Genomic DNA, 115343 nt, shown 5'->3' with positions numbered 1-115343 from the left:
TTTACGCTTCTGCTTAACTTTCTAGAAAATCTTTTCCAGAGCTTTAGCCCTATTTGTAGGCTATCATTTCATACTCTTTTTAGCTAAATTGAAAAAAATACCTAAAGACAGATAACCGGTATGATAAACATTAAAACTTATATAGAAATCTCCTTAAAGCTGAAAAAACGAGAAATCTTTCTTAAAGTTTTCACACCACACCTTGCTTTAAAAATCATGAATTTGGCAGAAAAAATATCTGATATTTTGAATCATAGACAAATGAATATTTTATAAATTCTGTAGTCGAAGCATACCATCAAAGATCAAAAGTTTAACATTTTTGTTGCTTCACTCGATTTTGATGAGGTATCCTCTCTGCAAACAGCTTAGTTTCTTGTCGAGAGGATTTTCTTAACTCCTTACTTATGTGATTCACTTAACTAAAGGCTCTCTCTGGACAAGTCCTACTCTAAAAACACTTATCAAGGAGTTTTATATGCGCTGTATAGTTACGCTTAAATGACAGTATTTACAGTATAACAGCGTAACCCAAAATCGGGAGGTTATATTTATCCAAACCCATGAATTTTGTAACGAGCGATTGCCATTATACAGAGTATTCTTACACCGAAATCCACCTCCCCATATCTTTTCCAAATAGTACTCTTCACTCCCTCCGTACACAATTATAATAGCCTTTGCGAACAACTGCTCCTCCACTTTTCAAATGATAAAAAATATCTCCTCTCTTCAATTCCCGATCATACGTTAGACCTCTTGATGTTGTTTTCTTACTTTTTAATAACTCATTGGACTTCGTCTAAATAAATCTGGTCGTCTTCCTTTCCCTGATCCTTTTTTAGGCTTTTTAAATCTTTTTTTACCAGAATATGATACAGGTACTAACTTAGCTGCTGTTATGCATTGGTTGTTATGCGTGCAAGAAAGTTCCATTTGAACAACTTCAGAGAAGATCTTGCTCAACTGTTCACTAGAAAAAAGATCTCTAGGAGGAACAAGAGAAGGTATACCCTCTATTAACTTTTGAGAAGACAAGAAAGAAGCACCCTGAGCTACAGAGATTGAAGCAAACGTAGCGAAAGCCGTAATAAAATATTTTATGTTCATAAATTTAACCTCGTAGAAATATCCATAATGGATTTTATCTAGTGTCTTCATTGCAAATTTCTAGAGAAAAATAGCATGTTTATAGATAAAAAGTGAGAATCCTCAAAAAACAAAGCTTTGAAGCATTTTAATTTTAAAATAAAAGAAAATTGCCCTGCTCTACTAACATAGAAATTACTTATTGAGTAATAAATAAAGGCACGAAGTATCGTCTGAAAATAATAAACTATACGAACTTCATATAATATACTGATTTATAATGATAATTTATCGTTATTCATATTGACTGAGAATTCTAGATACCATAAGATTCTCTCATTCCAAATCTTTTTCATGTTGAATCAATCAAAACCATTTGTTTGCACGTTACAAGTTGGGAGAGCTGTGTGGATAAAAAACACTAAAAAAAAAGACTAAAAATGCCTCTTATGAACCGTCTCAAGTGCTAAAGACTTACACAACATTGGGAATTGGCACAGTTGTGTGGATGGTAGCGGCTTGTTACTCCATAAGCATAAAGATGGTAGTGTTCAATAGATTTTATATTGGTATTGGAAGCTTTATTGTTATATCTTTTATGAGCGCCACCGTAAAATGAACTTGGGTGTCGGTTTCTTTACAAAAAGCACATGAATTAGCAACACAAATATATTCCGTTTAGAGCGTTCTGTTTTACACGAAGAACGTAAATCCATTAAAAACATGAGAAACAAAAGTATGGGGCAATGCGTAATCTCTATTATTTAACAGACATTGCTTTAAATACTTTTGAAAGTCGTAAAGCAGAATTAAAAATGATGGTAAAGATGAGATTGGTTTTTTACATTTACACATTCATATTCTCCTCCAATTAGGCTGTATACCGGTTTCAGAGATTTAAGTCTTCCAACCTACCGTATGTTTCCAGCCTCTCCTCAAAATTGCTTTGTTTCAAATAAAAGCTGTTACAAAAATAAAAAATATGAATTCGCAAAAGTACCTTTATTGCCTAAACTTCAAATGAAATAGCACTTAAGAATTTATTATAATTCTTATCAGAAAAGATGAGAGGATAAAATGCCCATAATGTACAAGCATTTTGTCCTCTCACATCAATAATTAACTCTATTTAAAAGCCAATTTTAAAGTTAGCTATGCGCAAAAATATCAACTTCCGCCCATCCTAAAAGATCAAGCCTAGCTCTCATAGGCAAAAATTGAAAGCATGCCTTGGCAACATTTTCTCGCTCTTCACGTCTTAAACGTTCTTCAAATATAACCTTTAAACGATGTAAATATAACACATCCGACGCAGCATATTCAATTTGTGCCTGTGATAACGTTTCTGCCGCCCAATCCGAAGATTGTTGCTGTTTAGAAATATTCACATTCAGCAATTCATTACAAATTTCTTTCAAGCCATGACGATCCGTATAAGTGCGCGTGAGTTTCGAAGCAATCTTTGTACAAAAAATAGCCTCTGGCATAACACCAAATGTATGCGCTAAAATAGCAAGATCAAAACGCCCAAAATGAAATATTTTGGTTATTGCGTTATCCTCAAGCAATTTTATCAAATTTGGTGCACTCTTTTGTTCTTTAGCAATCTGAATAACGTCAGCAGTACCATCTCCAGAAGAAAGCTGAACAACGCATAAACGATCACGATAGGGTTGTAATCCTAAAGTCTCGGTATCAATCGCAATGGCATCAGTTTTATAATTGTCTAAGTTTGGTAAATCACCTTGATGAACGCGAATCTCAGCCATTTACCCTCCTACTTGCTAAAGCAGCAAGAATACGCGCCCAAGACCGCTGCCCCTTATGAAACGATTTTAAATTATACTTTTCATTAGGAGAATGAATACGGTCATCAGCCAATCCAAAACCAACCAAAAGAGTTTCCATACCAAGAATTGACCGAAAATCTGCTACAATTGGGATCGAGCCCCCCATGGCTGTCAAGACAGCGGGCACTTCCCACTCTTGTGATAAGGCATCCTTCGCCTCCTTGATAAAAGATGAATCATCAGAAATCTGAAGTGCCGGAGAAGAACCGTGATTCTTAAATTCAACCTTACAATCAGCAGGAATTGAGCTACGTACATAATCACGCAACGCTTGGCGTATTTTCTCTGGATCTTGCTTATGCACCAAACGACACGATACTTTTGCACTCGCTTGAGAAGCAATAACTGTTTTCATCCCCTCCCCTTCATAGCCGCCACTAATACCATTAATTTCCATGGTAGGACGTGCCCATACAAGCTCTAAAATGCTCCGCCCTTTTTCACCAGCTGGAACGGAAAGTCCTATAGGACCAAGAAAATTTTCAGCAGTACAATTAAGTGCATTCCATGATTGTAAAATCTGTGGAGGTGTTTCTTCTACGCCATCATAAAAACCAGGAAGTGTTGCCCTATTATTTTCATCGTGAAGTCCTGCTAAGATTTTCGTTAAAATACGAATGGGATTAGCTGCTACTCCTCCAAAATAACCAGAATGTAAATCACGATTCGCTGCTGTGATAATAATCTCTTCTGCCATAATTCCCCGAAGAGAAAGAGCAATAGATGGTGTATCCGCATCCCACATTGACGTGTCACAAACCAATGCATAATCTGCCTTAAGTTCATCTGTATTTGCTTTTAAAAAAGGAATAAGGGAAGGAGAAGCACATTCTTCTTCTCCCTCAAATAAAACAGTAACTTTAATAGGAAGCTGCCCTGTTTCTTTCTTAAATGCACGACATGCTTCAATAAAAGTCATCAACTGACCTTTGTCATCTGAAGCTCCACGAGCACAAATAACTTTCTCTCCATCTCTCTCTTTTAAAGAAGGTGTAAATGGATCATCCTCCCATAAACTCAATGGATCAACAGGTTGAACATCATAATGTCCGTAAAACAACACATGCAAACAATCATCTGAAGGTCCAGGATGATGCCCAACAACCATTGGATGCCCCGGCGTATCACGGCGTGAAGCCTCAAAACCAATGCTTTTTAAATCCTCTACTAACCAATCAGCTGCTTTACGACATGCATCCTTGTAAGCCGAGTCTGTAGAAATCGATTGAAAACGTAAAAGAGAAAAAAGGCGTTCAAGGCTCTTCTCTATATTTCCATCAAGATGTGTTAGTACTTTATTCAGCATAAAAAAAACCTTTCAAGCCTTGTGTAATTATATTATAGATGCGATGACTTTAAGCCTCTTGTAAGATTTTGCAAGACACCTTATTCATTTTTGACATTGTGAGCAGTAAAAACTTGAACGTCCAGCCTGTAAAATGCGCATAATAGGCGCTCCACATTCCAAACATTGCTTGCCTTCTCGTCCATAAACTGAAAAAGCATGCTGAAAATAACCAAGCGAACCATCTATATGCATATAATCACGTAAAGAAGAGCCACCAGACAAAATGGCTTCAGAAATCACATTGCGTATATTTTGTGCTAAAGAATCTGCAAATTCACGTGCACGTGCCGTTTTTGATGCCAATGTAAATGCACCACGTTGTGGAGACAAACGACTCCGCCAAAGTGCTTCACAAACATAAATATTCCCAAGACCTGCAACAATAGACTGATCAAGTAAAACACCCTTGAGAGACATTTTTTTATTAACAAAAGCCTTTTGTAAATAACGACCAGAAAACGAATTACTCATAGGTTCAAGACCTAGCTTATTTAAAAGTGGATGTTCATAAAGCTTATCCGTATCGACTAAAAGCATAAACCCAAAGCGACGCACATCATTATAAATAAGACGATAAACGTCACCATTCTTTGTCTGAATATCCATGACAAAATGATCATGTTTAACTAATTTACTTGACGCTGAACAAGCTTTTCTTAAAAAATCATTCTCTATACGCCATGAACCAGACATTCCTAAATGGCTTAAAATCGTTTCATCCTGAGAAAGATGAAATAATAAATATTTCGCACGCCGACCAAGTTCTATAATTGTTCTGCCAATAAGGCGCTCAGAAAAAGCCTCAGGAAAAGGAAAGCGCAAATCTCTACGATTAAGTTTGACAGATACTATCTTTGCATCAGTTACAACGGACTCAAGTCCACGACGAACTGTCTCTACTTCAGGAAGCTCAGGCATTACTCTTCTTTAATAATTATACACTTTCCAATCGTATCACTGATAAATTGACTTCTTCCCCCCTCAAAAAACGAAGACTTCCTCTACATCTACTAAACAAATTCTTGATGAGTCGATTTTACTTGGATTCCTACTCATGTGAATCATTTAACTAAAGGCTTTATGGACAAACCCTGCCTTGAATATATACCACACACTCTAAAATACTTAACGTATCAATAAAGCTTACATCCCACCCCACCTCAAATGACCGTGTTTTATGGTAACAAAATTAAGCCCATTCACCCTTACGAAATACAGGAACTCTTACACCATCTTGGGTAATGCCATCTATGTCAATTTCACCAGAACCAATCATCCAGTCAATATGAATGACACTTTTATTCCCACCACGTGCTGCAATCTCTTCTGACGTCAATGATGCCCCATCTAAAAAGCATTTGGAATAACACTGCCCTAAAGCAATATGACATGCAGCATTTTCATCAAATAAGGTATTATAAAAAAGGAGGCCACTCTTAGAAATTGGTGAAGAATGGGGCACAAGGGCAACTTCGCCCAACCGGCTTGCACCCTCATCACTTTGCAAAACCTGCTGTAAAACTTCTTGGCCTGTTGATGCACGAGCCTCAACAATACGCCCTGCTTCAAAACGTACTTCAATATTATCAACCAGAGTTCCTTGATAGGAAAGGGGCTTTGTTGAGCGAACGAAACCTTCAACCTTATGAGCATGAGGAGTCGTGAAAACTTCTTCTGTCGGAATATTCGGATTGCAAATAACACCATTTTGAGCAACGGATGCACCACCATGCCATTCATGATCATCTGCCAAACCAACAGTTAAATCAGTCCCTGGCCCTGTAAAGTGTAAGGCAGAAAAACGCTGCTCATTAAGCCAAGATGACCGTTTCTTCAAATGTGCATTATGGACAGTCCACGCCTGCACCGGATCTTCTCCTGTAACACGTGAAGCAGAAAAAATTGCATCGGCTAATTTTTTTATCGCCTCATTAAGTGGTAAAGAAGGAAACATTGCCTCAGCCCATCCTGCTGTTGGATAAGCAACAATCGACCAATTCATAGCAAAATTTGATATTTGCTTGAGTGCCGGCTGGTAAGCTATTGAAGTGGCTTTATTTAAACGTGAAACCTTATCAAAATCCTGATTGGAAAGGAGCAAAGGATTATCACCAACAATCGCTAAACGCGCTGCCCCATTTTCAAAAGCCTTTGCCATTCCCTCATAAAGCCAAGAAGGGGCACAATCAAAACTAGCTGTATGGGCATTTTCAAACCGTGTAAGCGATAACATATCATCACTAAAAATTGGTGTAATGACACCAGCACCAACCTTATAAGCATGATATGCAATACGCCGAACCAAAGGTAACGCTGAAACTGGAGCAGTTAAAACAAGATCCTGCCCCTCTTGTAAATTCAACCCCACTTTCACTGTAATTTCTGCAAGACGATTAAGCATTTCAGGCAAAATTGTCTCATGAATATCAAAGTACATTACCAATACCCTTCTTTAAATAGAATGCGTTCTTTATGTCGTCATATTATAAATTGTTTTTCAGATCCTTTGAGTTCGCTTTCTCTACGTATATTTATGCGTATCATTATCGCTAAAATTCACTTAATTCATAAACCGCAATGGGTATATCATCCTTCTTTGGTCATGAAAAACTTACTAGTTCCTGTGTCGTTTTTCTAACATTGCAACAATTGCATTTAACTGATCAGATGAAGGTAAAACCATAATCGTTTTATTTTCCTCTTTCCTAGCTAGATGTTGAGGTGCATAGGCAGGGATAGGAACTTTATCAAGCTGTACCATAGCAAAAGGCGCAGGATGTGCCATCTTGGACTGTGCTACTTCTGTCGAAGGAGATGTACTTTTCTCTGCCTTTACGCCCCTACTCTCTAAGCCTTCATCTATAAAGCTTGGCGCATGACCAGAACGTTCTTGAGCAAAAGCATAAGCAACATCATAAGGGCGATTATTTGTAGGAACTTGAAGCTCTCCATCACGTGATCGTTTTTCATAAAAAGCATTTCCCCCTGCAACCTGAACATAATGCATGTTTTTATACGGAAAAGACAAACCAGCGGTATGAAAAAACTTAGCGTGTTTAACTTTCTTATCTCGTTCACCCCGTAAAACGGCATCAGCCGCCTCTCTTACACGAGCAACAGATGCTTTCTCCGTCATAGGACGCGTTAAAACACCAGGAGCAAATTGCCTATATTGACCAACAACACCACAAATCGTCTTAGGATAGGCAGTTGAATTAACACGATTCATAACAACCGTTCCAACGGCAATCATTCCTTCACGGCTTGTGCGATTTGATTCAAAATACATCGCTCGCATAAGACATTGACGCTCTGTCAATGGATATGTAACCGCTTTTGTCTTATTATTATTTATTTTTCCAGCATCTAAATGACTTGAAGCACATCCCACAACAACTAATGGCGCTACACAACAGGTAACAAAAACATTCCAACGATTTTTTTTCATCTTATGCAACACATTCCTATAATCTCTGAGATATTCAAGTCTTGAAATGAGCTTTAAATGTATCTCTCAATAAAGTACATAGCAAATTGTTACCACTCAGTAAAATTTTAATACAAGAGGTAATCAAAAAGTATCTATGCAAAATAAAAAATAAAAAACTCTTAATTTACAGATCGATATTGTTATTCTTCATGGTTCAATATAGGCTATAATAACCCACACGTTTCAATTACAATAAAGTAACACTATCCACTTCTTCTATATACGAAAAAATAATACAGATATCCCCTTTAATATAAAATTTTAACAAAATGATCTGAAAGGAAATTCCCCTAGAAAACTCCCCTCCTGCCACAATACGAGTGATGATATCATCTAATATACAAATATGTCAAACCAAGAGTTAACAATCTGCCATGCTTCTCTGAAAAAACTCTTTGTTGCTTCTTTGTGCTTTTCCATAAGATGGTTATCTTATTCTTCCTATAGCTGCACTTTAAGAAAATACTCATATATCTACAAACTTATTTTATACATATAAGAAAAATTTTAATCTATTTTCTTCTCACCTACCCCAACTTTATAAGTAAGGTCATCGCGAGGACGATCAGAGGACATATGGTAACCCGTTATGATATAATGCAGCATTTCAGCAATATTAGTAACATGATCACCAATTCGTTCAATATTCTTTAAACAAAACAGTAAGTGCGTACAAACCGTAATATTGCGCATATCTTCCATCATATACGTCAAAAGTTCACGAAAAAGAGAAGTATACAAAGCATCAATCTTCTCATCACGCTCACGCACCGCGTCAACACGCTCTAATAGGCGACTCGTATAAGCATTTAAGACTTCTTTTAATTGATTGAGTGCTAAAGCTGTAATTGTTTCAAGCCCATGATAAATAGAAGCAGATTGACGTATTTCTGAAAGTGCAACAGTCCTTTTAGCAATGTTTTTTGCCATATCCCCAATCCGTTCAAGATCAGAAGAAATACGAATGGCTCCAATAATTTCACGCAAATCGACAGCCATCGGTTGGCGTTTGCAAATAATAGCAACCGCTTTTTCATCAATATCACGTTCTGCTTCATCTAAAAACACATCATCGGCAATCACTGTCGTTGCAAGTTGAAGATCACTACTCACAACCGATGCGACAGAACGTTCAATCATCCTTTCTGCATGGCTTCCCATTTCTGTAATCCTTACTCTTAAATATTTTAGTTCTGCATCATAAGAACGGACAGTATGTTTCATAGACATATCTTATACTCCTCAATTCACCTATCCAAAACGCCCCGTAATATAATCTTGCGTCCGTTGCTCTTTTGGTGAGGTAAAGATCATTTCAGTCGCACCAACTTCTACCAAATGCCCTAAATGAAACATAGCCGTATGTTGAGAAACACGCGCGGCCTGTTGCATGGAATGCGTTACGATAACAATTGTATAATTTTGCCGTAACGCATCGATAAGCTCTTCAATCCGTGCTGTCGCAATAGGATCAAGAGCTGAACATGGCTCATCCATCAAAATAACTTCAGGACTAACCGCAATAGCACGTGCAATACACAAACGCTGTTGTTGTCCCCCTGATAAACTTGTTCCAAGATCATGAAGGCGGTCTTTTACTTCTTCAAACAAACCTGCCTGCCTCAAACTCTTTTCAACTACATCATGCAATTCAGAGCGTGTTTTAACTAAACCATGAATGCGTGGACCATACGCAACATTCTCAAATATAGATTTTGGAAAAGGGCTGGGCTTTTGAAAAACCATTCCAACACGAGCGCGCAATTCTACAACATCAATCCGTGTGTCATAAATATTCTCCCCATCTAAGGTAATAAGACCAGTTGTTTTAGCGCCTTCAATCGTATCATTCATACGGTTAAAACAACGCAAAAAAGTTGACTTTCCGCATCCTGATGGACCAATCAAAGCAGTTACTTGATGTTCAGGAATATCAAGTGTAATACCGTGGAGTGCTTCTTTATCTCCGTAAGAAACCTTCACATCCTGACCGCGCATTTTAATCTTCATTACAAAAATTCACCTTACAAAAATCTTATCAAAGCTGTTGTTTTATTAAAATTACTGGCGGCGTTCAAATCGTCGACGTAAAAAAACCGCAGAAATATTCATGATCGCAAGAAAAATCATCAATACAATAATAGCACCTGATGTCTTTTCAACAAAAGCACGCTCTGCTTCACCCGCCCACATAAAAATTTGAACAGGCAAAGCCGTTGCTGGATCCATGGGGGTCGTAGGAATATTAACAACAAAAGCAACCATTCCAATCAAAAGCAAAGGAGCTGTTTCACCCAAAGCCTGAGCGACTCCAATAATTGTGCCTGTCAAAATGCCAGGCGCAGCTAAAGGAACAACATGATGAAAAATCATTTGTGTTTTTGATGCTCCCAACCCCAAAGCTGCAGAACGAATAGAGAGAGGAACAGCACGCAAAGCAGAACGTGTTGCAATAATAATCGTGGGGAGAGTCATGAGCGCTAAAACAAGACCTCCAACAAAAGAAGCGGAACGTGGTAATCCCAAAAAATTAATAAAAACCGCGAGTCCTAAAAGACCAAAGACAATCGAAGGAACAGCTGCAAGATTATTGATATTAACTTCGATAAAATCTGTAAATTTATTTTTACGTGCATATTCTTCCAAATAAAGAGCCGTTGCTATGCCTATCGGAAGTGAAACCAATAAAACAATGCCTATCATATAAAGAGAACCAATAATCGCAACCCCTAACCCAGCAGTCTCAGGACGACTTGAAGCGCCAAGTGTAAAAAAACCAACATTAAATGTTTTATAAAGCGTACCATCATGCGCTAAACGCTTTATCCATTCTATTTGCCGATTAGAAACTTTACGGTTTTTTTCTGCTACATGCAGATCAATCTGCCCCTTATAAGCAGAATCGATATCCGCAGCTGCCAAAACTTTGATTTTTTGCATTGTGCCAATCAGTCTTGGATTCTTTGTCACCATTTCACGGAGTTGAACACGTACACCACTTGAAAACATACGGCTAACATCCCGCAGAGAGGCTCGATCATTTTGATCGATATCAAGTTTCTTGGCTAACGCATTGCGTACAAGAATTGGATAATTCGCCATTATGAGGACCTGTGGATTTGTTTTATGTTGACCACCTGGATCAATAATCTTTTCATCCAAATAAATCGATAATGTCATTTGACTCTGCAAAAAGGCTGTATAACCTTGACTAATGATAGACCATAAAAGCGCAAATAAAAAAAACAAACCAATAAAAATGGCAATCAAACCATAGGCACGAAAACGACGTTCAGCCCAATACCGACGTTTGAGGCTAATATTGCGACGAGGCAAAAGAATTTTTTCATTCATTCATATTGTTCCCGATATTTACGCACAATATAAAGAGCTAGAATATTCATCAAAAGTGTCATGACAAAGAGTGTCATTCCTAATGCAAAAGCCACCAAAGTTTGTGGAGAGTTAAACTCAAAATCACCAGTCAATTGATTAACAATCTTAACTGTCATCGTCGTCATTGCTTCGAAAGGATTGAGTGTTAAGTTTGCAGCAACACCCGCCGCCAAAACCACAATCATTGTTTCACCAATTGCACGCGATGCTGTCAACAAAATGGCTCCCATAATCCCTGGAAGCGCTGCCGGTATAACGACTTTCTTAATTGTTTCAGATTGTGTTGCTCCTAGACCATAAGAACCTTCACGTAAAATGCGTGGAACAGCTGTTATAACATCATCCGACAAAGAGGAAACAAAAGGAATCAACATAATTCCCATCACAACTCCAGCAGTCAAAACACTTTGCGCCATAATAAAACTAACCCCGTCTGAGAGAGAAGCAGAGAGATCTCGTAAAAATGGTCCTACAACCTTCAAAGCAAAAAAGCCATAAACAATCGTTGGAATGCCAGCAAGAACTTCTAACAATGGCTTCACAATTGCTCGCAATCGCGAAGAAGCATACTCGGCCATATAAAGAGCTGAAAATAATCCTATAGGTACAGCAAAAAGCATGGCAACAAATGCAATATAAAGCGTACCAGCAAGAAGTGGTATTAAACCAAATTGTCCTACTTCACCGCTTGAACCGCTCGCGGAAAAACGCGGATCCCAAACCGTTCCTAAAAAGAAATTTGAAAAAGATACAGACTGAAAAAAGCTTATTGTCTGAAAAAACATAGAAAGTGCAATGGCTATTGTCGTCAAGACTGCAACAATAGATGCACAAATCAATCCAATAATAATAAAAGATTCAACCTTATTACGGGCACGTTGATGAGGCGCAATTTGCATCATTCCACAGATAAAACCAAAGGACGCAATAGCAAAAAGAAAAACATAACCTATAAACTTAAGCTTTTCAGAAGAGAATACCCACGACTGTGCTATTTTGAACACATCATCCGATGCTTCATCGGATAAAATCAATCCCTTCGCGAGTAATTGTGCCTGCACTTCCTTATAGGAAGCGCTAGAAAGATTCCCCTCAAAGCGATGAATCTTTTTGACGAGACTTCGAAGTGTCTCCCAAAGTAGATCGTGATTTACAGGCTCTGTTACATGCGCACTATACGCCTCAAGCTCTCGAGAGGCATTATATTCTAAATAAATTGTACTCCCAGCATCCCAAACAATTAAAAAAATAAAAGCTGGAATAACAGTAATCAAAAATGTCCACCAGCCATAATAATAAGCACGAGAATGCATTTTATGTTGTCTGTATTCAAGAATGCGTGCTCGCATATAAGAAATACAAAAACCACAAAATCCAAAAGTCAATAATAACAAAATAATAAAGGAAATGCGCATTTTATCTTTCAGTTTTTATAAAAAAATAGCATCCAAATTCCCTATCCCAGAAATCCAACAAATTTTCCCTGCAAATTATTTCAATGTCATTACTCGACCAGCAGAAAAATCAGAACGCTGTGCTTGACGCTCCTTTTCAGGAGAAACAATCAAACCATATTCAGCCAAAGGACCCTCTGGACCAATCATTTGATCAGAAAGAAAAAAGTCAACATACTCTCGCAAACCTGAAATAATACCTAAATGTGCTTTCTTAATATAGAAAAAAAGCGGACGAGAAACCGGATATTGTCCACTAGAAATCGTCTCAACTGTTGGCGCAAAACCGTTAATATCGGCAACCTTTAGTTTATCAGCATTATTTTGATAAAAAGACAAACCAAAAATACCAACCCCTGTTTTATTAGAAGTTAGACGCGCAAATGTTTCAGAATAATCACCATCAATATCAACCGCTTTTCCATCCTTACGTACCGCAATACAAGCAGTGTGTATCTCCTTATCATCCATTCCTAAAGACTTCATCACCTCAACTGCCCCACTCTCTTTACACCCCTTAGTAAGTAATTTTTCCTCAAAAACTTCACGTGTCCCATGCTTCTCCCCAGGAATATACGCTGCTATCGTCCAATCAGGAAGAGCACTATTGACTGCACTCCATTTCAAAACATTATTCGGTTGCAACTTTCCGTCTATAATAATTCGAGCAGCAAGGGCTTTATAAACATCTACTGACTGTAATTTCCAATCAGGTCCCTTGATATCAGTTGCAAAAACAATGCCATCATACCCAATACGTATTTCCTCAACATCTTTTACACCAGCATCAAAACAAGACTGTAATTCACTCGGTTTCATTGCTCGCGAAGCATTAACAATATCAACAGTGTTCTCCCCAATACCACGGCAGAATTCCTTAATACCAGCTCCTGTTCCTCCCGATTCGATAACAGGAACCTTAAAATGGGGATAAATTTCTCCAAATGTTTCAGCAACAATCTTTTGATAAGGTAAAACTGTAGATGAACCAGTAATCTGTATTTGATCGCGCGCATTGCCTCCATTTGCTGACAGCAGTAGCGCAAAAATCAATCCCACTCCAATTGATAATACTTTGTTCATCTATAAACTCCCTAAAAATTGAAAACAAAGCCTCTTAATTTATATTATACGGTCATTCTAGTTCACATTTGCAACATAACAAATATAAAAAACAACATGGATCATTTTTTTAAAACCATGTTTTTGTCCTCTGTCAAATAAATTCATTTGAACGCTTGAACTCAATAACATCCCAAAACAAATGAGCAACATCCGTACCGCAGAAGCGTTTAATTTCACGAATTCCCGTAGGAGACGTCACATTAATTTCTGTTATATAATCTCCGATCACATCAATCCCCACAAAAAGAAGACCGCGTTCCTTTAAGGCTGGACCAATGCGTTCACAAATTTCATAATCACGTTTTGTTAACTCCACATTTTCCGCGCGACCTCCAGCATGCATATTAGAGCGCACATCTGTTTCTGTCGGAATTCGATTAATAGCTCCAACAGGTGTACCATCAAGCAAAATAATCCTTTTATCTCCTTTTCGTACTGCCTCTAAATAGCGCTGAACAATAAAAGGTTCGTGATAAATTTCTGCAAACATTTCTAACAATGATGCTAAATTGCGATCATCTTGTCTTAAATAAAAAATACCAGCGCCCCCATTCCCATAAAGTGGTTTAACAATAATATCGCCAAATGTCTCTCTAAAAGCTGTTATTTCTTCAATATCTTTGGTAATTAATGTTTCTGGCATCAGATCAGAAAATTCAGTAACAAAAATTTTTTCTGGACTGTTGCGTACCCATGCAGGATCATTCACAACGAGTGTTTTAGGATGAATACGCTCTAACAAATGAGTTGTTGTGATATAATTGAGATTAAAAGGTGGATCTTGGCGTAAAAGAACCACATCCATATCTGTTAATTCCGTACGAACAGGCTTTTCTAATCGATAGTGGCTTCCCTCTTTATCATGTACAATCAATGGCTCTAGTCGTGCAATCACACAACCATCGTATAGAGATAAACGATCTGGTGTATAATGGAAGAGAGAGTGTCCACGTTCTTGGGCTGCTAAAGCGAGTGCAAATGTCGTATCTCCTTGAATCCGAACTGTTGAAATATGATCCATCTGAATGGCAATTTTCATAAATAAATCCTCTCTATCCTAAAAGCAGACTGGTCTATGCATCATAAACTTAGTAAACAATAAAAGAACTATGACAAGAGAAAATTTATGACACAAGAAACAGATATAAAATTAAACAACAAAGAAATCGAACGCTATGCACGCCACATCATTTTGCCTGAGATTGGTGGTGCAGGGCAACAAAAGCTAAAAACAGCACGTGTTCTTGTTGTAGGCGCGGGTGGTCTTGGTGCTCCTGTCTTAACCTATTTGGCTGCCGCAGGTGTTGGAACCCTTGGAATTGTCGATAACGACATCGTTTCACTTTCCAATTTACAACGCCAAGTTATTCATAAAACAAATGCAATCAACAAAAGCAAAACAGACAGTGCTGAAACCACTATAAAAGCAATAAATCCCCATGTTGTAGTTGAAAAACACACCCTACGCTTAGATAAAAGTAATGTGGATAAACTGCTCAATGCTTACCACATCATTGTTGATGGAAGTGATAATTTTACCACACGCTATCTTCTCGCTGATCACGCTGCCCAATGCAAAAAACCTCTAATAAGCGGTGCTGTAGAACGTTTTAATGGCTCATTAACGGTCCTTATGCCGTATAAAGACAATAATCCTCACTATCGCGATTTATTTCCCACCACTCCAGCTCACGGGACTATCCCAACATGCGCTGAAACTGGAATCATCGGTGTTTTACCTGGCGTTATTGGGACCCTACAAGCAATGGAAGTTATTAAAATGATCACAAACATCGGAGAGCCATTAGTAGGAAAGATTCTTCTCTATAATGGATTATTAGCGCAATTTAATATTATTACTTATAAACGCTCAAATTATAAAGAAAATACCATAGTTATTAAGAAGCTTGGAGAATCATGATTATGTCCTCTCTTCCACTAATTTTTAGCACTCTCGCAATATGTATTGAAATACTAATTAATTTTATCGCAAGTCATCTAAACATTGTAACCAATGAAACCTATTAAATTTATCACAAATATGGCAAACCTTTTGTGAAAAAATAATTCTCTATAATGGATTATCAGCATAATTTCATGTCATCGTCTATAAATGGACAGAGACTCGTGGGAACGCAGCTGCTATCAGTATTCTTGTGTAAAAAATTTTCGACGTAGATAAAAATACAATCAGCAGAACTCTATTCAACTATTTTACTATTCACACATAAAAATTGTTTCACATGAAAGTGCTTACTTCAAACCATAACCTATAAATAAATAATTTAAGTCATATTTTAGTGATCGATACTATAAAAGGTCAATGATCTGTCCGTACATCTCTAACCTCAAGAGAAAACGTCTATTCATCGAGCATCATAAAATGCAGCTTAGGATTATTGCACGTATAAGAACAATCAATTGTCTCTGTTCATAAGAAAAATACATGGGACTTGATGTAAAAGTACATAGGGATTGATGTGTATAGAAGGATTGAGATAAACCTCATGGAGAGCTTTAATTACATAATTATTGCATTCAGAAGCAGAAAGCTGCGGCTCATGAATTGATAATCCTTCAGCAATAATTTCACAGACAAGTATATGTAGAAAAAGTGAAGCACACAAATCTTGAAAACCAATCCACAGACGACAGCGTAAAGAGTGCATTTTTATAAAAGATCTCTTTAAAATAAGCGAGTAAATATGCAATGTTAAATGTGTTCTGTTTTGCGTGAGGGGCGTTCCCCCCTAACAAAACATCAATAAGAGCTCTTTTTATAAAACTGTGAAACTAAAATTACAAAAAAATCAGACTTCTTTCTAAAATTAACATCTATGGTATAAGTTAATTTGGCTCGTTCGCTTTATTATTATCCATTGGTAAAGGAACAGGATGATCGGATAAACTGCGTAAATAAAGCAAAAGATCGGCACGATCTTGGTCATTTTTAATTCCACGAAAAGACATAATGGTCCCAGGAAAAGCTTCACGCGGAGAACGCAGATAACGATCTAACGTTACAAAATCCCATTTTTGATCAGAGTGCGCACGCAATGCCCGTGAATAAGCAAAACCTGCTGCTGATGCCAAAGGGCGGTCAACAATCTCCCAGAGAACTGGACCAACACGCCCTGCTTCATTGCGTCCAGAAGTATGGCATATGGCACATTGGCGAAAAATTTTACGGCCATTTTCAAAATTGCCTTGTTGAAGTCGGCTATTTAGTGATAGGGAAACATCAGGTGCTTTTTGTTTTTCTTTAAATATATCGTTCTTGGTAACTGTATGATAATATTGAACTGATGTAGGATGATCATAAACTATATTGCTGAGTGTGGAAATTCCCACAACAATGACCAACACACATAAACAAGCAAAAACAAAATAGATAACTTTCCAGCGATTCATAAAAACTCAAATGTTCACGATTTTATTACCATTTTTAGTTTAAGCTTTTTCTTTATAACACACAACATCTTCTTTATAACACACAACATCATAAATGCATCACAGATGACATTGGGAATCTTACAATGGCTCTTGAACCAATTATTCTTATTCCTGCCCGTATGGGCTCAACCCGTCTACCTCAAAAAGCTCTCGCTGAAATCGCTGGAAAGCCGATGATTGTTCATGTCGCAGAACAAGCAAAAAAAGCCGCATTAGGTCGAACCATCGTTGCAACAGATCATAATGATATCGCTAAAGCTGTTGCAGATTATGGGCATGAATATATCATAACACGAGGTGATCATAAGTCTGGATCTGATCGTATTTATGAAGCTTTAGTACGCATTGATCCTGAACAACGCTACAACGCCATTTTAAATATACAAGGTGACCTACCAACAATCATGCCTCGTGAAATCATTCGTGCACTACGCCCTTTAGAAAATAGCTTTACTGATATTGCAACCTTGGGTGCTCAAATCATTGAAGAAAATGAAACAAGAGATCCCAATGTTGTCAAGATCATTGGGACACCGCTTTCTCAAAATCGCCTTCGTGCTCTTTATTTTACGCGCGCCACAGCACCCTATGGAGATGGTCCTCTTTATCACCATATTGGAATATACGCTTATAGGCGCGAAGCACTTGAAAAATTTGTATCATTCAAACCCTCACCACTTGAGAAACGTGAAAAACTTGAACAATTACGTGCATTAGAAAACAATATGCGTATTGATGTGGAAATAGTCGATACAATTCCCTTAGGTGTAGACACACAACATGATCTCGATAGAGTTTGTGAGATTTTAGCATGAAAATACTTAAAAAAACCAATAAAATTTCTTTCCAAGGAGAATACGGCGCTAATTCCCATATTGCTTGCTCCAATATGTTCCCCAATATGGATGCTGTTCCCTCTGCTACTTTCGAAGACGCTCTTAATTTAGTGGAAAGCGGGAAAGCTGATCTTGCTATGATCCCTATTGAAAATACTCTTGCAGGGCGCGTTGCAGACATTCATCATCTTTTACCGCAGTCATCTCTTTATATTATTGATGAATATTTTTTACCTATCCATTTTCAACTCATGGTTTTGCCCGGCGTTACACATGACGAAATTAAAACCGTCCACAGCCATACGCATGCCCTTGCACAATGCCGAAAAATCATACGAAACAACGATTGGAAACCTGTTGTTTCTGCTGACACCGCTGGAGCTGCAAAATTTATTAAAAAAAATGCTAAACGTTCACAGGCTGCCTTAGCACCTTTAATCGCAGCAGAACTCTATGGACTTGATATTCTTGAAAGAGATGTTGAAGATAACCCTCATAATATTACCCGTTTTGTCATCCTTTCACGCTCCAAACGGCATGTCCCCAAACCTCAAAATGGCGAAAAAATCATCACCAGTCTTCTTTTTCGAGTGCGCAATGTCCCCGCAGCTCTCTATAAAGCTATGGGAGGATTTGCAACGAATGGTATCAATATGACAAAATTAGAAAGCTATCAAATTGGTGGAAATTTCAATGCAACACAATTCTTTGTTGATATTGAAGGACATCCTGAAGACCCGATGATGAAACTTGCCTTAGAAGAATTATCTTTCTTTTCTGCAGAACTGCGTATTATCGGTACTTATCCAGCACAAAACGATCGAACATCGTATATATAAAAGCAATTAAGCTGCTATCATTTTTTGTTGATATCAAAAAGCATCGTAAAAATTTCATAATGCAACGCATCTTGAAAGGTCCCGTTTTTTCTACTCAACACCCTTCATAAACACTGAAGAAGAAAAAACAGCTCGTAATAGAATATATAAATTATTTTCATAATATTTTCTCACAAATTATATAATGATAAACCGCAATTCAACTCGTATAAAAACCAGTGTAAAAAAACACAGTAACCAAAAATAAAAACGCTTGTACCATCTATTTCCCTTTATATATTTAAAGAGAGCCTCTTGAGAAAAGTCATTTCCTCTGACAATATTCCAATAAAGATAACGAACTTCTAAATTAGCTCTCAAAACAATTCAAATTATTATACATAATAGAGTATTCGAATCTTTTAGATTAATATCATTCTAAACATGGTTTAAAACTAGAAAATGCAACTTAGCCCTGATTTTAGCGTTAAGTTTGAACTTGTATCTTTATAAAAACTGATTTATGATTCACCTCACTTTAGAAAAAAGGAGAGGATAATGAAAAAAATCTTCACGCGAGGATTATTAGCCGCAAATATTCTCGCCTACTCTAGTGTTGCATTTGCTGGCTTTGGTGAAAAAAAATGGAATTTTGCGCGGGATGAAAGTGTTGTGATCACACCATCCTATACATTCCAGCAAGGAGTTGAATACTCTTGTAATACCTTTAAACCGAAGAAAGTATCCTTTACTTTATCATACTCTGCCCCTTCTGATTTAAACAAATTGAGAATTTTTGTTGATGATGAAAAGAAAATAACCCATGATAAAGAAAAGAAAATCTTTACCCTAAAAAATATAAAATCTCTTCATATAAGTTTTCCTTGGTCAGGACATTATATTTTTAAAAATATTACGAACAAAAAAGTTGTTGGAACAGATTGTGACACAGGAGGTTATGATTAACAATATTTCTATAACATCTAAATTTGAGTAGAGTTATTCTTTTTTTCAGGTGTTTTTTTCAAAATACAGCATAATGAGCTATTAAAACTAATCGCTGAAGAGGTATTTTATCCTAATATGACAAACCTTAAGCTGCTTATAAGGTTAGATATTAAAGAACTTTTGCGAAAACTAAAAGACTAAACTTAAATTGTTCTGTATTTTCTACTATCAGAGCTATTTTTTTAATAAGAATATAACTTTTATCTTCGCAACTGCTTTATTTTAAGTACTATAAAGCACATCGTACCCAAATCACTTAGATAAACAGAAAAGTAAAATTTGCTCTACAGATGCATTCCTCGCTGCATTTTAAATCATACTCATTCAGCTTTTGTAAAAAATCATCTCGCTCTTCCCTCCTTATTAAAGAATATAATTATCTGAAACTATAAAATGTCGTGTATATAAAATACCATTTTTACAGTTATAAAATCATAAATCTGTGCCAGCCACCATTATTATTTTATAGCTTTTAAATTGCATCGTCTCTTGTATGAGTACAGTCCTTAAAAGATATGTGAAATCTTTTCTCCAATAATGGGAACACATATATTGATTTATCTAGTGATGAGCCCAACGTCTTTAATGAAGAAAATCAGCACTCAAGAAAAAAGAGCGATAACATCTACTCAAGATTTACATTCATAGATGTTAAAAGAAAAAATATTACGTACTTGATATGCTCATTCACTATAGAAATGAGGTGGTTCTCTTATAAGATATTTAATATATTGACTTATCATTATAAGAGTTCGATTTTTTATACTGAATTACAACCACAAATAAAGTAAGATCCTCCCATCTTAAATCTCATATTGAATCAATTAAAATCATTTCCTTGAAAGTTACAAATGGGAGTGATGTGTGAGTAAAAACGATTAAAAAAGGAATAAAAATGCTTCTTATAAAGCCTCTCAAGTGCAAGGGATCGCAACATTGGGAGTTGTTAAATAGTATGAGGGCTAAAATTTATACTTTTATTAAGCATAAAAAGGATAGTGCACAATGGACTTATATCTCAAGGAGAGTATGTATACTATTTACGAGTAGAGTTTGAAATATAGTTAAGAGTATTGAGCAATCACTCTTTAAAAAACCTGTGAATGTACAACATTAAATGTATTCTGTTTGGGATGTTCTGTTTTGTATAGAGGAGCAACATCCTTAAAGCAATATTTTATAATTATTTAAATAGCACTCTTCCCCCTAACTTTCGCATGTTAGCCAATTACATGATCTATATACTTTATTTGCTTCTTTAACTGTTGTAAATTTTTAATGATCCAATTTCGTAGTTTTAGAACAGACGGAGCTATCCTAAAACTCTTACATGTTTCAGCAAATGAGAATAATTATATATTCAGACTATCTTAAGCGAAAAGATATTTTCATACCAAATAAATATGCAGAGCTACTGCTATAAAAACTAATAAATCCACAATCTCTTTGTTGTTTATATATCAATAAATTAAATGCAAAGGAAAATTCTTCGTCGTTCTTAGGATATTTTTCGTTTCTGATCTTGATTTTTCATTCCAAATCGACAATATGAGCTTGGGAGGTTGGTGGTGGACGAACTACTCGCCAACTGGGTCAGGTCTGGAAAGAAGCAGCCCCAACGAGTTCTGGTACGGGTCATCGTTCCAACCTCCTATTTTGCTGAAAAAATTATTTTTTATGCTGTCTTTTAGCGAGGTATTTTTAATCTTCAGAGCAGCATTTGTATGCAGTAAATAAAGGGGTTTTGTTATTTTTAAACAAATTGTCCCATAAATAATTTGATTAAGAAAAAATCCTTTTATATGAGACTACAGTATTGATCTATGCTTTTGTATTATCAAAATGTACGCATAAAGAACTTCGAAGTTGGAAATACTCATGGAAAATTTACCGGTAGAAACAGCCTATCGTGTTCTTGCTCGTAAATATCGACCCCAAAACTTCTCTGACCTCATTGGTCAGGAAGCTATGGTGCGTACTCTCACCAACGCCTTTGAAAAAGGTCGTATTGCACAAGCGTGGATGTTAACAGGGATTCGTGGCGTAGGTAAAACCACAACAGCACGTATTTTGGCACGTGCGCTTAATTATAAAACAAAAGATATTGACCAACCAACAACTGTATTGGACTCTCTTGGTGAACATTGCACACAAATTATCGAAGGACGCCATATTGATGTTATAGAAATGGATGCCGCTTCTCATACGGGCATTGATGATATTCGTGAAATTATTGAACAAATACGCTATCGTCCTGTTTCTGCACGCTATAAGGTTTATATTATAGATGAAGTCCATATGCTCTCAACACAAGCCTTTAATGGTTTATTGAAAACTCTTGAAGAACCACCGTCGCATGTAAAATTTATTTTTGCCACAACAGAAATTCGCAAAGTTCCTATTACAATTCTTTCGCGTTGCCAACGTTTTGATTTGCGACGTATTGAATCAAAAGCTTTGAGTGCACATTTGCGTCAAATTGCGAAATCTGAAAAGGTAGAAGTAGAAGATCAAGCACTCTCTATGATTGCCCGTGCTGCAGAAGGATCTGCACGTGATGCATTATCCATTTTTGATCAAGCAATCGCCCATAGCAATGGCAATGTTAATGCTATTGCGGTGCGTACAATGTTAGGATTAGCGGATCAAGCACGTATTATTGATCTTTTTGAATTTATCATGAAGGGCGATGTTGTCAATGCGTTACATGAATTACGCAGTCAATATGAAGCAGGTGCTGATCCTCTTACTATATTGACAGAACTAGCCGATTTTAATCATCTGGTCACACGTTTACGTTTTACACCAGAAATAGTGGAAGATTTCTCACTAACTGAAGAACAACGTTTAAAAAGTTTAGACTTTTCAAAAAAACTTTCCGTTCCTGTTTTATCCCGAAACTGGCAAATGTTACTCAAAGGTTTACAGGAAGTTAATCAAACTGCACGTCCACTTCAAGCCGCTGAAATGCTTTTAATTCGTCTTGCTCACACAGCTGACCTACCAACTCTTGATGAAGCTTTAAAAAAGCTTACGCAAGAAAAAACGCCTCTCACACTGGTTAAAAACTCTTCTCATCAAGAATCTACGAATGCAAATAATATAGCAAAAGAAACAATGGTCGGAGCCCATGCTTCCTCGAGCGTTTCAAATACATTAGCCGATCAATCAGATTTAAAAACATCTTTGAAAAACCAATTAGATCATTCCTTACAACCAGAAAATTTAGTTGAAAATCAAAACCATGACAAAATCAACGCCCAAGAAGTAACAGAAATTCCAGAAACTTCTCAATCTACTGATCTTTCTGAAAAGATTGCAAATTTATCGCATTCTGTCACGCAAACAACAGAAAAGATTACTGAACCTAAAACTCTCGTGATTAATTCTTTGCACGATATTGTTCAATTAGCCGAACAGCATAATGACGTTCCTTTCAAACTCCTTGTTAAAGAATTTGTTCATCCTGTTTCTTTTGAAGCTGGGCATATTACCTTAAGACTTTCTGAAAATACCCCACAATTTCTTGCTCATGATATAGAAAAAAAGATATCTCAATGGACAGAAAAACGCTGGACAATAACTTTTGTTAATGAAGGAGGTGGCCCAACCTTACAGGAGGAAAGTATAGCGATTCAAAAGACTCTTTTTTCTAATGCAGAAACAGATCCTGATATCGCGAAAATCCTCAATCATTTCCCAGAAGCAAAAATTGTCGATATTCGACTCAATAAAGAAGAAAATGATCTTGATTTACTCTCCAATACCTTTAAAAATGCTGATATTTTTAAAAATAAAAATGATATCAATGATGAATAAGGATACCTATTCCTATGCGTGAAATGATGAGCATGATGAAAAAAGCCAAAGAAATGCAAGAAAAAATGCAGAAGATTCAGGAGGAAATAGCTAATCTGCAAGCTGTGGGCACCGCAGGGGGTGGTCTCGTCAATATCACTTTAAATGGCAAAAATATTATAACAGCAATTCAAATTGATCCTTCATTACTCAAACCTGAGGAAGCTGAAATTCTTGAAGATCTCATTATGGCAGCTTATAATGAAGCAAGAACAAAAATCGAAGTCGCAATAGAAGAAAAAACCAAAAGTATGACGGCAGGGCTACCACTCCCATCAGGTTTCAAGCTTCCATTTTAATGAAACGGATTTTTTCCGTGGGACAAAAATATGCCTAAATACATTGCAGGACCTGAGATTGAACGTCTCATTCAGATTTTATCACGGTTACCAGGTCTTGGTCCACGTTCAGCACGTCGTGCTGCGCTTCATCTTATCAAAAAAAAAGAGACATTGCTGGAGCCTTTGGGAGCGGCTATACAAGCAGCTATAGAAAAAGTTGGCATTTGTTCTGTTTGTGGAAATGTCGATACCATTGATCCTTGTTCAATTTGTACAGATTTGCGCCGCGATGATACAACAATCATCGTTGTTGAGGATATTGCTGATCTGTGGGCTCTTGAACGCGCAAAAACTTTAGCCGCACGTTACCATGTGTTGGGTGGACGACTCTCCCCCTTAGATGGAATAGGTCCTGACGAACTCAACATTGCCACCTTAATACAGCGTGTTGTACAAAACCCTATTACGGAAATTATTCTTGCTGTCAATGCGACTGTCGAAGGTCAAACAACTGCTCACTATATCACCGATCAGCTTTCTAATTTTCCAGTTAAAATTACGCGACTTGCTCATGGTGTTCCTGTAGGAGGCGAGCTTGATTATCTTGATGATGGAACTTTAGCAGCAGCTGTACAAGCAAGAACAAATCTTTAAAAATTTCTTTCTCTTACCTGTTATCTCGCTTTATTTACTATCATTTCTTTTTATGGGGAAATATTAAAATGATCAAAAAACATCTCTCACTTTTAAACGACTTTGGTCCTGGTATTCTAACATGTTTACTCATATCAGCCTTAGCTTATGGCTTAGAAGTTGTAGAAAAACAGCTTTTTGGACAAGCATGGCTTGAAAGCCTTGTTTTGGCAATTCTTTTAGGATCGATTATCCGTAGTTGTTTTCCTTTGCCAACATATTTTCAAAAAGGTATCACCTTTTCTGCAAAAACACTTCTCGAAATTGCTATCGTTCTTCTAGGAGCAAGCATTAGCATTAACGCAGTCCTTTCAGCTGGTTGGAATTTGCTTGCTAGTATCATATTCGTGATATTCGTAACGATTATCCTGAGCTTTGCCATCGGCCGACTTTTCGGGCTTTCTACACATTTAGCAATGCTGGTCGCTTGTGGGAATGCTATTTGTGGCAATTCAGCTATTGTTGCCGTTGCACCTGTCATAAAAGCAAAACATGACGATGTAGCCGCGTCAATTGCCTTCACTGCTCTTTTAGGAATTCTTATTATTTTATTTTTACCCTTTTTACATCCATCTCTGAATTTGTCATTTAGCCAATATGGTGTGCTTGCTGGCATGGTTGTGTATGCTGTACCACAGGTTTTAGCAGCAACAGCACCTATCTCTTTTCTGAGTGTTCAAATTGCAACAATTGTCAAATTAGTACGGGTTCTCATGTTAGGCCCTGTTATTTTTACTCTATCAATCATTTATCGCCGATCAGCACAAACACGCTTGCGTTTACATACCCTCGTCCCATGGTTTATCATTGGCTTTATTATCATGATGCTTGTTCGCTCAAGTGGTCTTATCCCTGAAAAGGCTATCAATCCCATCAAATTTATTGCCCAGTTGTTTACTGTTATCTCAATGGCTGCACTAGGATTAGGTGTTGATATCCGATCACTAAAAAAAGCAGGATGGCGCGTCATTTTGGCTTCAACCTGCTCCATAATTATTCTCGGTATTTGTAGCCTTATCATGATACAATTGAATGATTTAAATCATATAACATTTTAAATGTGCATTGATTATTATTTTTTCAACGTAGTATACAATCAACCCAAAGTCCTCATTATTATTAAAATCAGTTCTTTCATAAACTAGAAAAAGTTCTAAAATACTGCTCATTATTCTATACAAAAAAATTGAAAGAGCTGATATTTAAGTGAAAACTGTCAAATGTGCTTTTCAGTCCATAATGATTTGCAACAGGGTAGTATCAAAATACGTAACTCATGCAAAACAATGCCATTTCTTTCATCTGCTCTCATTACGCTGAGTTTTTTATATAAAGACGGATAGAATATGTTCTTATTTGGAAAAAATGTGGGGTCATAACTTTTCCTCTTTTAAATTACTTTTACTTACTATGTAATACAAGTGGCATCAAAGTACTATTTGATAGCTTACAAGTTGTGACAACCCTTCCATTTAAACGATTCGTGAAGGAGTTTTTATTCTTTTCTTCAACAGTTTTGATTCATACGCTAACTCCGCTTGTAATATACAAGCTAATAACTTTAATCGTTTCACCATAAGTAGATTTAAAATAAGAGAGTCTTACAATACTCAAGATACTCATTCAAAAAGTGATAAAAATAAGGATTAAATCAACATCTCGTTCTATCCCATAAAAAGATATTGTTGCTTATTGGCACTAGTAACTTTCTTACAAATGAAATATACGATAATGAAAAGATTAAAAATACAGCAGGACTTTTATTTATCATTTTATTCAACTAAAATATTTTTATGCTTATCCTTGCTATAGATACTGCTTCAATTTATTGTGCTGTTGCGCTTATTCGTCATAAATCTGTTATTGCGCGTATCAATGAGCGCATGAACAAAGGACATGCTGAAAAACTTATTGGGCAGATTACACAAATAATGAAACAAGCCAATATGACGCTTGATCAAGTTGAGCATATTGCTGTCAATATTGGACCTGGATCATTTACTGGTGTACGTGTCGGTGTTGCAACAGCGCGCGCTTTGGCATTAGCACTTGAAATACCTGCTGTTGGAGTGAGTGCTCTTGAAGCGTTAGCAGCACAAGTCATAAACAATAAAAGTACAGCATCGGCAATTACTGTTGTCATTGAAGCAGGGAGAGGGATGTTCTACCATCAAAATTTTCATAATGATCTCACACCTTTGGGAGCGCCGGGATTAAAAACAATTGAAAATATCCTCGAAGATTTGCCCAAAAAAACCCGACTGACTGGCCCAGCTGCTGATATCGTTGTGGAGCATATTAAAAACCATAAAATATACGAAAAAATTGTCCTAGAAAAAATCCCCTGCGAAGCGGCCGATATTGTAAACTATGCTTATCTTGCTGCAAACAAACAATCAAAAAATTCACCTCGCCCACTCTATCTACGCAGCGCTGATGCAAAACAACAAACCAATTTTGCTTTACCACAAAAAAAATAATGCCCAAATTTTCATTGACAAAAAAGAATTTTGGAATTGCTCCGCTACAAGTTAATGATAGTGCTTCTCTTCATCAAATTCATCAGCATTGTTTTACCCCTTCTTGGGAAAAACAAGCTTTTGATAATTTCTTAACAGATCACTCTATCTTCGGATACAAAGCTTTTCTCATTGATCACTCTGATCAAATTTTAGGCTTTTGCCTATGCCGTCTCATCCTTGATGAAGCAGAAATCATCACAATTGCTGTTCATCCTCATTATCGTCAAAAAGGAATTGGTACCTTTCTTATCGATCGTACAGTTCACTATCTTCACGACAAGGGCGCCATAAAATTATTCTTGGAAGTAGAAGCCACAAATCTTTCTGCTTTGAACCTTTATCAACGCTTTGAATTTCAAAAAATTTCTGAACGTCTTGCCTATTACGCGTCAAAAAATGGTCGTGGTGATGCAATTATCATGCAAAAAACTTTTAAGCAAATAGATTGAGATTTGTGTAAAAAACATTTAGACAAGCACTATGAATAAAGTAAATCCTAAAAATACGCCTCCTGTTGCTCCTAAAAAGGTTTTTATCAAAACCTATGGATGTCAAATGAACGTTTATGATAGCCAACGGATGACTGATAGCCTCAGTTCGCAAGGCTATGTGACAACACAAATTCCCAATGATGCCGATCTTATTCTTGTTAATACCTGTCATATTCGTGAAAAAGCAGCAGAAAAACTTTATTCTGATCTTGGTCGTTTGCGCGTTATGCGTCAAGAGCGCACACCTGATAAACCCCTGATGGTTGGTGTAACAGGTTGTGTTGCACAAGCTGAGGGAAGTGAAATCTTGCGCCGTGCTCCAACAGTGGATCTTGTTATTGGTCCGCAAATGTATCATCGCTTGCCAGAATTGTTAGAAAAAGCCAAACAAGGGAAAAAAATTATCGAAACAGACTATGCTGTTGAAGATAAATTTGCTCATTTGCCGCCCCATAATAAACATGCAGTAAGAAAACGAGGTGTTAGCGCATTTTTAACAGTACAGGAAGGTTGCGATAAATTTTGCACTTTTTGTGTTGTTCCTTACACACGCGGTGCTGAAATATCACGATCCGTTGAGCAAATTACCGAGGAAGCCCTTCAACTCATCGAAGCGGGTGTCAAAGAAATTACGCTGCTTGGACAAAATGTCAATGGTTGGCATGGACAAAGTGCTGATGGCAAAACTTGGCGTCTTGGCGATCTTCTTTATCATCTCGCAAAACTCGATGGTTTAAAGCGTTTGCGTTACACAACCAGCCACCCACGTGATATGGATGATAGCCTTATTGCCGCGCATCGAGATCTTGATATGTTAATGCCTTACCTCCATCTTCCTGTTCAATCAGGTTCAGATCGCATCTTAAAAGCCATGAACCGACAACACAAAAGCTCTCATTATCTTCATCTTATCGAAAAAATTCGAACCGTACGGCCAGATATTGCCTTTTCAGGCGATTTTATTGTAGGGTTTCCAGGAGAAACAGATGAAGACTTTGAAGAAACCATTAAACTTATTCAACAAGTACAGTACAGTTCAGCTTATTCTTTTAAATATTCCCCCCGTCCTGGAACAGTGGGAGCCACAATGAAAAATCATGTTGATGAATCTGTAAAAGATGCCCGACTTCAACATTTACAAGCCCTTCTCCTTGAGCAACAAAATGCGTTTTTGCGTTCTAAAATTGATCAAAAAACGAACGTTCTCATCGAAAAACCTGGACGTCACTCAGGGCAAATGGTAGGGCGTTCCCCTTGGCTTTTACCTGTTGTTGTCGATACAGAAGCCTCTACAGGTAGCGTGATAGAAATTCATATTAAAAACGCAAGCTCAAACAGTTTTGTTGGTGAAGTGACAAATAGATAAACATGCCTCTAATACCTTGTTCAAAAATAAATATTTTGGAAAACTCTTTTATTTTAAAAGCAAATGATTACATCTAAAGCGTGCACTTTTTGTAAAAATTGTCTTTTATAAAGTTTACTTAACAAAATGTGCAATATTTATGTAGATATGGAGAATAGGCTGAAAGCTTCAACCGAAAAAATAAAGCGTATTAAAGAAAAAGTAAATACGTCCCTTGAAAAGGCTGATACCTTGAAACAAACAAGCGCTTCAGATGTGAGCCAAGTTGTTTTGATTTTCGAAAATAATAAATATGCAAAAGCAGTTTTTGGTAAATTTGACGAAAATCTCGCTTATATCGAAAAAAAACTCGAACTTAGTATTCATCCGCGTGGTAATGAAGTCTTAATCCGTGGAAATATTTCTGTTATAAAACATGCGCAATATGTATTGCAGCAGCTTTATGAACGTGCCAAAACACATCAAGAGCTCACTTTATCAGATATAAAAGGAGCGATTGCTATGGCAAATATACCAAAGAAGCAGAAAGAAGACACAATAACACACAAATCTGCAACGAACCGTATACCAGCTCGGTTGAGTACCCATAAAAAAATAATTCATGCAAGAACTCCAACACAAGACGCTTACATAAGTGCTATGGAGCATACTGAACTTGTGTTTGGTGTAGGACCAGCAGGAACAGGAAAAACGTATCTTGCTGTTGCTCATGCTGCAATGCTTCTAGAACGTGGTATCATTGAGCGAATTATTCTCTCACGTCCGGCTGTTGAAGCTGGAGAACATCTTGGTTTTCTTCCCGGTGATCTCAAAGAAAAAGTCGACCCATATTTACGACCACTTTATGATGCTCTTTATGATATGATGCCCGCTGAAAAAATAGAACGCATTTTAGCCTCTGGTGTCATAGAAATTGCTCCTCTCGCCTTTATGCGCGGACGAACACTTGCCCATGCTGCTGTTATTCTTGATGAGGCACAAAATACTACGCCCATGCAAATGAAAATGTTCCTCACACGTCTTGGAGAAGGAACACGTATGATTGTTACCGGTGACGTAAGCCAAATTGATTTGCCTACAGGGCAAAAATCAGGTCTCATTGAAGCAATTCGCATTCTTTCAAATGTAGAAAATATTGCAATTGTGCATTTTGATGAAAAAGATGTTGTACGCCACCCACTTGTTGCTGCTATCGTTCGTGCTTATGATCGTGATTCCGAAATACAAAATAAAAAAAAATCATTCGCATGCGATGCATTAAAAAATGAATTTGATTCATCATGATTATTATTGATATAATGATTAAAAGCGCAGGGTGGAATGATGAGAAAATGCTTTATAATATCACTGAAAAAGCATTAATGGCAACTATGCATCATGTTTCATTGGCAAATGTTGTAAGCGAGATTAGCCTGCTTTTTACGGATGATGAACATATGGCACAAATCAATGCACAATGGCGCAACAAAAACAAATCTACTAATGTATTATCCTTTCCTGCTTTTCCACTTAAAGCTGGAAATCGACCTGGTCCCATACTCGGTGATATTATTATTGCCCGAGAAACTGTTGTTTTCGAAGCAGAGAAAGAAGGAAAAACATTTCAAGACCATTTAACACATATGATTGTTCATGGTATCTTGCATCTGCTTGGTTATGACCATGAAACTGATGATGAAGCATATAAAATGGAAAAGCTCGAAAGAGAAATTCTTCAAAAGCTTTCCATAAAAGATCCTTACGCATAATTGTCTATCAATGATAAAATTTAACTTTTAAAATCAATATTACCAGCATACCATTTAAAGCCTCTTATTTATCTATTATAAAAAAGAAAGTCTAGAAGATTTCAAAACCATGGCAAACAAAATAAATGCACAAAATAATAATCAAGCATCTTCTAATAATGAAAAAGACCCCTCTCAGCAGACGAATCATACAGAAAAATATTCCCTGATGAATCATTTGTTTTCATTCTTACGGGGTCGAAATTGTGCATCTACGTCACTGCGCGATGATCTTACCGTTGCACTCACGACTAACAATGAAAAAGATGCCGCCCTCTTCTCACCTGAAGAACGTACTATGCTGCATAACATTTTACGCTTACGTGAAGCACGCGTGGATGATGTTATGATACCTCGTTCTGAAATCGAAGCATTAGAAATAAACACCTCTCTTGGAGAAACCCTTAAATGTTTTGCAAAAATTGGTCATTCTCGTATCCCCGTTTATGCTGAAACTTTAGATGATCCGCGCGGCATGATCCATATCCGCGATATTCTTAACTACATCACTCGCTTTATTATCAACCCAACAAAAACCGAACAAAAATCCGATTTGCTTCAATTAAACCATACAGACTTGCATACTCCAATCGGTGAATTGGATTTGATCCGAACAGTTCTCTTTGTTCCCAGTTCTATGCTTGCAAGCAAATTATTAACACGGATGCAAACTACACGAACTCAAATGGCTTTAGTTATTGATGAACATGGAGGAACAGATGGTCTCGTTTCAATGGAAGATATTGTTGAGTTAGTCGTTGGGGATATCGAAGATGAACATGATAATGTCGACAATGCTATCGTACGTGAACCAAATAATAAATGGCTCGTTGATGCAAGAACTGAACTAGAAGATGTGGAGAAAGCTCTTGGTCCTGATTTTATCGTAGGGGAATATGGTGATGAAGTTGATACTATTGGTGGTTTGATCGTCTCAATTCTTGATCGCATTCCTGCTAAAGGTGAAATTGTCGAAGCTGTACCTGGTTATAGATTTCGTATTTTAGAAGCTGATAAACGCCGGATTAAACGATTGCGCATTTTTCGCATTCCCAAAAATGAGAATCTTGAGAACAATGCCATCCCTAAAGAATAGTCCAGCATTTTTAAGCAATTTCATCGTTTTTTTGTTCTCTGTTACAGGCTGGAAGCGCCAAGCATGGATATTTCTGTGTGGTGCTCTTACTTCTTTTGCACTTCCACCCTTTTATTTAACGCCTCTTTGCTTTTTAACTTTCCCTCTCTTTATTGTTTTACTTGACTCAATACGGGCCACCAAAAACAATAAAAACCATTTTTTTACTTACGCTTTAAGCTGTGGAACCTTTGGTTTTAGTTATTTTATTTGCGGCCTTTGGTGGCTATGCAATGCTTTGTTAACAGATCCAGATTCTTTTGGTTGGGCAGTCCCATTAGCCATTTTATTCCCTCCACTCTACCTTTCTCTTTATTGGTTTTTTTCTGGTTTCATTGTCGGTTTATTATGGACAAAAGGAATAGCACGCTTTTTTGTTTTAGCCTTTGCATTAGGATTATCCGAGTGGTTGCGTGCGTTTTTATTCACAGGATTTCCATGGAATTCTCTTGGCTATACAGCCATGCCAACCCCAATGTTCATGCAATCTGATGCAATCGTAGGACTTTACGGAATGAATATTCTTGCTGTCTTAGCCTACAGTTTGCCAACTGTTTTATTAACGGATGAAAAAAAGAAAGTAGCACTTTCTCTTTGCTTATCACTTATATTCATTCACTGTGGTTTTGGGTTTTATCGTCTTCATACTATAGAAAACACAACTGAAGATCAAAAAAGTGCTTATTGGGTGCGCATTGTTCAACCGTCCATCCAACAAAATATAAAATTGCGTGATAATACACGAGAATCTATGTTGGAAGCGCATATGAAGCTAAGTGCAACGCCAACAACCGATCAAAATTCAGAACCCGATTTTATCGTATGGCCTGAAGCTTCCGTTCCTTACCTTCTCTATGATAATTCATCTATCACAATGCGCATTGCCTCTCTTTTAAAACCTAAACAATGGGCTATTGTTGGAGCAATACGCGCCAGCAATGATCTACCTCATTCCCAAACACAATATTTTAATACAATTGCAGTCATTAATGCTCAAGGTAATATTTTAAATACTTCCGATAAACTTCATTTGGTTCCTTTTGGTGAGTATCTTCCTTATCAGCATTTATTGAAAAAAATTGGATTGCGTACCCTTGCTGATAATATTGGTGGATATAGTGCTGCAAGTGTGCGCAAAATTGTTACAATGCCAAACGGATTTTCTTATCTACCCTTGATTTGTTATGAAGCAATATTTCCCCATGAAATGACTTTCAAAGGCTCCCCGCCTCAAGCAATTATTAATATTACAAATGATGCATGGTTTGGTGTAACACCTGGACCCTATCAACATCTTCAACAAGCACAGCTTCGTGCCGTTGAACTGGGAATCCCCCTCATACGGGCCGCCAATAATGGCATATCAGCTGTTATTGATTCTTATGGACGAATCGTTGTAGCTCTTCGACAAAATGCTGTGGGCATTATTGATTCACAAGTTCCATCATCCATTACCCCTATAGGAAGCAATGAATACAGAACTTTCTCTACTTTTATCTTATTCATCCTTATGCTATTGTGTCGTATTGGTTTTGGTTTTACAAAACAGCTTAAATGATTCAAGTGCCCTTTGTACGGTATTGTGTTGCGTGTACCAGTGATATTGGGAAAAAATATTACATATTGTTTTAATTATATGATAAATCAACTGCGCATAAATATGATGTTGGTTTAGAAGAAAAATGCTGGAAATAAAGAGTTGCATTATGACCGAAACTAGAAAAAAACCTGACCCTATAGATATCTATGTTGGAACTCGTATCCGTTTACGTCGTAATATTTTAGGACTCACTCAAGAGAAACTAGGTGAAAAATTAGGAATTACTTTTCAGCAAATCCAAAAATATGAAAAAGGAACAAACCGTATTGGTGCCAGCCGTCTTCAAGCGATAGCGGAAATTATGGATGTTCCTGTTTCTTACTTTTTTGATAAAGGTATTACCTCCCAACAAGTAGAGGGTTTTGCTGAAAGTGAACACAATTTTATAGACTTTTGTTCTAGCAGCGAAGGGATTCAGCTCATGCGCGCTTTTACAAATATATCTGATGCTAAAGTGCGTCGAAAAATTATTGACTTGGCAAAAGCACTTTCTGAGGAAGATTTGACAAATAAGTTATAAATTAAAATTATATCTTTTCTCTTTTATTCATATACATTTGCATTGACTATTTGCTGTAGAATTAGCAAATGGTGACGACTTTAGTAAGCTATTGATTAAATCGTTGGTTTTCTTTTTTGAAGGAGTTCCTATGCCGCATCAAGATTATCTTTTTACGAGCGAATCGGTATCGGAAGGACATCCTGATAAAATTTGTGATCGTATTTCCGATGAAATTGTTGATATGATCTATAAAGAAGCTGAAAAGACTGGTACTGATCCATGGTTAGTACGCGTTGCCTGTGAAACTCTCGTCAGTGTCAACCGTGTTGTTATCGCTGGTGAAGTACGTGTTCCCGATACGCTATTAAAAAAAGATAAAAATAAAGAATTCATCTATGATGAAACTAGCTTTCCACTCATTAATCCTACACGTTTTCGTACAGCAGCGCGCCGTGCTATTCGTACCATTGGCTATGAACAAGCAGGCTTCCATTGGAAAACTGTTAAAATTGATGTTCTTTTGCGCCCACAATCAGCTGATATAGCAAGAGGGGTTGATAATGCTACGGATCGGCATGGTGAAGAAGGAGCGGGTGATCAAGGTATCATGTTTGGATATGCTTGCCGTGAAACACCTGATCTCATGCCTGCGCCAATTTATTATGCGCATAAAATTCTCAAACTTCTTGCCGCAGCTCGTCATAAAGGAGAGGGAGAAACTGGAAAATTAGGACCAGATGCTAAAAGCCAAATAACCATACGTTATAAAAATGGAAAACCGATAGAGGTCACATCCATTGTTCTTTCAACGCAGCACCTTGATGAAAGCTGGGATTCCAATAAAGTACGTACAGTGGTTGAACCTTACATTCGCCAAGCTTTACATGACATTCCCATTGCAGCTCAATGCAGTTGGTATATTAACCCAACAGGAAAATTTGTCATTGGAGGCCCTCAAAGCGATGCCGGATTAACGGGACGCAAAATTATTGTGGATACTTACGGAGGTGCAGCACCCCATGGAGGCGGTGCTTTTTCAGGAAAAGATACAACAAAAGTTGATCGTTCTGCTGCCTATGCGGCACGCTATCTGGCTAAGAATATTGTTGCTGCTCATTTAGCAGAGAGATGCACCATTCAACTCTCCTATGCAATTGGTATTGCACAACCTTTATCTATTTATCTTAATCTTCATGGAACAGGAAAAGTCGATGAAAAGGTTATTGAAGAAGCCATCCGCAAAATAATGGACCTTTCACCTACCGGCATTCGAAAACATCTTGCCCTCAATAAACCTATTTATGCGAAAACAGCTGCCTATGGTCACTTTGGTCGTAAACCAAAACACGATGGTTCGTTTTCATGGGAAAAAACTGATCTCGTGAAAACGCTTCAAACAATGATCCAAATCCCATGATTAAACATAATATACGTAAGAGTGAAGCATTTTTTGGACGCCGACAAGGAAAACAACTTCGAGACAGTCAGCTTACACGTATACAAATGCTTCTCCCCAGTTTGAATATTGATTTAAATGTCCCTCCTCCCTTAAACCTTACATCCTTATTTTCAAGCAAAGTAAGAGAAATTCGACTTGAAATCGGTTTTGGTGGAGGTGAACATTTACTTCATGAAATGGAATATTTTCCAAAAACCGGTTTTATCGGCGTCGAGCCCTTTATCAATGGCATGGCAAAAATATTATCGTCTCTTGAACAGCATCAAAACCATCAAAATCGTCTTCGCCTCTATAATGATGATGCTACACGCCTTCTTGATTGGCTCCCTGATAACTCGCTTGATGGAATAGACCTCTTCTATCCTGATCCTTGGCCGAAAAAGAAACACTGGAAACGACGCTTCATCAACATAAAAAATCTTAACCGTTTTGCTCGTGTTCTTAAAATAGGGAAATTTTTGCGCTTTGCTAGCGATATAGACAGTTATGTAAACTGGACTTTGTACCATTGTGCACAACATGATCACTTTGAATGGAAAGCAGAAAGCCCTCAAGACTGGAAACTCCCTTATCCACTATGGAGCGGAACCCGCTATGAAGCAAAAGCTTTACGCGAAGGACGAACGCCTGCCTATCTTACCTTTATCAAGAAATAAATGATCAAGCGCTTTTCTCATAAACAACTTGAAAAATTTTGAATTTAAGAGTATCAATAGTTAAATTCTTGGTCTTATGATGAAGAGTGGGCCGTTGGACCCGCTCTTTTTTAATATCATAAAACTGATGAAACCAACTTGGATAAAATGTATGAACGAAGCTGAAAAAATAAGCAATCTTGACGAACCGCGCCTGTTTGAAGAAGATGGTATCGAAGCACAGGTTGCTGCTCTTGTCATACCACTACTTAAACCTTTAGGTTTTCGTTTGGTTCGTGTGAAACTTCTTGGTCAAAATGGTTTAACACTTCAAATTATGGTTGAACGTGCCGATGGTTCTATGACCATAGAAGATTGTGAAACTGTTAGTCGAACAGTTTCTCCCCTCCTTGATGTACAAAATGTTATTGAACGCAAATATCATTTAGAAATCTCATCACCTGGAATTGATCGTCCATTGGTAAGAAAATCTGATTTTTTTCATTGGCAAGGGCATCTTGCAAAAATTGAAACCAAAATAACAATTGATGGGCGCCGAAAATTTCGTGGGACACTTACAAATATCACGCAAGATGGATTTATTTTAAACACTGATAAAGCTGCTTATGGAGAAGCCATGTATACCCCTATTTCCTTTTGTGATATCATAAATGCGCATTTAGTGCTTACCGATGAGCTTATTCGCGATGCATTGAAACAAAATAAAGATTTAAGTCAACAATTCATTGCCGAAGAGAACGCTAACGACTCTATACAGACGCTCAATTTCAAAAAATAATATCACTGGGAAATACCCATCGTGTGGCACAAAGAAGGAGAAAATTGATGGCTACAAGCGCTAACAGGCTTGAGATTCTGCAAATTGCAGATGCTGTTGCACGTGAAAAGTCAATCGACCGTGAAATTGTCATTTCTGCGATGGCTGATGCTATTCAAAAAGCAGCACGTTCTCGTTATGGTCAAGAAACCAATATTCGTGCTGAAATCAATTCTAAAACAGGTGAAATTAAATTACAGCGCCTGCTTAAAATCGTTGATGTCGTTGAAGACTATACAACGGAAATTACTTTGTCTGATGCTCTCAAACGTCAAGCAGAAGCAAAAATTGGTGATTTTTTTGCTGATCTTTTACCTCCTATGGATTTTGGACGTATCGCAGCACAATCTGCTAAACAGGTTATTGTACAAAAAGTACGCGATGCAGAGCGCGATCAGCAATATGAAGAATTCAAAAATAAAGTTGGTGAAATTATTTCTGGTACAGTTAAGCGTGTGGAATATGGTAACGTCATCGTTGATCTAGGGCGCGGTGAAGCTATTGTTCGCCGTGATGAATTAATTCCTCGTGAATCATTCCGCTATGGAGATCGCATTCGTGCTTTTGTCAATGATGTACACCGTGAAACGCGTGGTCCGCAAATTTTCCTTTCACGCACACATCCCCAATTTATGGTAAAACTTTTCACTATGGAAGTACCAGAAATTTATGATGGTATTATAGAAATCAAATCTGTTGCTCGTGATCCAGGTTCACGGGCTAAAATCGCCGTTGTTTCACGTGATGGTTCCATTGATCCTGTTGGAGCATGCGTTGGAATGCGAGGAAGTCGTGTACAAGCTGTTGTTGCTGAATTACAAGGCGAAAAAATTGATATTATTCCTTGGTCACCTGATGCGGCAACATTTGTCGTTAATGCACTGCAACCTGCTGAAGTTTCTAAAATCATCCTTGATGAAGATGCTGAACGGATTGAAGTTATTGTGCCAGATGATCAACTTAGCCTTGCTATTGGACGACGTGGGCAAAATGTTCGCTTGGCTTCGCAACTAACAGGATGGAACATTGATATTTTAACGGAAAAGGAAGAATCTGAAAATCGTCAAAAAGAATTTACTGAACGAAGTAAATTGTTTATGGAAGCCTTAGAGGTTGACGAAATGATCGGACAGGTTATGGCATCAGAGGGTTTTTCTTCTATTGAAGAAATCGCCTATATTGATCTTGAAGAAATCGCTTCTATTGATGGTTTTGACCATGATACCGCCGCTGAAATCCAAAGTCGTGCCCGCGAATATCTTGATCATCAAGAAAAAGAACTTGATGAAAAACGCAAAAAGCTTGGAGTTTCTGACGAATTGCGAACACTTCCTGGAATGACAAGTGCTATGTTGGTTGCTGTAGGTGAAGATGGTGTAAAAACAATAGAAGACTTTGCTGGCTATGCCGTTGATGATTTAGCTGGTTGGAGAGAACGCAAAGAAGGTCAAACACAGAATTTTTCTGGTATTTTAACCCCTTTTGACATTACACGCGCAGATGCAGAAGCTATGGTTTTAGCCGCACGTGTACAAGCAGGCTGGATAGACCAAGCTGATCTTGTTACAGAAAGTCCTGTAGAAGATGAAAATTCTACAGAAAATGAAAAAACAGATGATTTGGATGTGGATACACTTTAAATGAACGAACGGACTTGCATTGTGACCCGAAAAAATGCTTCAGCACAAACGCTGATCCGTTTTGTTATTGGTCCCAATAACCAAATTGTTCCTGATCTTAAAGCGAATTTACCAGGGCGTGGCGTTTGGATTTCTGCCCATCACGCTGTTATTGAGAAAGCAATCAAACAGAAAGCTTTTCATAGAAATTTTAAAACAGATGTTGAGGTTGCACCAAATCTTGTGCATGTTGTTGATACGCTTTTACTAAAAGCCGCTCTTTCAAGCCTTTCCATGGCACGAAAAGCGGGAGCAATTGTTATGGGAGCAACAAAGGTTGACGCTGCTATCCGCTCTGGTAAAGTTATTCTTGTACTTCATGCTAAAGAAACAACAGAAGGTGGGAAACGAAAAATTGCACAGGCCATCCATTCAATACAACAACAAACAAATCGGACTATAAAAACCATATCTTTATTTACAAGTGATGAAATGCGAGTGGCTTTTGGCTCTAATCCTGTAATGCACGCGGCCTTACTGGACACAAAAGCTGCTGAAGGATTTCTCAAAACAACATGTAAATTGATCAGCTATCGTGACGACAAGCATAGTAAGTCTAGTGAGATGACGGCCCAAGCCGTGAAGGAAGTACAATGAGTGAAAATAACAACGACAAAACAACCGTCAAGAAGACACTAACTCTCAAGAGGTCTGTCTTGGAAACGAGTACGGTTAAACAAAATTTTAGTCATGGCCGTACGAAGGCTGTCGTTGTCGAAACCAAACGGCGTAAAATTACGCGACCTGATGAAAAAGCTGAAACCCTACAGCCCATTACAAAGCCGCATGTGGCCCCCCAGCGTTCTAAACCGCGTTTTGAGGGAAAAAAGCCTCAAGAATCTGTGACCAAAAGCAATCTTTCATCAACTGAAATGGAAGCGAGACTTCGCGCGTTAGAAGAAGCACATATCCAAGAAAAAATAACGCGAGAACAAGCCGAAGAAGAAGCAAGACGCGCTAAAGAGCGTGAAGAAATTTTACAGCAAGAAATTAAAGAAAAAGAAATACATCTCCAACAAGAAGAAGAAATATCGCCAGTACAGACTCCACCTGTTCCCCCTCTCATTGAACAGACAGATATTCCTATTGCCCCTAAACAGACAACCGTGGTTGAAAAACGCAAAATAGATGACAATAAAGAGGAAGAACGGCATAGTCGACGTGCTAATCCTGCTAAATCAGAAATACGTGTACCCAAAGTTGTCAAAGGAGCTGATGAGCGGAGACGCGGAAAGTTAACTCTGAATAGTGCACTGGATGAAGAAGGAAGCGCACGTGGGCGCTCAATGGCTGCAATGCGGCGTAGACAGGAAAAGTTTAAGCGTGCACAAAATCAAGAACCAAGAGAAAAAATTTCTCGCGAAGTTGTTCTTCCTGAAACGATTACTATTCAAGAGCTCGCACAACGTATGACTGAGCGTTCTGTTGATGTGATTAAATTCTTGATGAAACAAGGACAAATGATGAAACCTGGCGATGTTATTGATGCAGATGTTGCCGAACTCATCGCTGTTGAATTTGGCCATACTGTTAAACGTGTTTTAGAATCTGACGTAGAAGAAGGTATCTTTAATATAACAGATAATCCTCAAAACATGCAGCAGCGCGCCCCTGTTGTAACCATTATGGGCCATGTTGACCACGGAAAAACTTCGCTTTTGGATGCTATTCGTAAAGCAAATGTTGTTTCTGGCGAAGCAGGAGGTATTACGCAGCATATTGGTGCCTATCAAGTAGAACAAAATGGTCAAAAAATTACCTTTATTGATACACCAGGTCATGCTGCATTTACCGCTATGCGTGCACGCGGAGCTCGTGTTACTGATATTGCTGTTCTCGTTGTAGCCGCTGATGATAGTGTTATGCCTCAAACGATTGAATCAATCAATCATGCGAAAGCTGCTGGTGTACCTATCATTGTTGCTATCAACAAAATTGATAAACCAGCTGCGAATGCACAAAAAGTGCGTACAGAACTTCTACAACATGAAGTGTTTGTTGAAACTATGGGTGGAGAAACTTTGGACGTTGAAGTTTCTGCTAAAACTGGTCAAAATCTTGATAAACTTCTCGAAGCTATCCTTCTTCAAGCTGAAATGCTTGATCTGAAAGCAGATCCTCAACGAACTGCAGAGGGCGTTATCATTGAAGCCAAATTGGATCGCGGACGTGGGTCTGTTGCAACAGTTCTTGTTCAAAAAGGTACATTACACCCTTCTGATATTATCGTTGCTGGAAATGAATGGGGTCGTGTACGTGCTTTGATTGACGACCATGGCCGCCATGTCAAAGAGGCCGTTCCCTCTACACCAATTGAAATTTTAGGCATGCAAGGAACACCACAAGCCGGAGACCGTTTTGCTGTTGTCACACATGAAGCAAAAGCACGTGAAATTTCTGAATATCGGCAACGATTAGCACGTGATAAAGCTGTTGCGCGGCAAACTGGTTCGCGTGGTTCTCTTGAACAGATGATGACAAAATTGCAAACGACTGGTGTTAAGGAATTTTCTCTTATTATAAAAGGAGATGTGCAAGGATCAATTGAAGCAATCGCTTCAGCATTGGAAAAACTCGGAAATGACGAGGTTCGTGCGCGTATTGTACATTCTGGTGCTGGAGGAATTACCGAAAGTGATATTTCTCTTGCAGAAGCTTCTAACTCTGCTGTAATTGGCTTTAATGTTCGAGCCAATAAGCAGGCACGTGATTTTGCTAAAACACAAGGAATTGAAATTCGTTATTACAACATCATTTATGATCTTGTTGACGATATCAAGGCTGCTATGTCTGGATTACTCTCACCAGAACAGCGTGAAACTTTCCTTGGTAATGCTGAAATTCTAGAAGTCTTTAACATTACAAAAATTGGAAAAGTTGCAGGATGTCGTGTTACAGAAGGTAAAATAGAACGAGGAGCCGGTGTTCGCCTTATCCGCGATAATATCGTTATTCACGAAGGAAAGCTGAAAACACTCAAACGCTTTAAGGATGAAGTCAATGAAGTGCAAAGTGGTCAAGAATGTGGAATAGCCTTTGAAAATTATGAAGACATGCGCGCAGGAGACATCATTGAGACCTTCCGTATCGAACATATTAACCGCACATTATAAAATAATCCAATAACTTTACTCTGTTGTGAAATGAGAAAAGTTATTAGGTTTTATACACAATATCTCTTTTTCCTTATCTAAATGGTCAAAAAAGAGATCTTGTAGCAGGGATAAAACTTTGATGAAAAATGCAGGGCCATCACAACGGCAACTTAGAGTAGCAGAGCAAGTACGTCATGCAATAGCGCATATATTACAGCGTGATATTTTGCTTGATGATGTCTTGAAAGATATTGTTATTTCTGTCTCTGAAGTACGCATGTCACCAGATTTAAAAATTGCTACTTGCTTTGTATCACCTCTCAGTACTCTTAAAAATGCTTCTCATACCGATGTTGTTGATACCCTCAATAAACATAGTCGTTTTCTCCGTGGAGAAATCAGTCATGCGTTGCGACAAATGAAATATATGCCAGAACTGCGTTTCCGACTTGATAATAGCTTTGATAATTTTTCAAAAATTGATGCCCTCCTTCGCTCGCCTGAGGTTGCACGCGATCTTCACCATAGTGATACAGATGAGGATTAAAGATATGGCGCGGCAACACAAGAAAAAAGGGCGTCCTGTTTCTGGCTGGGTCATATTTGATAAACCAAAAGGAATGAAATCAACAGAAGCTGTCTCACAAATCAAATGGCTCTTCCATGCTCAAAAGGCAGGACATGCGGGTACACTTGATCCTCTTGCTTCTGGTCTCCTTCCCATTGCATTGGGCGAAGCAACCAAAACCGTCCCTTACGTGATGCAAGGCAAAAAAACTTACCGTTTTCATATTGCTTGGGGGCAAGAGCGCTCAACAGATGATTTAGAAGGAGAAATAACGAAAACTTCTCTCATACGTCCAACACAAGAAGAAATACTTGCTCTTCTTCCTCAATATACAGGTGTTATTTTGCAAACACCTCCACAATTTTCAGCAATCAAAATTGCTGGAAATCGTGCCTATGATTTAGCGCGTGAAGGGGAAGTTGTTGACATTCCGCCCCGTGAAGTGGAAATAGAAACTTTCAAGTTATTAGAAATGCCTACCAAAGAGCATTCTATCTTTGAAATAACCTGCGGAAAAGGAACTTATGTGCGCTCTTTAGCACGCGATATGGGACGTGATCTCGGTTGCTATGGGCATATTGCTGATTTAAGACGTATTGCCGTCGCACCTTTTGATGAAGAAGATCTCATTACATGGGAGGAACTAAAAGCGGCCATTCCGCCAAATAAAAACACTACAGATGAGAATAATCGTTCTTTTGAAAAAAACTTCTCAACACTCGATGGGCTCTTAATTGACACAAGCGCCGCATTGGATTGCCTCCCTCACTATATCCTTAATGAAACTCAAGCACAGAGAATTATAAGAGGCCATTCTATCCTCTTGAATCATCACAAAGCACCTCTTGATGAAGAGGAAATTTGTGTCCTCTATAAGGAACAACTTCTTGCTATTGGCACTCTCGACAAAGGTCTATTTAAACCAAAGCGGATTTTCACAATTTAATCGATTCTTTTCCCAACCACCTTTTGCGGAAAGATATTTTTCTCTATCAATTAAGAAAAATATGGTGCTTTTCATTGTCTATATTTACCGTATTCATATCAAAATTTAAGTCAGTGCTATAAGCTAACACCACCACACACTTTTTCCTCTTAATGTCGCAATAATCCTTGCATTTAAAGGATTCATAAAAGGCTTTTTATTTCTTTTTCAATCGTTTTTTACTCATACTTTAGTCCTCGTTTATAATGTACAAGCAAAGATATGGACTGATTTACTCTAAATAGATTTGAAACGAGAAAAGCTTAAGATTTTCAGAATCTATCACTCAACATGAAAAATGAAAAATAACCATTATAAATCAATTCATTAAATATTGAAACAGCAATTTTTTTATGATTACGCTAACAAATTGATCGAAATAATATTAATATATGTAATATTTACAAAAACTGTTTTAACCCTAAGGGAGATGATCAGAGGAAACTTTTAAAAGCATCTCATTGGCTTGGGGTATTGTTTGGCGTTCAATCATACGGTGCACTCTTATACCGTTAGGAGCACAATTTAAATGACGCAGACGCTTATTGACTTCTGCATCCGCTTTTGTGCGACGATGATTATGGCGTAAATAATCTACCCATGTTGGCATATGATAAGCCTCTGTCCAATATTCAGGTCTTTCAAGATCTCGTAAAAGAACCCACTGACGCGCACCATCACGTAATCGAATATGGCGTCGACGCGTCATCACTTTGAGAAACTCTTCAAGATCATTTTCATGAATTTTATAATCGATCATTATCATAATCGGGCCACTTCTTGCTTTGAGGTCGAGTAATAATTCCGGCTCTCTAAAATGATCAAGAGGATTTAAATCTATCTGAGGAATTTCTTGAATTCTAAATTTTACCCCTGCAAGAGCACCAAAAATCAAGAATAAAGAACAAACGCTCAAAGCAATTGTTGGAGAATAACCATCAGCTAAACCTCCCCAGATTGCACTTCCAATAGCCATCCCCCCGGCAGATGCCGTTTGATAAAGAGCTAAAGAACGTGCAACAACCCAGCGTGGTGTAGAGAGTTGTACAGATGTATTAAACAATGATAAGGCCAAAACCCAACATAACCCTGCAGGAAATAAAGCAATATGGCTTATAATCAGTGAACGACTGATTCCCAATAAAAAGCAAGAAAAGGCGAAACCAATAAATGCACTTGCAATAATTGTTTCTGAACGAAAATGATGCCGTACAACTGCATTAATAATACCTGCTGTCATGGCTCCTAACCCAAAACAACCGAGCAATGTACCATAAAGAAGGGCACTTCCTCCAAGAACTTTATGCGCAACAATTGGCAAAAGTGCTAAAATAGAAGTTGCTCCTATACCAAAAAGGAACGCTCGAACCATAATACTTAAGAGATTAGGTGACATCGCAACATAACGCAAACCATCTGAGACAGCTCCTAACAGCCTTTCTCGTGGCAATGAGTTGTTTTCATAATTCGACTTCCAGAAAAACAACGCACCAATAAGAGGAATATAGCTTATAGCATTAAACAAAAAAGCAGCCGATGCCCCTAAAGTTGCAATGATGGCACCACCAATCGCAGGACCAACACTCCGCATCAAATTAAAGCCGACACTATTCAAACTAACAGCAGCAGGAATATTTTCCCTGCTCACAATATCTCCTATCGTTGCTTGCCAAGAAGGATTATAAAAAGCTGTGCCACATCCAATCAAAAACGTAAAACATAACAAAAGCCAAGGTGTTAGAAATCCCATATAGGCTAAAACAGATAAACTCATCGATATGACCATCATCATAATCTGTACACACAACATAATTTGACGCCGATTAAAATTATCAGCTAATGCCCCTGCCATCAAAGAAAACATAACAAGTGGTAATGTTGTGGCACTTTGAACTAACCCAACCATGGAATGCGAAGAACTAATCAACGCCATTAACCACCCTGCTCCAACAGCTTGTATCAGCCCCCCTAAATTAGAAATAAGAGTAGATGACCATAAATTTCGAAATACCGAATTACGAAAAAGTTTTAATGTTGAAATGCTCTGCATCTTTTCCCTCCAACGCTATTTATCACTTTTGTTACCACTCACACACACTCATAATCTTTGTATCAAAAGGATGCATAATTGTTTAAAACACTTCTCATAAAACTCTATTTAAATCAATATTTCAAAACAAAAGCTTTTATTTAAAGAAAGACTTCAAAATGCTGTCAAGGACTAGTATTTTAACCTTCTTTCCTATATAAGAACGAAAATAGGTAAGAGTCTTCGACTTTTCCTGTTTTCTCACAGACCCTTGCTGAACGACATCTCGGCTATGGGTGGCTTTATGTTTCTTCGTTTTTGGAAAGGATAATACGATGTCGATTACAGCTGAACGTAAAAAAGCTCTTGTCGCAGAATACGCAAACAAAGTTGGTGATACAGGATCACCAGAAGTGCAAATTGCTGTACTTTCTGAACGTATTTCTAATTTAACAAACCACTTTAAATCTCACAAAAAAGATAATCATTCTCGTCGTGGTCTTTTGAAGATGGTATCTCAACGTCGGCGTCTTCTTGATTATCTTAAAGGAGTTGACCAAAATCGTTATCAGACACTTATAAAGAAGTTAGGTTTGCGTCGCTAAAAGAAAAATGGAAGTGGTATTAAAAAAACACCCATTTTTTCAACGTGTTGCTTTTAATTAAAAATTTTAAAAACTGATAAGTTATTATGGGATAGAACTGCTCATCGTTTCGCATTTAATACGATTTACTTCTCTCTTCGTCGTAACAAAGGAAGTAATTTGTTGTTCACCCCAGAATTTGCAAATATGCTATGCACAACCAGAATGTAAGCAATCAAAGATTTAAACACTGGTCATTAAGGATAAAAAATGTTCAAAACGCACAAGATAGAAATTGAATGGGCTGGGCGTCCTCTCACCCTTGAGACAGGGAAAATAGCGCGTCAAGCTGATGGTGCAGTGATTGCTACCTATGGAGAAACTATTGTCTTAGCAACCGTTGTATCGGCCAAAATCCCAAAACCAGACCAGGACTTTTTTCCACTCACCGTTAATTATCAAGAAAAATCCTATGCTGTTGGTCGAATACCTGGGGGCTATTTAAAACGTGAAAGTCGACCAAGTGAAAATGAAACTTTGGTTTCACGTTTGATTGATCGCCCAATTCGTCCCCTTTTCGTTGAGGGATATAAAAATGATACACAAGTTATTGTTTCCGTTATACAGCATGATCTCGAAAACAATCCCGATATCCTTGCGATGATTGCATCTTCTGCGGCATTGACCCTGTCAGGTGTTCCTTTCATGGGGCCTATAGCCGGTGCCCGCGTTGGCTATTGTAATGGACAATATATTCTTAATCCTCATATCGATGAAATGCCTGAATCAAAACTTGATCTTGTTGTTGCTGGAACAGAAAGTGCTGTTTTGATGGTTGAATCAGAAGCACAAGAATTACCGGAAGATATCATGTTGGGGGCCGTAATGTTTGGTCACAAAGGCCTTCAACCTGTCCTTGATGCCATTATAAAGCTTGCTGAAGTTGCTGCAAAAGATCCTCGTGATTTTGTTCCTGAAGATCTTTCTGAGCTTGAAAAAGCGATGCAGAAAATGGCAGAACAGGATATACGAAAGGCTTACACAATTACTGATAAGCAAGAACGTTATGCTGCAATTGATGCACTAAAGACAGAAATCCTCAATAAATTTATGCCAGAACCAGAAAAAGACTGTCAATTTAGTGCAGATCAAATTGCAACCGTATTTAAACAGTTGCAAGCAAAAATTGTTCGCGGAAACATTCTTGATACCCAAAAGCGGATTGATGGACGCAATCTTTCTACCGTACGCCCTATCCAATCAGAAGTAAGTATTTTACCCCGCACACATGGATCAGCACTCTTTACCCGCGGAGAAACACAAGCGATTGTCGTTGCAACATTGGGAACTGGTGAAGATGAACAATATGTTGATTCTTTGACAGGAATGTATAAGGAAACATTCCTTCTCCATTACAATTTTCCACCATTTTCAGTGGGTGAAACGGGACGCCTTGGTTCTCCAGGTCGTCGTGAAATTGGACATGGCAAATTGGCATGGCGGGCAATTCACCCCATGTTACCAACGAAAGAATCTTTTCCTTATACCATTCGTGCTGTCTCAGAAATCACTGAATCCAATGGCTCTTCTTCTATGGCAACGGTTTGTGGAACCTCACTTGCTCTTATGGATGCTGGTGTTCCTCTAGCACGCCCTGTTGCTGGTATTGCTATGGGCTTGATTAAAGAAGGAGAACGCTTTGCTGTTCTTTCTGATATTTTAGGGGATGAAGATCATCTTGGAGATATGGATTTTAAAGTCGCAGGAACAGAAAATGGTATTACTGCCTTGCAAATGGATATCAAAATTGATGGTATTACCGAAGAGATTATGAAAATCGCGCTTGAACAAGCCAAAGGTGGACGAATCCATATCCTTAATGAGATGGGGAAAGCTTTAACCAGTGCACGTGCTGAGCTGAGTGAATTTTCTCCACGAATCGAAGTTATGAATATTTCTGTCGATAAAATCCGTGATGTTATCGGCTCTGGTGGTAAAGTTATTCGGGAAATCGTGGAACAAACTGGAGCAAAAATTAATATTGAAGATGATGGTACCATTAAAATTGCTTCTGCTGATGCTAAAACCATTGAAGCAGCAAAACGTTGGATCCATTCTATTGTCGATGAGCCTGAAGTTGGTGCTATCTACCAAGGAACAGTTGTAAAAACTGCAGAATTTGGTGCATTTATAAACTTCTTTGGTTCTCGTGATGGACTCGTTCATATCTCTCAGCTTGCATCAGAACGCGTCACCAAAACAACAGATATTGTAAAAGAAGGTGACAAAGTTTGGGTTAAATTAATGGGCTTTGATGAGCGTGGAAAAGTTCGGTTATCAATGAAGGTCGTTGATCAAACAACCGGAAAGGAAATCACCGGTGATAAAGCGATGAATGAAGAAAAGTGCGTGGATGAAAAAAAACAACCTGAAAATAAGCGCCGCCGTAAGAAAGAAGAGTAAGTTTTTCCTCTTATCGTATCATGAAATGCCATCCCAACATTGGAGTGGCATTTTTCTTTGAAAGAGTCATATGTGTTATTATTTTTGCCTTTTGAAAATCATGAACTCCCGTATCCTGATCCAAACCAGTGTTGGCTAAGTTTTGGTTTAACAGAAATCCCAGCTCCAGAATGGGCACAAAATTTAAAAGTTATTACGCCTTGGCGACCAGATTTTTTAAAATTTGTCGATACTCAATTTCACTGCTCTCCTCAAATAGATAAAACTTTCAGCTATGATGGTGCATTTTTACATTTGAGCAAATATCGTGGTTTGAACCAAAATTGTTTTCTTGATTTATTAGAATGCGTTAAACCCAATAGATGGATTGTAATTAGTGGGGATAAAACTGCTGGTGCTGCTTCAATGATGAAATGGGTCAAAACAATTGTTCCCATCACCAATAAATTGTCTAAAAATCATGGTCTTGTATTTTGGTTGCAAGTTCCTCAACAAATTGAGAGACATAACATTGCGCAATTGCGCTCACCACCGCTCACTTTTGGTAAATTTCAAACCACTTCTGGTATGTTCTCACACGGACGTATTGATCCAGGATCTGCTGCGCTTGCTTCTTATATGCTCAAAGTTATTTCTGGAAAAACAGCTGATTTTGGTGCTGGATGGGGTTATCTTTCTCACGTTGCGCTTGAAAGAAGTGAAAAACTCACTGCTCTCGACCTTTATGAAGCAGACTACAATGCTTTGAGAGCAGCAAAACAGCACCTTAAATCCATAACAACTCCTTTTCCAATTCATTTTTATTGGCATGACCTTGTACATGAACCTGTCACAAATCTATATGACACAATCATTTCAAATCCACCGTTTCACACACAACAAACAACAGATGTTTCATTAGGAAAAAATTTTATTATAAATGCTGCAAAGTGCTTAAAGCCAAGCGGCAGTCTGCTTTTTGTTGCAAACCGCCACCTGCCTTATGAAACATTATTAAAAAATATTTTCCGCACAGTGTTGATACATGAACAAGCCCATGGTTTCAAAATTATCGAAGCACGCAGATAAACAGAACAAGCAATAACTTTCAAAGAATAAAACGTGAAAGATCGATATCAGCAGCAAGCTCGCCAATCGATTTTCTCACATAAGCAGCATCAATTTTAAACGATGTTCCAGCTTTATCAGGTGCAGTGAAAGAAATCTCATCCAAAACGCGCTCCATCACTGTTTGCAAACGACGTGCCCCTATATTTTCAATCCTTGCATTTAAATCTACAGCAATATCTGCTAAAGCATCAATTGCATCATCGGTAATTTCCAAATGAACCTCTTCTGTTGCCATAAGAGCAATATATTGTTTAATCAAACTAGCTTCTGGTTCCGTTAGAATGCGCCGTAAATCTTCCCTTGTTAAAGGGTTCAGCTCCACACGGATGGGCAAACGTCCTTGAAGTTCCGGTAATAAATCAGATGGCTTGGAAACATGAAATGCACCTGAGGCAATAAAAAGAATATGATCTGTTTTGATTTGCCCATATTTTGTAGCAATTGTTGTTCCTTCAACCAAAGGCAAAAGATCCCGTTGAACGCCCTCACGCGAAACCGCAACACTTGCTCCACCATCCCTGGTTGCAATTTTATCAATCTCGTCGATAAAAACAATACCGTCATTTTCAGCAACACGAAGCGCCTCTTGAATAATTTGCTCCTGATCAAGGAGTTTTTCAGATTCATCATCAATGAGCGGTTTAAAAGAATCCTTTACTGTCGTCTTACGGACTTTTGTACGACTGCCCATTTTTCCCAAAATATCTGATAAATTCATAATACCCATTTGTGCCCCAGGCATACCAGGAATATCAAAGGTTGAAGCACTATTGCTATTATTATCGGCGACTTCAATTTCAATCTCTTTCTCATCCAATTCACCTTCACGCAATTTTTTACGAAAACTATCACGGGTAGCAGGACTTGCTGTTTTACCAACAAGGGCGTCTAAAACCCGCTCTTCAGCATTCACGTGAGCCTTTTCTTTTATTTCATCCCGTTTCTTTTCACGCACAAGAGAAATGGCAATTTCAACAAGATCTCGAATAATTTGCTCAACATCACGTCCCACATAACCAACTTCAGTAAATTTCGTCGCTTCTACTTTCACAAAAGGTGCTCCAGAAAGTTTTGCTAATCGACGTGCGATTCCTGTTTTACCAACACCTGTTGGCCCTATCATTAAAATATTTTTTGGCATAACTTCTTCACGCATCGGCTCATCAAGCTGTTGCCTACGCCACCGATTGCGCAATGCAATAGCTACAGAGCGTTTGGCATCATTTTGGCCAATAATAAAACGATCAAGTTCAGAAACAGTCTCACGAGGGGAAAATACAACACACATTTAAATAGCTTTCTCTAAAGAAGATAATTCTGCATCCAATGTTTCAATCGTAAAATGATCATTGGTGTAAACACAAATTTTAGCGGCAATAGCCATAGCTTTACGAGCAATAGTTTCTGCATCTAAATCCAAATCCATGAGTGCACGCGCTGCTGAAAGAGCAAAATTTCCTCCAGAGCCAATTGCCATAACCCCATCTTCTGGTTCTAAGACATCACCAAGCCCTGTTAGAGCCAAAGTTACTTTCTTATCAGCCACGAGCATCATTGCTTCGAGACGACGCAAATAGCGATCTGTTCTCCAATCTTTTGCAAGTTCCACACAAGCACGCATAAGCTGATCAGGATATTGTTCAAGCTTTGTTTCCAATCTCTCCAGTAATGTAAAAGCATCTGCCGTAGCACCAGCAAAACCAGCAATAACCACTCCGTTCTTTCCAAGACGACGCACTTTACGTGCATTGCCTTTCATAATTGTCTGTCCAAGAGAGACCTGACCATCCCCAGCCATCACGACTTGTCCACCTTTTCGTACCGTAATAATTGTTGTACCATACATTATGTCTGGCTTATGTTCTGTCATAAGGAAACTCCTTAATATTAACTTTACTTTTTAATATTGATTTCTTTTCATACAATGTAAAACTCAATTACTATTGTCCTATTTAAGAACATATACAGCAAAACACAATGATTCAGCATAACTCAATTTGTTGAAAATGGAAAAATGATATCATTGTTGTCAATGTAAATTACTGCTAAATAGCTTTATATAAACAGTTTGTGCTTTTTAGAGGAAAATTATGAAAAAAATAGCCATAGGGACCTTAGGTGGAACAATTGCAATGACTGCTGATAGTTTTGGTCACATGCAACCGACTTTAACTTCAGATAACCTCATAAAAAGTGTTCCTGATTTAAATAACGTTGCTGATATTCATGCACAAACATTAATGCAAATACCAAGTGGATCTTTATCGTTTCAAATGCTTTTTGAAATAATTAAGTGGGCAAAACAACAAATAAACGCTGGTGCAGAAGGTATTGTTTTAACACAAGGGACTGATACTCTGGAAGAAACAGCTTTTTTTCTTTCTCTTTATTGGAAAGAAGCCGAACCACTCATCATAACCGGCGCTATGCGCATGCCTCATGAAGCAGGCGCCGATGGCCCCGCAAACATTTTAGCAGCCACTCGTGTCGCAGCAGCCACACAAAGTCGTAACAGGGGCGTTCTCGTTGTCATAAATGATGCAATTCATTCACCTTATTGGCTCTATAAAAGCCATACCGTCAAAGTCGAAACATTTCAATCAGGTCTTGCAGGTGTTTTAGGAACTATTTTAGAGGGAAAACTTATTTATTTCAATGATCGAAAATTTTTCCCAAAAACGTTTGATCTTCCCCAAAACCATGATCATCAAATTGCACTCCTCTATTCCTCTTTATCATCTGGTGCACAATTAATGAAACTATGCCTTGAAAGTGGGTATTATGCTGGAGTTGTTATTGCTGGTTTTGGTGCGGGGCACTGTAGTTTTCAAGAAGCAGACCTTGTACAACAATATGCACAAAAAATACCAATCATTATTGCTAGTCGTTGTTGTAATGGCTCAACAACTCGTATAACTTATGGCTATAAAGGCTCCGAAATCGATATGATTGCTTCTGGTGCTCTCATGTCTGGTTATTTATCAGCCGTAAAAGCGCGTCTACTTTTATGGACTTTTTTGGCGCAAGGGCACTCATTAGCACAAATCCGTGCAAACTGGAATGACTGGACTATAAGTTAATGAAAAATGATCCATTATCTTAAAAGAAGAGAGCATGCAAAACAAAATTTATTTGAAAATAAAGCCGCTCATCTGTCTACTCTTAATCAATTGCTGCTGCAAGAAAATCTCGACAAATACAAATGATTGATACGACTATACAAAAAATTAATCAGAAAGATAATCTGGTCAAATCCGTTTCTGACCGATATTCACCCTATCGTGTTTTTACTGCACAAGAATGGTCAGAGTTTCGTGAAGACACACCTCTTACTTTGACTTTTGATGAAATTAAGCGTTTACGCTCTATTGATGATCCTATCGATCTTAAAGAAGTCCAACGCATTTATCTTTCTTTATCGCGTCTGTTATCATGCCATGTTGAAGCAGTACAGGAACTTTTTCACAAACGTCAGCAGTTTCTCCATCAAGAAGAGAGTAGAAAAACGCCCTTTATTATTGGAATTGCTGGTTCTGTAGCTGTAGGAAAATCAACCACGGCTCGCATTCTTCAAGAACTGTTGAAACGTTGGACATCTAGTCTTAAAGTTGATCTAATCACAACGGATGGTTTTCTCTATCCTAACGCAATCTTACAGCAAAAAAATCGTATGAATCGTAAAGGATTTCCTGATTCCTATGACATTAAAAAACTGCTGTGCTTTCTTTCGGCTATAAAAGCAGGTATCGGAAATGTTCGTGCCCCACTTTACTCACATATGACCTATGATGTTCTAGAAAATCAGACAATTACCATTGATCGTCCTGATATTTTAATTGTTGAAGGTATTAATGTATTACAAGTCAGTGATCTTCCTAAAGATGGAAAAGCTATTCCTTTCGTATCAGATTTTTTTGATTTTTCAATCTATGTCGATGCCGAAACAGAAGTCATTCGTCACTGGTATTTGGAGCGCTTTAAACGTTTGCGTAAAACAACTTTTCAAAATCCTGAATCCTATTTTCATCGTTATGCCCACCTCAATGAAAAAGAAGCCTCAAAAATCGCTGAGGATCTTTGGCAAACGATTAATTTAAAAAATTTACAGGAAAATATATTGCCAACACGACCACGGTCCAATCTCATTCTACGAAAGGGAAAAAATCATTTGGTCGAATATGTCGCACTTAGACGGCTATAAGGATCTCATAACTATGCACCACCACATTCATTTTACCTCAACGCGTATCGATAACAGTTGCCCTATCATATTGGTAAACCAAAGAACTCTTGCCAACTTATCACTTGATGCGTCAACAACAGCATGGATAAAAGTTAATGACTTTACTGGTAAAGCAGGACAAATACTCTTTATTCCTCACGAAACGGGGCATTTAAAAAAAGTTTTATTTGGAATTGGCAATGGTAACGATCCTTTTATCACAGGACTGCTTGCTCAAAAGCTTCCTGCTGGTCAATGGCATTTAGAAGGTACAACCTCTGATGAAATAAATACCTATCTTGGATTGGCATTTGGTAGCTATCAATTTAATCGCTATCGTCAAAATTCTTCTTTCAAATCATTATCTATCCATGTCAATGAGGCGATTGATCTCAATGAGCTCCAACGAATTTATGAAGCTGTCTTTTTCGTCCGTGATCTCATTAATATTCCAGCCAATGATATGAACCCTGATACTCTCGAAAAAGAAGCTCGAAAACTAGGAAAAACCTACGGTGCTCATATCAAAAGTATTTGTGGAGACGATCTCTTAATCCATAACTTTCCGATGATTCATGCTGTAGGACGAGCAGGCAGCACTGCACCACGACTGATTGAGTTACTCTGGGGGCAAGAACATCATCCTAAAATAACGTTGGTGGGCAAAGGCGTAACTTTTGATACTGGAGGTCTCGATATTAAATCAGCCAATAACATGTTGCTTATGAAAAAAGATATGGGGGGTGGAGCAAACGTTTTGGGATTGGCTAAACTTATCATGGATGCAAAATTGCCTTTCCGTTTACGCGTTTTGATTCCAGCTGTAGAAAATGCAATTTCTGGGAATGCTTACCGACCAGGTGATATTCTCAAAAGTCGTAAAGGTTTAAGTGTTGAAGTAGGTAATACAGATGCTGAAGGGCGCCTTGTCCTTGCCGATGCACTCGCCTATGGTGATGAAGAAAGTCCACAATTCATGCTTTGTATGGCTACTTTAACAGGGGCAGCGCGTATAGCATTAGGACCAGATCTTCCCGCATTTTATTGTAATGATTCAATATGGGCACAACAAATTTCTGAATCTGCTCACGCTGTTTTTGATCCTCTTTGGCAAATGCCCCTTTGGAAACCTTACCAAGAGATGTTATCATCACCAATTGCTGACCTTAACAATGTAACTGGAAATAGCTTTGCTGGCTCTATAATCGCTGCTTTATTTCTTAATTCTTTTGTTGAAAAAACTGAACATTTTGCGCATTTTGACCTTTATGGATGGGTTCCAAAAGAAAAACCAGGATACCCTATTGGTGGATCAGCACAAACTATCCGTGCCCTTTATAATATTTTTAAAAATGAGTTTTGACACAAATATCCACAAAAATGGACAATTTTGCAATTTCAAGAACAGTTGCTATCGTTTTAAATTGTGTTCTTAGTTTTGTTTGAGGATAAAAATCTTACCAATACAGCTTTCATGAGTTTGTTTAAAGGTAAGAAATAACAAAATGGAAAGCAAAAAGATGATCTCTAAAGACCCAAGGCTTTATGCATTCAGAGATGATCTAGCAGATCAACGTCTTGAAACAGAAATTACAGCTCAGCGCTTTGTTCAAGGTAAAAAAAGACGTGTTAATACCGCGGTCGCCGGACTTTTTAAAGAAAATAGTAAAAACAGTGAAAGACAAACAGAATGCTTATTCGGAGAAGAGCTTCTCATTTTTGAACAAGGGGAAACGATGTCGTGGGGGCAATCACTCAAGGATGGTTATGTCGGTTATATTGATACAAAAGTTCTTTGTTCATCAACCATAAAACAAACGCATGTGGTTTCAGTACCACGCACATTTAAATATTTACACGCTGACTTACGTGGACCGATAAGCTCCCCTTTATCTATGGGAAGCAAAGTCAGTGTTGTTGATGAAATTGAAGTCCGTGATACAACGTATTCTATTCTTGAAAATGGAACAGCAATCATTACGAGCCATCTCAGCCCCATTGGACGCGTATATGAAGATTATGTCACAGTTGCAGAAACCTTTATCCGTACACCTTATCTTTGGGGTGGTATCAGCGGTTTTGGAATTGATTGTTCGGGACTCATTCAGCTCTCTATGATGATGACCGATCAAATAGTTTTACGAGACACCGATATGCAGCAAGAAACTGTAGGCAAGCTTCTTACAGACACTGATAAACTTCAACGAGGTGATTTAATTTTTTGGAAAGGTCATGTGGCTATTATGATTGATCATGAAAATATTATTCACGCTAATGGTTTTTCTATGGACGTTATGATCGAGCCATTGGAAGAAGCAATTACGCGTATCGCTAAAAAAAATCAATACCCCATTGCAAAACGTCGCCCAATTCAAGAAATTTAATACATGCCTCCTATAAAAAATTAATTGAATGTTTTTTATTATACAATAGATTGATTTATAAGGATAATTATCCATTATTTACTCTGTGTCAAGCATTCTAAATATCGTAAAATTCTCTCATTTCAAATCGGTTTTTATGTTGAATCAATCAAAATCGCTTGCTTGTTCATCACAAGCAAAATTGATGTATAAGTAAAAATGATTACGAAAAGAAAAATATCCCTTCTGAATGCTCTCAAATGCCAAGAGCTATCGTAACTAACATTGGAACTAGCTTACTCCTTCATAAGCGTAAAGATAGTGGCGCTCAATAGATTTTATCTTATAAAGTTTTACCATTATACCATTCACGAGTGCCGGCACGAAATGGGCTTTGGAATATTGCGAGATGCCTCTTTTAAACAACCCCGCAAATATGCAACACAATGGCGTTCTATATTACGTAAGGGATATGCCCCTCTTAATCAAAAGCAATATTTTTTGAAATTTTTCCTATTATCGATATCTTACGAAATAAATACTCCTAATATCTCTCGGTGCCTCCAAGACAATCTCTCAATAATAATCGCGAAAAGTATAAATCCATTATCTACCACCATTTTTATGCTTATGAAGCGTGCAAAGGCATCATTATACACTTTGCCAATTCTCAATGTTGCGATAACCCTTGGCTATTGGAGAGTGTTCTTTCAGCACGTATTTTATTTCTTTCTTAAATAATTTTATCCACATGTATCTCCCCGCTTGGAACGTGCAAAAGAATGGTTTTGATTAATTTAACATAAAACAGATTTGAATGAGAAAAATTTTTACGACTCTGGACTTCCCCATGCAACATAAAAAAATTATAAATTATCATTATAACTCAATATATTAATTTATATTTAAACAATATTTCCTTCTTATAACACATTAAAGAAGGTGATTTTTCAATACCTGAACCAATGGTTTATCAGCATCAGGCATAGGGTATTTATCAAGATCATTAATAAAAACCCATTCTAAATTTTGCCCTTCTCGTCCTTGCGCAACGCCCTCATAATGGTCACAAAGATACAATGGCATTAAGAGATGAAATGTTTTATAGCTATGGCTCGCAAACGTTAAAGGGTGTAAATTATTTGGTTGAACATAAATACCAAGCTCTTCCTCTAGTTCACGAATTAATGATGCTTCCGGAGTTTCACCTTGCTCAACCTTGCCACCAGGGAACTCCCATAAACCAGCCAGTGATTTTCCTTCAGGACGCTGTGTAAGCAAAACACGATTATTCTGATCGAACAGTGCACATGCAACAACAAGAAGAATGGAACTTTTCATACACATATCACTCCCCAATAGGGAACATAAAGATAACTGACTTTTCTATCATATCCCCTCTGCTCCTAAAAGAGCTCACATACCCCATTTGCTCTGAAAAATAATAAACTGTTAAATATAAAGTGCATCCATTAACTTCTATAATCGCTATTGATCATAACGTACTCTTTTGTTAAATCGCAAGACCAAACCGTCGCCGTACTCTTACCCAAACCGATATCAACACGAATCGTGATGTGTTTACCTTGCATATAAGTACCTATTGTCTCTTCACAATACTCAGGATCTCGTACGCCATTCACGGCCACACGATGCTCACCAAACCAAATCGTCAATAGATCACGATCGACTTCAACACCGGCCTTCCCAACTGCCATAACGACCCGCCCCCAATTCGCATCTTCACCGGCAATAGCCGTTTTTACGAGCGGTGAATTTGCAATTGATAAAGCAATAGTTTTAGCTGCATTATTTGTTGTAGCACCCACCACATTAACCTCAATTAAATGACGAGCGCCTTCACCATCACAAACAACTTGTAGTGCAAGTTCATGCAGAAGTGCACTCAAGTGCTTTGAGAATACTTCATAACGCGGATCTGTTTTACATCTAATGCAGGGAAAATGTTCTTTCCCTGTCGCAAACAACATAAGCGTATCTGAAGTTGAGGTATCGCTATCAACAGTAATTGAATTGAAAGAACCCTCAACTGCCTCTGATAACATGGATTGGAGTGCATCCGAAGAAATGGTAGCATCACTAACCACAAATGACAGCATTGTCGCCATATCGGGTGCAATCATACCAGCACCTTTTGCAATTCCATTAATGGTAACACGCTCTCCCCCACAGTCAAAAGTGCACGTAGCAAGTTTTGGAAATGTGTCCGTTGTCATTATGGCTTTTGCAGCTTCCAACCAATTTCCCTCTTCTGCTGTCTCTGTCATACTTGGTAAAAGATTGACAATACCCGATGCATCCATTGGCTCACCAATAACACCCGTAGAAGCTATAAAAATTTCATCTTCTCTAACCTTTAAAGCGTTCGCTGCTGCACAAATAATTGCATCGGTTGTGTGCTTTCCTTTGCTTCCTGTAAAAGCATTTGCATTTCCAGAATTCACAACAACACCCCTTGCAACCCCATGAGGAAGCGATGCACGACAATGCTCTACAGGTGCAGATGGACATTTTGAACGGGTAAAAACACCGGCCACACTCACTGGCTTATCGAATATGATGAAAAGAAGATCTGTACGATCTTTATATTTAATCCCAGCTTCAGCTGTTGCTATCCGTACACCAGATAATGGAGAAAGCTCTTGGATCTTTTGAGGAGACAAAGGAGAGATTTTCAAAACCACAATATGCCTTCTATAAAAAATGAAATGATTGCAGATCAATAACCTCTCATAGAAAACTGCTAGGCTTTTTGAACAAAACTAACCTAGCAAATTATCTATTAAAGAGGCTATCTACTTATTTTTCCTAGCTATTCCGTATCTTCTTCATCAGATGTCTCATCGGGAAGTAGCGTCCCATTTTGATGAAGCGATTCCATGATTTTTGTAACATTAGGATCAGGGTATTTCACATCTATCTTGCTACGCAAATCAACAATCAGTTCTTGATAGCGCTTTTTTATTAGCTGTGTCCGCAACATCTCTTTAACATCATCAAATGCAGGCGGTTGTTTTACACGACGATCTTCTAATTTAATAATATGCCAACCAAAAGGACTTTCAACGGGTTGTTTTGTGTATTCGCCAACTTTCAAACCAAATGCGGCATCTTCAAAAGGCTTGACCATTTGACCATGGCTAAAATAACCAAGATCACCCCCAACGGCAGCAGAACCATCTGTTGAACTTTTCTTTGCAATCTCTTCAAAATTTTCGCCTTTATTTAAATGCTTAATGATAGCTTCTGCTTCTTTTCTCGTTTTGACCAAAATATGACGCGCTTTAACCTCATCCTCTTTAGGTAAAGCAGCAACTTCTTGCTTATAAAGAGCTTCCAAATCAGTATCCGATATTTTATCAACAATCGCCTGTTTAAAATAAAGCTGTTGAAGAACATTGTCACGCATGACTGCCATACGTTTATCGTAAGCTTCTGTCTTATCAAGACCTTTGCTTCTTGCTGCTTTTGCGAGGGCCTGCATATCTAAATAAGCTTTTAGAACCATCATACGGCGTTGTTCATCAGGAAAACGTGCTAAATTAGGATTTATTTCAAGCGCTAAATCATCCAATTGGCCTGCTGTAATATTTTTCCCATCAATAACCGCCATAACATGAGAAGGAGAAACGGCTTTTTCAGAAGCTTTCTCTAAAGTCTTTAAATCACTCGACGATGAATTCAAACCTTCTTGAGCACTCACCCCTAAACTTGTACTTGCCAATAAAGTTGATGCTAAAAAAAGCGTGATAAAGTTAAATTTCATAAATATACTCCTTAAAAATGAAGGCAGGTTCAAGATTCCAATTTTCTTTACCATAACACTTTAATCTTTAAACATAGAGAAATAAATTAGTAATTTTATTTTAAAAAAGTATAAAATTATCCTTTTATCTCAGTTTCTCCAATCCTATCTAATGCAGATGAAAAACATGATAATAGAGAAAAATGACATATTGTATCTTAAATTACTTTGTATTGTATCAGTTAAATAGCATACTTAAAGTTGACATAAAGTGCTTAGCCTCTTATCTCTACTTTACAATTAGAGTGAAAAATTGCACACCAGCAAGTATAATGGTACCATCTGCATTTCATGATGTCACTAATGATATCAGATAACTTGAAGAAAATGTAGAGTATGGGGAGAGCGTATGAATTACCCAACAAGAGTGACAACAATTAAAAGAAAGGGCCAGAGATGGTCAGTTTAGGTGTTTTTGCCCGTAAGTTTTTTGGTTCAGCTCATGAGCGACATCTCAAAGCACTCCGCCAAAAAGTTGCACAAATTAATGCTTTGGAAGAACAATTCGTAAAATTAAGTGATGAGCAGCTTTGCCAAAAAACAGATGCCTTTCGTAAACGTCTTAGTGAAGGTGAAAGTGTTGATTTGCTCTTACCAGAAGCTTTCGCGACTGTTCGTGAAGCCGCAAAACGTGTTTATGACATGCGTCCTTTTGACGTGCAACTTATTGGTGGAATGGTCCTTCACGACTGCGGCATAGCTGAAATGCGTACTGGTGAAGGTAAAACATTAATGGCAACTCTACCAATTTATCTCAATGCATTGGAAGGTAAAGGCGTTCATGTTGTGACAGTAAACGATTATCTCGCCAGTCGTGATGCTGAAACAATGGGGAAAATTTTTAGTTTTCTAGGGCTTACAACAGGCGTGATTCTTCATGATCTTGATAGTGATGCCCGCAGAGAGGCCTATGCATGCGACATCACCTATGCCACAAATAATGAACTAGGTTTTGATTATTTGCGTGATAATATGGCCTTCGATCATAGTCAAATGGTCCAACGTGGACATCATTACGCAATTGTTGATGAAGTTGATTCGATTCTTATTGATGAAGCCCGTACCCCCCTTATTATTTCTGGTCCTCTAGAAGATCGTACTGACTTCTATAACCTTATTGATACATTTATTCCTGCCTTAACTCCAGAAGACTATGAAATAGACGAAAAACAAAAAACAACGACCTTTACCGAAGTTGGTACTGAAAAAATTGAAAAAATGCTCGAACAAGCTGGACATCTTAAAGGTGAGAGTCTTTATGACATAGAAAATGTCGCTATCGTTCATCATGTCAATAATGCTCTAAAAGCTCATAAACTGTTTGCTCGCGATAAAGATTATATTGTTCGCAATGATGAAATCGTTATTATTGACGAATTTACAGGGCGAATGATGCCTGGGCGGCGTTATTCTGAAGGACTTCATCAAGCGTTAGAAGCTAAAGAGCATGTTGCTATTCAACCAGAAAACCAGACACTTGCTTCCATCACTTTCCAAAATTACTTCCGTATGTATAGAAAATTATCTGGCATGACTGGAACTGCAACAACAGAAGCCGAAGAATTCAGAAATATTTATGGTCTTGACGTTGTCGAAGTCCCCACAAATTTGCCAATACAACGTATTGATGAAGATGATGAGATTTATCGAACAGCAGAAGAGAAATATCGGGCAATTGTGCGTGATATCCGTCAAGCTCATGAAAAAGAACAGCCTATTCTTGTTGGAACAACCTCTATTGAAAAGTCAGAACAATTGGCAGAGCGTTTGCGAAAAGAAGGCATTACCGATTTTAGAGTCTTAAATGCTCGCTATCACGAACAAGAAGCATATATCATTGCGCAAGCAGGAGTTCCTAGAGCTCTCACCATTGCAACCAACATGGCAGGACGCGGTACGGATATACAGCTTGGTGGTAATGTTGAAATGCGCATCCGACAAGAGTTACAGGATATCCCAGAAGGTCCAGAGCGGACAGCTAAAATTGAAGAAATAAAAAAAGATGTTCAGAAGCTTAAAGAAAAAGCTTTAGCGGCTGGAGGGCTTTACGTTATCGCTACTGAACGTCATGAAAGCCGTCGTATTGATAACCAACTTCGTGGACGTTCTGGTCGCCAAGGCGATCCTGGTCGCTCAAAATTCTTTCTCTCTCTTCAAGATGATCTTATGCGTATCTTTGGCTCTAACCGTATGGATGGTATGCTACAAAAACTTGGATTGAAAGAAAATGAAGCTATTATCCATCCATGGATTAATAAAGCCCTTGAAAAAGCACAAAAAAAGGTTGAAGCACGAAACTTTGAAATTCGTAAAAATCTACTAAAATATGATGATGTCATGAATGATCAACGCAAGGTTATTTTTGAACAGCGTATGGAGGTCATGAATGCAGATGATTTATCAGAAATGATCCTTGAAATGCGTAATGAAGTCGTAGAGGATCTCGTAGAGGCTTATATTCCATCAGGGACATATTCTGAAAAATGGGATGCAAAAACTCTCGAAGAAGAGCTTCAACAACTCTTTAATCTTGAGCTTCCAGTGGAAAAATGGGCAAAAGAAGATGGAATTGCCGAGGAGCAAATTCTAGAGCGTGTATCAGATGCTGTTACAAAACTTGAAAATGATCGTACTGAACGATATTCTCCAGAAGTTATGGCTTATTTTCACAAAGCAGTGTTGCTCGAAACTATTGACACGTTATGGCGTGAACATCTGGTAAGTTTAGACCATTTGCGTTCTGTTGTTGGGTTTCGTGGTTATGCGCAGCGGGATCCACTCAATGAATATAAGACAGAATCATTTGAACTCTTTCAAAATATGTTGAAAAATTTGCGCAGAATTGTCACTTCTAAACTTATGCGCTTTGAAATTATTCAACAACCCACAGAACCAACCATGCCTGAGCAAACGGATGCTGTTTCATCCGTCTTTAATGATCAAAGTCAAGAAAATGCTCCCACCTTATGGGCACGATCACAAGAAAATAGATTTGTTAATCCACAAGATCGTGACCCTAACGATATAACCACATGGGGAAAAGTTGGACGTAATGAGCGTTGTCCTTGCGGTTCAGAGAAAAAATACAAACACTGTCATGGAGCCTTTGTTTGAAAAGTAAACTATGCAAATGAATAAAAAGCGAAATTATGAGCAAGAATTGCGCACAGCTGGTTTAAGAGTAACACGTCAACGACGTGTTATTCTTGATATTTTGACGGATACAAATGATCATCCCAATGCATTTGAAATTTTTCAGCGTGCAAACAAAATAGATTCGAATATTTCACTCTCAACTGTTTATCGAACCATGAAAATATTAGAAGGAAATGGAACAATTCATCGCCATAGCTTTAGTGGTGGTCCATCTCGTTTTGAGCAAGCAGATGGGCAACATCATGATCATCTTATTGATATAGAAACAGGACAAGTTATCGAGTTTCATTCTGATGTTATTGAAAAGCTGCAAGAGGAAATTGCAAAATCCCTTGGCTATGATATTATTCATCATCGCCTTGAACTTTACGGAAAAAAAAACTCTTAAAAAAATGATTATATATCATTAGATAAAATACCTCAGGCAAATCAAATTTTATAAAAATTTACCTTTAAAATATAATAGTTTTCATTGGCAAAAAAAAAGAATTGCTTTATTACCTCTTTTTGTATGATGCTATACGGTAATTCATTGCCGATATTATCACAAAAAATCATTGCAAAAAAATATTATAAAAATTGTATTATGAAAAATTAGGCCAATATTATCATGGTTTCCTTGCCACAAGATCGTATGAGACAGCTTGAAAAGCGCTTTGAAATAATTGAAAGCCAAATGACGACGAATCCAAATGCTGAAACATATGTCAAATTAGCTTCTGAATATGCAGAACTACAACCCGTTATTGCCTCTATACGCGCATTAAATGCTCTTTACGAAGAGATTACAGAATTAGAAACGATTATCAACGATAAACAAACAGATATAGAGATGCGTAATCTTGCCCAGGAAGAGCTACCATCGTTATATAAAAAAGTAGAGCAATTTGAAAAAGAACTCCAGATTCTGCTTTTGCCTAAAGATGTTGCTGATGAAAAAAACGCTATTGTTGAAATTCGAGCAGGAACGGGTGGCTCAGAAGCAGCACTTTTTTCCGGTGATCTTTTCCGCATGTATGAACGTTATGCCCATGCTCACAATTGGAAAGTAGAAGTTATTTCACTCAGTGAGGGGGAAGTTGGCGGATATAAAGAGATTATTGCTACCATTTCAGGAAAAGGTGTCTTTTCTAAATTGAAATATGAATCAGGGGTTCATCGTGTGCAACGCATCCCTGAAACAGAGACAGGTGGACGTATCCATACATCTGCTGCTACCGTTGCTGTGCTTCCAGAAGCTGAAGATATTGATATTGATATTCGTCCTGAAGATATTCGTATCGACACAATGCGTGCATCTGGAGCAGGAGGACAGCATGTTAATACAACGGATTCAGCTGTTCGTATCACGCATATTCCAACAGGAATTATGGTCGTACAAGCAGAAAAATCACAACATCAAAACCGAGCACGAGCCCTTCAAATTTTACGGGCACGCTTATTCGATATCGAACGACAAAAAGCGGAAAATGAACGTTCAGCTTCCCGTAAGAGCCAAGTTGGTTCTGGTGATCGTTCAGAACGCATTCGTACCTATAATTTTCCACAAGGACGCGTCACGGATCACCGTATTAATCTAACCCTGTATAAGCTTGATCGCATTTTGGAAGGAGATCTTGATGAGCTTATTCATGCACTCATCTCAGATCACCAAACAGCACTGCTGATGGAAATGGACAATAATTGAACAAATATTCTTTCAAAAATGTCATCCAACAAACTCAAGAAAAATTGCGCATGAAAGGAATTTCTGAAGCCAATCTCGATGCGAAAATACTCATTGAATGGATAACAGGAATAAATGCTGCTGAAAGAATTTCTCAACCAGATATACCTCTATCTTCTGAGCACATTACACAAATAGAACAGGCTGTCCAACGGCGGATTGCAGGCGAACCCGTCTACCGTATTATAGGAGAACGAGAATTTTATGGCATATCCTTCGCTTTATCTCAAGAGACGTTAGAACCCCGTCCTGATACAGAAACGTTGATAGATCTTGTTCTCCCTTTCCTCAAAAAATATGTCGAAAATTCGAGAAAAATAACACTCCTTGATATGGGGACAGGAAGTGGCGCCATTGCCATTACCATTCTTAAACAAATTCCACAATCCTATGCAGTCGCTGTCGATATTTCTGAAGATGCCCTTAAAATAGCGACAAAAAATGCAAAAAATGCTGAAGTAATACATCGCTTCACACCTCTTCTTAGCGATTGGTTTGATTCTGTCACTGGTCACTTTGATTTTATTGTTTCCAATCCACCTTATATTCCCGCAAAAGATATCAAAAAACTTGCAAAAGAAGTGCGCTTACATGATCCATTGCGCGCTCTTGTCGGTGGAAAAGATGGTCTTGATTTTTATCGAAAGCTCGCCCATGAAGCAGCCAACTACTTAAAAGAAAACGGCACTATCGCTGTTGAAATTGGTTACTCTCAAGAAAAAGAAGTATGCAATTTGTTTGAAACAAATGGCTTTCAATGTTTAGAAATGCGCAAAGACCTCAGTGGAATACCCCGCGCACTTCTATTTGCATGCAAACATTAAAATTCCCAATCATCATCCGTGGTAGCAACCGCCTTGCCAATGACATAAGAAGAACCTGCCCCTGAAAAAAAGTCATGATTTTCGTCAGAGTTTGGTGATAAAGCTGCCAAAATAGCGGGATTAACACGACAAACCTCAGGGGGGAAAAGAGCTTCAAAACCTAAATTCATTAAAGCCTTGTTAGCATTATAATGAAGAAAAATTTTAACATCTTCCGTCAATCCAAGTGCATCATAAAGATCTTCAGTATATTTGCACTCAATGTTATAAAGGTCAAAGAGCAGGTTAAAAGCAAAATCTTTAATTTCTTGTCTTTTGGCTTCATCAAGCTTTGCAAAGCCCAATTGGAATTTATAACCTATATAATAACCGTGAACCGCTTCATCACGAATGATCAGTCGAATGAGATCTGCTGTATTGGTTAACTTAGCGCGACTGGCCCAATACATGGGCAAATAAAAACCAGAATAAAATAAAAAGCTTTCCAGTAAAGTCGAAGCAATTTTTTTCTTGAGTGGATCATTTGCTTCATAACGCTCAAGTACTAATCTAGCCTTTTTCTGCAAATGAATATTTTCTTCCGACCATCTAAATGCATCATCAACTTCTACCGTCGAGCAAAGAGTTGAAAAAATAGAGGAATAAGAACGTGCATGAACCGCTTCCATAAACGCAATATTCGTCAAAACTGCCTCCTCATGCTCTGTTATCGCATCAGCCAGAAGCGAAATGGCTCCTACAGTGTTTTGGATTGTATCGAGAAGCGTTAGTCCTGTAAAAACACGAATCGTTAGCTTGCGTTCTTCATCTGTTAAGCTTGACCATGAGGGAATGTCATTGGAAAGTGGAACCTTCTCAGGTAACCAAAAATTCCCAGTTAAGCGGTTCCATACTTCAAGATCTTTCTCATCATGTAATCTATTCCAATTAACAGCGCACACAACAGGATTTTTGGTTGTAATCTTTGTCATATGATGATCTCCTATAAACTGCACGAAACACAGCCATCAACTTCTGTTCCACTTAATGCTACTTGCCGTAATCGTACATAGTAAATACTCTTGATACCCTTTTTCCAAGCATAAATTTGTGCGCGGTTAATATCACGTGTGGTCGCTGTATCAGGAAAAAATAATGTTAATGAAAGACCTTGATCAACATGCTGTGTTGCAGCAGCATAGGTATCTATAATTTTTTCAGGACCAATCTCATAAGCATCTTGGTAAAAATTCAAATTCGTATTATCCATATAAGGAGCGGGATAATAAACGCGCCCAATTTTTCCTTCTTTGCGAATTTCAATTTTTGAAGCAATTGGATGAATGGAAGAAGTGGCATGATTAATATAGGAAATAGATCCCGTAGGTGGAACTGCCTGCAAATTGCGGTTATAAAGCCCATACTCAATAACTAATTTTTTGAGTTCCTGCCAATCCTTTTGATCTGGAATAACAATATTATTCCGTGCAAAAAGCTCTTGCACAAGCGGAAATTGTGGTTTCCATTCTTTTTCAATATATTTCTCGAAAAAACGTCCATCTGCATAAGCTGATTTTTCAAACCCTGCAAACATTTCTTGACGTTCGTGCGCAATTAAATTGGAAGCCCGTATGACGTGATATGTCACAATATAAAAGTAGATATTGGTAAAATCAATCGCTTCTGGAGACCCATAATAGATCTGCTCACGCGCTAGAAACCCATGCAAATTCATTTGTCCCAAACCAATCGCATGACTTTCAGCATTGCCTTTCGCAATGGAAGGCACACAATCAATATTGCTCATATCCGAAACAGCAGTCAGAGCGCGAACAGCAGATTCCACGGTCTGTCCAAAATCAGGACTTTCCATTGCTTTGGCAATATTCATGGATCCAAGATTACAGGATATATCACTTCCAATCGTGCGATAAGTTAAATCTGTCTCCAGTTCACTCGCCTCACTCACCTGCAAAATTTCTGAACATAAATTGCTCATACTTATGCGCCCAGCTATCGGATTCGATCGATTAGCAGTATCCTCAAATAAAATATAGGGATAACCGGACTCAAATTGAATTTCCGCTAATGTCTGGAAAAAAACGCGTGCACTTATTTTCTTTTTACGAATCTTTGCATTATCAACAAAAGAACGATAATGCTCCGTTAAAGAAATATCGCTAAAGGGCTTACCTGTCACACGCTCGATGTCATACGATGAGAAGAGATACATATCCTCATTATTCCGTGCAAGCTCAAAAGTAATATCAGGAATAACGACACCAAGCGAAAGCGTTTTAATTCTAACTTTTTCATCAGCATTTTCACGCTTTGTATCCAAAAACTTCATAATATCTAAATGATGAGCATGCAAATAAACAGCTCCAGCCCCCTGTCGTGCCCCAAGCTGATTGGCGTAAGAAAAAGAATCTTCTAAGAGTTTCATCACCGGTAAAACACCTGAGGACTGATTTTCTATTTGCTTAATTGGCGCCCCTGCTTCCCGCAAATTCGTTAAACAAAGCGCTACACCTCCACCACGTTTTGAAAGCTGCAAAGCCGAATTAACCGAACGACCTATCGATTCCATATTATCTTCAACACGTAGCAAAAAACACGAAACCAATTCACCTCGTTGTTTTTTCCCAGCATTTAAAAATGTCGGTGTTGCCGGTTGAAACCGTCCTGTAATAATTTCATCCACAAAACTTTCAGCAAGAGCTTTATTCCCTTGTGCCAAATATAAAGCTACAAGACAGACGCGATCTTCATAACGTTCAAGATAACGTTTCCCATCAAAAGTTTTCAGTGTATAGCTGGTATAATACTTAAATGCGCCTAAAAAGGTAGGAAAACGAAACTTAAATGCATAAGCACGTTTAAAAAGCTTTTTAATAAAAGAAAAATCATAAAGCTCAAATAAAGCTTTTTCATAATAACCTTCTTCTATTAAGTAATCTATTTTTTCCTTCAGGTTATGAAAAAAAACTGTATTTTGATTAACATGCTGAAGAAAATATTGCCGCGCAGCAAGCCGATCCATATCAAATTGAATATGACCATTTTCATCATAAAGATTAAGCATCGCATTCAACGCATGATAATCAGTAATCTGATCCGATTTCTGCGATTGTCCTATACCAATTGTTTCCAAAATCTTTCCAATCCCTTTTTTACATAAATAACGTCTTCATCAGTTCCACGCAGCTCAAAACGATAAAGGCAAGGTACACAACATTTTTCAGCAATAATTTTACTTGCTAGATTATAATAGCGACCAAAATTACGATTCCCACCGCCAATAACACCACGAATTAATTTTCGGTTCTCAGCTTCATTAAGAAACTGGACAACGGCTTTCGGCACGGCCCCTCTTCCTTCGCCATCTGCATATGTAGGAACAACCAATACATAAGGTTCACCAACCAATGCAGAAGGCTTTTTTTTATCAATTTTGAAGAGTCGTTGCCCAAGCTGCGAGACAAAATGTTCTGTATTACCCGTTGCACTCGAATAATAAACAATAAGCCCCATTAAGCACAAAGACCACTAATCATATCTGGTCTAAAACCAGACCAATGATTTTCACCACAAACAACGACAGGAACCTGACGATACCCCAGAGATTGAACAAAACTGTATGCTTGTTCATCACAAGAAATATCAACAACACGATAATGAATGCCTTTTGCATCAAAAGCGCGGCGTGTAGCATCACATTGGACACAAGATGGTTTGCTATAAATAGTGATCGACATTTTCTTCAACTTTCACAATTCCAAACAATCAACCCTGAAAGGTCAATCTAATAATTTTATAGGTACTCAAGAATAACAAAAAATAGAAATTGTACGCAAAACATGTGGTTATTTTCAAATAATACACAGCTTCCTGAACATAACAGAATTCCTCATCAAATAACTTCAAAAACTATGATGAGAATAAGCGATTATTCTACAACTTAAATGGCAAAGCCCCCTAGTTATAAAACAATCTTTTGCTTGCATTACAATTCCCTCCTGCTGTCTAAAAAACTAATGTTCTAAACTACCGTTTTTCAAGAGCTCTGTTTGCTCTTTTACGGCAAAAATCAATTACAAAAACGAAAGGAAATCCTTCCAAAAGAGACCCTTCAGTAAAAATACTGCTATACCTTTGGCCAATAAACTCTTTACAATAATGGAAATAACTTAGATACCAAACGAAACACACTAACACCCTCTCTTGTGCTTATTTAGAATCACCAATCATTTTGATACTATATATAGTATATACTCTCTCTCTTTCGTCAAGGTGAATTCAATTATTATTTTTAATTTTCCACGATCTTCCCACTAAAATTTTCAGTACTCAAAACTATGTAATAATATAACATTTTGTTGACAAACGTTATATTATTACATAGTTTCCAAAATAATAAGCAATGATGGTAAAAAATATGGATCTGCACTTCAATAAGACAACATTAGGCTATAGGAATAGAATAGCAATAAAGAACTTTTCAGCAAAGTTAAAAGCTGGTTCATTGGTTGCAATAACAGGTGATAATGGCGCTGGAAAATCGACACTGCTAAAAGCCATCGCCGGATTGATTAAACCTCTTAAAGGAAAAATTACAAAACCAAAAAAAAGCCGCATTGCTTATCTTGCTCAGCAATGTAATATAGATCAAACATTTCCAATTGATGTGAAAACGCTTGTAAAAACAGGACTGTGGTCTTTTTGTGGATTATGGAAGAATCAGCGCCCTTATGATTCTAAGATTCAAAATGCTCTTAAAATGGTTGGGCTTACAGAACTCGCACCCCGTTCGCTTGAAACATTATCAGGCGGGCAATTACAACGCGCTCTTTTTGCACGTATTATTGTACAAGATGCCAATATTATTTTACTTGATGAACCTTTCAATGGTGTAGATCATAATACCCAAAAAGACCTTCTTGCTCTGATCACATACTGGCAACAGCAAGGACGCACAATTCTCACAGCACTCCATAACCCTCTCATCGTGCAAGAATTTTTCCCCCAAATGATTCAAATTGATCAACAAAACGCCTTTTATGGAGAAACAACACAGTTTTTAAACAACACCCTTCATCACGTTATGCCACCTCTCACATCCAATTCTTTCCCTATTAGCGCACAAAAACAAAATCTTCTCATCAATGATCCTCTCTTTCTTAGGTTATAAGACGTGTATGCATTTTTTCTTGCCCCCTTTGTTGATTTCCAATTTATGCAAAACGCCCTTATCGGTTCTATTTTTCTGTCTATTAGCGCTTGTCCTGTTGGTGTGTTTTTGATGCTCCGAGGAATGAGCTTGACAGGAGATGCTATCTCTCATGCCATTCTTCCTGGTGTTGCAATTGCTTTTCTGATTTGTGGTTTTTCCCTCATATCTATGACACTTGGTGGTATCTTCGCTGGTCTTATTGTTGCTTTAGCAACCATTTTGATTTCACGAAACAGCTTTCAGAAAGAAGATGCATCCATGACCGTCTTTTATCTTATTGCACTCGCGGCAGGTGTTATTATTATCTCACTGAAAGACTCAACAATTGAGCTGCTTCATCTCTTATTCGGATCGGTTCTTGCACTTGATGCACAAGCCCTTTGGTTAATCACTACTATAATGCTGATCACACTCTGCAGCCTTTGTATTTTTTGGCGTGCACTCGTTTTAGAAAGCTTTGACCCCCTCTTTTTTAAATCACTCTCTCCATTGAGTAAATATATTCATATTTCATTGCTTGGACTTGTGGTGCTGAATCTGGTTGGAGGCTTTCAATCACTAGGAACATTACTTTCCGTTGGTATTATGATGATTCCAGCCATTACAGCCCGTTTTTGGTTTTCACGGCTAGGCCCTATTTGCGCGCTTTCCACTCTTTTTGGAATCATTTCTAGCGTATGTGGTCTCCTGCTTTCTTTTCATCTTTCACTTCCCTCCGGCCCTGCTATCATCATTGCCGCAGGATTTATTTATCTTGTTTCCTGTTTGATAAGTCCACGTGGCTTTATTGTAACATGGTTTCCCCACCTCTTTTATACCTCCTCACTTTAAGGAAAAAAATGTGCCTAAGTTTGCTCAAAAATTTGTTCTTCTTGGAGCTTTATTGCTTGCCCTTTCTCCATTTTCTGCTTCTGCACACAATAAAATCAAAGTTGTTGCGAGCTTTTCTATTCTTGCAGATCTCGTAAAAAATGTAGGAGACAACCATATCTCTATGACCACTTTTGTAGGTCCCAATGCGAATACCCACACTTATGAACCTACTCCCCATGATGCTCAGGCTCTTAGAAATGCTCAAATTATTTTCATCAACGGGCTTCATTTAGAGGGGTTCATTGACCGCCTCATTACAGCAAGTGGTACCAAAGCACTTCTTGTCGAAGTTAGCGCTAACATTCCCTCCCTCAAAATGAAAAATCAAGAACATAATGCCCATCACCACCACAGCGTTATTGATCCACACGCTTGGCAAACAATTCCCAATGTCAAAATCTATGTGAAGAATATCGCTGCTGCTTTTTGTAAAATCGATCCACAATCCTGTACCAGCTACAAAAAAAATGCCGAAACCTACATCCAAAAACTTGAAATAGCACAAAATACCCTGAAAACAAAAATTGCTACCATTCCTAAAGATAAACGTATCATTATCACATCTCATGATGCCTTTGGCTATTTTGCCAAGGAATATGGTTTTACTATCCTTGCCCCTCAAAGTGCTTCAACAGAAACTGAAGCAACCGCAGCCAATGTTGCTAAACTTATAAAACAAATTAAAGCGAATAAAGCAACTGCCCTATTCGTTGAAAATATTTCTAATCCCCGTCTCATAAAACAGATTGCAAAAGAAACAGGTTTAACAATTGGTGGAACACTTTATTCTGATGCATTGTCAAACAAAAATGGCCCTGCAGCAACTTATCTCGATATGATGGAACATAATGTAAATACCATCATTGATGCTATCACGAAACCTTAAAAAATCTTCTACGAAAGAGAGAAGAAAAAATTCATAAAATCATAGATCTATGATTATGTTACCAATGATACTCAATCCTCATGATTGGTGACAATGATATAAAACAAAGTTGATTTTACAGAAAAAATTTATACCCTATAGATGCTAAAATGGATCAAAGTTAAGATATAAGGTGCATAGTGCCATCATCTATGAATAATTTTCTCTCTCTATTTTTCTTATTCATTCTTTATAAGATACATAAATTATTACATCAGGAAATATATAATAATAGATTGTTTTTTATTGATAAAGTACCTTTCTAAATGAGAAGAAATATGGTTAATAAATGGTTATTATCTCTTGATGTTTTTCTACAATGAAAAGAACTTTATTATGTTTGATGTTTGAAAATAATATCCTTCTTATAGACCATAAAAGTGCAAGATTTCATTATATGAGTGTTTCGAATATTCTCAACATCATGTGACAATGGACCATTACCAAAACTTTTAAAATTTTATTTTTAATCTCATCGGTTATACTCTGATTTTGTGAATGTAATCGAGAAAGTCAAAACACAACATTATCATGACGCAGCATAAAAGAGAGTCGTATCACATCAATTAATGCTTACTTATTATTTGTGCGCTTTCCTGTGTTTTTATTAAAAGTATGAAAATTCTGATGAGCAACAGTGAAACTTAGTTTTTGACCATAGTCGTGTGTCAAGCGTTCTTTTATTTCAATCGTAAAGATGATACCATTCCAACGCGTTAAAACATGGCAACCTGTTCCAATAAGCTTGATAAGCTCAATTTTTGTGTGAAAGACAGGCCCTTTATCTGGATGTTCGCCCAATAAGATTATTTCAGGTCTGAATGCTAAAAGATCAGTTTCTTCACCATAAGAAAATGAATGCCCTAAATGTTGTTCTAAGACATAGCGATCAAGAAAATTCATAGGAGGAGAACCAATAAAATCAGCAACAAATGTTGTTGCTGGAGTATCGTAAATTTCCATTGGTGTTCCAATTTGCTCGATAGCTCCTTTATTCAAAACGACTATTCTATCAGCTAATGTCATAGCTTCTAGTTGATCATGGGTAACATAGAGGCTCGTTGTTCCTAATGAACGCTGTAGTGTTTTTATTTCAATACACATTTGCGCCCGTAATTTTGCATCAAGATTTGAAAGAGGTTCATCAAAGAGAAAAACACGGGGTTGACGTACAATCACACGCCCCATTGCAACACGCTGACGTTGTCCTCCTGATAATTGTCGTGGTTTACGATCAAGAAATGGTTCTATCTCCAAAAGCTTTGCAGCATGTGCGATACGTTTTTTAATTTCTTCTTTAGGAGTTTTACGATTTTTAAGACCATATTCTAAATTTCCACGAACTGTCATATGGGGATAAAGGGCATAATTTTGAAAAACCATAGCGATATCACGATCAGCTGGTTCACGATCATTGATACATTCGTTATCAATGCATAATTCACCTGAGGTAACTTGTTCAAGTCCTGCTATAATACGTAATAAGGTCGATTTTCCGCACCCTGAAGGACCGACAAGAACAAGAAGTTCTTTATCGGCAACAGTTAAGTTTAAATCATCAATGACCAGAATGCCGTTGTCATACTGTTTTTTTATATTTGATAACTGGATTATGGCCACAATTACTTCTCCGTTTCAATAAGGCCTTTGATAAAAAGCCGCTGCATGAAGATAACAACAAGAACAGGGGGAACCATGGCAACAACCGATACTGCCATGAGTATATTCCATTGAGGATCATGTTGAAGTGATTCGACAATAAGCTGTTTTAAAATAATAAGGATCGTTTGATGATTTTGATCCGTTGTGATGATAAGAGGCCAGAGATATTGTATCCATCCATAAATGAACATAATGATAAATAAAGCAGCAATATTGCTTTTACTAAGAGGAAGAAGAATATCCATAAAAAATTTAACTGGACCTGCACCATCAACACGTGCCGCCTCTAAGAGTTCATCTGGAACAGTCAAAAAAAACTGGCGAAATAAAAATGTAGCGGTCGCAGATGCAATAAGTGGAATAATCATTCCACTATAGGTGTTGACCATCCCCAATTTTGCAACAATCTCATAGGTTGGAAGAATACGAACTTCGACAGGGAGCATCAATGTAACAAAAATAAGAACAAAAGCAGTTTTTCGGAAGGGAAAGCGCATGTAAATAATTGCATAAGCAGACAAAAGTGAAATAATAATTTTTCCAACGCTAATCCCAAGAGCCATAATGAATGAATTCATTAAGAGTGGCCAGAGGTTGGGCAAACCCAGCTGTGCAAGGCCATCACCAAAGATTGTTTTATAATTTTCCAGAGCATATTTCCCAGGCAAAAGAGGAAGTGTTCCTGAGTTAAATGCTGCTGAACTATGAGTTGATGCAATGATAGCAACATAAACTGGAAAGCAAATAATGATAATACCAACAATGAGAATAATATGGGTTAGAAATTTCAAAACAGGGCGATTTTCAACCATAATTTGTTTCCTAATATTGTACACGGCGCTCAATCCAGCGAAACTGGATAAACGTTAAGACAATAACCATCAACATCAATATTGTTGATTGTGCTGCTGATGCACCGATTATTTGATTTCTAAAGCCATCGTCATATACTTTATAGACGAGGATGCTCGTTGCACGCGCAGGACCTCCAGAAGTTGTATTATCAATAATACCAAAAGTATCAAACATAACATAATTGACATTGACAATAAGAAGGAAAAACGTCGTTGGTGAAATTTGCGGGAAAACCACTGTCCAAAATCGTTTAAAGGGACCAGCACCATCAATGGCGGCTGCTTCTATTTGAGAACGCGGAACAGATTGAAGACCTGTAAGAAAAAAGAGAAAATTGTAAGAAATTTGTTTCCAACTAGCCGCAATGACAATAAGAATCATTGCTTGAGTGCCATTAATACGATAATTCCATAGCACCCCTATTTTCTCGAGAAAAAAAGGGATAATTCCGATGGTGGGATGAAAGATAAACAGCCACAATATACCTGCCAATACTGGAGCAACAGCATAGGGCCAGAGCAAAAGCATTGTATAAGCCTTTTTTGCACGGATGACACGATCAACACAGACAGCTAAGAGAAGTGATATTGTCATTGAAGCGACAGTAACTGAGATGGAAAATACTGCGGTTGTAAAAAGCGATTGCCGATAAGTAGGATCAGAAAGAACGGTTAGATAATTCTCAAAACCAATAAAGGTTGTTGTAAAGCCAAAAGGGTCTTCACGCTCAAAAGATGATTTTATTGCTTGAGCAGCAGGCCAAAAGAAAAACAAAAAAGTCACAAGAAGCTGAGGAAAAAGCAGTCCGTAAGAAAGTAGACTATTTTTAAAATATGCATGTTTTTCTTGCATTCATAGGGCTCTTTAAATGTAGAGACTTTAAAAAAGTAAACAAAAAGGACTCAACCGTTTTTGTTGAGTCTTTAATGTTTAACAATAAAACGAAATTAATGATTAGATCTTTCAAATTCACGCAAGAGTTTATTTCCACGTTCAACGGTCTCATCTAAACCATCTTTCGGCGTTTTTGAACCACTAAGAACAGCTTCCAACTCTTGATCAAGAATGGCACGAATTTGTGGTAAATTACCAAATCTTATCCCTTTTGAGTTAACTGTTGGTGGATTAAGATTAATCTGTTTGATAGCTATATCCGCACCTGGCGTTTTTTCATAGAAATGTTGTTTTTTGCTCAATTCATAAGTCGCTTTTGTGGTTGGGAGATAACCTGTTTCCTGATGCCATTTTGCTTGATTTTCTGTTTTTGAAAGAAATTTAAGAAAAGCGGCTGCCCCTGCATATTCCTTTGGAGTATGGCCCTTAAACGCCCAAATAGAAGCTCCCCCAATAACTGAATTTTGTGGTGCTCCTTCTGTATCCTTATAGTACGGTAGCATACCAACCCCCACATTAAACTGAGCTTCAGAAACAATTCCAGCATGTGATCCTGAAGATTGCATAAAAATTGCACAATTTTGTGCCATAAACATTGGTGTTGAATCTAATGCACCTGCTGGACCACCATAACGGAAAATACCTTGATCAGACCACTTTTTCAGGTCAGTCCACATACGCACTTGTAAAGGTCCATTAAATGTAAGTTCTGAATCAAGTCCTTTAAAGCCATTTTCCTTCGTTCCAAAAGGAACATTATGCAACGCTGAAAAATTTTCTATACCAATCCATTGAGCGGCATAAGCCATTGTAAAACCACAAGTTGCCGCTTTAGTCTCAAGAATTTTCTTGGAAAAGTTTTCTATATCTTGCCACGTTCTAGGAGGCTGTTCTGGATCAAGCCCTGCTTTTTTAAAGATATCTTTGTTATAATAAAGGATGGGTGTTGAAATATTAAATGGCATAGAGACGATACGTCCCTGTTCATCGGAGTAATAACCACTAATAGCAGGGAAATAATCTGTAGGATCAAATTCTTGTTTTGTATCAGCCATAAGTTGATAAAATGGGTAGATTGCACCTTTTGCAGCCATCATAGTTCCAGTACCAACGTCATAAATTTGAGCAAGTACTGGCTGTTTCTTTCCACGAAATGCTGCAATGAGTGAAATCAATCCCTCTTCATATTCACCGCGAAATGAAGAAACAACTTTATACTCAGATTGACTTGCATTAAAATCGTTAATGAGACTTTCAGTTTGCTTTCCCAATTCACCACTCATAGAATGCCAAAAGCTGATTTTTGTCTGTGCAAAACTTTCTGTCATCCCCGCTGTGGACATTATGATAGCAACCGTGGCCGCTATGGAAAGATAAAAACGACTCATGCTTCACCCTTTCTGAAGTGATGGAATACAAACTACCCCTAAATTTATAGTATTACACATGAACATGCTATGACAGTTTTATTTCAGAAACATATTCTCTCATTTAAACAGGAACCACCTAAAGGTCAAATGAATTTGTTTAAATTTATTTATTTTCTTTTATAAGCTTTCTTATGTATTCACGAAATACGCGTTTGTAACTATCTGAAAAAAGTGAGATGGCTTAAATAAGAAAAGTCACTTGGTAAAAAGATATAGATCGTAAATATCATTTCAATGACTATTTTAATATCTGGATTTACTTTTTTAAAAAGAATTGTTTATTCTTTTATTATTTGTCTTATAACTTTCGGCTTATAACTTTAACACGATGTTGCTACTGAATTTAAAGAAGAGACAAATAGAATTTTTTTAAAATTAAGAAAATCATTTTGAAGCGCTTAATAGTCTCTTTCCCTGTAACAAGATCACACCCCTCACGCAAAACAAAATGACACTGTATAACCAATTTCCATGCTGTTAAAAAATCTTTCAATACATCTACATTTCATGATAGCACCTATAAAATAAGCCCTAAAGCCTCTCCATTAAAGTATATAAGACTTTTTGTATGCCATCATTTTTACACTTCATAAAAGTGCAAAACGACATCATCATGTGCGATCCTAATGCTTCAACAAATCTTGCATTTAAAATACGTTAAATGAATATTTTTATTCTTTTCTCAATCATTTTTTATCCACACACCAACCCTGCTTGTAATGTGCAAACGAATGATTTTGATTGATTCATTGTAAAAATATTTGAAATAAGAGAATCTTACGTATTAAGGTCTCTTACTCACATGAATAAAATATTAATTATGATTATAAATCAATGTATTATTGTCGTATATTAGATAATTTTTCTTCTTTCATTACGCTAACTTTATGAAGATATATAGTTCCTTTTGTGTTGATGTATTTTTACCTTTGTGCACACAATTGCAATGCGAGATCAGGTTGATCTGTCGTAATATAATGTACAGGCATATCAAGCCAATATGATAACCGAGCTTTTCCATTAATTGTCCATACCCCTACAGTAAAACCAGCCTCAAGAGCTGATTCAATAAAGTTCTGTGAAACAATAGAGCCATCTAAACTTAGATCAGAATAACCTAATTGCTTCCATTCAGAAAAATGACGGTACATATCACCTTCGAAATTATCAACACATGGACCAGATGGTATTCCTGCTTCAATAAAAGGACGAAGGATAAAAGGATCAAAACTAATAGCAGAAACCCGTTCTGATAAATTTCGGCTTTTTATTAGCGCAAGCGCTTTTTGGGATAATATTGTTTCGCGCTCCACTTCACCGCATGTCTTGATTTCAAGATGCAATGCAACATTCGTTGGTGCTAAAAGATCAAGCACTTCTTCTAATAAGGGAGGTGCTTCTTGGCTTCCTTTTACGCAGAGTTGTTTGCGTGTTTCATTATCAATGTCGTGAATATACCCCTTTTTTCCAACCAATTGGTCTAGACGGAAGTCGTGAAAGACAACCACTTCACCGCTTTTTAGCAAATGAACGTCGCATTCAACTTCATCAACACCTAACGCTATAGCATTATTAAATGCCGAAAGGGTATTTTCAGGATAAAGATGAGCTCCTCCACGGTGTGCAACAATTTTTTTCTCAGACATGCAAAATCCCACACTTCTCAATTTTAAACGATATTGACGTACAGATTGCCAGATAAAAGCTTATATCATATGAAAATACACAATCATTTTTAAATGATTTTTTCTACACTTTTCGAATATCAAACCCTCAGTCATATTTTATTCTGAAAAAGGCTTATCCTTCATTTCAATTATTCCCATTCAATGGTACCAGGAGGCTTTGAGGTTACATCATACACAACACGATTAATTCCTCTAACTTCATTAATAATACGTGCTGCTGTCTTACTTAAAAATGCCATATCATAAGGATAAAAATCAGCGGTCATTCCATCTACAGATGTGACGGCGCGAAGAGCACAAACAAATTCATAAGTGCGATCATCCCCCATAACACCAACAGTTTGAACTGGAAGAAGAACAGCAAAAGCTTGCCAAATTTCATCATAAAGTCCGGCCTTACGGATTTCCTCAAGATAAATAGCATCTGCTTCGCGTAAAATTTCTAATTTTTCACGTGTTACAGCACCTGGACACCGAATTGCAAGGCCGGGACCTGGAAAAGGATGGCGACCAATAAACTGCTCCGGTAGCCCTAACTCTCGCCCTAGCGAGCGAACCTCATCCTTAAAGAGTTCACGCAACGGTTCTACAAGTTTCATCTTCATCTGTTCTGGTAGTCCACCCACATTATGATGGCTTTTAATGGTTACCGTTTCACCAATAGCAGACACACTCTCAATGACATCTGGATAAAGTGTTCCTTGTGCTAAAAACTCTGCACCTCCTATTTTTTTCGTTTCTTCTTCAAAAACTTCAATAAAAAGGCGACCAATTGTTTTGCGTTTTTTTTCTGGATCTGTCTCACCTTTTAAAGCATTAAGAAACACATCAGCAGCATTAACGTGAATAAGCTCTATATTATAATGATCACGAAAGAGCGTGAGAACTTCTTCAGCTTCATTCTTGCGCATCAGCCCATGGTCTACCAAAATACATGTCAGTTGATCTCCTATGGCTTCATGAAGGAGTACCGCTACAACAGATGAATCCACTCCCCCTGAAAGACCACAAATCACACGACTTTTCCCAACTGTTTGTCGTATTGTCGCAATTGCCTGCTCACGATAAGAAGCCATTGACCAATTACCTTTAATAGCAGAGATCTTATGAACAAAATTTTGCAAAAGTTTTGTACCATCTGGTGTATGGATAACTTCAGGATGAAACTGTACCGCATAAAAATGCCTTTTCTCATCAGCAATAGCCGCATAGGGAGCACCTTTTGAGGTTCCTATGACACGAAAACCTTCCGGTAAAGCTGCCACACGGTCACCATGGCTCATCCATACTTGATAACGAGAACCTTTTTTCCACACTCCATCAAAAAGGGCACTCTCTTCTTGAACTTCCAAAAAAGCGCGCCCAAATTCACGCTCATGTCCAGCTTCAACCTTTCCTCCAAGCTGAATACACATGACTTGTTCACCATAGCAAATACCCAGAATCGGAACACCCGCCTCAAAAATTTCCATTGGAGCACGCGGAGAGCCCTCATCAATAACGGAATAAGGACTCCCTGATAAAATAATAGCTTTAGGATTTATGCGGCGCACAGCTTCTAAAGCCAATTGAAAAGGAGTAATTTCACAATACACTCCCATTGCTCGTACCCTTCGTGCAATAAGTTGTGTAACTTGTGAACCAAAGTCAATAATAAGAACAGTGTCTGGATGTGATATGCTCATAGAAAACCAATCAACAATTGTAAAAGAAAACTCATGAGAGTTATGATTCAATCTTTCTCTTTTCACAAGCCTGTTTTCTTAAGAAAAAGATTATTCTCGTAAAGTTTATGATAAAAAGTGCAAAAATATGGATCAATGTTTTTTTTGCAACACAGATAAAAAGAACCCATCTGTTTCTGTTGTGGCCGGCGACAAAGTAAGTCCATAATTTGAAAAAACTGGTTGCACAGGAGAAAAACTAAAATGTTTCTGCCAAAGCGCTGGCATATCCATTGGAGAAAAATGAGAATGTTGTTGAAGGAAATGGGAAATTTGTTCCTCATTTTCATCTGTAAAAAGAGAACAGGTAATATAGATTAGGCGCCCATTTGGCTTAAGATAAGCTATCGCTTCATTCAAAATATCCCTCTGTTCTGTTTGGCGTTGTTTCACTTGTTCTAATGTTAAACGCCATTTCGCATCTGGACGACGACGCCATGTTCCTGTCCCACTACATGGTGCATCTAGTAGAACTCTATCCATCTGGCCTATTAATGGCTTCAATTCTTCTTTTTGTGCTCGTGTTTGTACATTACGAACACCAGCACGTCGAAGACGATCAAAAATAGGAGCTAGGCGCACTTTATCAAAATCATAAGCATAAATTTGCCCACGATTGTTCATATCGGAAGCTAAAGCTAATGTTTTGCCCCCAGCACCTGCACAATAATCTAATACCTGCATGCCCTCTTGCGCTTCCACAAGGTGAGCAACAATTTGAGATCCTAAATCCTGTATTTCAAAGTGTCCTTTTTGAAAAGCTGGTTCCACTTGAACATTGGGATGACGATTAAACTTTTCAATCGGTGCAATTCTTAAAGCTTGCCCAAACCATGGAAAAGATTTAAGTTTGGTTTTTGCTAATTCTTTCAGCACCTTTTCTGGTGTTGCCTTTAGGTTATTTACCCGTAGGTCTAAAGAAGGACGCGTTGCTAACGCAGCCGCTTCAGTGATCCAATTATCACCAAATAAAGGACGCAGATGCGCTTGACACCATTGCGGAATATCACCACGAATATAGTCTGGAGCATCCACTAATTGCTGACCTTGCCACGATTTACGCTGTTTAGCCCCTAATAACTGCGGTGCAAACCGATCTTCTGCCAACTCACCGTCAATTTGCTCCAGCGTCATTTTTCCAGAATCTAATAAGGCACCAAAAACGATATCTCGGATATCATCACTCTCCATACGCCATTGTAAAGAATAACGTCGTCTTAAAACATCATAAACGATTGTACCAATAGCTGCACGATCACCTGCTCCAGCAAAGCGATGAGAAAGACCCCAATCCTTTAAAGCTTCTCCTACTGGGCGATGCTTCATTTCTATCTCTGTGAGAACATCTATTGCTGCTTGCAAACGCCCACCTAATCGCATTCATTTCTCCCATTAAAATAATAAAATTTTAAATCATCTAAAAAAATAATATTATCGCCTTCTTGCCAATGAAACCTTCTCAACGCCATAAAAAATTTACATTCAATATTAAAATGATCTGATCATACTTTTTTATAAGATCCAATTTAGAGTATCTAAATTTTTCCTTTCATCTTCTGCCCATTCGTTTTTTATCCTTCTACCTCTTATACTAAAAGATACGTAGCCATCCATAAAAAACTTATTTCCGCCATGCATTACGAAAAAAACAAACTCTTTAATTTATTTGCGTAAAATAAAGTTTACGAGGATTGTCTGAACAATAGAAAAAATCTTCTCATAAAATTAAACAAGCTCATCTTACGTTCAACAAAAAATTAACTTTTTAGAAAATGCTTGGAACCACTATTTGGCATGACCGTTTTTACTCTAATGGCAACTGCCAGACAATTTTAAAGGAGAAAATAATGACTTATAATAATGGAAAAACAACTTCGTCTAAAAGCCGTCATAATACAACGCCCTCAAACAACGGAAAGAAATCCGTCCAAAGTGATCAGACAAACACTCGCCAACGTGCGTCAAAGACTGGACGGAAGACAACAAAAAGTTAATTCTAATTTTATATAACTTATTTCATATAGTCTTAACAGAAAGAATTAGAATTTTAACCTCTAATTCTTTCCTTTTTGGGATTATTACACCAAATTACAAACAGAAAAAAGCGCAGTCTCTCTTTCTTGTTCTCGGAAAATTTTATATTTATGCAATATGATATTAGGCTCTTGTATCTTTAAACTGGCCCACGATAATTTGGACTCTCTCGTGTGATAGAAACATCATGCGTATGACTTTCATGGAGTCCCGCATTCGTAATACGTACAAACGTTGCTTTTTCACGAAACTCTACGAGATCTTTTGCTCCAACATACCCCATCGAAGCACGAAGTCCACCAGCAAGCTGATGTAGAACTGATGCTATAGGACCTTTATAAGCCACCTGCCCCTCCACACCTTCAGGAACCAACTTAAGTTCATCACGAACATCATCTTGAAAATAGCGATCTGCCGATCCTCGTGCCATAGCACCAACAGATCCCATGCCGCGATAAGCTTTAAAGGATCGTCCTTGATAAAGATAGACTTCGCCAGGACTTTCTTCTGTACCCGCTAAAAGAGAGCCAATCATAGCAGCACAAGCCCCACCTGCTAAGGCTTTAGCAAAATCACCCGAAGCTTTTATCCCCCCATCAGCAATAACGGGAATGCCCGCTTTTTCAGCAACTTCTGCAGCATTCATAATGGCTGCAAGCTGAGGAACACCAACACCTGCAACAATTCGCGTTGTGCAAATAGAACCAGGACCAATCCCAACTTTTATAGCATCCGCACCACTGTCAATCAAAGCCTGTGTTGCTTGAGCAGTCGCCACATTACCAGCAATAATAGCTGGAGAAAACATCATTTTTTTAATACGCTCAACAGTGTCTAATACACGCTGAGAATGTCCATGTGCAGTATCAATTACTAGAATATCAACGCCTGCATCAATTAATCGTTCAGCCCGCTCAAACCCATCGTTCCCTACACTACTTGCAGCTGCAACACGCAAGCGACCTTGTGAATCTTTGGCAGCGTTTGGATTTAATTTTGCTTTTTCAATATCCTTAACTGTTATCAGTCCGACACAACGATTCTGTTCATCCACAACTAATAATTTTTCAATACGATGATGATGTAAAAGATACTTCGCTTCACTGAGTTGAACATTTTCACGCACTGTGATTAAATTTTCATGCGTCATTAATTCATAAATTTTTTGTTTAGGATCCGATGCAAAACGCACATCCCTATTTGTCAAAATGCCAACAAGCCGTCCAGCAGTTTCACCTTTAGCACCATTTTCAACAACCGGAATACCGGAAATACCATGAGAGCGCATCAAAGATTTTGCTTCTTCAAGTGTTGCATCTGGTCCAATGGTGACTGGATTAACAACCATACCAGATTCAAACTTTTTTACTTGGCGAACTTCTTCTGCCTGCTCTGCAGGAGACATATTACGATGAATAACCCCAAGACCACCAGCTTGAGCCATAGCAATTGCCAAACGCGATTCTGTTACCGTATCCATTGCCGCAGAAAGCAATGGCAAATTGAGCTTAATATCCGCTGCAATGCGCGTACTGAGATCCACTTGACTAGGCATAACAAGAGAATGACCGGGTTGTAAAAGTACATCATCAAAAGTCAGTGCCAATGCACCTGTCCCCGTTTCAACAATCTTTGCCATATCAAAATTCCTTTTATAATAAAACACCGCAAGAAGCTTTAAAATACAACTGCGGTTCTCATACATGGTAGATTGGCAAAAAATTATGCCATGCTACAAACAAAATGAAAAGAAAAATAAATATTTTTTTTAAGTGTGGTTTATAAAAATTTACAATTGTGATTCAATAGGTAACCAACTTATTATTTTTGCAAATGCGCGACGCCAAAAATTGCTTTCTGGCTCATAGTCAATGCTATATTTTTTTTCATTTTCAATAAAATCCCAATAAATACGATTATTATCACCAAGACGCAGATGATAGCTCATTTCCCCTGTGGTTTCTTCAGAAAACAACAAATCTAATCTTGCTGTAATGGGAGCACATTCAAAAAGAATGCCCATTTCTGTATTTAATGATGCTGATCTTGGATCAAAATTTAAAGATCCAATAAAAGCTGTTTTACGATCAATTAAAAAAGCTTTGGCATGTAAACTTGCCTTACTCGATCGAAACAATCGTAACCCATGAGTATTGCCTTCCGCTTTTAATTCATAAAGATTAACACCACTTTTCAACAATGCCTTACGATAAGGTACATAACCACCATGCACTAATGCTACATCAGTAGCAGCTAAAGAATTTGTCAGAATTTTGACATCAACACCCTTTGAAACCAAATTACTAAAATTCTGCGTGCCAACCTTACCAGGAACAAAATAAGGTGACGTAATCTGAACCGTTTTTTGGGCATTTCCAATAACCTTTGAAAGTGCCTTCATAAGCCAATTGCTTGCTTTTTTACGCAATGCTTTTTCTGGAGGATCAGAAAGAACAACAACTTTGTCTGCTAAAAATAACCGCTTTCCTGTTTGGATAAAACAATTAAAGTTAATGTGCTCTTTGACATAATCTAAATAAACTTTTGCAACCTTGGAATCACGAAACTTTCGTAATTTATCTTTCCAATAGCTAAGATCACTTGCGCTTTTAGGAACAACCAAAGTATGAATTGGCAAAACAACAGCACTATTCCAAAAATCATCAAAGATACTTTCTACCTTTTTAACAGAAGGACCGATTAACATCAAATCTAAATCTCGAAAATGGGATTCTTTACCAGCATCAAAATAAGAATCTGCAAGATTACGTCCTCCTACAAAAGCGACCCTGCCATCAACAATAAAAGCTTTATTATGCATTCTACGTGTTACAGTAATTGCCCGTAATATAATTTCTAAACCACGGCGTAAACCACCTTTACGCGATCGCCCTGGATTAAACATTCTCACCTCAATATAAGGATGTTTATCTAGTGCAATATAAGCTGGATCACGTGCCTGAGCATTAATATCATCCAAAAGAAGCCGTACCCGAACCCCTCGATCAGCTGCCTCAACTATTTCACTTAATAATAGGCGCCCCGTTAAATCATCATCCCAAATATAATACATCAGATCAAGGCTACGTCCAGCCTCTGCAGCTCCTATTGCCCGAACACAAAACGCATCCAAATTGCTGATAATGAGGGAAAGGGCATCTTTATCAATCCCCAATCCATTTTCTTTCTCAGCTAATTGACTGACGATACGATCAAGCTTAGTTTCATCTTTCTGAAGAGGTAACGCATAAGAACATTTTCCCCTAGCATTTTTCACAAAACGCCCATAGGTGTAGATTGCCAACATAGATGCAATAAAAAAAAAGAGGACAAAACCAATAACAATCTGTAAAAGAGTCAAAGAGGGCAAACTTTCTATTTTAAACTATCACATCATCAGTAATGCAAACGATAACACTAATCACTTTATCTTAATCGTATAGCAGGTAAAATGCCACTTCTTGCTTAAGAGAGTATAAATTTAATATTGATGATACAAAAATTTTAGCGGTAGTATTTAAAAGTTTTTAAAAATGCTTCTCTGTTTTAATAAATGTAAACTTAACTAAAATTGTATAAATTGAAACAAACGATTAAAATAGTCACATAAAATTTATATTTGATTTAAATCAACAAAATCATCCACTATAGATAAATTTTACAATAAATGATTGTTTTCTTCAGCTTTCCCCCACGGACTTTATCAAAATTCACTCTATTTTTTGAAACGCTTGCTTGTCATGAAGAGAAATTTGTTATGAATTTACTTTCGTTCTTGATTTCTTATTGCTCTCAATTCTTCCATTTTTCTATAAAGTGTAGAGCGACCAATATGAAGGCGACGCGCAATCTCACTCATATGTCCTTTATAATGTTTAATCGCTTTCTCTATAATATCATGCTCCATTTCTGCAAAAGTACGTACATGCCCATCAGTATTCAAAAATTTTATCGATTCTTGCTCATTATCTTCTTGCATATTACCCTCAATGATATTGGGAACATTCATTAATGAATTTCCCATTAATTGCGGAAAATCTCGAACAGTTAATAACGGTCCTTCACTGAGTAAAATCGCACGAAATAAAAAGGTTTCAAGCTCATTTCTATTGCCAGGCCAATCATACTGCATAAGCAAGGAAAGAGCAGAGCCTGCTAAACCATGGACATGTGATCGCCCTGTTTCTGTGATAATGCGATCAATCAAACGTTGTGTGATCTCTGGAAAATCATCCCTTAATTCTCGTAAAGCAGGAACGCTAATAGACAAGTGAGAAAATTGTTCAAACAAACTATGCAAAAAAAAGTTCTCATTAACCAAGTCCTTTAAACGCGATGTTGAAATAGCGATGATCCGAAAAGGAAAAAAATCTCCTTTTGTATCCCTTTCCCTTTCTTTAAGGTAATGAGCAAACCGTTTTTGCTGTATGGGCTCAAGTCGATCAATATCACAAAGGCAAAGTGTCCCTTTTTCAAGAGAAGAAACCAATGGTAGGAATTCTTTAAACCACTGCTGATTTTCTTCTTCTGGATCAACGATGGCTGAACATTGAAAGCGAACAAAAACACCCTCCGAAAATAATCCCTCATGATGAATAATCCGAGCTAATGTCTCACGTCCTGTTCCAGCTTCTCCCTCTATCAAAAGATTCTGTAAAGAAGTTGCTGCTTGTCTCGATTGTTCTAATACTATCTGCATAGCTCTACTTTTTACGCAAAGATCAGAAAACCGTAAATGATTCTCTTTTTTTCGCCGAATATCTCGAACCTCATGCTCCAAGGCAGAAATAAGAGCAAGGATATCCAAAGTAACTCTTACACGTAATAATGTTACTGGATGGATCCAATAATCAATAGCTCCAGCTGTTAAAGCTTTCTGGAGTAAATGCTGATTCTCTTGTTGTGCTATAACGACAATAGGAACAGAAACACCAGCAACTCTAATCATTTTAATCAAATCGCTCACACTCAAATCACTCATAACGACATCAAGGAGTGCAAGCACAATGTTTTTACGCCTGTGTAAAAGATCAATCGTACGGAGACCATTTTCTGCTTCAATGACACGATAACCAAAACCTCGCAGCATAGAAGAAAGTTCTATACGTCTTCCATAATCTTCACTCGCAACAAGAATGGGACCAACCATAATGTCAATAATCTCCTTTGAGACTACTTAGCAGCTTAATATAAAAATTGTTGTAAACCATAAGAAATATTTTACCTCTTGTGTTTCACTTACGAAATTCATCAAGCTGTCAATTAAATACAACATTAAGGCATTTTTTTCCATTTTTTTGCTTTTTCATTGATTTTTATCAAATTTTTCATATTGACTCATGGGGTAATTTAATAATGTTATAGAAACTAGAGAGCAAAATAATCTAAATAGAGTGCAATAAATGAAACATACCTATCATATTTTATGTCTTACAATTACCGCCTTGCTGTTAAGTGCCTGTAACTTTTCGCGATATTATAACTCAAATATGCCAACTGGAATTGATGGAAAATGGGTTGATGAGAATGGTATTATTTCTTCTTTCCACAATGGTGTTTTTGAAACGCATGCAGCAGATACAGAAGAAAAACTATCAGAAGGAGCATATAATTATCTCAATGCCCAAAATATAGAAATTGAAATACGCTCTATTCTCCGTGGAACAATTTCTAGAGTCAATTGTACAATGTCATATGACGCCACACAACTTCTCTGCACCTCACATACAGGAGCACAGTTTTTCCTTAAGCGGAAATCTTAACAAAGTACAAGGGAAACCTCTCTTAAGAACAGAGGGAGCACACACATTAAGCAGGAGGCGATATCCTTTCTCCTCCTGATAGAAAATCCTCTCTAAAATACGCAAAGAGGCTAGTATAATCTTTACCCTGAAAATTTTCTAAACATTATGAAATGCGTAAAATAATCATTTTCTTCCACAAAATATCAGTAAAGCCACCTCACAATAAAATTGTAACTTTGTATCATTCAATCTATTTCAACCTAAAATAACATTTTATTTGATAGGGAAGCTTAATCTAAGCAGCGCCAATGCGCAAAAGATCATGAAAATGAACAATTCCTATCGGTTTTTTATCTTCAACCACAAAAAATGCACCAATCTGATGATCATTAATAAAAGCTGTTGCTGCACCAACAAGTGTATTTGGCTTTACAACTTTAGGAGCTTTGGTCATCACCTCGTCAACATTAAATTTTGATAAATTAAAATGAATGTTACGTGCAAGATCGCCATCAGTTACAATTCCGATTAGTTCACCTTCTTGATTCACAACACCAACACAACCAAAATGTTTTTCCACCAAAACATTCATCGCTTCAGTCATAGCTGTTCCCTGCATAACCAAAGGAATATTATCACCCTCATGCATAATATCACACACGTATTTAAGGCTTGCACCAAGAGAACCACCAGGATGATATATTTTGAAATCCGTTGCGGTAAAACCACGCATTTCTAAAAGAGAAACCGCTAATGCATCTCCCATTGCCAATTGCATAATTGTTGAAGTTGTAGGGGCTAAACCATGGGGGCAAGCCTCTTCTATCTTTGGTAATAATAGTACAATATCAGCTTGTCGTCCTAACACAGAGTGCTTACTTGATGTCATCGCAATAAGGGGGATACGAAAACGCGCCGCATAACTCATAATACCACTTAACTCTTGAGTTTCACCAGACCATGATAAAGCAAGAATAACGTCATCAGAGCCAATCATACCAAGATCACCATGATTGGCTTCTGCAGCGTGAACAAAAAAGGCAGGTGTTCCAGTTGAGGCTAAGGTTGCTGCAATTTTTGTCCCTATATGACCACTTTTTCCAAGACCAGTAATAACCACATGTCCACGAGCATTTCTAATAGTTTGAACAGCCGCTTCAAAAGAAGAAGAAAGACTTTCCAGAAGAGCTTTTTCAAGAGCTTCAAGCCCCTGCTTTTCACTAGCAAGTGTTTTAAGCGCTGATGCTACTGCACCTTGCAAAGCCATATGAGGAGACGGTATTGTCATAATCAAATTCGATCAATAAAATTAAGTGAGGGATCTATATCACTTTTCAACATTAATGGTTTCCAGTAAATTTTTCAATGAAGCAGAAACGTGGCTGTGCATATCAGCGCGTGCCAAAGAAAATGCAACGTTGGCTTCAATAAAACCAGCTTTAGAACCGCAATCAAAAGTGCGCCCTTTTACTTGCAAACCCCAAAAATCTTGCTCATTTGAAAGCCGCATCATAGCATCTGTTAATTGAATTTCATTTCCTGTTCCCCGTTCTTGAGTGGAAAGAATATTAAAAATTTCTGGCTGCAAAATATAACGTCCATTGATGTACAAATTTGATGGTGCCGTTCCTTGTGCCGGTTTCTCTACCATTTTTGTGATTTCAAAACCATTTGCAATCTGTTTGCCTTTCCCAACAATACCATATTTATGTGTTTCTCTAGGATCGCATTCCTGAACTGCTATAATATTCCCCCCACCCACCTTTTCATAAAGGCTCATCATTTCAGAAAGACAGCCCTTTTTCGCCTGTATCAACATATCGGGTAATAATAAAGCAAAAGGTTCCCCTGCAACTAATTCACGCGCACACCAAAGAGCATGCCCTAATCCCAAAGGTTGTTGTTGCCGAGTGAAAGAAGTTGACCCTGGTAATGGCTGTAAACGGTATAAGTGTGCAAGATCTTCTTTCTTTCCACATTCAGCAAGTGTCGTGTATAATTCAACTTGCGCATCAAAATAATCCTCAATGACTGCTTTGTTACGTCCAGTCACAAAAATAAAATGCTCAATACCAGCTTCCCTCGCCTCATCCACAACATATTGAATAACAGGTTTATCAACAACTGTTAGCATTTCTTTAGGAATCGTTTTTGTCGCAGGAAGGAAACGCGTACCAAGACCTGCTACTGGGAATACTGCTTTCCGGATTTTACGCACACTCACCCTCCTCAATGAATTCATATAACTTTTTTGTTTTATTTATCATATGTTTTTACGAAATGGTAAAAAAGATATCTTATTGTTTTGATTATCATTATAATGGGCAATCAAAATGTAAAAAGAGTCTGAGAATTTATTGAAAGGATTAAAATGAGTTATTTATTTCAGTTTTTTCCTCTTCTTGATCATATTATCGATTAAACTAAATACAAAATAAAGTTATTGCACATCTAATGAATTGAATATTAATGGGGATTTCAAAATGCAAAAAACAGAATTGAAGACTTTCTCTTTTTTAGAGAAGTCAATAGCTTGGAGAACTCTTTTCACTGTCTCTGCCGTTATTTTTTCTGCTTTTTTTATGTTTTTTATATCCCTTTCATATGCTGATAGCGGATTTAAACACTGGATTAAAGAATTTAAAAAAATAGCTATTGCTCACAATATTACCCCTTCTACGTTTCATATGGCGTTTAAAGGTGTTAATGCCATTGATCCTGAAGTTCTAAAAAGCGCCGCATACCAACCGGAATTTGTTGCTCCTTCCTGGAACTATTTCGATAATCGTGTCCATGATATCGCAATTGTGGAAGGACGGCGCCAAGCAAAAAAATGGAACAAATGGCTTCTTCAAATTGAAGAACGTTTTGGTGTTGACCGTAATATTCTGCTTGCTATTTGGTCAATGGAAAGCAATTATGGGAAAATTTTAGCCAATAAAAGTGTAATGCGTGATGCCATTCGCTCACTTGCAACCCTAGCCTATGCCGATAAAAAACGCGAAAAATACGCATATACACAGCTGATTGCTGCTATGAAAATTCTACAAAGTGGTGAAATTAAACGCTCTCAACTCACTGGATCTTGGGCCGGAGCATTGGGACATACACAATTTATTCCAAGCAGTTATCTCGCCTATGCTGTTGATATAAATCAAGATGGACGGCGTGATATCTGGAACTTTGTTCCAGATGCTCTGGCTACTGCTGCTAACCTTCTCCACAAAAATGGCTGGCAACCTAATCTTATTTGGGGAGTAGAGGTAAAAGTGCCGCAGGGGAAAAACCTTCCTGAAGGCTGGTATTCCTTTGAACAATGGAAAAAATTAGGTGTAAAACACGCAAATGGGCACCCTCTTCCTACATCAGCTGAACAAGCAATATTAAAATATCCAGATGGAGCAAAAGGACCTATATTTTTAGTCACAAAAAATTTCTTTGTTCTGAAACATTATAATAATGCAGATCGTTATGCGTTTGCTGTTTCCCTTCTTGCTGATCGTATTGCTGGACATCTTGGATTAGTGCATGATTGGCAAAGACCTTTTCAGCCTATTACCTTCCAAGAGTGCAAAGAACTGCAATCTCGCTTAAGTGCATTGGGATATTATAAAGGAGATATTGATGGACAAATCGGAACAGCCTCTCGCAAAGCAATCAAAGCTTTTCAGCTGCATTACGGTCTAAAAGAAAATGGATATCCATCATCTCAAGTGCTTTTTCTCCTTCGCAAACAATAATGGAAACTAAGGTTTTGTCTTCTTTTCGCCTGATATACTTGACATTATTGCTGTTTTCACTTTCTATTGTGGGGATCTTACAGCCATCCCCAAGTAAAGCAACGAACTTCTTCAAATGGTTATCACAACAAAACAAACAGACACAGCAGCCACCGCAAATTATAGAACAAAAAATAGACAAGCCGCAAAAAAAGATCGTAACACAAAAAAACATACAAAAGCTAAAAAATGAGAATGCAAAACGCATTCTTGTTGTAGGGGATTTTGCAGCCTCCGCTGTTGCCGATGCACTTAAAAAGTTTTTTATAAATAATAGCGATATCGTTATCATGAACAACACAATACCAGCTTCCGGCTTAGTTCGAACGGATTATTATTCTTGGCAAAGCAATATTTCTAAACTCATTGACCAAAATAGCCCCGATGTTATTATCATGATGATCGGTGCAAATGATAATCAACCCATCACAGACTCTCATAACATGATTAACACAGATCAGTCAGAATGGATACGCATCTACAAACAAAGAATTATCGAAATTACTGAAAGTCTTCACGCCTCTGGAAAATCATGGATATGGATAGGTCAACCTTCTTTTGGAAATGACCTTTTGACACAAAAAATGAAAATTTTTAATGCGCTCTATAAACAAGAAACAGAAACAGCAGGAGGGTATTTTCTCGATATCTGGAGCGGCTTTAGTGATGAAGAAGGAATTTTTTCTTTTTCAGGCTATGATATTAATGGAAAAACAACCAAATTACGCACCAATAATGGCATGCATTTCACCCCTGAAGGAAAGAAAAAAATTGCCTCTTATTTAGAAAAACCATTGAAAAATATTTTAAATTTTCACGCCTTTTCTCATGAAAATTCATACTCAACCGATAAAGCTATTCAAAAACTTATACAAGAATCAGAGAATCAAGAGCGGAGTAAAATTATGCGTCAGCTTCCAATGAACCTCGATGATATGGTACAAAAAAACACTCACCTTTTAGGCAAAAGAAAGTCAAGTTTTATAAAAAAATCATGGTTTCCACCAAATGGGCATCAAAAAGATCGAGCTGATAATTTTTCTTTCCCATAATGTCTATTTAAAATACAAAATCTATTTTCCTCTATAAACAAAAAGCGAATAAGATAAAAAACTCTGTTTACAGAGCTATAATGAAGAGAAAATTTGCATAAATCGCAACTGTACCTTTCGAATAATATGAAAACGGCATGGTGGTTAACCATACCGTTATATCTTATAGTCCACGTTTGTTAATCATTGCCTCTGGTAAAGGCATTCGTCCCCGAAAAGCTTTATAAAGCTCCTCTGGATCACGACTTCCTCCAGCGGAGTAAATAAAACGTTTCAACTTATCAGCAAGCTCTGAATTAAAAACATCTCCCGTTTCTTCAAAAGCTTGAAAAGCATCAGCATCAAGCACTTCCGACCACATATAAGAATAGTAACCAGATGCATAACCATCTCCCGCAAACACGTGCATAAAATGTGGGGGACGATGACGCATAATAATTGTATCAGGCATTTGCAGCTTTTCTAATTCTTGGCGTTCAAACACTGTTGGATCAGTGACTGTTTCGCCTTGATGAAAAGCCATATCCACTAAAGCTGATGAGATAAATTCAACGGCAGAAAATCCTGCATTAAATGTCTGTGCTACTAAGACTTTATCTATCAACTCTTGTGGCATAGGATGACCTGTTTTTGTATGTATAGCATAAGATTTTAATATCTCTGGTACTGTTAACCAATGTTCGTAAAGTTGAGAAGGTAGCTCAACAAAATCACGTGAAACAGATGTTCCCGACACAGATGGCCATGTGACATCAGAAAGCAAACCATGCAATGCATGTCCAAATTCGTGGAAAAGCGTACGTGCATCATCAAGTGATAAAAGAGCAACTTCCCCTTTAGGTGGTTTAGCAAAATTACAAACATTGTAGATAATAGGCTTTTGTCCGCCATCCAATTTATGTTGTGATTGCAAACTACTCATCCACGCACCGGAGCGTTTTGAAGAACGCGCAAAATAATCACCAATAAAATGCCCAAGTAGACTTCCATCAGACTTTTTTACTTCCCACAAACGTGCATCAGGATGCCAAAGTGTAACAGCGTTTTTTTCTTCAAATGTAATGCTAAAGAGTTTTTCGGCTACCCCAAAAGCCGCTTTAATCATAAGATCAAGCTGAAAATAATATTTAATCTCAGCGCTATCGAAAGAAAGTTTTTCAGTGCGAAGTCTTTCAGCATAATAACGCCAATCCCAAGCAGCTAAAGATTCATTGCTGCCCTGATTGTTGGCAAAATTTTGTAAGTCAATTTGCTCAGTAGAAGCTTTCGCTCTTGCGCGCTCCCATACAGGCATAAGCAAATCCATAACGGAATCAACACTTTTAGCCATAGTATTATCGAGCTTCAAATCTGCGAAAGATTTATATCCCAATAATTTAGCCTGCTCATCTCGAAGCGCAACAATCTCTACAATAATTGTTTTATTATCATTCTTGTTATTATTTTCACCACGTTTAGCCCAAGCTTGGAATGCAACCTCACGCAAATCACGACGATCAGAGAATTTTAAAAAAGGTTCAACAATCGAACGTGCTAGTGTTAATGCATACGCTTCTTCATTGCCTCTTTCACACGCAATTTCCTTCATTGAAGCAATGAGATCTTGCGGTAAACCAGATAAGTCTGTTTGTTTTAAAAACAGAATCCATTCAGCTTCATCATTTAAGACATTTTGTCCAAAAGTAGCATTTAAAAAAGCAAGTCTTTCATTAATTTCCAAAAGCCGTTTCTTAGCTTTTTCATCGAGTTTTGCCCCATGACAAACAAACTTTTTCCACCATAATTCAAGAACACGTGTTGTTTCACTCTCAAATGTGCCCAGCTGCGACTGTTTATAAAGTACATCTATTTTCGCAAATATCCGCGCATCCATCATCATTTTTGAAGAATAACGAGAAAGTTTTACAACGAACTCTTGCTCTAGCTGTTGAATTAATACATTCGTATGAGCACTGGTGCGTAAGAAAAATATTGAACAGACACGATCAAGCGCTTTGCCGCAAAGCTCAAAAGGCTGCAAAAAATTCTCAAGCGTTGGTGGTTCTTGCACCATCGCAATTGCCTCTAGTTCTTCTTCTGCTTCTTGAAGTGCCTGTTCAAAAGCGGGTTTAAAATCTTCGTCACTTATAGAAGAAAAATCAGGAAGACCTGAAAATCCCTTCCAGTCCAGCACTGCTGCTTTTGTCATAATACTTTATGTCTCCATTATAAATTTAAACTGTAACAATTATCTTTACGACACAAATTGATAACATACTAAAACTATTTCGTGAGTTTCAAAACTACCTTTCAAAACCCTATTGAATAAAAAAACCTGAAAATCGTAAAGTTCTTTCATTCAAACCATATTATATTGAAGCAATAAAGATTATTCGCTCGCACATCACAATAGAATTGCATATTAACAAAAACACTTGGAGAAAAGCATAATCTCCACTCTTTATAAAATATTGCTTTAGATTCTTTTGAAAATCGCAAACTACATTAAAGAAATGATGGTAAAATCAGAACTGATTTTTACATTTACGTTTTTATATTATCCTCAAATTAAGCTGTATTCTCGTTTTAGTGATTCAGAAACTTGTTTATAACTTATAATTTATCCTTGACTTTACTTCAAATATTAACAATTGGGAATATAGCTGGGGAGTTTTTTTAAATCTTCCATAAACTTTTGTTTTTATCTCATCTATTATCTAGATTTACAACTCTCCAACTCTTCAGGAGGTACTTTATCATGACTGAAATCAAAACGGCCTTCGACTTCAAAAAATTTTCTCCTGAAGCTCTCGCTGAAAAGTTAAAGAACCAGCATTTTGCAGACTCTATTGATATCATCAATGACCTCGATATCATGGAACGTGTAACTATTCTTAGTCTTCTGCCTCTTGATTATGTTATCGAACTTTTTGATAAACCAGAGCTTGAGCAACCTGCTGCCATCCTAGAACTTCTCCCTATAAATCGTGCTGTTGAAATTCTTGATGGCATGTCTGCCGATGCTGCTGCAGACGTCTTTCAAGAAATGGATAAGGAAACCCGTACACGACTTTATGCCTTGCTTAACCCCTTAACGCGCGCTGAACTTAAAAAACTCACCAGTTATCCTGATCATACAGCAGGAGCACTGATGACAACAGAGTTTATAGCCGTTCCTTCAAACTGGACCATACAAAAAACTTTGGATCACATTCGTGAGGTCGAGCGAACACGTGAAACAGTTTATACCAGCTATGTAATTGACCCCAAAACAGGTACTCTTCTCAAAGCTGTTTCCCTGCGTAACCTTATTCTTGCCTCACCTGATGAACAAATTCTTAATGTCCCTACCCATGACTCGCCCATTACAATATCACCTTTCACACATCATGAAGATATCGCACGCCTTTTCCAGCGCCATGATCTTCTCTCTGTGCCTGTAGTTGATGAAAGTAACCATGTCATTGGCATTGTAACCGTTGATGACGTGCTTGATACTATGGTCGATGAAATGAATGAAGATGCCTATAAATTTGGGGGTATGGAAGCACTTAATAAGCCCTATATGCAAATTAAGTTTCCTGAAATGATGAAAAAACGCGGAGGCTGGCTCGCTTTACTCTTTATCGGTGAAATGCTGACAGCAAGCGCTATGCAACATTTCGAAACAGAACTCGAAAAAGCGATTATTCTTACACTGTTCATACCTCTCATTATGAGCTCAGGAGGAAATTCCGGCTCACAGGCTACATCCCTTATTATCCGTGCATTGGCTTTACGTGAACTCACGTTGAAAGACTGGTGGAAAGTGATCATTCGTGAAATTCCAACAGGACTATCCCTTGGTCTCTTACTAGGAATTATTGGTGTTACGCGCATTGCTCTTTGGCAAAAACTAGGTATCTACGACTATGGCCAACATTGGATTGCTATTTCGACAACAGTGGGTACAGCTTTAGTTGGAATCGTTACCTTTGGTTCTCTTTCTGGATCTATGTTGCCTTTTATTCTTAAAGGTTTAAAATTTGATCCAGCAAGTGCTTCTGCTCCTTTTGTGGCAACTTTAGTAGATGTCATGGGCATTATAATCTATTTTTCTGTAGCTTCTCTCATTTTGTCAGGAACTCTTCTTTAAACATGTAAAGTAAAAACTCTTACTTATGGAAAAATCTTGTCATGTAACCTAAGATTCTTTCCATAAGAGAATAAGCTTTATTATTTATTTTCTAGCGCACCGCTCTATAGATAATTTATTATTTTTTTGAATAACAGCTCCGAATAACGTAATTTTACCTCATCATAAAGCTTCTCATATTAAATCGATTAAAGTCATCTTCTTGCCAGTCACAAACGAGATCGGTGTATGTCTAAAAACTATTCAAGAAAAAATAAAATACTTCTTATATCCTCTCTCTCTCGTATCAAAAACTGGCGCAATATTGACAGCTGAGAAAGAATAATCATGATGATACTCAACAGGCTTTATATTTCTTCACAAAGGCGTTAATAGTATACTATTCGCGTATATTATATCATTTATGAGCTCTATCATGGAATGGATGTAGTGTACGTTAAGCAATCTCTCTTAAGTACATGAATATGCAACAAAAAGTATATGCTGTTTAAAGTGTTCTGTTTGGCATGAAAAGCATACTCCTATTAGAGAGTGCAATTAACAAAAGTAAGGCAATGCACTATCTCCATGGTTTAAAAGATATTACTTTAGATGCTTTTGAAATTATAAATTGGATTAACAGCAAAGATGGGAATTTTCTTTGGATGCCTTCATATTCTTTCTAAATAAGACTGTATGCCGAGTTCATAAATAAATCAAACAGATATAACTCTTGCCCAATCTGGCATACAAAAGCTAGAGCTTCTTATAAAATTCTTAATCATCTCAATATTTACCTCAAATACACGGTTGCATTAGATCTGGATTTTGATTGACAAGTTATAGAATAAGAAAAAGCTTTATTTAGAATAAGAATGTTGTACAGTTGTCAATAAATTGGCTATGGATTGAGAGATATTCCGGATTTTTATTAATCTCTTTGCAAAACAACAACAATAATATGGCTAGCTTTATACTTACTCTTACAAGAGCTCATATAAATTCCTTGTGTCATATTGATAAAAATCAAGTTGACGGTGATTTTTTGGATAATTCTTAGCTCGAGAATAGAACATACGTACTATAAAAACTTTTACGAAGCTTCAGAAATTGAAGCTCAATAGAGCCTTAAAGACTTGGATAAATAGTTTTGCCATAAAAATATTGCCTCCATCTTCCAAAATTATAAAAAAACATGTAAAAGGTTTTCTAATAGTCAGGCAAAGAATGTAAAGACTTTACCTCAAATGAAATTTCATTAAACGAAAAGAAGAAAATTTATGCAATTGCGTAACATTGCCATCATTGCCCACGTTGACCATGGGAAAACAACGCTTGTAGACGGGCTTCTCAAGCAATCAGGAAACTTCCGTGATAATCAGCGTACAAGCGAACGTATGATGGATTCAAACGATATTGAGAAAGAACGCGGAATTACAATCCTAGCGAAAGTGACATCTGTTGTTTGGAAAGATACTCGAATTAATATTGTTGATACACCAGGACACGCTGACTTTGGTGGAGAAGTTGAACGCATCCTCAATATGGTTGATGGAGCCATTGTACTTGTTGATGCTGCTGAAGGACCAATGCCACAAACAAAATTTGTCGTTGGCAAAGCATTGAAAGTAGGATTGCGCCCTATTGTTGCTATTAATAAAATTGACCGACCGGATGCACGCGTTGATGAAGTCATTAATGAGGTTTTTGACCTTTTCGCTGCTCTTGACGCAACCGATGAACAGCTTGATTTTCCTATTCTTTATGGATCTGGACGCGATGGATGGATGGCTGAAGCCCCAGAGGGACCAAAAGATCAGGGATTAGGTCCTTTATTTGATCTTGTGACGCAGCATGTCCCTTCTCCTAGTGTAGCAGAAGGACCGTTTCGCATGATTGGAACTATTCTTGAAGCGGATCCGTTTTTGGGACGAATTATTACAGGACGGATTCATTCTGGCTCTCTAAAACCCAATCAAAATGTCAAGGTTCTTGGACAAGATGGAAAACTTTTAGAAACTGGGCGTATTTCAAAAATTTTAGCATTTCGTGGCTTAGAACGGCAACCTATTGAAGAAGGAAGTGCTGGTGATATTGTTGCGATTGCAGGTCTACAAAAAGGTACCGTTGCTGATACTTTCTGTGACCCTACTGTCAATGAACCCCTTACTGCCCAACCAATTGATCCTCCTACTGTTACTATGAGTTTTCTCGTCAACGATAGTCCCCTTGCTGGAACTGAAGGCGATAAAGTAACAAGTCGTGTCATTCGTGACCGATTGTTAAAAGAAGCAGAAGGCAATGTCGCTCTTAAAATTGAAGAATCAGTCGATAAAGATTCTTTCTACGTTTCAGGACGAGGAGAATTACAGCTTGCAGTTCTCATTGAAAATATGCGCCGTGAAGGATTTGAACTTAGTGTTTCACGCCCACGTGTTGTTATGCAAAAAGATGAAAATGGAATAACTCTTGAGCCAATCGAAGAAGTTGTTATCGATGTTGATGAAGAATATTCCGGTACTGTTGTACAAAAAATGTCTGAACGTAAAGGCGAAATGGTGGAATTACGTCCTTCTGGAGGTAATCGTGTCCGCCTTGTCTTTTATGCACCAACCCGAGGACTCATTGGTTATCAATCTGAACTTTTAACGGACACACGTGGTACAGCAATTATGAATCGCCTTTTCCATGCTTATGAACCTTATAAAGGAGACATTGCTGGTCGTGTTAATGGTGTTATGATTTCAAATGACAACGGTGAATCTGTCGCTTATGCTCTTTTTAATCTTGAAGATCGTGGACCTATGATCATCGATGCGGGTGTGAAAGTCTATCAAGGTATGATTATTGGCATCCACTCACGAGATAATGACTTAGAAGTCAATGTCTTAAAAGGGAAAAAACTCACCAATATGCGCGCTTCTGGAAAAGATGAGGCCGTAAAGTTAACGCCTCCCATTAAAATGACATTAGAACGCGCCTTATCGTGGATACAAGATGATGAACTTGTGGAAGTAACCCCTAAAAATATTCGTCTCCGCAAACTCTATCTTGATCCTAATGAACGTAAACGTTTTGAAAAAACACGTACATCAATTTCAAGTTAATTTCATAATCTCTTTGGTAAAATATTTAATTGTATTGAGCCTCACTATATTCCAGAAAGGATGTCTCTATGAATATTAAGGAAATACCCGTAGGCAAAAATCCACCAGAAGATATTAACGTTATTGTGGAAGTCTCCCTTGGTGGGCAACCAATAAAATATGAGATGGATAAAAAGTCGGGTGCATTATTTGTTGACCGTTTTCTTCATACATCAATGGTTTATCCTGGAAATTACGGTTTTGTCCCTCATACGCTTTCGGATGATGGTGATCCTATTGATGTCCTTATCTGTAATACCCGTCCACTTATGCCTAGTTGTGTTATCAATGTTCGCCCCATCGGAGCTCTAATGATGGAAGATGATGGTGGTAAAGATGAAAAAATTATTGCCATTCCCACTACAAAATTAACAAAACGCTATATCAATATTCATGACTATACAGACCTGCCCGAGATTACACTCAAACAAATTGAACATTTCTTCAAACATTACAAAGATCTGGAACCTGGAAAATGGGCTAAAATTGAAGGATGGCGTGATAAAAACTTTGCGCATGAATTAATTAAGCAAGCTGTTGAGCGCAATAAAAAAATATAACGATTTTAATAGAATAAAGCCTATTTAAAAATAGGCTTTATTCTTTATTTTTTCTACGAGATGCAATCTCTAAAGGATTGCCATATCTGCTGTAATTCTTCTAAATGTGTCGAAAAGTAAAGTTGTTTGTAGCGAGATGTTGCGCCGCTTTTCAGAGAAATAGAAGAAGCTGAAATCTTCCACTGCTTCGCAAGAAATTTAATGAGAGCTTTATTCGCTTTTCCATCTTCAGGAACAGCACGAAGGCGTATAACCAGATATTGTTTTTCACCATCCCTACATTCAATCCCTATTATTTTGTCAACGGATGATTTGGGAATGAGATACACAAACAAAATCAAGTTATTTTTATCAACTTGATAAAACATGTATTCGCCTCAAGTAATATTTCTATACATATATGTTTGCGTAAACGCGCCACATGAAAACACGAATAAAATAAATAATAATGAACACTACAATAGGTGAAATATCAATCGTTCCCAAATTTGGCAAAATTTTCCGGATACGGCTTAGAACGGGATTTGTAAAACGATATAGAAAGCTTCCTATCAAAACAACAAAGCGATTGCGTGAATTTATGATATTAAAGACATAAAGCCAAGAAAAAATGACACTAGCGATTAAAATATCAATATAAATCTCAAAAATCAAATCAATCGTTCGAAGCAATGCATAAATCATGCGTCATCCCTTTCAATCAAGGAAACAGAAGAGCGTATAGAAAACCTTCATTAAAGCAGGTCTGTGTATCAAAAAATGGTTTTATATTTCAATACTCTTTTTTCTTGAATAAAAACCAGACATCTAAATTCTTCATCTCTCTATTTAATGACGATGCAGTTAGAAAACAAATATCAAAATTAAAAATAGCACATAAAATAGAAGAAACGGCAAAAAATCTGAATATCCCTTATAGGATTAATCTTAAATCTCATCGTTTTAATTATTAATTATAAAAAAACAAACAAACTAAAAACGGCCTTTTAAAGGCCGCTTCTAGTTTTAAAATTATTTCTGCAAAGCAGTCAAACGATTAAGAGCACTACTAAAACCATCTAGCTGAACAAATAAATCATTCAAAGCTGGTTCACCTGCAGCAGCAATTGTCATCGCCAACTTTAACTGTTTTCCAGAACGTAAAGCTGCTACGTGATTTTTGTCAAAAACGACAGGAACCACACAACCTGCTGGTACACAAGTCCGGATACCGGTTTCGATAACAGCTTTTCCCTCATCAACTTGTAAACGAACAGGTTTAGAAACCAAAATGCCAAAAGGAACTGTTAAATTACCAGATACAACACCCTCAGCATCGAGAGTAAGGCCCATAGCCACAACAACACGCCCCTGCTCATTTACTTCTTGACGGTGCATAAAACAAATTCTTTTCCCTTCTTGTATACCACAGTTAATAGTCCACAAACCGTAGGTTTCAGTCAAAGAAGAAGCTCCATTTGGCAATGTCGCTGCCGCATCTTTTGATGCAGGAGGCTTTGAACTTGTTGCAAATGCAACAGATGAAATACTCAAGAGAGTAAAAACTATAAGTAAATTAAATAACTTTTTCATTTTATATTCCTGTTCTTTACATAAAAGATAAACATGTTTATTATTTATTATAATATAAAGCATCTTAATAAAAAAAGCTTTCTCATAATCATATAGCTTTTATAATGGTCTAAGGCTACCTCGAAATTCGCTGACAACTTTCGTATAAACGTGCTTTTTAAAAGAAACAGCAATCAACGGAAGGGTTTCTAGATCAATCCATTTCCATTGATCGAATTCCGCTTTATTGCCATCTGGTGGCGGATTAATCGCAATTTCAGAAAGCTTTCCTGTAAACTGGAAAGCAAACCATTTTTGTATTTGCCCACGATATTTATTTGTTAATGTGCACCCAATAAGTTCTTGTGGAAAATCATAATGGAACCAATTTTGTGCTTCTTTAATCAACTTCACAGATCGAATACCCGTTTCTTCATAAAGTTCACGATATGCTGCATCTAATGGTTTTTCATCTTCATCAATCCCTCCTTGAGGAAGCTGCCAACGATGAGATATTTCAATATCTGCATGAATGGGCATCATTAAACGACGCCCAACCCACACTTTACCCTCATGATTAAAGATAACAATCCCAACACATTTGCGATATGGAAGAATCTTCAAATTAATACCTGCATCCATTTAATATTCCTCAAAATCGCAAGCTATAGATATCAATTCTCACTGTAATACATCCTTATTGGGATCTGGTGGAAATGCTGCATTTGACATTTCACCTCGTAACAGTTTATAGGCCTCATTCAATTGAATATCATCTTTAGGGTCTTTGGGAACAAAAGCAGCTGAACCAGATCCTTTATTACTTTCTCGTTTTCCTTTGATATGTCCTTTTAATGCAGACTCACCAACTTTTACATCATAACCTTTATATTTTTCAGGGAGAGGTTGCTCTACAATAATATCAGGCGTAATCCCTGTTCCTTGAATAGAAGTGCCTGATGGCGTGTAATAAAGTGCTGTTGTTAAGCGTAAAGCCCCATTTTCACCCAAAGGAATAATTGTTTGAACAGATCCTTTACCAAAAGACTGCGTCCCTAAAATTGTTGCACGACGATGATCTTGCAATGCACCCGCAACAATTTCAGAAGCACTTGCTGAACCACCATTAATAAGAACAATGAGCGGTTTTCCATTGATGACATCACCTGGCTTCGCATCAAATCTTGTCACATCACTCTTTTTGCGCCCACGAGTCGACACAATTTCACCCTTATTGAGAAAAGCACTCGAAACATTAACAGCTTGATCTAAAAGCCCACCCGGATTAAGCCGCAAATCAAGGACGTAACCTTTTAGCTTATCTTCAGGAATTTTAGATTGGATATCTTTAATTGCCGCTAGAAGATTATTTAATGTCTGTTCAGAAAACTGGATAACTCTTAAATATCCAATATCACCCTCAACCCGATATTTCACCGCTTTTACTTTGATAATATCACGAACAATCTTCACTTCAAATGGCTTATCAACGCCAGAACGAATAATTGTTAAGGTAATTGGTGTTCCAGGAGCACCTCGCATCTTATTAACAGCTTCATTCAATGTTTGACCATTCGTTTGTACATCATCAATTTTTGAAATAAGGTCTCCTGCTAGAATACCTGCTTTTGAAGCGGGAGTATCATCCATTGGTGAAACAACTTTAATTAAGTTTTTTTCCATAGTGACCTCAATACCAAGACCTCCGAACTCTCCTTTCGTAGAATCCCGCATATCCTTGGCTTCTTCAGCATTCAAATAAGATGAATGAGGGTCCAGTGATGTGAGCATGCCATTGATAGCGTTTTCAATAAGCTTTTTATCATCTGGAACTGTAACGTATTGCATACGTACACGCTCAAAAACATCGCCAAATATAGCTAGCTTTTTATATGCATTATCTTCATTATTCGCAGCAACAGACTGCACCATAATCATTGAACAGGCGCCGAGCAATACCCCAGCGACCAAAAGAATAACTTTACGAATCATTTTGGCTCCTTCTTATTTTTTCAGTCTGCCACCAAGGAGTTGGATTTACAGGTTTCCCCTGCTTTCTAAACTCAATGTAAAGCATTGGAGAAGTTTTTCCTATATCCAATGCAACACTGTTTGAAATAAATTGCATTTCCATTATACCCAGAGGCTCACCTGAAAGAACAAACTGCCCCTGTTTTACATTAATTCTCGACATTCCAGTAAGAATGATATGATAACCATTTCCAACATTGAGAATGATTAAATGTCCGTAAGAACGAAATGGCCCAGCAAAAGCAACAAAAGCATCTACAGGTGATATAACAACAGCTCCTGACTCTGTTTCTATCGTTTCACCAAAGCGCGTAATCTGCGAACTTTTATTAGAATGACGTATTCTTTTTCCTGAAACAGGAAAAAGTAAAGAACCTTTTCGGCTTTCAAAATTGGACTGTTCTAACAATTGCAAACTTTTCCGTACCTGTACTGATGCATCAGAGCTAAATTTTGACTGGCGGTCGAGCTCTAAAATCAATTCTTCCAAAGACTGCGCTTTTTTAGCAAGAGCAATATTTTTTTGTTGCTGTTCTGTAAGTTCTTTTTCTGATTTTTTTTGTAGTTTGTTTTTTTGGTCTAATAAAAGCTCTAGACGTTTTCGCTGCTCTGCTTGATTTTGCAGCTTTGTCTTTAATGCCTTATATTCCGTAGTAATGGAATTACTCAAATTGGTCAACTCCTTGAGTTTTTCTGTTAAATCTCGTGTTTTCTCTTGCATCTGAGGAATAACGGTACCTAATAAAATAGAACTACGTATAGAAGCCAACGCGTCCTCTGGCTGTATCATAAGAGCAGGAGGCGGATTCAATCCCATACGCTCCAAAAGTGCAAGAACTTCCGCAAATTCAGCACGACGATTTTTTAAACTTTGATAGACTTGTACCCGCTTTTCTATCATTTTTTTAAGCTTTTCTTCCCTTTTAGCAATATCATCTGCTACTATACGTTCTTCTTTAGCCGCCTTTATGAGTGCATCACTCAAAACACGTTGATCTTTTTTTAAATGCTCAACTTGATGCATAAGAAAAGCAACACGCTCACGCGAAAGTGAAATATTTTGGCGAATTTCTCCTAATTCTTTATGGACTTCCGTACTCCTCATTGTATCTTCCGCATGCGATACAGAAAAGCAAAAAAATATACTCAAGAGCAGAATGACAAATATGACGCACTCCTCATATAAATATAGCATCTTTCTATGAAGAAGCTTTTTCATTTGCAAAAACCATGACACCTCATCGTATACATTAGAGATGCTTTAAATGGTGTCAGCTAAAACAATATTAATAAACATATAAATAAGTGCTAAAAATTGAACAAAAATATTAAAAACGATGATACGGATGATTATTTTCAATTGTTACAGCGCGGTAAAGTTGTTCTGTAAGAAGAATACGTGCAATTTGATGTGGCCACGTCATCAAACCAAAAGATAAAAGAAAATCAGCACGCTTCCTTATTTGTTCATTATGCCCATCAGGTCCTCCCAAAGCAATGACGACATCTCGAATGCCCTCATCACGATAACACCTCAATTTTTCAGAAAAAGAAATTGACGAAATCGATTCTCCACGCTCATCTAACACAATTAATCGACATTTTTCAGGTAAAAATTCAATAAGTTTTCTCCCCTCTTCCTCCATACGTTGATAAACTGTTTGAGCACGACTTTCTGGTATCTCTTGTAACTTTTTTAAATGAAAGCCTACATCTCCAGAAATTTTAGAAAAACGATCCAAATAATGCTGAACTAATTTTTGCTCCGCCCCACTTTTCATACGACCAACCGCAAAAATAGAAATTTGCATTTTAATGATCTCCGAAGAGAAGCAAAGCCGTATCGTTTAAATCCGGCGTCATCCATATTTTTTCTAAATTATAAAAAAGACGAATTTCTGGACGAAAAAGATGAATGATAATATCACCTGTATCAATCAATACCCAGTCACCTCCAGCAAGCCCTTCTACACGCGCAAGCCCCTGCCCACTATCTTTCCAAGTATGTAATAAATGATCAGCAACAGACGATACATGACGCTGCGAATTTGCTGAAGCTATGACCATATAATCAGCCAAAGATGACTTCCCTCGAATATCAATAGCAACAATATCTTCTGCTTTTGTATCTTCTAAACTCTTGAGAATAACTTCAAGACTCTCACTAACAGAAAAAACTTTTTTTTCTTTTGAAGGCATAATATCGTAAGAGTGTTTGTGTGCAATGTTTTTCAGATCAATATCCTTTCTTATCGTTGTGGAATCTAAAAAAGAGACTTCTCTAAAGAGAAGCAGAATCTTATGAAATGTTCAAGAAAAATCATTCTTCTTCAAACGAAGGTTTGTTGAAGATTGAAAAGATAAAGGTCCATGCAAATAAGTCCAAACTGGTGGCTTGATAAAAGGTAATCGCTTACTTTCTCTCTCATCCAAACGAAAACGGCGATAAATATGTGCCATAGGAGAGGAAAGTGCTGACCGATTGCCTAAAGGACGATCAATAATCGCAATAGGAAGCATAGAGACGATATCATGCCATCGATACCAATGATGTATCGTCGCAAAACTATCTGCCCCCATAATCCATACAAAATTTACGCCACTGTAATGAGTAAGAATATGAAAAATCGTATCTACTGATACTTTGCTCCCTATAGCCTGTTCAAAACCTGTTAAGCGAATTTTTGGATGGTCAATAAGTTTAAAACTTAATTGCATTCTCTCCTCTAAAGAGGGTAACTGTGTACAATCCTTTAAAGGATTTCCTGGAGAGATCATCCACCATAACTGATCAAGATATAAACGCCGAATGGCAATTTTTGCAACAAGAAGATGCCCCGCATGCGGTGGATTAAAGGAACCACCAAAAAGACCCACAACATTAGATCTTTCAACATGTGGCATACAATTTTTCCATGGAAAAAATGGTGTTCTCAAGCTCTAACCTGACCATTTCCTTTAACGTGATATTGAAATGATGTTAGCTGTTCAACACCTATGGGACCACGTGCATGCATTTTTCCTGTTGCGATACCAATTTCCATTCCAAAACCAAATTCACCTCCATCAGCAAATTGTGTAGATGCATTGTGCAGCAAAATAGCTGAATCTAAATGATTAAAAAAATTCTTCACCACTTCCAAATCCTCAGCAATAATCGATTCCGTATGTCCTGATGAATAACGCTTGATATGAGCAATGGCTCCCTCAACACCCTCAACTGTTTTAACAGAAAGAATAGCATCAAGATATTCATGCGACCAATCTTCTTCAGACGCTAATTTGACATCTGGTATAAGAAAAACAATATCTTCTGTGGCGCGAATTTCACATCCCTTCTCCTGTAAAGCAGTTAAAACAGGAAGAAACTTTTTTAATGCTTGGCTGTCAATGAGAACTGTCTCAACAGCACCGCATATCCCTGTTCGCCGCAGCTTTGCATTTAAAACAATATTGCGTGCCATATCTAAATCTGCCGATTTATCAATATAAATATGACAAAGTCCCTCCAAATGAGCAAAAATTGGAACACGTGCATCAGACTGAACGCGGGCAACAAGGCTCTTTCCACCACGTGGTACGATCACATCAATCGCTCCATCCAATCCTTTGAGCATTTCCCCAACGGCAGCACGATCTGTCGTTCCAACCATTTGGATGGCATCTTTAGGTAAACCAGAGCGTTCTAAACCTTGTACCAAAGCTAAATGAAGAGCATGAGAAGAATGAAAGCTATCCGAACCACCGCGCAAAATCGCAGCATTACCAGCTTTTAAGCACAAAGCACTCGCATCAACTGTAACATTTGGACGACTTTCATAAATAATGCCAATCACACCAAGAGGTGTTCGTACACGACTTATATGAAGCCCATTTGGACGCGTCCATTCATCCATCACTTGTCCAACAGGATCAGATAAACGAGCAACTTGGCGAACACTGTCTATCATTGCACGTAAACGCAAATCATCTAATTTTAGCCGATCAATCATTGCAGCTTTCAAATTATTCTGAGCAGCATTCTCTAAATCTTGACAATTCGCCCGTAAAATTTCATCTGACTGAGCCTCTAAACTTAAAGCGATCATTTCTAATGCATTGTTCTTTTGCTCAGAAGAAGCAACAGCCAATGCTGCAGCGGCATAGTGTGCTTTTTGTCCCATATCTTTCATTTGTTCTTCTAAAGTCATCGTAACATCCACTCTGCGAAAACAATAAAAACAAAAGTAACTTTTTTAAACAGAATTGATCAAGCAACGTACAATCATATCATTACGATGCACCATAGCAGAGCGCGCCTCATACCCAAGAATAGCTTCAATTTCTTCACTTTTATGTCCTATAATGCGTACAGCCTCATCTTTGTCATAGCTTACAAGTCCACGCGCAATCTCAACTCCATCTGTACCAACAATTGCAACCGTATCCCCACGCTGGAAATTTCCCTCAACGCCAATAACCCCTGCAGCTAATAATGATTTTCCTGATTCAAGAGCCCTAATGGCTCCTTGATCAATCGTCAAAACACCAGATGGATCTAAATGACCAGAAATCCATGTTTTCCAAGCATTGACAGATTTCTTACTTGCCGCAAAAAAACTCTTGCGTTCACCTTTGTCAATTGCAGCAAGAGGATTCATACGCTTGCCTGAGGTGATAATCATCGCCGTTCCAGCAGCATTAGCTATTTTTCCGGCTTCAAGCTTAGTCTTCATTCCTCCCCGTGAAAACTCTGAAGCAGCAACATCTGCCATTTTTTCGATATCATGCGTAATGGATGCAACAAAAGGTATAAATTCAGCCGTAGGATCACTATGGGGAGACTTTGTATAAAGACCATCAATATCGGATAAAAGTATTAAAAGATCTGCCCCCATCATTGTTGCCACACGTGCAGCTAAACGATCATTATCACCATAACGAATTTCATTTGTCGCAACAGTATCATTCTCATTAATAACAGGTACTGCTCTAAAACGTAAAAGTACATTAATCGTCGCACGTGCATTGAGATAACGCCTTCGCTCCTCCGTATCAAATAAAGTGAGCAAAATTTGGCCTGTTTTGAGCCCATGTTGAGCAAGCGCATCACCATAGGTTTTTGCTAACTCAATTTGCCCCAAAGCAGCACATGCCTGGCTTTCTTCCAATTTCAAAGCCCCCTTAGGAAGCTGTAGCAATGTCCTTCCTAAAGCAATAGCACCTGAAGACACCAATAATATCTCTACGCCTTTTTTGTGCAATTCAACAACATCATTGATCAAGCTTTTAAGCCACTCAACCCGTAAACCTGCCTGAGGATCAACCAAAAGGGCAGATCCAATCTTGACCACAATACGTTTATAGTGTGTAAGTTTTTGCGATCCAACAGCCATCTCAATCAATCCTGCTATCCCCACCGTTCTCCTCTTTGCGTGATATTTCAATAATATGTGCACCAGCACGCAGCACATTTTCTAAACCTTCGCGGCTAACCGCAGAAAACATCATAACTGGTTGATCCGCTGCTCTTTGCAAAGCTTCCCGTTTAGCTTCACGCTCTTCATGAGCGAGAGTATCTATCTGGCTTAAAGCTACAATTTCAGTCTTATCACTTAGATTATTTCCATATGCCTCAAGTTCATGACGCACAATTTGATACGCTTTTGCTACATCTTCTTCTTGAGCAGAAATCAAATGAAGGAGCACACGACAACGTTCCACATGTCCTAAAAAACGGTCTCCAATTCCCACACCTTCATGCGCTCCTTCAATTAATCCTGGAATATCAGCCAAAACAAATTCACGACCATCAATTCGTACAACACCAAGATGAGGATGTAGAGTGGTAAAAGGATAATCTGCAACTTTTGGTTTTGCAGCCGTTACAGAAGCTAAAAAAGTTGATTTTCCGGCATTTGGTAAACCAACAAGCCCCGCATCAGCAATCAACTTCAAACGAAGCCATATTGCACGCTCTTCTCCAGCCAAACCTGGATTTGCACGACGCGGTGCCCGATTTGTCGATGTTGTAAAGTGAAGATTGCCAAAACCGCCATTCCCTCCTTTTGCAAGGCGATAGCGCTGTCCCACTTCCGTTAAATCACATATTAACGTTGCATTATCTTCTTCAAAAATTTGAGTCCCAACCGGAACTTTAAGGATGACATCATCACCCTTCTCACCCGTCATATTACGCCCCTTGCCATGTCCCCCTGTTTTTGCTTTAAAATGCTGTTGGTACCGATAATCAATCAGCGTGTTAAGTCCATCAACAACAAGAGCCCAGACATCACCACCCCGTCCTCCATTCCCTCCATCAGGCCCCCCAAATTCTATGAATTTTTCACGGCGAAATGATACTGCTCCAGAACCTCCATTACCAGAACGAATATAAACTTTAGCTTGATCAAGAAATTTCATTGGAAACACTCACTGAGGAATCAATCTCTCTACCTCTATAGGCAATACATTAATTTTACCAGTTTTTCATCATTGATAACAGAAAAACTGTCACTATCGCCGATAACTCTTTGAGAAAAAAATCATCGCATTTAAATAGGTTAAGTAAAATTAAGTCTTCTTAAAAGAAGGTGCTATTCTTGTACTTTTGTTTTTCCCTTAAATTCAAGTGCTAGAAGATAAAGCTCTACTGATTCTGATCGGCTTGCAGGTGGTTTAACATGGTAGACTTTTTTAAAATGCTGTTTTAATCTTGCAAGAAGAGTGTTTTCTGCTCCCCCTTGAAAAGCCTTTGCTAAAAAATATCCCCCAGGCTTGAGAACCGAAAGAGCAAAATCAGCCGCAACTTCACATAAATAAATCGTTCTTAAATGATCCGTCTGACGATGACCTGTTGTTGGCGCTGCCATATCAGAAAGAACCACATCCGGTTTTGTCCCTAAAGTTTCAATTAATTTCTGCGGTGCATCTGTATGCAAAAAATCCATTTCCAACATGGCAACTCTAGGCAATGGATCAACATGTAAATAATCAATACCAACAACGCTAGGATCCTCATCACTTGACCCTACTATACGCTCAACCACCTGACACCAGCCTCCAGGTGCTGCTCCTAGATCAATAACCTTTTGGCCTTTTTTCAAAAACCTATAGCGCTCATTAATTTCAATGAGTTTATAAGCCGCACGCGAACGGTACCCATCTACTTTTGATTGATGGACATAAGGATCATTCAGATGCCTCTCTAACCATCGTCGTGATGAAGCTTTAATGGTTCCTGCTTTCTTTTTTACGCGCTGATATAATTCATGTGACCCTGAACCTCCATAGCCACCTCTCGGTGTTTTTGTTGTTTTTTTCATCGTTATTCATTGTCTCCATATTTAATTCCCTAACACTTGAAATCTCTGCTCTTTCTATGACGACACCATACTCCATCGCGTAACATTAGCTCTATCAAAATTCCTTCCCTTAATCCACGATCAGCAACTCTTAAACGCTGACTTGGCCAAACTTCCCGAATAACATCTAAAATTGCACAACCAGCTAAAACTAAATCTGCTCTCTCGCGTCCAATAAAAGGGCTTATGACACGTTTTTCTATATCCCATGATAATAGGCGTTGTGTCATAAGCGTAATGTCCGCATCATTCATCCAAATGCCATCCACTTTTTTCCTATCATAACGCTCTAAATTAAGATACATTCCTGCTAAAGTCGTAACCGTACCGGAGGTTCCCAAAAGATGAAACTTTGAACCTTGTGCTAACTCTCCTAATTTATGACGATCTGAAAAATTATTTAATAACCCTCGCACATAGCTCTTCATTTTTTCAAAATCGTCTAAGCTAATATCATTCCCTCCAAAACGTTCAGCAAGCGTAACAACACCAACAGGAAGAGAAGTCCAAGCGATAATTTGTCGAGCTAAACGAAAAGAACGCTTTTGAGAAACATCAAGTAGCACAATTTCTGATGATCCTCCTCCGATATCAAAAAGCACAATTGCGTCAGTATTTGGTTCAACAAGTGTACTACACCCTGTAACAGCAAAACGCGCTTCTGTTTGCCGATCAACAATTTCCAATTCAAGACCTGTCTCCTCCAAAACACGCTGAATAAAATGTCTACCATTTTCTGCAGAACGACAAGCTTCCGTTGCAATCAAGCGATAACGCTTAATATGCCTTTGTTTTAGCTTTAAATGACAAATCTTTAATGCTTCAATCGCACGATCCATAGCTTGTGTATTAAGAAAACCGTTATTTATTAAACCTTCTCCCAATCGTACAATACGAGAAAAAGCATCAACAACACGAAAATATCCAGGTTTACTGGGAGATGCGATAAGAAGACGACAATTATTTGTTCCGAGATCAAGTGCCGCATAAAGAGGTGGAGATTTTACTGAATGAAACCGTCGAAGAAAAGGTGCTTTGAGTTTTTTTGTTTTTTGAGCACCTATCATTATCTGATTATGAAACTCAAAAGCTGCTTCAGATTGAACAAAAACCTGTTTCTGTTCATAATGTTTTTTTCTCTGTTGTCTCTTTATATCAACAAGGACAGAGTATGCCTCTGTTCGTGACAATGCAGAAAGATTATTTGTATTACTACCGCACTGATCATACAATTGATCTGCTTTGGTATCGTATATTTCTCCTTGCTTTAACTCTTTTGAACCATAATTTAACGGGGTCATGTCCCTTATCCCTTGAGCGTTCCCCCAATAAATAAACGCGAAAACTCTTCTGCTCATTCCTAAATAAAGCAATAATGCAGCATCAAATGATATATACAAGAAATCATTCTTTCTTTTTCTATCATTAAAATTTTCTACACTAACATCATTCAGATTTTTGTATAATCTTTCGGTTGTTTCCGTGAAATCATGCATCTCTTTATGAACTTAAAACTATAAATTAATCGTTTACGTTCACATCAATTTTTATAAATTATGCTCTTTTCTTTATACCATTTACACGGAGCATACCTCTATTGTAACAAACCTACACTATCATACTATTTGCTGACTTTTAAGGTTACAACAACCTATACATTAGTACGGTTTATAAGAAAAAAAAATTTTTTTCGTTATCCACACACAAACCTCGTTGTTATATGCAATGAAATGGCTTTGATTATGCTGGAATAAAAGTTCCATAGTACTACAAAATGCAATTACAATAGCTGTTATTTCGTGAATACCAATAAAAACTATCGTTCAAAAAAACTCTAGAATTATAAATTTATCTGAAAAATATTAATGCTTAATCAGACCGCTTTAAAAATCCATTTTAAGCTTAAAAAAGAATTTAGTCTACTCATTATTGTAAGGAAGAAATCGAGTATTTCTAATCTTTTTTACTTTTAATAACTAACGAAATCACTCTTTAAGCATTATAGGAAACACTAACTTGATTTTCCATTACATATAAAGAACTTACTGTGACTTTATATTCATAAAACTCTCACTCTTTCCAATAAATCACCTCGATATCATATTATATAAAACTTCTTACTTATTTGACCTTATAATTTACACTCAAAAATATAATACAACAATTTATGGAAAAATGACTCTTGTTAAAAATACTCGATGAATTCTAAGGACGGAAAGAATTAAGTGCTGCATTTAACCCTTTAAATGGTACAGTAAAAGAAAATACCTTACCTTCTTTAGTTTTATAGGAAATACGTACCTTATTGTTCTGCTCTATTTGTTTAGTCAAAACCGGCCCTACAGGTGATTGTGCCAAACAAACCGTTTCATTACATTGCGTATAATTAATAAGAACAGGTTTTTTAACATCTTTTACAAACATTTGAATCGGAACATTTATATCAGAATTTGGCAATGTTCGAAAAAGCATCACTGCTTGACCACTTGTCGTAGAAACAAGAGACCAACTAAAAATGGTATTTCCTTCTTGATCATGAACCGTCTGTGTCACATTACATATACCTTGCTTATGTTTAAGCTTTTGTTTTTCGTCACAAATCAAAGTCCAATCATAAAACTGCATAATAATTCGACGTGTTTCGCCAGGTTCTCCCTTAGGTATCGATAAGTGCGGTGGATGCACTGTATAAATATTATTGTTCTCGTTGGCAAAGCTTTCGCTCTTGCCTATTAAGGCAAGAGCAAACAGCAGAACCTTTACTAACATACTTCTCGTTTTTACAATAACAGCCATTTTTTCTATTATCATCTCAACCTCAGAGTAATTCCAGCGCCTATTCCCCAATGACCTCCAGCACTTGTCACAGATACATTCGAGCGAATATTTCCATCTTCAGATGTATAACCAGCACCAATAGCAAGTGCAGATTGACTGCGCCATAAACCACTCCCAAATGAAACACTTAAAGATCCTGGTATATCATAGTAACGTAAGTTGGACACCGCTAGACCAATAGCAGCAGCTTGTCTTGCTTCTTTCCGAACATCCTGAATAGCATAATTCAATGTCTCAAACTTCAT

General features: G+C 37.6%; 97 protein-coding genes and 1 other RNA gene. 46 read left to right on the top strand and 52 right to left on the bottom strand.

The features are described 5' to 3' along the window. Positions 1–780 precede the first annotated feature (780 nt). The 12 genes from ACFINS_RS06130 to gshB form a co-directional block, all read right to left on the bottom strand. On the bottom strand, positions 781–1161 hold the full coding sequence (locus tag ACFINS_RS06130) for a hypothetical protein (RefSeq protein ID WP_375705985.1): 381 nt from the start codon (positions 1159–1161) through the stop codon (positions 781–783). 1076 nt (positions 1162–2237) lie between these two features. Further along, positions 2238–2858, bottom strand: a complete 621-nt coding sequence (locus tag ACFINS_RS06125; protein WP_375632307.1) for a ribonuclease D — start codon at positions 2856–2858, stop codon at positions 2238–2240. Next, on the bottom strand, positions 2851–4245 hold the full coding sequence (locus tag ACFINS_RS06120) for a M20/M25/M40 family metallo-hydrolase (RefSeq protein WP_375611787.1): 1395 nt from the start codon (positions 4243–4245) through the stop codon (positions 2851–2853). Before ACFINS_RS06120 ends, ACFINS_RS06125 begins: the two co-directional genes overlap by 8 nt. 84 nt (positions 4246–4329) lie before the next feature. Further along, positions 4330–5205: a bifunctional DNA-formamidopyrimidine glycosylase/DNA-(apurinic or apyrimidinic site) lyase gene (mutM, locus tag ACFINS_RS06115; RefSeq protein ID WP_375621213.1), complete on the bottom strand. Its 876-nt coding sequence runs from the start codon at positions 5203–5205 to the stop codon at positions 4330–4332. 271 nt (positions 5206–5476) lie between these two features. Next, positions 5477–6724: an aminopeptidase gene (locus ACFINS_RS06110; protein WP_375705984.1), complete on the bottom strand. Its 1248-nt coding sequence runs from the start codon at positions 6722–6724 to the stop codon at positions 5477–5479. 177 nt (positions 6725–6901) lie between these two features. Further along, entirely contained in the window at positions 6902–7735 is an 834-nt protein-coding gene (locus ACFINS_RS06105; protein WP_375613326.1) for a cell wall hydrolase, read from the bottom strand. 549 nt (positions 7736–8284) lie between these two features. Continuing rightward, complete coding sequence (phoU, locus tag ACFINS_RS06100; RefSeq protein WP_375705983.1) at positions 8285–9007, bottom strand: phosphate signaling complex protein PhoU; 723 nt, start codon at positions 9005–9007, stop codon at positions 8285–8287. Positions 9008–9028: 21 nt separating this feature from the next. Further along, entirely contained in the window at positions 9029–9787 is a 759-nt protein-coding gene (pstB, locus tag ACFINS_RS06095; protein ID WP_375632304.1) for a phosphate ABC transporter ATP-binding protein PstB, read from the bottom strand. A 51-nt stretch (positions 9788–9838) separates the two neighbouring features. Then, positions 9839–11131, bottom strand: a complete 1293-nt coding sequence (gene pstA / locus ACFINS_RS06090) for a phosphate ABC transporter permease PstA (protein WP_375705982.1) — start codon at positions 11129–11131, stop codon at positions 9839–9841. Beyond that, complete coding sequence (gene pstC / locus ACFINS_RS06085) at positions 11128–12588, bottom strand: phosphate ABC transporter permease subunit PstC (protein WP_375705981.1); 1461 nt, start codon at positions 12586–12588, stop codon at positions 11128–11130. The genes pstA and pstC overlap by 4 nt, the downstream gene beginning before the upstream one ends. Before the next feature lie 75 nt (positions 12589–12663). After that, on the bottom strand, positions 12664–13710 hold the full coding sequence (locus ACFINS_RS06080) for a substrate-binding domain-containing protein (RefSeq protein ID WP_375705980.1): 1047 nt from the start codon (positions 13708–13710) through the stop codon (positions 12664–12666). A 133-nt stretch (positions 13711–13843) separates the two neighbouring features. Then, positions 13844–14791, bottom strand: coding sequence for a glutathione synthase (gene gshB / locus ACFINS_RS06075; RefSeq protein WP_375611796.1), 948 nt, complete (start codon positions 14789–14791; stop codon positions 13844–13846). 87 nt (positions 14792–14878) lie between these two features. On the opposite strand from gshB, the gene ACFINS_RS06070 reads away from it, so the two are divergent. Continuing rightward, positions 14879–15673, top strand: a complete 795-nt coding sequence (locus ACFINS_RS06070) for a molybdopterin-synthase adenylyltransferase MoeB (RefSeq protein ID WP_375638369.1) — start codon at positions 14879–14881, stop codon at positions 15671–15673. Between the two features lie 926 nt (positions 15674–16599). On the opposite strand, the gene ACFINS_RS06065 is transcribed toward ACFINS_RS06070, so the two are convergent. Further along, positions 16600–17163: a c-type cytochrome gene (locus ACFINS_RS06065; protein ID WP_375705979.1), complete on the bottom strand. Its 564-nt coding sequence runs from the start codon at positions 17161–17163 to the stop codon at positions 16600–16602. A 125-nt stretch (positions 17164–17288) separates the two neighbouring features. Between ACFINS_RS06065 and ACFINS_RS06060 the strand changes: the two genes are divergently transcribed. From ACFINS_RS06060 to truB, 24 genes are all read left to right on the top strand, one after another. Next, positions 17289–18020 (top strand): 3-deoxy-manno-octulosonate cytidylyltransferase, encoded by a 732-nt coding sequence (locus ACFINS_RS06060; protein WP_375650831.1) that lies wholly within the window; start codon positions 17289–17291, stop codon positions 18018–18020. After that, on the top strand, positions 18017–18880 hold the full coding sequence (locus ACFINS_RS06055; RefSeq protein WP_375646290.1) for a prephenate dehydratase: 864 nt from the start codon (positions 18017–18019) through the stop codon (positions 18878–18880). The genes ACFINS_RS06060 and ACFINS_RS06055 overlap by 4 nt, the downstream gene beginning before the upstream one ends. A 537-nt stretch (positions 18881–19417) precedes the next feature. Next, the gene (locus tag ACFINS_RS06050; RefSeq protein ID WP_375610537.1) at positions 19418–19825 is read left to right on the top strand and encodes a hypothetical protein; all 408 of its coding nucleotides are present in this window, start codon (positions 19418–19420) and stop codon (positions 19823–19825) included. A 1599-nt stretch (positions 19826–21424) separates the two neighbouring features. Next, positions 21425–21522: signal recognition particle sRNA small type (ffs, locus tag ACFINS_RS06045), an RNA gene on the top strand. 223 nt (positions 21523–21745) lie between these two features. After that, on the top strand, positions 21746–23686 hold the full coding sequence (locus ACFINS_RS06040) for a DNA polymerase III subunit gamma/tau (protein WP_375705978.1): 1941 nt from the start codon (positions 21746–21748) through the stop codon (positions 23684–23686). A 14-nt stretch (positions 23687–23700) separates the two neighbouring features. Beyond that, complete coding sequence (locus ACFINS_RS06035) at positions 23701–24024, top strand: YbaB/EbfC family nucleoid-associated protein (protein ID WP_375606797.1); 324 nt, start codon at positions 23701–23703, stop codon at positions 24022–24024. 30 nt (positions 24025–24054) lie between these two features. Beyond that, the gene (recR, locus tag ACFINS_RS06030) at positions 24055–24660 is read left to right on the top strand and encodes a recombination mediator RecR (RefSeq protein ID WP_375650842.1); all 606 of its coding nucleotides are present in this window, start codon (positions 24055–24057) and stop codon (positions 24658–24660) included. A 68-nt stretch (positions 24661–24728) separates the two neighbouring features. Beyond that, positions 24729–25757: a YeiH family protein gene (locus ACFINS_RS06025; protein WP_375668314.1), complete on the top strand. Its 1029-nt coding sequence runs from the start codon at positions 24729–24731 to the stop codon at positions 25755–25757. A gap of 735 nt (positions 25758–26492) precedes the next feature. Further along, positions 26493–27179, top strand: a complete 687-nt coding sequence (gene tsaB / locus ACFINS_RS06020; protein WP_375681915.1) for a tRNA (adenosine(37)-N6)-threonylcarbamoyltransferase complex dimerization subunit type 1 TsaB — start codon at positions 26493–26495, stop codon at positions 27177–27179. Continuing rightward, positions 27179–27670 (top strand): ribosomal protein S18-alanine N-acetyltransferase, encoded by a 492-nt coding sequence (gene rimI / locus ACFINS_RS06015; RefSeq protein WP_375650852.1) that lies wholly within the window; start codon positions 27179–27181, stop codon positions 27668–27670. Before tsaB ends, rimI begins: the two co-directional genes overlap by 1 nt. A gap of 31 nt (positions 27671–27701) precedes the next feature. Next, the gene (gene miaB, locus ACFINS_RS06010) at positions 27702–29078 is read left to right on the top strand and encodes a tRNA (N6-isopentenyl adenosine(37)-C2)-methylthiotransferase MiaB (RefSeq protein WP_375621198.1); all 1377 of its coding nucleotides are present in this window, start codon (positions 27702–27704) and stop codon (positions 29076–29078) included. A gap of 159 nt (positions 29079–29237) precedes the next feature. Next, entirely contained in the window at positions 29238–30362 is a 1125-nt protein-coding gene (locus ACFINS_RS06005) for a PhoH family protein (RefSeq protein WP_375650931.1), read from the top strand. Further along, a complete protein-coding gene (gene ybeY, locus ACFINS_RS06000) occupies positions 30359–30826 on the top strand; it encodes an rRNA maturation RNase YbeY (RefSeq protein ID WP_375611807.1) in 468 nt (155 codons plus the stop codon). Before ACFINS_RS06005 ends, ybeY begins: the two co-directional genes overlap by 4 nt. 109 nt (positions 30827–30935) lie before the next feature. Next, positions 30936–31961 (top strand): hemolysin family protein, encoded by a 1026-nt coding sequence (locus tag ACFINS_RS05995; protein ID WP_375611808.1) that lies wholly within the window; start codon positions 30936–30938, stop codon positions 31959–31961. Next, the gene (gene lnt, locus ACFINS_RS05990; protein WP_375705977.1) at positions 31924–33558 is read left to right on the top strand and encodes an apolipoprotein N-acyltransferase; all 1635 of its coding nucleotides are present in this window, start codon (positions 31924–31926) and stop codon (positions 33556–33558) included. The genes ACFINS_RS05995 and lnt overlap by 38 nt, the downstream gene beginning before the upstream one ends. Positions 33559–33706: 148 nt before the next feature. Beyond that, positions 33707–34120: a helix-turn-helix domain-containing protein gene (locus ACFINS_RS05985; protein WP_375611810.1), complete on the top strand. Its 414-nt coding sequence runs from the start codon at positions 33707–33709 to the stop codon at positions 34118–34120. A 130-nt stretch (positions 34121–34250) separates the two neighbouring features. Then, positions 34251–35519, top strand: coding sequence for a methionine adenosyltransferase (metK, locus tag ACFINS_RS05980; protein WP_375611811.1), 1269 nt, complete (start codon positions 34251–34253; stop codon positions 35517–35519). Further along, positions 35516–36217: a tRNA (guanine(46)-N(7))-methyltransferase TrmB gene (locus ACFINS_RS05975; protein WP_375611812.1), complete on the top strand. Its 702-nt coding sequence runs from the start codon at positions 35516–35518 to the stop codon at positions 36215–36217. Before metK ends, ACFINS_RS05975 begins: the two co-directional genes overlap by 4 nt. 127 nt (positions 36218–36344) lie before the next feature. Then, positions 36345–36995 carry a ribosome maturation factor RimP gene (gene rimP, locus ACFINS_RS05970; RefSeq protein WP_375611870.1) on the top strand — a complete coding sequence of 217 codons (651 nt, stop codon included), beginning with the start codon at positions 36345–36347 and terminating at the stop codon, positions 36993–36995. A 47-nt stretch (positions 36996–37042) separates the two neighbouring features. Then, positions 37043–38674 (top strand): transcription termination factor NusA, encoded by a 1632-nt coding sequence (gene nusA, locus ACFINS_RS05965; protein WP_375700909.1) that lies wholly within the window; start codon positions 37043–37045, stop codon positions 38672–38674. Further along, complete coding sequence (locus ACFINS_RS05960; protein ID WP_375705976.1) at positions 38675–39310, top strand: RNA-binding protein; 636 nt, start codon at positions 38675–38677, stop codon at positions 39308–39310. It abuts the gene before it with no gap. After that, on the top strand, positions 39307–41826 hold the full coding sequence (gene infB, locus ACFINS_RS05955) for a translation initiation factor IF-2 (RefSeq protein ID WP_375611815.1): 2520 nt from the start codon (positions 39307–39309) through the stop codon (positions 41824–41826). Before ACFINS_RS05960 ends, infB begins: the two co-directional genes overlap by 4 nt. Positions 41827–41947: 121 nt before the next feature. Continuing rightward, positions 41948–42355 carry a 30S ribosome-binding factor RbfA gene (rbfA, locus tag ACFINS_RS05950; RefSeq protein ID WP_375611816.1) on the top strand — a complete coding sequence of 136 codons (408 nt, stop codon included), beginning with the start codon at positions 41948–41950 and terminating at the stop codon, positions 42353–42355. A gap of 4 nt (positions 42356–42359) precedes the next feature. Beyond that, positions 42360–43322 carry a tRNA pseudouridine(55) synthase TruB gene (gene truB, locus ACFINS_RS05945; RefSeq protein ID WP_375611817.1) on the top strand — a complete coding sequence of 321 codons (963 nt, stop codon included), beginning with the start codon at positions 42360–42362 and terminating at the stop codon, positions 43320–43322. Positions 43323–43782: 460 nt separating this feature from the next. Here truB and ACFINS_RS05940 read toward each other — a convergent pair whose 3' ends face one another. Next, positions 43783–45411 carry an MFS transporter gene (locus ACFINS_RS05940; protein WP_375611818.1) on the bottom strand — a complete coding sequence of 543 codons (1629 nt, stop codon included), beginning with the start codon at positions 45409–45411 and terminating at the stop codon, positions 43783–43785. A 314-nt stretch (positions 45412–45725) separates the two neighbouring features. Between ACFINS_RS05940 and rpsO the strand changes: the two genes are divergently transcribed. The 3 genes from rpsO to ACFINS_RS05925 all read left to right on the top strand — a co-directional run bounded on the left by rpsO (position 45726) and on the right by ACFINS_RS05925 (position 49505). Continuing rightward, the gene (rpsO, locus tag ACFINS_RS05935; protein ID WP_375611819.1) at positions 45726–45995 is read left to right on the top strand and encodes a 30S ribosomal protein S15; all 270 of its coding nucleotides are present in this window, start codon (positions 45726–45728) and stop codon (positions 45993–45995) included. Between the two features lie 249 nt (positions 45996–46244). After that, positions 46245–48437 carry a polyribonucleotide nucleotidyltransferase gene (gene pnp, locus ACFINS_RS05930; RefSeq protein ID WP_375611820.1) on the top strand — a complete coding sequence of 731 codons (2193 nt, stop codon included), beginning with the start codon at positions 46245–46247 and terminating at the stop codon, positions 48435–48437. A 72-nt stretch (positions 48438–48509) separates the two neighbouring features. Beyond that, on the top strand, positions 48510–49505 hold the full coding sequence (locus ACFINS_RS05925; RefSeq protein WP_375650867.1) for a class I SAM-dependent methyltransferase: 996 nt from the start codon (positions 48510–48512) through the stop codon (positions 49503–49505). Positions 49506–49524: 19 nt separating this feature from the next. On the opposite strand, the gene hslU is transcribed toward ACFINS_RS05925, so the two are convergent. Together hslU and hslV are read right to left on the bottom strand one after the other, a co-directional pair. After that, positions 49525–50835: an ATP-dependent protease ATPase subunit HslU gene (gene hslU, locus ACFINS_RS05920; RefSeq protein ID WP_375611822.1), complete on the bottom strand. Its 1311-nt coding sequence runs from the start codon at positions 50833–50835 to the stop codon at positions 49525–49527. Next, entirely contained in the window at positions 50836–51417 is a 582-nt protein-coding gene (gene hslV, locus ACFINS_RS05915; RefSeq protein ID WP_375611823.1) for an ATP-dependent protease subunit HslV, read from the bottom strand. It lies immediately after the preceding gene. A 220-nt stretch (positions 51418–51637) separates the two neighbouring features. Between hslV and ACFINS_RS05910 the strand changes: the two genes are divergently transcribed. From ACFINS_RS05910 to ACFINS_RS05895, 4 genes are all read left to right on the top strand, one after another. Continuing rightward, positions 51638–52627, top strand: a complete 990-nt coding sequence (locus ACFINS_RS05910) for an asparaginase (protein WP_375611824.1) — start codon at positions 51638–51640, stop codon at positions 52625–52627. A gap of 122 nt (positions 52628–52749) precedes the next feature. Further along, positions 52750–53748 carry a type I pantothenate kinase gene (gene coaA / locus ACFINS_RS05905; protein ID WP_273790598.1) on the top strand — a complete coding sequence of 333 codons (999 nt, stop codon included), beginning with the start codon at positions 52750–52752 and terminating at the stop codon, positions 53746–53748. 13 nt (positions 53749–53761) lie between these two features. After that, positions 53762–55132: a M17 family metallopeptidase gene (locus ACFINS_RS05900; RefSeq protein WP_375705988.1), complete on the top strand. Its 1371-nt coding sequence runs from the start codon at positions 53762–53764 to the stop codon at positions 55130–55132. Between the two features lie 157 nt (positions 55133–55289). Beyond that, positions 55290–56153 carry an NlpC/P60 family protein gene (locus ACFINS_RS05895; protein WP_375614581.1) on the top strand — a complete coding sequence of 288 codons (864 nt, stop codon included), beginning with the start codon at positions 55290–55292 and terminating at the stop codon, positions 56151–56153. A gap of 912 nt (positions 56154–57065) precedes the next feature. Here the strand turns inward: ACFINS_RS05895 and mutT are convergent. From mutT to ACFINS_RS05880, 3 genes are all read right to left on the bottom strand, one after another. Beyond that, entirely contained in the window at positions 57066–57479 is a 414-nt protein-coding gene (gene mutT / locus ACFINS_RS05890; protein WP_375611826.1) for an 8-oxo-dGTP diphosphatase MutT, read from the bottom strand. Between the two features lie 125 nt (positions 57480–57604). Next, positions 57605–58837: a bifunctional glutamate N-acetyltransferase/amino-acid acetyltransferase ArgJ gene (argJ, locus tag ACFINS_RS05885; RefSeq protein ID WP_375611827.1), complete on the bottom strand. Its 1233-nt coding sequence runs from the start codon at positions 58835–58837 to the stop codon at positions 57605–57607. 128 nt (positions 58838–58965) lie between these two features. Next, positions 58966–59919: a peptidylprolyl isomerase gene (locus ACFINS_RS05880; protein ID WP_375611828.1), complete on the bottom strand. Its 954-nt coding sequence runs from the start codon at positions 59917–59919 to the stop codon at positions 58966–58968. A 435-nt stretch (positions 59920–60354) separates the two neighbouring features. Here ACFINS_RS05880 and secA point away from each other — a divergent pair, with 435 nt between their 5' ends. The 4 genes from secA (at position 60355) to prmC (ending at position 65664) form a co-directional block, all read left to right on the top strand. Further along, positions 60355–63072 carry a preprotein translocase subunit SecA gene (gene secA, locus ACFINS_RS05875; protein WP_375705975.1) on the top strand — a complete coding sequence of 906 codons (2718 nt, stop codon included), beginning with the start codon at positions 60355–60357 and terminating at the stop codon, positions 63070–63072. A gap of 10 nt (positions 63073–63082) precedes the next feature. Beyond that, on the top strand, positions 63083–63502 hold the full coding sequence (locus tag ACFINS_RS05870; RefSeq protein ID WP_375606771.1) for a Fur family transcriptional regulator: 420 nt from the start codon (positions 63083–63085) through the stop codon (positions 63500–63502). Positions 63503–63724: 222 nt separating this feature from the next. Further along, on the top strand, positions 63725–64801 hold the full coding sequence (gene prfA / locus ACFINS_RS05865; RefSeq protein ID WP_375705974.1) for a peptide chain release factor 1: 1077 nt from the start codon (positions 63725–63727) through the stop codon (positions 64799–64801). Beyond that, complete coding sequence (gene prmC, locus ACFINS_RS05860) at positions 64798–65664, top strand: peptide chain release factor N(5)-glutamine methyltransferase (protein ID WP_375705973.1); 867 nt, start codon at positions 64798–64800, stop codon at positions 65662–65664. The genes prfA and prmC overlap by 4 nt, the downstream gene beginning before the upstream one ends. On the opposite strand, the gene nrdF is transcribed toward prmC, so the two are convergent. The 4 genes from nrdF to nrdH are packed head-to-tail and all read right to left on the bottom strand — an operon-like array spanning position 65661 to position 69401. After that, positions 65661–66635 (bottom strand): class 1b ribonucleoside-diphosphate reductase subunit beta, encoded by a 975-nt coding sequence (gene nrdF, locus ACFINS_RS05855; RefSeq protein ID WP_273722534.1) that lies wholly within the window; start codon positions 66633–66635, stop codon positions 65661–65663. The genes prmC and nrdF overlap by 4 nt on opposite strands. Positions 66636–66646: 11 nt before the next feature. Further along, a complete protein-coding gene (gene nrdE, locus ACFINS_RS05850; protein ID WP_375705972.1) occupies positions 66647–68797 on the bottom strand; it encodes a class 1b ribonucleoside-diphosphate reductase subunit alpha in 2151 nt (716 codons plus the stop codon). After that, positions 68779–69177 (bottom strand): class Ib ribonucleoside-diphosphate reductase assembly flavoprotein NrdI, encoded by a 399-nt coding sequence (nrdI, locus tag ACFINS_RS05845; protein ID WP_375621180.1) that lies wholly within the window; start codon positions 69175–69177, stop codon positions 68779–68781. Before nrdI ends, nrdE begins: the two co-directional genes overlap by 19 nt. Continuing rightward, positions 69177–69401 carry a glutaredoxin-like protein NrdH gene (nrdH, locus tag ACFINS_RS05840; RefSeq protein WP_005774163.1) on the bottom strand — a complete coding sequence of 75 codons (225 nt, stop codon included), beginning with the start codon at positions 69399–69401 and terminating at the stop codon, positions 69177–69179. The genes nrdI and nrdH overlap by 1 nt, the downstream gene beginning before the upstream one ends. Before the next feature lie 680 nt (positions 69402–70081). Between nrdH and ACFINS_RS05835 the strand changes: the two genes are divergently transcribed. Genes ACFINS_RS05835 through ACFINS_RS05825 form a run of 3 tightly spaced genes read left to right on the top strand, consistent with a single transcriptional unit; the run spans position 70082 to position 72635 of the window. Then, positions 70082–70834, top strand: a complete 753-nt coding sequence (locus ACFINS_RS05835; protein WP_375613293.1) for an ABC transporter ATP-binding protein — start codon at positions 70082–70084, stop codon at positions 70832–70834. 3 nt (positions 70835–70837) lie between these two features. Beyond that, on the top strand, positions 70838–71707 hold the full coding sequence (locus ACFINS_RS05830; RefSeq protein ID WP_375613292.1) for a metal ABC transporter permease: 870 nt from the start codon (positions 70838–70840) through the stop codon (positions 71705–71707). 10 nt (positions 71708–71717) lie between these two features. Beyond that, positions 71718–72635 (top strand): metal ABC transporter solute-binding protein, Zn/Mn family, encoded by a 918-nt coding sequence (locus ACFINS_RS05825; RefSeq protein WP_375705971.1) that lies wholly within the window; start codon positions 71718–71720, stop codon positions 72633–72635. 612 nt (positions 72636–73247) lie between these two features. Here ACFINS_RS05825 and ACFINS_RS05820 read toward each other — a convergent pair. The 7 genes from ACFINS_RS05820 to ACFINS_RS05790 form a co-directional block, all read right to left on the bottom strand. Continuing rightward, positions 73248–74294, bottom strand: coding sequence for a sn-glycerol-3-phosphate import ATP-binding protein UgpC (locus ACFINS_RS05820; protein WP_375613290.1), 1047 nt, complete (start codon positions 74292–74294; stop codon positions 73248–73250). 2 nt (positions 74295–74296) lie between these two features. Beyond that, positions 74297–75148, bottom strand: coding sequence for a sn-glycerol-3-phosphate ABC transporter permease UgpE (ugpE, locus tag ACFINS_RS05815; protein ID WP_375650897.1), 852 nt, complete (start codon positions 75146–75148; stop codon positions 74297–74299). Positions 75149–75158: 10 nt separating this feature from the next. Next, complete coding sequence (ugpA, locus tag ACFINS_RS05810) at positions 75159–76043, bottom strand: sn-glycerol-3-phosphate ABC transporter permease UgpA (protein WP_375627662.1); 885 nt, start codon at positions 76041–76043, stop codon at positions 75159–75161. 95 nt (positions 76044–76138) lie between these two features. Further along, positions 76139–77473, bottom strand: a complete 1335-nt coding sequence (gene ugpB, locus ACFINS_RS05805) for a sn-glycerol-3-phosphate ABC transporter substrate-binding protein UgpB (protein ID WP_375618067.1) — start codon at positions 77471–77473, stop codon at positions 76139–76141. A 965-nt stretch (positions 77474–78438) separates the two neighbouring features. Then, positions 78439–79161, bottom strand: a complete 723-nt coding sequence (locus ACFINS_RS05800) for a glycerophosphodiester phosphodiesterase (RefSeq protein ID WP_375611843.1) — start codon at positions 79159–79161, stop codon at positions 78439–78441. A 170-nt stretch (positions 79162–79331) separates the two neighbouring features. Continuing rightward, the gene (guaA, locus tag ACFINS_RS05795) at positions 79332–80888 is read right to left on the bottom strand and encodes a glutamine-hydrolyzing GMP synthase (protein WP_375646410.1); all 1557 of its coding nucleotides are present in this window, start codon (positions 80886–80888) and stop codon (positions 79332–79334) included. A 132-nt stretch (positions 80889–81020) separates the two neighbouring features. Continuing rightward, entirely contained in the window at positions 81021–82307 is a 1287-nt protein-coding gene (locus ACFINS_RS05790; RefSeq protein WP_375650905.1) for an RsmB/NOP family class I SAM-dependent RNA methyltransferase, read from the bottom strand. A 467-nt stretch (positions 82308–82774) separates the two neighbouring features. Between ACFINS_RS05790 and ACFINS_RS05785 the strand changes: the two genes are divergently transcribed. Beyond that, positions 82775–82921 carry a hypothetical protein gene (locus ACFINS_RS05785; protein ID WP_375611873.1) on the top strand — a complete coding sequence of 49 codons (147 nt, stop codon included), beginning with the start codon at positions 82775–82777 and terminating at the stop codon, positions 82919–82921. A 179-nt stretch (positions 82922–83100) separates the two neighbouring features. On the opposite strand, the gene guaB is transcribed toward ACFINS_RS05785, so the two are convergent. The 3 genes from guaB to ACFINS_RS05770 all read right to left on the bottom strand — a co-directional run bounded on the left by guaB (position 83101) and on the right by ACFINS_RS05770 (position 88110). Then, positions 83101–84600 carry an IMP dehydrogenase gene (guaB, locus tag ACFINS_RS05780; RefSeq protein WP_375611846.1) on the bottom strand — a complete coding sequence of 500 codons (1500 nt, stop codon included), beginning with the start codon at positions 84598–84600 and terminating at the stop codon, positions 83101–83103. 150 nt (positions 84601–84750) lie between these two features. Then, positions 84751–86322: a phospholipase D family protein gene (locus ACFINS_RS05775; RefSeq protein ID WP_375629995.1), complete on the bottom strand. Its 1572-nt coding sequence runs from the start codon at positions 86320–86322 to the stop codon at positions 84751–84753. Positions 86323–86724: 402 nt separating this feature from the next. Further along, on the bottom strand, positions 86725–88110 hold the full coding sequence (locus ACFINS_RS05770; protein ID WP_375611848.1) for a sigma-54-dependent transcriptional regulator: 1386 nt from the start codon (positions 88108–88110) through the stop codon (positions 86725–86727). A 253-nt stretch (positions 88111–88363) separates the two neighbouring features. On the opposite strand from ACFINS_RS05770, the gene ACFINS_RS05765 reads away from it, so the two are divergent. Next, on the top strand, positions 88364–88723 hold the full coding sequence (locus ACFINS_RS05765) for a hypothetical protein (protein WP_375611849.1): 360 nt from the start codon (positions 88364–88366) through the stop codon (positions 88721–88723). A 277-nt stretch (positions 88724–89000) separates the two neighbouring features. On the opposite strand, the gene ACFINS_RS05760 is transcribed toward ACFINS_RS05765, so the two are convergent. Beyond that, complete coding sequence (locus tag ACFINS_RS05760) at positions 89001–89993, bottom strand: SIS domain-containing protein (RefSeq protein ID WP_375611850.1); 993 nt, start codon at positions 89991–89993, stop codon at positions 89001–89003. Between the two features lie 39 nt (positions 89994–90032). Beyond that, on the bottom strand, positions 90033–90923 hold the full coding sequence (locus tag ACFINS_RS05755; protein WP_375611851.1) for a UTP--glucose-1-phosphate uridylyltransferase: 891 nt from the start codon (positions 90921–90923) through the stop codon (positions 90033–90035). A gap of 265 nt (positions 90924–91188) precedes the next feature. Between ACFINS_RS05755 and ACFINS_RS05750 the strand changes: the two genes are divergently transcribed. Continuing rightward, the gene (locus tag ACFINS_RS05750; protein ID WP_375611852.1) at positions 91189–92445 is read left to right on the top strand and encodes a lytic murein transglycosylase; all 1257 of its coding nucleotides are present in this window, start codon (positions 91189–91191) and stop codon (positions 92443–92445) included. Positions 92446–92459: 14 nt separating this feature from the next. Further along, a complete protein-coding gene (locus ACFINS_RS05745) occupies positions 92460–93536 on the top strand; it encodes an SGNH family hydrolase (protein WP_375611853.1) in 1077 nt (358 codons plus the stop codon). Between the two features lie 163 nt (positions 93537–93699). Here the strand turns inward: ACFINS_RS05745 and ACFINS_RS05740 are convergent, their stop codons facing one another. After that, positions 93700–95724, bottom strand: a complete 2025-nt coding sequence (locus ACFINS_RS05740) for a M3 family metallopeptidase (protein ID WP_375611854.1) — start codon at positions 95722–95724, stop codon at positions 93700–93702. Between the two features lie 549 nt (positions 95725–96273). Between ACFINS_RS05740 and mgtE the strand changes: the two genes are divergently transcribed. From mgtE to ppa, 3 genes are all read left to right on the top strand, one after another. Continuing rightward, positions 96274–97650, top strand: coding sequence for a magnesium transporter (gene mgtE / locus ACFINS_RS05735; protein WP_375611855.1), 1377 nt, complete (start codon positions 96274–96276; stop codon positions 97648–97650). 1259 nt (positions 97651–98909) lie between these two features. Beyond that, the gene (gene typA, locus ACFINS_RS05730; RefSeq protein ID WP_375629992.1) at positions 98910–100736 is read left to right on the top strand and encodes a translational GTPase TypA; all 1827 of its coding nucleotides are present in this window, start codon (positions 98910–98912) and stop codon (positions 100734–100736) included. 68 nt (positions 100737–100804) lie between these two features. Further along, the gene (ppa, locus tag ACFINS_RS05725; protein WP_375705970.1) at positions 100805–101335 is read left to right on the top strand and encodes an inorganic diphosphatase; all 531 of its coding nucleotides are present in this window, start codon (positions 100805–100807) and stop codon (positions 101333–101335) included. 53 nt (positions 101336–101388) lie between these two features. Here the strand turns inward: ppa and ACFINS_RS05720 are convergent, their stop codons facing one another. The 16 genes from ACFINS_RS05720 to ACFINS_RS05645 all read right to left on the bottom strand — a co-directional run. After that, complete coding sequence (locus ACFINS_RS05720; protein ID WP_375621163.1) at positions 101389–101703, bottom strand: DUF167 domain-containing protein; 315 nt, start codon at positions 101701–101703, stop codon at positions 101389–101391. A gap of 22 nt (positions 101704–101725) precedes the next feature. Continuing rightward, positions 101726–102019, bottom strand: a complete 294-nt coding sequence (locus ACFINS_RS05715; RefSeq protein ID WP_375621162.1) for a YggT family protein — start codon at positions 102017–102019, stop codon at positions 101726–101728. Positions 102020–102346: 327 nt separating this feature from the next. After that, a complete protein-coding gene (locus tag ACFINS_RS05710) occupies positions 102347–102907 on the bottom strand; it encodes an invasion associated locus B family protein (RefSeq protein ID WP_273790632.1) in 561 nt (186 codons plus the stop codon). 99 nt (positions 102908–103006) lie between these two features. Further along, on the bottom strand, positions 103007–103528 hold the full coding sequence (locus ACFINS_RS05705; protein WP_375705969.1) for an RNA pyrophosphohydrolase: 522 nt from the start codon (positions 103526–103528) through the stop codon (positions 103007–103009). Positions 103529–103567: 39 nt separating this feature from the next. Next, on the bottom strand, positions 103568–104878 hold the full coding sequence (locus tag ACFINS_RS05700; RefSeq protein WP_375675757.1) for a S41 family peptidase: 1311 nt from the start codon (positions 104876–104878) through the stop codon (positions 103568–103570). Then, on the bottom strand, positions 104868–106112 hold the full coding sequence (locus ACFINS_RS05695) for a murein hydrolase activator EnvC family protein (protein ID WP_375705968.1): 1245 nt from the start codon (positions 106110–106112) through the stop codon (positions 104868–104870). The genes ACFINS_RS05700 and ACFINS_RS05695 overlap by 11 nt, the downstream gene beginning before the upstream one ends. Positions 106113–106245: 133 nt before the next feature. Next, positions 106246–106728, bottom strand: coding sequence for a 23S rRNA (pseudouridine(1915)-N(3))-methyltransferase RlmH (gene rlmH, locus ACFINS_RS05690; protein ID WP_375627673.1), 483 nt, complete (start codon positions 106726–106728; stop codon positions 106246–106248). Between the two features lies 1 nt (position 106729). Next, positions 106730–107116, bottom strand: coding sequence for a ribosome silencing factor (gene rsfS / locus ACFINS_RS05685; RefSeq protein ID WP_375610572.1), 387 nt, complete (start codon positions 107114–107116; stop codon positions 106730–106732). 111 nt (positions 107117–107227) lie between these two features. Continuing rightward, complete coding sequence (locus tag ACFINS_RS05680; RefSeq protein ID WP_375705967.1) at positions 107228–107821, bottom strand: nicotinate-nucleotide adenylyltransferase; 594 nt, start codon at positions 107819–107821, stop codon at positions 107228–107230. Positions 107822–107850: 29 nt separating this feature from the next. After that, complete coding sequence (locus ACFINS_RS05675; protein ID WP_375705966.1) at positions 107851–109107, bottom strand: glutamate-5-semialdehyde dehydrogenase; 1257 nt, start codon at positions 109105–109107, stop codon at positions 107851–107853. A gap of 45 nt (positions 109108–109152) precedes the next feature. Beyond that, the gene (gene proB, locus ACFINS_RS05670; RefSeq protein ID WP_375705987.1) at positions 109153–110292 is read right to left on the bottom strand and encodes a glutamate 5-kinase; all 1140 of its coding nucleotides are present in this window, start codon (positions 110290–110292) and stop codon (positions 109153–109155) included. A gap of 1 nt (position 110293) precedes the next feature. After that, positions 110294–111319: a GTPase ObgE gene (gene obgE, locus ACFINS_RS05665; RefSeq protein ID WP_375705965.1), complete on the bottom strand. Its 1026-nt coding sequence runs from the start codon at positions 111317–111319 to the stop codon at positions 110294–110296. 173 nt (positions 111320–111492) lie between these two features. Beyond that, on the bottom strand, positions 111493–112221 hold the full coding sequence (locus ACFINS_RS05660; protein ID WP_375611866.1) for an RlmE family RNA methyltransferase: 729 nt from the start codon (positions 112219–112221) through the stop codon (positions 111493–111495). A 29-nt stretch (positions 112222–112250) separates the two neighbouring features. Further along, the gene (locus ACFINS_RS05655) at positions 112251–113561 is read right to left on the bottom strand and encodes a Ppx/GppA phosphatase family protein (RefSeq protein ID WP_375650921.1); all 1311 of its coding nucleotides are present in this window, start codon (positions 113559–113561) and stop codon (positions 112251–112253) included. Between the two features lie 904 nt (positions 113562–114465). Continuing rightward, positions 114466–115071 (bottom strand): invasion associated locus B family protein, encoded by a 606-nt coding sequence (locus ACFINS_RS05650; protein WP_273790643.1) that lies wholly within the window; start codon positions 115069–115071, stop codon positions 114466–114468. After that, the coding region (locus ACFINS_RS05645; RefSeq protein WP_375606732.1) for a YadA-like family protein at positions 115068–115343 on the bottom strand (276 nt) is incomplete at its 5' end. The genes ACFINS_RS05645 and ACFINS_RS05650, both read right to left, overlap by 4 nt.

Source organism: Bartonella sp. AA2SXKL, assembly GCF_042197205.1.
Lineage (GTDB): Bacteria > Pseudomonadota > Alphaproteobacteria > Rhizobiales > Rhizobiaceae > Bartonella.
This window is presented reverse-complemented; position numbering and strand designations above follow the sequence as displayed.

Excerpts from the sequence above, each read along its gene's own strand:
- ACFINS_RS06130 (WP_375705985.1), bottom strand. The coding sequence starts at position 1,161 with ATGAAGACACTAGATAAAATCCATTATGGATATTTCTACGAGGTTAAA.
- ACFINS_RS06125 (WP_375632307.1), bottom strand. The coding sequence starts at position 2,858 with ATGGCTGAGATTCGCGTTCATCAAGGTGATTTACCAAACTTAGACAAT.
- ACFINS_RS06120 (WP_375611787.1), bottom strand. The coding sequence starts at position 4,245 with ATGCTGAATAAAGTACTAACACATCTTGATGGAAATATAGAGAAGAGC.
- mutM (WP_375621213.1), bottom strand. The coding sequence starts at position 5,205 with ATGCCTGAGCTTCCTGAAGTAGAGACAGTTCGTCGTGGACTTGAGTCC.
- ACFINS_RS06110 (WP_375705984.1), bottom strand. The coding sequence starts at position 6,724 with ATGTACTTTGATATTCATGAGACAATTTTGCCTGAAATGCTTAATCGT.
- ACFINS_RS06105 (WP_375613326.1), bottom strand. The coding sequence starts at position 7,735 with ATGAAAAAAAATCGTTGGAATGTTTTTGTTACCTGTTGTGTAGCGCCA.
- phoU (WP_375705983.1), bottom strand. The coding sequence starts at position 9,007 with ATGTCTATGAAACATACTGTCCGTTCTTATGATGCAGAACTAAAATAT.
- pstB (WP_375632304.1), bottom strand. The coding sequence starts at position 9,787 with ATGAAGATTAAAATGCGCGGTCAGGATGTGAAGGTTTCTTACGGAGAT.
- pstA (WP_375705982.1), bottom strand. The coding sequence starts at position 11,131 with ATGAATGAAAAAATTCTTTTGCCTCGTCGCAATATTAGCCTCAAACGT.
- pstC (WP_375705981.1), bottom strand. The coding sequence starts at position 12,588 with ATGCGCATTTCCTTTATTATTTTGTTATTATTGACTTTTGGATTTTGT.
- ACFINS_RS06080 (WP_375705980.1), bottom strand. The coding sequence starts at position 13,710 with ATGAACAAAGTATTATCAATTGGAGTGGGATTGATTTTTGCGCTACTG.
- gshB (WP_375611796.1), bottom strand. The coding sequence starts at position 14,791 with ATGAAAATTGCCATTCAGATGGATCATATTTCAACAGTTCGGATTCAA.
- ACFINS_RS06070 (WP_375638369.1), top strand. The coding sequence starts at position 14,879 with ATGACACAAGAAACAGATATAAAATTAAACAACAAAGAAATCGAACGC.
- ACFINS_RS06065 (WP_375705979.1), bottom strand. The coding sequence starts at position 17,163 with ATGAATCGCTGGAAAGTTATCTATTTTGTTTTTGCTTGTTTATGTGTG.
- ACFINS_RS06060 (WP_375650831.1), top strand. The coding sequence starts at position 17,289 with ATGGCTCTTGAACCAATTATTCTTATTCCTGCCCGTATGGGCTCAACC.
- ACFINS_RS06055 (WP_375646290.1), top strand. The coding sequence starts at position 18,017 with ATGAAAATACTTAAAAAAACCAATAAAATTTCTTTCCAAGGAGAATAC.
- ACFINS_RS06050 (WP_375610537.1), top strand. The coding sequence starts at position 19,418 with ATGAAAAAAATCTTCACGCGAGGATTATTAGCCGCAAATATTCTCGCC.
- ACFINS_RS06040 (WP_375705978.1), top strand. The coding sequence starts at position 21,746 with ATGGAAAATTTACCGGTAGAAACAGCCTATCGTGTTCTTGCTCGTAAA.
- ACFINS_RS06035 (WP_375606797.1), top strand. The coding sequence starts at position 23,701 with ATGCGTGAAATGATGAGCATGATGAAAAAAGCCAAAGAAATGCAAGAA.
- recR (WP_375650842.1), top strand. The coding sequence starts at position 24,055 with ATGCCTAAATACATTGCAGGACCTGAGATTGAACGTCTCATTCAGATT.
- ACFINS_RS06025 (WP_375668314.1), top strand. The coding sequence starts at position 24,729 with ATGATCAAAAAACATCTCTCACTTTTAAACGACTTTGGTCCTGGTATT.
- tsaB (WP_375681915.1), top strand. The coding sequence starts at position 26,493 with ATGCTTATCCTTGCTATAGATACTGCTTCAATTTATTGTGCTGTTGCG.
- rimI (WP_375650852.1), top strand. The coding sequence starts at position 27,179 with ATGCCCAAATTTTCATTGACAAAAAAGAATTTTGGAATTGCTCCGCTA.
- miaB (WP_375621198.1), top strand. The coding sequence starts at position 27,702 with ATGAATAAAGTAAATCCTAAAAATACGCCTCCTGTTGCTCCTAAAAAG.
- ybeY (WP_375611807.1), top strand. The coding sequence starts at position 30,359 with ATGATTATTATTGATATAATGATTAAAAGCGCAGGGTGGAATGATGAG.
- ACFINS_RS05995 (WP_375611808.1), top strand. The coding sequence starts at position 30,936 with ATGGCAAACAAAATAAATGCACAAAATAATAATCAAGCATCTTCTAAT.
- lnt (WP_375705977.1), top strand. The coding sequence starts at position 31,924 with ATGAGAATCTTGAGAACAATGCCATCCCTAAAGAATAGTCCAGCATTT.
- ACFINS_RS05985 (WP_375611810.1), top strand. The coding sequence starts at position 33,707 with ATGACCGAAACTAGAAAAAAACCTGACCCTATAGATATCTATGTTGGA.
- metK (WP_375611811.1), top strand. The coding sequence starts at position 34,251 with ATGCCGCATCAAGATTATCTTTTTACGAGCGAATCGGTATCGGAAGGA.
- ACFINS_RS05975 (WP_375611812.1), top strand. The coding sequence starts at position 35,516 with ATGATTAAACATAATATACGTAAGAGTGAAGCATTTTTTGGACGCCGA.
- rimP (WP_375611870.1), top strand. The coding sequence starts at position 36,345 with ATGAAACCAACTTGGATAAAATGTATGAACGAAGCTGAAAAAATAAGC.
- nusA (WP_375700909.1), top strand. The coding sequence starts at position 37,043 with ATGGCTACAAGCGCTAACAGGCTTGAGATTCTGCAAATTGCAGATGCT.
- ACFINS_RS05960 (WP_375705976.1), top strand. The coding sequence starts at position 38,675 with ATGAACGAACGGACTTGCATTGTGACCCGAAAAAATGCTTCAGCACAA.
- infB (WP_375611815.1), top strand. The coding sequence starts at position 39,307 with ATGAGTGAAAATAACAACGACAAAACAACCGTCAAGAAGACACTAACT.
- rbfA (WP_375611816.1), top strand. The coding sequence starts at position 41,948 with ATGAAAAATGCAGGGCCATCACAACGGCAACTTAGAGTAGCAGAGCAA.
- truB (WP_375611817.1), top strand. The coding sequence starts at position 42,360 with ATGGCGCGGCAACACAAGAAAAAAGGGCGTCCTGTTTCTGGCTGGGTC.
- ACFINS_RS05940 (WP_375611818.1), bottom strand. The coding sequence starts at position 45,411 with ATGCAGAGCATTTCAACATTAAAACTTTTTCGTAATTCGGTATTTCGA.
- rpsO (WP_375611819.1), top strand. The coding sequence starts at position 45,726 with ATGTCGATTACAGCTGAACGTAAAAAAGCTCTTGTCGCAGAATACGCA.
- pnp (WP_375611820.1), top strand. The coding sequence starts at position 46,245 with ATGTTCAAAACGCACAAGATAGAAATTGAATGGGCTGGGCGTCCTCTC.
- hslU (WP_375611822.1), bottom strand. The coding sequence starts at position 50,835 with ATGTGTGTTGTATTTTCCCCTCGTGAGACTGTTTCTGAACTTGATCGT.
- hslV (WP_375611823.1), bottom strand. The coding sequence starts at position 51,417 with ATGACAGAACATAAGCCAGACATAATGTATGGTACAACAATTATTACG.
- ACFINS_RS05910 (WP_375611824.1), top strand. The coding sequence starts at position 51,638 with ATGAAAAAAATAGCCATAGGGACCTTAGGTGGAACAATTGCAATGACT.
- coaA (WP_273790598.1), top strand. The coding sequence starts at position 52,750 with ATGATTGATACGACTATACAAAAAATTAATCAGAAAGATAATCTGGTC.
- ACFINS_RS05900 (WP_375705988.1), top strand. The coding sequence starts at position 53,762 with ATGCACCACCACATTCATTTTACCTCAACGCGTATCGATAACAGTTGC.
- ACFINS_RS05895 (WP_375614581.1), top strand. The coding sequence starts at position 55,290 with ATGATCTCTAAAGACCCAAGGCTTTATGCATTCAGAGATGATCTAGCA.
- mutT (WP_375611826.1), bottom strand. The coding sequence starts at position 57,479 with ATGTGTATGAAAAGTTCCATTCTTCTTGTTGTTGCATGTGCACTGTTC.
- ACFINS_RS05880 (WP_375611828.1), bottom strand. The coding sequence starts at position 59,919 with ATGAAATTTAACTTTATCACGCTTTTTTTAGCATCAACTTTATTGGCA.
- secA (WP_375705975.1), top strand. The coding sequence starts at position 60,355 with ATGGTCAGTTTAGGTGTTTTTGCCCGTAAGTTTTTTGGTTCAGCTCAT.
- ACFINS_RS05870 (WP_375606771.1), top strand. The coding sequence starts at position 63,083 with ATGCAAATGAATAAAAAGCGAAATTATGAGCAAGAATTGCGCACAGCT.
- prfA (WP_375705974.1), top strand. The coding sequence starts at position 63,725 with ATGGTTTCCTTGCCACAAGATCGTATGAGACAGCTTGAAAAGCGCTTT.
- nrdF (WP_273722534.1), bottom strand. The coding sequence starts at position 66,635 with ATGACAAAGATTACAACCAAAAATCCTGTTGTGTGCGCTGTTAATTGG.
- nrdI (WP_375621180.1), bottom strand. The coding sequence starts at position 69,177 with ATGGGGCTTATTGTTTATTATTCGAGTGCAACGGGTAATACAGAACAT.
- nrdH (WP_005774163.1), bottom strand. The coding sequence starts at position 69,401 with ATGTCGATCACTATTTATAGCAAACCATCTTGTGTCCAATGTGATGCT.
- ACFINS_RS05835 (WP_375613293.1), top strand. The coding sequence starts at position 70,082 with ATGGATCTGCACTTCAATAAGACAACATTAGGCTATAGGAATAGAATA.
- ugpE (WP_375650897.1), bottom strand. The coding sequence starts at position 75,148 with ATGGTTGAAAATCGCCCTGTTTTGAAATTTCTAACCCATATTATTCTC.
- ugpA (WP_375627662.1), bottom strand. The coding sequence starts at position 76,043 with ATGCAAGAAAAACATGCATATTTTAAAAATAGTCTACTTTCTTACGGA.
- ugpB (WP_375618067.1), bottom strand. The coding sequence starts at position 77,473 with ATGAGTCGTTTTTATCTTTCCATAGCGGCCACGGTTGCTATCATAATG.
- ACFINS_RS05800 (WP_375611843.1), bottom strand. The coding sequence starts at position 79,161 with ATGTCTGAGAAAAAAATTGTTGCACACCGTGGAGGAGCTCATCTTTAT.
- guaA (WP_375646410.1), bottom strand. The coding sequence starts at position 80,888 with ATGAGCATATCACATCCAGACACTGTTCTTATTATTGACTTTGGTTCA.
- ACFINS_RS05790 (WP_375650905.1), bottom strand. The coding sequence starts at position 82,307 with ATGCGATTAGGTGGGCGTTTGCAAGCAGCAATAGATGTTCTCACAGAG.
- ACFINS_RS05785 (WP_375611873.1), top strand. The coding sequence starts at position 82,775 with ATGACTTATAATAATGGAAAAACAACTTCGTCTAAAAGCCGTCATAAT.
- guaB (WP_375611846.1), bottom strand. The coding sequence starts at position 84,600 with ATGGCAAAGATTGTTGAAACGGGGACAGGTGCATTGGCACTGACTTTT.
- ACFINS_RS05770 (WP_375611848.1), bottom strand. The coding sequence starts at position 88,110 with ATGGTTGGTCCCATTCTTGTTGCGAGTGAAGATTATGGAAGACGTATA.
- ACFINS_RS05765 (WP_375611849.1), top strand. The coding sequence starts at position 88,364 with ATGAAACATACCTATCATATTTTATGTCTTACAATTACCGCCTTGCTG.
- ACFINS_RS05760 (WP_375611850.1), bottom strand. The coding sequence starts at position 89,993 with ATGACAATACCGTCTCCTCATATGGCTTTGCAAGGTGCAGTAGCATCA.
- ACFINS_RS05750 (WP_375611852.1), top strand. The coding sequence starts at position 91,189 with ATGCAAAAAACAGAATTGAAGACTTTCTCTTTTTTAGAGAAGTCAATA.
- ACFINS_RS05740 (WP_375611854.1), bottom strand. The coding sequence starts at position 95,724 with ATGACAAAAGCAGCAGTGCTGGACTGGAAGGGATTTTCAGGTCTTCCT.
- mgtE (WP_375611855.1), top strand. The coding sequence starts at position 96,274 with ATGACTGAAATCAAAACGGCCTTCGACTTCAAAAAATTTTCTCCTGAA.
- typA (WP_375629992.1), top strand. The coding sequence starts at position 98,910 with ATGCAATTGCGTAACATTGCCATCATTGCCCACGTTGACCATGGGAAA.
- ppa (WP_375705970.1), top strand. The coding sequence starts at position 100,805 with ATGAATATTAAGGAAATACCCGTAGGCAAAAATCCACCAGAAGATATT.
- ACFINS_RS05720 (WP_375621163.1), bottom strand. The coding sequence starts at position 101,703 with ATGTTTTATCAAGTTGATAAAAATAACTTGATTTTGTTTGTGTATCTC.
- ACFINS_RS05715 (WP_375621162.1), bottom strand. The coding sequence starts at position 102,019 with ATGATTTATGCATTGCTTCGAACGATTGATTTGATTTTTGAGATTTAT.
- ACFINS_RS05710 (WP_273790632.1), bottom strand. The coding sequence starts at position 102,907 with ATGAAAAAGTTATTTAATTTACTTATAGTTTTTACTCTCTTGAGTATT.
- ACFINS_RS05705 (WP_375705969.1), bottom strand. The coding sequence starts at position 103,528 with ATGGATGCAGGTATTAATTTGAAGATTCTTCCATATCGCAAATGTGTT.
- ACFINS_RS05700 (WP_375675757.1), bottom strand. The coding sequence starts at position 104,878 with ATGATTCGTAAAGTTATTCTTTTGGTCGCTGGGGTATTGCTCGGCGCC.
- ACFINS_RS05695 (WP_375705968.1), bottom strand. The coding sequence starts at position 106,112 with ATGCTATATTTATATGAGGAGTGCGTCATATTTGTCATTCTGCTCTTG.
- rlmH (WP_375627673.1), bottom strand. The coding sequence starts at position 106,728 with ATGCAAATTTCTATTTTTGCGGTTGGTCGTATGAAAAGTGGGGCGGAG.
- rsfS (WP_375610572.1), bottom strand. The coding sequence starts at position 107,116 with ATGCCTTCAAAAGAAAAAAAAGTTTTTTCTGTTAGTGAGAGTCTTGAA.
- ACFINS_RS05680 (WP_375705967.1), bottom strand. The coding sequence starts at position 107,821 with ATGCCACATGTTGAAAGATCTAATGTTGTGGGTCTTTTTGGTGGTTCC.
- ACFINS_RS05675 (WP_375705966.1), bottom strand. The coding sequence starts at position 109,107 with ATGACTTTAGAAGAACAAATGAAAGATATGGGACAAAAAGCACACTAT.
- proB (WP_375705987.1), bottom strand. The coding sequence starts at position 110,292 with ATGGCTGTTGGATCGCAAAAACTTACACACTATAAACGTATTGTGGTC.
- obgE (WP_375705965.1), bottom strand. The coding sequence starts at position 111,319 with ATGAAATTTCTTGATCAAGCTAAAGTTTATATTCGTTCTGGTAATGGA.
- ACFINS_RS05660 (WP_375611866.1), bottom strand. The coding sequence starts at position 112,221 with ATGAAAAAAACAACAAAAACACCGAGAGGTGGCTATGGAGGTTCAGGG.
- ACFINS_RS05655 (WP_375650921.1), bottom strand. The coding sequence starts at position 113,561 with ATGACCCCGTTAAATTATGGTTCAAAAGAGTTAAAGCAAGGAGAAATA.
- ACFINS_RS05650 (WP_273790643.1), bottom strand. The coding sequence starts at position 115,071 with ATGATAATAGAAAAAATGGCTGTTATTGTAAAAACGAGAAGTATGTTA.